The 114,420-nt window shown below is 74.8% G+C and carries 100 protein-coding genes and 7 pseudogenes (2 of these 107 cut by a window edge); 37 read left to right on the forward strand and 70 right to left on the reverse strand.

Annotated features, from left to right (window positions below):
• The 3 genes in view from dapF to GA0070558_RS08070 are tightly spaced (at most 7 nt apart) and all read right to left on the reverse strand, a layout consistent with a single transcriptional unit that may run on beyond the window.
• Positions 1-707 carry the 5' portion of a diaminopimelate epimerase gene (gene dapF, locus GA0070558_RS08060; protein ID WP_091277324.1) on the reverse strand. It extends 139 nt beyond the left edge of the window, so the window shows 707 of its 846 coding nt (coding positions 1-707); it begins with the start codon at positions 705-707; its stop codon lies beyond the left edge, outside the window.
• A gap of 7 nt (positions 708-714) precedes the next feature.
• Positions 715-1,653: a tRNA (adenosine(37)-N6)-dimethylallyltransferase MiaA gene (gene miaA / locus GA0070558_RS08065; RefSeq protein WP_091277326.1), complete on the reverse strand. Its 939-nt coding sequence runs from the start codon at positions 1,651-1,653 to the stop codon at positions 715-717.
• The gene (locus GA0070558_RS08070; RefSeq protein ID WP_176734140.1) at positions 1,650-2,474 is read right to left on the reverse strand and encodes a class III extradiol ring-cleavage dioxygenase family protein; all 825 of its coding nucleotides are present in this window, start codon (positions 2,472-2,474) and stop codon (positions 1,650-1,652) included. Before GA0070558_RS08070 ends, miaA begins: the two co-directional genes overlap by 4 nt.
• A gap of 152 nt (positions 2,475-2,626) precedes the next feature.
• On the opposite strand from GA0070558_RS08070, the gene GA0070558_RS08075 reads away from it, so the two are divergent.
• From GA0070558_RS08075 to GA0070558_RS08085, 3 genes are all read left to right on the forward strand, one after another.
• The gene (locus tag GA0070558_RS08075) at positions 2,627-3,835 is read left to right on the forward strand and encodes a DUF349 domain-containing protein (protein WP_091277328.1); all 1,209 of its coding nucleotides are present in this window, start codon (positions 2,627-2,629) and stop codon (positions 3,833-3,835) included.
• Between the two features lie 387 nt (positions 3,836-4,222).
• Positions 4,223-5,896, forward strand: a complete 1,674-nt coding sequence (locus GA0070558_RS08080) for a cellulase family glycosylhydrolase (protein WP_091277330.1) — start codon at positions 4,223-4,225, stop codon at positions 5,894-5,896.
• A 143-nt stretch (positions 5,897-6,039) separates the two neighbouring features.
• The gene (locus GA0070558_RS08085; protein WP_256091814.1) at positions 6,040-6,648 is read left to right on the forward strand and encodes a pectate lyase family protein; all 609 of its coding nucleotides are present in this window, start codon (positions 6,040-6,042) and stop codon (positions 6,646-6,648) included.
• A 49-nt stretch (positions 6,649-6,697) separates the two neighbouring features.
• On the opposite strand, the gene miaB is transcribed toward GA0070558_RS08085, so the two are convergent.
• Positions 6,698-8,197, reverse strand: a complete 1,500-nt coding sequence (gene miaB / locus GA0070558_RS08090; RefSeq protein ID WP_091277519.1) for a tRNA (N6-isopentenyl adenosine(37)-C2)-methylthiotransferase MiaB — start codon at positions 8,195-8,197, stop codon at positions 6,698-6,700.
• 52 nt (positions 8,198-8,249) lie between these two features.
• Between miaB and GA0070558_RS08095 the strand changes: the two genes are divergently transcribed.
• A complete protein-coding gene (locus GA0070558_RS08095) occupies positions 8,250-8,486 on the forward strand; it encodes a DUF2277 family protein (protein ID WP_043962479.1) in 237 nt (78 codons plus the stop codon).
• 114 nt (positions 8,487-8,600) lie between these two features.
• Here GA0070558_RS08095 and GA0070558_RS08100 read toward each other — a convergent pair whose 3' ends face one another.
• Entirely contained in the window at positions 8,601-9,080 is a 480-nt protein-coding gene (locus tag GA0070558_RS08100) for a hypothetical protein (RefSeq protein WP_091277332.1), read from the reverse strand.
• Positions 9,081-9,270: 190 nt separating this feature from the next.
• Positions 9,271-10,260 (reverse strand): selenide, water dikinase SelD, encoded by a 990-nt coding sequence (gene selD / locus GA0070558_RS08105; RefSeq protein WP_091277334.1) that lies wholly within the window; start codon positions 10,258-10,260, stop codon positions 9,271-9,273.
• Positions 10,261-10,454: 194 nt separating this feature from the next.
• Between selD and GA0070558_RS08110 the strand changes: the two genes are divergently transcribed.
• The 4 genes from GA0070558_RS08110 (at position 10,455) to GA0070558_RS08125 (ending at position 13,807) form a co-directional block, all read left to right on the forward strand.
• Positions 10,455-11,210: an amino acid ABC transporter ATP-binding protein gene (locus GA0070558_RS08110; RefSeq protein ID WP_043962476.1), complete on the forward strand. Its 756-nt coding sequence runs from the start codon at positions 10,455-10,457 to the stop codon at positions 11,208-11,210.
• 58 nt (positions 11,211-11,268) lie between these two features.
• Positions 11,269-12,204, forward strand: a complete 936-nt coding sequence (locus GA0070558_RS08115) for a glutamate ABC transporter substrate-binding protein (protein ID WP_091277337.1) — start codon at positions 11,269-11,271, stop codon at positions 12,202-12,204.
• Between the two features lie 77 nt (positions 12,205-12,281).
• Positions 12,282-12,938, forward strand: coding sequence for an amino acid ABC transporter permease (locus GA0070558_RS08120; protein ID WP_043962474.1), 657 nt, complete (start codon positions 12,282-12,284; stop codon positions 12,936-12,938).
• Positions 12,935-13,807, forward strand: a complete 873-nt coding sequence (locus GA0070558_RS08125) for an amino acid ABC transporter permease (protein ID WP_091277520.1) — start codon at positions 12,935-12,937, stop codon at positions 13,805-13,807. The genes GA0070558_RS08120 and GA0070558_RS08125 overlap by 4 nt, the downstream gene beginning before the upstream one ends.
• 101 nt (positions 13,808-13,908) lie before the next feature.
• Here GA0070558_RS08125 and rny read toward each other — a convergent pair whose 3' ends face one another.
• The 10 genes and pseudogenes from rny to GA0070558_RS08160 form a co-directional block, all read right to left on the reverse strand.
• A complete protein-coding gene (rny, locus tag GA0070558_RS08130; protein ID WP_091277339.1) occupies positions 13,909-15,675 on the reverse strand; it encodes a ribonuclease Y in 1,767 nt (588 codons plus the stop codon).
• Positions 15,676-16,334: 659 nt separating this feature from the next.
• Entirely contained in the window at positions 16,335-17,054 is a 720-nt protein-coding gene (locus GA0070558_RS08135; protein ID WP_091277341.1) for a regulatory protein RecX, read from the reverse strand.
• A gap of 14 nt (positions 17,055-17,068) precedes the next feature.
• A complete protein-coding gene (locus GA0070558_RS34830) occupies positions 17,069-17,569 on the reverse strand; it encodes a hypothetical protein (RefSeq protein WP_223884623.1) in 501 nt (166 codons plus the stop codon).
• A gap of 177 nt (positions 17,570-17,746) precedes the next feature.
• Positions 17,747-18,295, reverse strand: a pseudogene (locus GA0070558_RS35165) (LAGLIDADG endonuclease); the annotation flags it as partial.
• Between the two features lie 60 nt (positions 18,296-18,355).
• A pseudogene (gene recA, locus GA0070558_RS34840) lies at positions 18,356-19,207 on the reverse strand (recombinase RecA); the annotation flags it as partial.
• 184 nt (positions 19,208-19,391) lie between these two features.
• A complete protein-coding gene (locus GA0070558_RS08145) occupies positions 19,392-19,592 on the reverse strand; it encodes a DUF3046 domain-containing protein (protein WP_091277347.1) in 201 nt (66 codons plus the stop codon).
• A pseudogene (locus GA0070558_RS35170) lies at positions 19,583-20,017 on the reverse strand (MFS transporter); the annotation flags it as partial. The gene GA0070558_RS08145 and the pseudogene GA0070558_RS35170, both read right to left, overlap by 10 nt.
• A gap of 111 nt (positions 20,018-20,128) precedes the next feature.
• Positions 20,129-20,974 (reverse strand): annotated as a pseudogene (locus tag GA0070558_RS35175) (MFS transporter); the annotation flags it as partial.
• Between the two features lie 132 nt (positions 20,975-21,106).
• Positions 21,107-21,811, reverse strand: a complete 705-nt coding sequence (locus GA0070558_RS08155; protein ID WP_091277356.1) for a UdgX family uracil-DNA binding protein — start codon at positions 21,809-21,811, stop codon at positions 21,107-21,109.
• A gap of 75 nt (positions 21,812-21,886) precedes the next feature.
• A complete protein-coding gene (locus GA0070558_RS08160; protein ID WP_091277358.1) occupies positions 21,887-23,224 on the reverse strand; it encodes an aminotransferase class I/II-fold pyridoxal phosphate-dependent enzyme in 1,338 nt (445 codons plus the stop codon).
• Positions 23,225-23,262: 38 nt separating this feature from the next.
• On the opposite strand from GA0070558_RS08160, the gene GA0070558_RS08165 reads away from it, so the two are divergent.
• Both GA0070558_RS08165 and leuE read left to right on the forward strand, forming a co-directional pair.
• Entirely contained in the window at positions 23,263-24,507 is a 1,245-nt protein-coding gene (locus GA0070558_RS08165) for a bifunctional pyridoxamine 5'-phosphate oxidase family protein/GNAT family N-acetyltransferase (protein ID WP_091277360.1), read from the forward strand.
• Positions 24,504-25,172 carry a leucine efflux protein LeuE gene (gene leuE, locus GA0070558_RS08170; protein WP_091277362.1) on the forward strand — a complete coding sequence of 223 codons (669 nt, stop codon included), beginning with the start codon at positions 24,504-24,506 and terminating at the stop codon, positions 25,170-25,172. Before GA0070558_RS08165 ends, leuE begins: the two co-directional genes overlap by 4 nt.
• A 91-nt stretch (positions 25,173-25,263) precedes the next feature.
• Here leuE and GA0070558_RS08175 read toward each other — a convergent pair whose 3' ends face one another.
• The 9 genes from GA0070558_RS08175 to GA0070558_RS08215 form a co-directional block, all read right to left on the reverse strand.
• Positions 25,264-26,193, reverse strand: a complete 930-nt coding sequence (locus GA0070558_RS08175; protein WP_091277364.1) for a sporulation protein — start codon at positions 26,191-26,193, stop codon at positions 25,264-25,266.
• 139 nt (positions 26,194-26,332) lie between these two features.
• Positions 26,333-27,400 (reverse strand): hemolysin family protein, encoded by a 1,068-nt coding sequence (locus tag GA0070558_RS08180; RefSeq protein WP_091277366.1) that lies wholly within the window; start codon positions 27,398-27,400, stop codon positions 26,333-26,335.
• On the reverse strand, positions 27,397-28,785 hold the full coding sequence (locus GA0070558_RS08185; RefSeq protein ID WP_091277368.1) for a hemolysin family protein: 1,389 nt from the start codon (positions 28,783-28,785) through the stop codon (positions 27,397-27,399). The genes GA0070558_RS08180 and GA0070558_RS08185 overlap by 4 nt, the downstream gene beginning before the upstream one ends.
• A 275-nt stretch (positions 28,786-29,060) precedes the next feature.
• Positions 29,061-29,393, reverse strand: coding sequence for a monovalent cation/H(+) antiporter subunit G (gene mnhG / locus GA0070558_RS08190; protein ID WP_091277522.1), 333 nt, complete (start codon positions 29,391-29,393; stop codon positions 29,061-29,063).
• A 35-nt stretch (positions 29,394-29,428) separates the two neighbouring features.
• The gene (locus GA0070558_RS08195; RefSeq protein ID WP_043962461.1) at positions 29,429-29,692 is read right to left on the reverse strand and encodes an MrpF/PhaF family protein; all 264 of its coding nucleotides are present in this window, start codon (positions 29,690-29,692) and stop codon (positions 29,429-29,431) included.
• Positions 29,689-30,333, reverse strand: a complete 645-nt coding sequence (locus tag GA0070558_RS08200; protein WP_256091815.1) for a Na+/H+ antiporter subunit E — start codon at positions 30,331-30,333, stop codon at positions 29,689-29,691. The genes GA0070558_RS08195 and GA0070558_RS08200 overlap by 4 nt, the downstream gene beginning before the upstream one ends.
• Before the next feature lie 156 nt (positions 30,334-30,489).
• A complete protein-coding gene (locus GA0070558_RS08205) occupies positions 30,490-32,004 on the reverse strand; it encodes a Na+/H+ antiporter subunit D (RefSeq protein ID WP_091277372.1) in 1,515 nt (504 codons plus the stop codon).
• Entirely contained in the window at positions 32,001-32,474 is a 474-nt protein-coding gene (locus GA0070558_RS08210) for a Na(+)/H(+) antiporter subunit C (RefSeq protein WP_077936750.1), read from the reverse strand. The genes GA0070558_RS08205 and GA0070558_RS08210 overlap by 4 nt, the downstream gene beginning before the upstream one ends.
• Entirely contained in the window at positions 32,471-35,314 is a 2,844-nt protein-coding gene (locus tag GA0070558_RS08215) for a Na+/H+ antiporter subunit A (protein WP_091277374.1), read from the reverse strand. Before GA0070558_RS08215 ends, GA0070558_RS08210 begins: the two co-directional genes overlap by 4 nt.
• 183 nt (positions 35,315-35,497) lie before the next feature.
• On the opposite strand from GA0070558_RS08215, the gene GA0070558_RS08220 reads away from it, so the two are divergent.
• Positions 35,498-37,087 (forward strand): DUF4139 domain-containing protein, encoded by a 1,590-nt coding sequence (locus GA0070558_RS08220; RefSeq protein ID WP_439709578.1) that lies wholly within the window; start codon positions 35,498-35,500, stop codon positions 37,085-37,087.
• A 5-nt stretch (positions 37,088-37,092) separates the two neighbouring features.
• On the opposite strand, the gene GA0070558_RS08225 is transcribed toward GA0070558_RS08220, so the two are convergent.
• Entirely contained in the window at positions 37,093-37,440 is a 348-nt protein-coding gene (locus GA0070558_RS08225; protein WP_091277378.1) for a hypothetical protein, read from the reverse strand.
• Between the two features lie 182 nt (positions 37,441-37,622).
• On the opposite strand from GA0070558_RS08225, the gene GA0070558_RS08230 reads away from it, so the two are divergent.
• Together GA0070558_RS08230 and GA0070558_RS33305 are read left to right on the forward strand one after the other, a co-directional pair.
• On the forward strand, positions 37,623-42,305 hold the full coding sequence (locus GA0070558_RS08230; protein WP_439709575.1) for an ATP-dependent helicase: 4,683 nt from the start codon (positions 37,623-37,625) through the stop codon (positions 42,303-42,305).
• 20 nt (positions 42,306-42,325) lie between these two features.
• Positions 42,326-42,565, forward strand: a pseudogene (locus GA0070558_RS33305) (RICIN domain-containing protein); the annotation flags it as partial.
• A 144-nt stretch (positions 42,566-42,709) separates the two neighbouring features.
• Here GA0070558_RS33305 and GA0070558_RS33310 read toward each other — a convergent pair.
• Positions 42,710-43,864: pseudogene (locus GA0070558_RS33310) on the reverse strand (RICIN domain-containing protein); the annotation flags it as partial.
• 201 nt (positions 43,865-44,065) lie between these two features.
• Here GA0070558_RS33310 and rox point away from each other — a divergent pair.
• Positions 44,066-45,493: a rifampin monooxygenase gene (gene rox / locus GA0070558_RS08240; protein WP_091277382.1), complete on the forward strand. Its 1,428-nt coding sequence runs from the start codon at positions 44,066-44,068 to the stop codon at positions 45,491-45,493.
• A 42-nt stretch (positions 45,494-45,535) separates the two neighbouring features.
• Here the strand turns inward: rox and GA0070558_RS08245 are convergent, their stop codons facing one another.
• Entirely contained in the window at positions 45,536-46,438 is a 903-nt protein-coding gene (locus GA0070558_RS08245; RefSeq protein ID WP_218106969.1) for an aminoglycoside phosphotransferase family protein, read from the reverse strand.
• Between the two features lie 84 nt (positions 46,439-46,522).
• A complete protein-coding gene (locus GA0070558_RS08250; RefSeq protein ID WP_141722175.1) occupies positions 46,523-47,842 on the reverse strand; it encodes an MFS transporter in 1,320 nt (439 codons plus the stop codon).
• Positions 47,843-48,064: 222 nt separating this feature from the next.
• On the opposite strand from GA0070558_RS08250, the gene GA0070558_RS08255 reads away from it, so the two are divergent.
• On the forward strand, positions 48,065-48,415 hold the full coding sequence (locus GA0070558_RS08255; RefSeq protein WP_141722176.1) for a hypothetical protein: 351 nt from the start codon (positions 48,065-48,067) through the stop codon (positions 48,413-48,415).
• The gene (locus GA0070558_RS08260; RefSeq protein ID WP_091277392.1) at positions 48,412-48,768 is read left to right on the forward strand and encodes a hypothetical protein; all 357 of its coding nucleotides are present in this window, start codon (positions 48,412-48,414) and stop codon (positions 48,766-48,768) included. The genes GA0070558_RS08255 and GA0070558_RS08260 overlap by 4 nt, the downstream gene beginning before the upstream one ends.
• Before the next feature lie 30 nt (positions 48,769-48,798).
• Here the strand turns inward: GA0070558_RS08260 and GA0070558_RS08265 are convergent, their stop codons facing one another.
• Both GA0070558_RS08265 and GA0070558_RS34165 read right to left on the reverse strand, forming a co-directional pair.
• Complete coding sequence (locus GA0070558_RS08265; protein WP_439709576.1) at positions 48,799-49,962, reverse strand: helix-turn-helix domain-containing protein; 1,164 nt, start codon at positions 49,960-49,962, stop codon at positions 48,799-48,801.
• 49 nt (positions 49,963-50,011) lie between these two features.
• The gene (locus GA0070558_RS34165) at positions 50,012-50,182 is read right to left on the reverse strand and encodes a hypothetical protein (protein ID WP_256091818.1); all 171 of its coding nucleotides are present in this window, start codon (positions 50,180-50,182) and stop codon (positions 50,012-50,014) included.
• A gap of 354 nt (positions 50,183-50,536) precedes the next feature.
• Here GA0070558_RS34165 and GA0070558_RS08270 point away from each other — a divergent pair, with 354 nt between their 5' ends.
• Positions 50,537-51,859, forward strand: a complete 1,323-nt coding sequence (locus GA0070558_RS08270; RefSeq protein ID WP_091277396.1) for an NsdA family TPR-like regulatory protein — start codon at positions 50,537-50,539, stop codon at positions 51,857-51,859.
• Positions 51,860-51,892: 33 nt separating this feature from the next.
• Here the strand turns inward: GA0070558_RS08270 and GA0070558_RS08275 are convergent.
• Positions 51,893-52,891, reverse strand: a pseudogene (locus tag GA0070558_RS08275) (XRE family transcriptional regulator); the annotation flags it as partial.
• A 698-nt stretch (positions 52,892-53,589) separates the two neighbouring features.
• Between GA0070558_RS08275 and GA0070558_RS08280 the strand changes: the two are divergent.
• Positions 53,590-53,910, forward strand: a complete 321-nt coding sequence (locus GA0070558_RS08280) for a hypothetical protein (RefSeq protein ID WP_091277398.1) — start codon at positions 53,590-53,592, stop codon at positions 53,908-53,910.
• Positions 53,911-54,045: 135 nt separating this feature from the next.
• Here GA0070558_RS08280 and GA0070558_RS08285 read toward each other — a convergent pair whose 3' ends face one another.
• Positions 54,046-54,579, reverse strand: a complete 534-nt coding sequence (locus GA0070558_RS08285) for an RBBP9/YdeN family alpha/beta hydrolase (RefSeq protein WP_091277399.1) — start codon at positions 54,577-54,579, stop codon at positions 54,046-54,048.
• A gap of 153 nt (positions 54,580-54,732) precedes the next feature.
• Between GA0070558_RS08285 and GA0070558_RS08290 the strand changes: the two genes are divergently transcribed.
• From GA0070558_RS08290 to GA0070558_RS08305, 4 genes are all read left to right on the forward strand, one after another.
• Positions 54,733-55,527 carry an SAM hydrolase/SAM-dependent halogenase family protein gene (locus GA0070558_RS08290; protein ID WP_091277401.1) on the forward strand — a complete coding sequence of 265 codons (795 nt, stop codon included), beginning with the start codon at positions 54,733-54,735 and terminating at the stop codon, positions 55,525-55,527.
• A 54-nt stretch (positions 55,528-55,581) separates the two neighbouring features.
• On the forward strand, positions 55,582-55,824 hold the full coding sequence (locus GA0070558_RS08295) for a CPCC family cysteine-rich protein (RefSeq protein WP_091277528.1): 243 nt from the start codon (positions 55,582-55,584) through the stop codon (positions 55,822-55,824).
• A 63-nt stretch (positions 55,825-55,887) separates the two neighbouring features.
• The gene (locus tag GA0070558_RS08300; RefSeq protein ID WP_091277403.1) at positions 55,888-56,745 is read left to right on the forward strand and encodes a zinc finger domain-containing protein; all 858 of its coding nucleotides are present in this window, start codon (positions 55,888-55,890) and stop codon (positions 56,743-56,745) included.
• A gap of 179 nt (positions 56,746-56,924) precedes the next feature.
• Positions 56,925-60,620 carry a multicopper oxidase domain-containing protein gene (locus GA0070558_RS08305; RefSeq protein WP_091277530.1) on the forward strand — a complete coding sequence of 1,232 codons (3,696 nt, stop codon included), beginning with the start codon at positions 56,925-56,927 and terminating at the stop codon, positions 60,618-60,620.
• Positions 60,621-60,627: 7 nt separating this feature from the next.
• On the opposite strand, the gene pspM is transcribed toward GA0070558_RS08305, so the two are convergent.
• The 7 genes from pspM to GA0070558_RS08340 form a co-directional block, all read right to left on the reverse strand.
• On the reverse strand, positions 60,628-61,461 hold the full coding sequence (gene pspM, locus GA0070558_RS08310) for a phage shock envelope stress response protein PspM (protein WP_043962446.1): 834 nt from the start codon (positions 61,459-61,461) through the stop codon (positions 60,628-60,630).
• A gap of 70 nt (positions 61,462-61,531) precedes the next feature.
• Entirely contained in the window at positions 61,532-62,413 is an 882-nt protein-coding gene (locus tag GA0070558_RS08315) for a PspA/IM30 family protein (RefSeq protein ID WP_077936725.1), read from the reverse strand.
• A 208-nt stretch (positions 62,414-62,621) separates the two neighbouring features.
• Complete coding sequence (locus GA0070558_RS08320; protein WP_043962444.1) at positions 62,622-63,080, reverse strand: helix-turn-helix domain-containing protein; 459 nt, start codon at positions 63,078-63,080, stop codon at positions 62,622-62,624.
• A gap of 156 nt (positions 63,081-63,236) precedes the next feature.
• Positions 63,237-63,812, reverse strand: coding sequence for a CinA family protein (locus tag GA0070558_RS08325; protein ID WP_043962443.1), 576 nt, complete (start codon positions 63,810-63,812; stop codon positions 63,237-63,239).
• A gap of 50 nt (positions 63,813-63,862) precedes the next feature.
• Positions 63,863-64,465 carry a CDP-diacylglycerol--glycerol-3-phosphate 3-phosphatidyltransferase gene (gene pgsA, locus GA0070558_RS08330; RefSeq protein WP_043962442.1) on the reverse strand — a complete coding sequence of 201 codons (603 nt, stop codon included), beginning with the start codon at positions 64,463-64,465 and terminating at the stop codon, positions 63,863-63,865.
• Between the two features lie 77 nt (positions 64,466-64,542).
• Positions 64,543-66,042 carry a 30S ribosomal protein S12 methylthiotransferase RimO gene (gene rimO, locus GA0070558_RS08335; RefSeq protein ID WP_091277406.1) on the reverse strand — a complete coding sequence of 500 codons (1,500 nt, stop codon included), beginning with the start codon at positions 66,040-66,042 and terminating at the stop codon, positions 64,543-64,545.
• Positions 66,043-66,127: 85 nt separating this feature from the next.
• On the reverse strand, positions 66,128-67,051 hold the full coding sequence (locus GA0070558_RS08340; protein WP_091277408.1) for an ornithine cyclodeaminase family protein: 924 nt from the start codon (positions 67,049-67,051) through the stop codon (positions 66,128-66,130).
• 167 nt (positions 67,052-67,218) lie between these two features.
• Between GA0070558_RS08340 and GA0070558_RS08345 the strand changes: the two genes are divergently transcribed.
• Together GA0070558_RS08345 and GA0070558_RS08350 are read left to right on the forward strand one after the other, a co-directional pair.
• Positions 67,219-67,533, forward strand: a complete 315-nt coding sequence (locus GA0070558_RS08345) for a DMT family transporter (protein WP_091277410.1) — start codon at positions 67,219-67,221, stop codon at positions 67,531-67,533.
• A gap of 90 nt (positions 67,534-67,623) precedes the next feature.
• Positions 67,624-67,869: a hypothetical protein gene (locus tag GA0070558_RS08350; RefSeq protein ID WP_077936722.1), complete on the forward strand. Its 246-nt coding sequence runs from the start codon at positions 67,624-67,626 to the stop codon at positions 67,867-67,869.
• Between the two features lie 612 nt (positions 67,870-68,481).
• Here GA0070558_RS08350 and GA0070558_RS08355 read toward each other — a convergent pair.
• A complete protein-coding gene (locus GA0070558_RS08355; RefSeq protein ID WP_091277412.1) occupies positions 68,482-70,950 on the reverse strand; it encodes an FtsK/SpoIIIE family DNA translocase in 2,469 nt (822 codons plus the stop codon).
• A 113-nt stretch (positions 70,951-71,063) separates the two neighbouring features.
• Between GA0070558_RS08355 and GA0070558_RS08360 the strand changes: the two genes are divergently transcribed.
• Positions 71,064-71,543 carry a type III secretion system chaperone family protein gene (locus GA0070558_RS08360; protein WP_043962436.1) on the forward strand — a complete coding sequence of 160 codons (480 nt, stop codon included), beginning with the start codon at positions 71,064-71,066 and terminating at the stop codon, positions 71,541-71,543.
• Positions 71,540-73,351: a type III secretion system chaperone family protein gene (locus GA0070558_RS08365; protein WP_256091819.1), complete on the forward strand. Its 1,812-nt coding sequence runs from the start codon at positions 71,540-71,542 to the stop codon at positions 73,349-73,351. Before GA0070558_RS08360 ends, GA0070558_RS08365 begins: the two co-directional genes overlap by 4 nt.
• 66 nt (positions 73,352-73,417) lie before the next feature.
• Here the strand turns inward: GA0070558_RS08365 and GA0070558_RS08370 are convergent, their stop codons facing one another.
• From GA0070558_RS08370 to GA0070558_RS08395, 6 genes are all read right to left on the reverse strand, one after another.
• A complete protein-coding gene (locus tag GA0070558_RS08370) occupies positions 73,418-74,629 on the reverse strand; it encodes a S1 family peptidase (protein ID WP_091277414.1) in 1,212 nt (403 codons plus the stop codon).
• A gap of 221 nt (positions 74,630-74,850) precedes the next feature.
• The gene (locus GA0070558_RS08375; RefSeq protein ID WP_077936717.1) at positions 74,851-76,539 is read right to left on the reverse strand and encodes a ribonuclease J; all 1,689 of its coding nucleotides are present in this window, start codon (positions 76,537-76,539) and stop codon (positions 74,851-74,853) included.
• Positions 76,540-76,596: 57 nt separating this feature from the next.
• Positions 76,597-77,520: a 4-hydroxy-tetrahydrodipicolinate synthase gene (gene dapA / locus GA0070558_RS08380; protein ID WP_043962432.1), complete on the reverse strand. Its 924-nt coding sequence runs from the start codon at positions 77,518-77,520 to the stop codon at positions 76,597-76,599.
• 46 nt (positions 77,521-77,566) lie between these two features.
• The gene (gene thyX, locus GA0070558_RS08385) at positions 77,567-78,310 is read right to left on the reverse strand and encodes an FAD-dependent thymidylate synthase (protein WP_043964186.1); all 744 of its coding nucleotides are present in this window, start codon (positions 78,308-78,310) and stop codon (positions 77,567-77,569) included.
• 403 nt (positions 78,311-78,713) lie between these two features.
• Positions 78,714-79,286: a DUF2752 domain-containing protein gene (locus GA0070558_RS08390; RefSeq protein WP_091277416.1), complete on the reverse strand. Its 573-nt coding sequence runs from the start codon at positions 79,284-79,286 to the stop codon at positions 78,714-78,716.
• The gene (locus GA0070558_RS08395; protein ID WP_091277418.1) at positions 79,283-80,512 is read right to left on the reverse strand and encodes a winged helix-turn-helix domain-containing protein; all 1,230 of its coding nucleotides are present in this window, start codon (positions 80,510-80,512) and stop codon (positions 79,283-79,285) included. Before GA0070558_RS08395 ends, GA0070558_RS08390 begins: the two co-directional genes overlap by 4 nt.
• Before the next feature lie 79 nt (positions 80,513-80,591).
• On the opposite strand from GA0070558_RS08395, the gene GA0070558_RS08400 reads away from it, so the two are divergent.
• Positions 80,592-81,143 carry a GNAT family N-acetyltransferase gene (locus GA0070558_RS08400; RefSeq protein WP_091277420.1) on the forward strand — a complete coding sequence of 184 codons (552 nt, stop codon included), beginning with the start codon at positions 80,592-80,594 and terminating at the stop codon, positions 81,141-81,143.
• Here the strand turns inward: GA0070558_RS08400 and GA0070558_RS08405 are convergent.
• Entirely contained in the window at positions 81,065-82,309 is a 1,245-nt protein-coding gene (locus GA0070558_RS08405; protein WP_091277421.1) for a glycosyltransferase family 87 protein, read from the reverse strand. The two genes, GA0070558_RS08400 and GA0070558_RS08405, sit on opposite strands and share 79 nt — an antisense overlap.
• 35 nt (positions 82,310-82,344) lie before the next feature.
• On the opposite strand from GA0070558_RS08405, the gene GA0070558_RS08410 reads away from it, so the two are divergent.
• Both GA0070558_RS08410 and GA0070558_RS08415 read left to right on the forward strand, forming a co-directional pair.
• Positions 82,345-82,941, forward strand: coding sequence for a GNAT family N-acetyltransferase (locus GA0070558_RS08410; RefSeq protein ID WP_077936712.1), 597 nt, complete (start codon positions 82,345-82,347; stop codon positions 82,939-82,941).
• Between the two features lie 68 nt (positions 82,942-83,009).
• Positions 83,010-84,071, forward strand: a complete 1,062-nt coding sequence (locus GA0070558_RS08415) for a sigma-70 family RNA polymerase sigma factor (RefSeq protein WP_256091820.1) — start codon at positions 83,010-83,012, stop codon at positions 84,069-84,071.
• Between the two features lie 18 nt (positions 84,072-84,089).
• Here the strand turns inward: GA0070558_RS08415 and GA0070558_RS32760 are convergent, their stop codons facing one another.
• The 19 genes from GA0070558_RS32760 to rimP form a co-directional block, all read right to left on the reverse strand.
• Positions 84,090-84,233, reverse strand: a complete 144-nt coding sequence (locus GA0070558_RS32760; RefSeq protein WP_176734141.1) for a hypothetical protein — start codon at positions 84,231-84,233, stop codon at positions 84,090-84,092.
• 433 nt (positions 84,234-84,666) lie between these two features.
• Positions 84,667-84,891, reverse strand: coding sequence for a GNAT family N-acetyltransferase (locus GA0070558_RS34170; protein WP_256091822.1), 225 nt, complete (start codon positions 84,889-84,891; stop codon positions 84,667-84,669).
• A 331-nt stretch (positions 84,892-85,222) separates the two neighbouring features.
• Positions 85,223-85,990: a 4-hydroxy-tetrahydrodipicolinate reductase gene (gene dapB, locus GA0070558_RS08430; protein ID WP_077936719.1), complete on the reverse strand. Its 768-nt coding sequence runs from the start codon at positions 85,988-85,990 to the stop codon at positions 85,223-85,225.
• 97 nt (positions 85,991-86,087) lie between these two features.
• Positions 86,088-87,458 carry a M16 family metallopeptidase gene (locus GA0070558_RS08435; protein WP_091277422.1) on the reverse strand — a complete coding sequence of 457 codons (1,371 nt, stop codon included), beginning with the start codon at positions 87,456-87,458 and terminating at the stop codon, positions 86,088-86,090.
• A gap of 129 nt (positions 87,459-87,587) precedes the next feature.
• Positions 87,588-89,969 carry a polyribonucleotide nucleotidyltransferase gene (locus tag GA0070558_RS08440; protein WP_091277423.1) on the reverse strand — a complete coding sequence of 794 codons (2,382 nt, stop codon included), beginning with the start codon at positions 89,967-89,969 and terminating at the stop codon, positions 87,588-87,590.
• A gap of 413 nt (positions 89,970-90,382) precedes the next feature.
• Positions 90,383-90,652 carry a 30S ribosomal protein S15 gene (gene rpsO / locus GA0070558_RS08445; protein ID WP_043962418.1) on the reverse strand — a complete coding sequence of 90 codons (270 nt, stop codon included), beginning with the start codon at positions 90,650-90,652 and terminating at the stop codon, positions 90,383-90,385.
• Between the two features lie 589 nt (positions 90,653-91,241).
• The gene (locus GA0070558_RS08450) at positions 91,242-92,177 is read right to left on the reverse strand and encodes a bifunctional riboflavin kinase/FAD synthetase (RefSeq protein WP_043962417.1); all 936 of its coding nucleotides are present in this window, start codon (positions 92,175-92,177) and stop codon (positions 91,242-91,244) included.
• 84 nt (positions 92,178-92,261) lie between these two features.
• Positions 92,262-93,146: a tRNA pseudouridine(55) synthase TruB gene (truB, locus tag GA0070558_RS08455; protein WP_091277534.1), complete on the reverse strand. Its 885-nt coding sequence runs from the start codon at positions 93,144-93,146 to the stop codon at positions 92,262-92,264.
• Between the two features lie 116 nt (positions 93,147-93,262).
• The gene (locus GA0070558_RS08460; protein WP_091277424.1) at positions 93,263-94,591 is read right to left on the reverse strand and encodes an MATE family efflux transporter; all 1,329 of its coding nucleotides are present in this window, start codon (positions 94,589-94,591) and stop codon (positions 93,263-93,265) included.
• Between the two features lie 55 nt (positions 94,592-94,646).
• Positions 94,647-95,285: a P-loop NTPase family protein gene (locus tag GA0070558_RS08465; RefSeq protein ID WP_218106970.1), complete on the reverse strand. Its 639-nt coding sequence runs from the start codon at positions 95,283-95,285 to the stop codon at positions 94,647-94,649.
• 535 nt (positions 95,286-95,820) lie between these two features.
• Positions 95,821-96,030, reverse strand: coding sequence for a DUF6186 family protein (locus tag GA0070558_RS08470; RefSeq protein WP_176734147.1), 210 nt, complete (start codon positions 96,028-96,030; stop codon positions 95,821-95,823).
• Positions 96,030-96,437: a hypothetical protein gene (locus tag GA0070558_RS08475; RefSeq protein WP_043962414.1), complete on the reverse strand. Its 408-nt coding sequence runs from the start codon at positions 96,435-96,437 to the stop codon at positions 96,030-96,032. Before GA0070558_RS08475 ends, GA0070558_RS08470 begins: the two co-directional genes overlap by 1 nt.
• Before the next feature lie 64 nt (positions 96,438-96,501).
• Entirely contained in the window at positions 96,502-97,542 is a 1,041-nt protein-coding gene (locus GA0070558_RS08480) for a DHH family phosphoesterase (RefSeq protein WP_091277425.1), read from the reverse strand.
• A complete protein-coding gene (gene rbfA / locus GA0070558_RS08485; protein ID WP_091277536.1) occupies positions 97,539-98,042 on the reverse strand; it encodes a 30S ribosome-binding factor RbfA in 504 nt (167 codons plus the stop codon). The genes GA0070558_RS08480 and rbfA overlap by 4 nt, the downstream gene beginning before the upstream one ends.
• Before the next feature lie 136 nt (positions 98,043-98,178).
• Positions 98,179-98,472 carry a DUF503 domain-containing protein gene (locus tag GA0070558_RS08490; protein ID WP_043962412.1) on the reverse strand — a complete coding sequence of 98 codons (294 nt, stop codon included), beginning with the start codon at positions 98,470-98,472 and terminating at the stop codon, positions 98,179-98,181.
• 90 nt (positions 98,473-98,562) lie between these two features.
• Positions 98,563-101,586, reverse strand: coding sequence for a translation initiation factor IF-2 (infB, locus tag GA0070558_RS08495; protein WP_091277426.1), 3,024 nt, complete (start codon positions 101,584-101,586; stop codon positions 98,563-98,565).
• Between the two features lie 93 nt (positions 101,587-101,679).
• The gene (locus GA0070558_RS08500) at positions 101,680-102,012 is read right to left on the reverse strand and encodes a YlxR family protein (protein ID WP_077936697.1); all 333 of its coding nucleotides are present in this window, start codon (positions 102,010-102,012) and stop codon (positions 101,680-101,682) included.
• A 16-nt stretch (positions 102,013-102,028) separates the two neighbouring features.
• Complete coding sequence (gene nusA, locus GA0070558_RS08505) at positions 102,029-103,072, reverse strand: transcription termination factor NusA (RefSeq protein ID WP_043962410.1); 1,044 nt, start codon at positions 103,070-103,072, stop codon at positions 102,029-102,031.
• Positions 103,069-103,785, reverse strand: a complete 717-nt coding sequence (rimP, locus tag GA0070558_RS08510) for a ribosome maturation factor RimP (protein WP_077936696.1) — start codon at positions 103,783-103,785, stop codon at positions 103,069-103,071. The genes nusA and rimP overlap by 4 nt, the downstream gene beginning before the upstream one ends.
• A gap of 173 nt (positions 103,786-103,958) precedes the next feature.
• Between rimP and GA0070558_RS08515 the strand changes: the two genes are divergently transcribed.
• The 7 genes from GA0070558_RS08515 to GA0070558_RS08545 all read left to right on the forward strand — a co-directional run bounded on the left by GA0070558_RS08515 (position 103,959) and on the right by GA0070558_RS08545 (position 110,461).
• Entirely contained in the window at positions 103,959-104,465 is a 507-nt protein-coding gene (locus GA0070558_RS08515; RefSeq protein WP_176734142.1) for a hypothetical protein, read from the forward strand.
• Complete coding sequence (locus tag GA0070558_RS08520; RefSeq protein ID WP_043962408.1) at positions 104,462-104,911, forward strand: ferritin-like domain-containing protein; 450 nt, start codon at positions 104,462-104,464, stop codon at positions 104,909-104,911. Before GA0070558_RS08515 ends, GA0070558_RS08520 begins: the two co-directional genes overlap by 4 nt.
• Before the next feature lie 91 nt (positions 104,912-105,002).
• Positions 105,003-105,596 (forward strand): PadR family transcriptional regulator, encoded by a 594-nt coding sequence (locus tag GA0070558_RS08525; RefSeq protein WP_043962407.1) that lies wholly within the window; start codon positions 105,003-105,005, stop codon positions 105,594-105,596.
• Positions 105,593-106,465, forward strand: coding sequence for an ABC transporter ATP-binding protein (locus tag GA0070558_RS08530; RefSeq protein WP_091277428.1), 873 nt, complete (start codon positions 105,593-105,595; stop codon positions 106,463-106,465). The genes GA0070558_RS08525 and GA0070558_RS08530 overlap by 4 nt, the downstream gene beginning before the upstream one ends.
• Entirely contained in the window at positions 106,462-109,194 is a 2,733-nt protein-coding gene (locus GA0070558_RS08535; protein WP_176734143.1) for an FtsX-like permease family protein, read from the forward strand. Before GA0070558_RS08530 ends, GA0070558_RS08535 begins: the two co-directional genes overlap by 4 nt.
• 27 nt (positions 109,195-109,221) lie before the next feature.
• Positions 109,222-109,686, forward strand: a complete 465-nt coding sequence (locus tag GA0070558_RS08540) for a nitroreductase/quinone reductase family protein (protein ID WP_077936692.1) — start codon at positions 109,222-109,224, stop codon at positions 109,684-109,686.
• A 64-nt stretch (positions 109,687-109,750) separates the two neighbouring features.
• Positions 109,751-110,461 carry a hypothetical protein gene (locus GA0070558_RS08545; protein WP_091277430.1) on the forward strand — a complete coding sequence of 237 codons (711 nt, stop codon included), beginning with the start codon at positions 109,751-109,753 and terminating at the stop codon, positions 110,459-110,461.
• Between the two features lie 13 nt (positions 110,462-110,474).
• Here GA0070558_RS08545 and GA0070558_RS08550 read toward each other — a convergent pair whose 3' ends face one another.
• On the reverse strand, positions 110,475-111,188 hold the full coding sequence (locus GA0070558_RS08550) for a VIT1/CCC1 transporter family protein (RefSeq protein ID WP_091277431.1): 714 nt from the start codon (positions 111,186-111,188) through the stop codon (positions 110,475-110,477).
• Positions 111,185-112,042, reverse strand: a complete 858-nt coding sequence (gene map, locus GA0070558_RS08555) for a type I methionyl aminopeptidase (protein ID WP_091277432.1) — start codon at positions 112,040-112,042, stop codon at positions 111,185-111,187. The genes GA0070558_RS08550 and map overlap by 4 nt, the downstream gene beginning before the upstream one ends.
• A 128-nt stretch (positions 112,043-112,170) precedes the next feature.
• Here map and GA0070558_RS08560 point away from each other — a divergent pair, with 128 nt between their 5' ends.
• Complete coding sequence (locus GA0070558_RS08560; RefSeq protein ID WP_091277543.1) at positions 112,171-112,485, forward strand: STAS domain-containing protein; 315 nt, start codon at positions 112,171-112,173, stop codon at positions 112,483-112,485.
• Positions 112,486-112,592: 107 nt separating this feature from the next.
• Here GA0070558_RS08560 and GA0070558_RS08565 read toward each other — a convergent pair whose 3' ends face one another.
• Positions 112,593-114,420: the 3' portion of a SpoIIE family protein phosphatase gene (locus GA0070558_RS08565; protein WP_091277434.1), read on the reverse strand. The gene runs 1,901 nt beyond the window's last position; 1,828 of the gene's 3,729 nt are visible here — the last part of the coding sequence; its start codon lies off the right edge, out of view — the gene reads right to left on this strand; it ends in the stop codon at positions 112,593-112,595.

Below are 114,420 nucleotides of genomic sequence, written 5' to 3' on the forward strand. Positions count from 1 at the left end.
CCGGCGTCGCGTAGGGCGACCGCGGCGACCGCGCAGGCGCCCGTGCCGCAGGACAGCGTCTCGGCGGAGCCCCGCTCGTGGACCCGCATCAGCACGTGCCCGTCGGTGCCGTCGACCGGGTCGCCGGGGACGGTGAACTCGACGTTCACCCCGGCCGGGAAGAGCGCCGGGTCGAAGGCGGGGGCCCGGGTGAGGTCGAGCGCGCCCAGCTCCAGCCCGGCCGGCAGGGCGCAGACCAGGTGCGGGTTGCCGACGTCCACGGCGGTGCCGGTGAGGGTCAGCCCGCCCAGGGCGGCGGTCGACGTGTCGTACAGCCGGGGGCGGCGCATCTCCACGGCGATGTCGTCGCCCTCGACGCGGGCCCGCACCAGGCCGGCCCGGGTGAGCACCGGCACGGTGCCGTCGACGGGCGCGGCCAGCCCCTGCTCCAGCAGGTAGCGGACGAAGACCCGCGCGCCGTTGCCGCACATCTCGGCGAACGAGCCGTCGGCGTTCCAGTAGTCCATGAACCACTCGGCCTCGTCGGCCCGGCCCGTCCCCTCGGGGTGCTTGGCGGCCCGCACCACCCGCAGGACGCCGTCCGCGCCGAGGCCCCGCCGCCGGTCGCACAGCGCCGCTACCAGGCCCGGGGTCAGGTCGAGCGCGCCGTCCGGGTCGGGGAGGATGACGAAGTCGTTGCCGGTGCCGTGTCCCTTGGTGAACTCCACGCCCCCATCATCGCGCAACCGCGCCGACGAGACTCAGGGCCGCCTCGGCCAGCCCCGGGTCGGCGGAGTCCAGCCAGTGGATCCGCGGGTCGCGCCGGAACCAGGAGCGCTGCCGGCGGACGAACCGCCGGGTGGCCCGGATCGTCTCGTCGTGCGCCTCGGCCTCGGTCAGCTCGCCGGCGAGGAAGCGCAGCACCTGCTGGTAGCCGAGTGCCCGGCTGGCCGTGCGGCCCTCGGGCAGCCCCTGGTCGAGCAGGCCCCGGACCTCGGCGACCAGGCCGTCGGCCCACATCCGGTCCACCCGCAGCGCGATCCGCTCGTCGAGGGCTGCGGTGTCCAGGTCGACGCCGAGCTGCACCGACGGGTAGTACGGGGTGGGTTCGGGCAGCGCCGCCGTGAACGGGGCACCGGTCAGCTCGATGACCTCCAGGGCCCGGACGATCCGCCGGCCGTTGCCGGGCAGGATGCCCTCGGCCGCCGCCGGGTCCGCCGCGCGCAGCCGGGCGTGCAGGGGGGCGGGGCCGGCGGCCGCCAGTTCCGCCTCCAGCCGGGCGCGCAGCGCCGGGTCGGTGCCGGGGAACTCGAACCGTTCCAGCACCGCCCGCACGTACAGCCCGGAGCCGCCGACCAGCAGCGGCACCCGGCCCCGGGCCAGGATGTCGTCGACCGCCGCGCGGGCCAGCCGCTGGTATTCCGCGACGCTGGCCGGCTCGGTCACCGGCCAGATGTCGAGCAGGTGGTGCGGCACCCCGTCCCGCTCGGCCGGGGTGAGCTTCGCCGTGCCGATGTCCATGCCCCGGTAGAGCTGCATCGAGTCGGCGTTGACCACCTCGCCGCCGAGGGCGTGGGCGAGGGCGATGCTCAGCGCCGACTTCCCGGCGGCGGTCGGCCCGACGACGGCGACGACGGTGCCGCGCCCGGCACGCCCGTCGCTGCCCGCGGTCACGCCGGCTCCCAGGTGGCCACGAAGTAGGCGACGCCGTAGGGCGCGTCGTGGTAGGTCAGGTCGCCCCGCCAGTCGCCGCCCGCCGCCCGGGCCGCGTCGGCCAGCACCTGCCAGGGCGCGTGCCCGGCGACCTTCAGCCGCGCCGACACCGCCGGGTCGAGGCCGAGCAGCGCCTCGGCGTCCGCGCCGGCCAGGGCCTGGGCCACCCCCTCGTCGTACGTTCCCGCGAGCGGGTCGGCGTAGCCGGGGGCCTTCGTGCCGTGGCACGCCGAGCCGTCCCCGAGCACCAGCAGCGCCACCCGGGTGCGGTGCCGGTGCACCTGCCCGGCCAGCGCGGCCAGCTCGGCGGGGGTGGCCTCGGCGGCCACCTGGGCGGCGTCGACCGGCACCCCGACCCGGTGCCGGGCGAGCAGCCACGCGCCCACGGCGAGGCTCAGCGGGAGTGTGGGGGCGTCCGCCGTCGCCGGGGCGTCACCGGCGACCGGGACGGCGCGCGCCGGCAGCGGGCTATCGTAGTGGAGCTCCGCCGGGAGGGGGACGGACAGGTCCGCTCCCCAGGGGCGGAAGGAGCCGACGGCCGGCGGCGCGATCCACCCGGTGGCCGGCCCCGTGCCCAGCAGCACCAGCCCGTCGGGGGCGCAGGCGAGCAGCCGGGCCACGGCGGCGTCGGCGGCGCGGCGGAGTTCGTCCAGCTCAGCGGCGGCGGCGCCGGCCAGCTCGGGCACGATCAGGGGCGGGTGGGGGCAGACGGCGGCGGCGACCAGAGGCACCCGTTCACCGTAGCGGGACCCGCCGGTGCGTCCCCGCGCCGATCCGGTCATCGGGGGGCTAGGACACCGTATGGTCACGGTCGACGACAGGCGCTCGACGCGGACGGGGGCGGACCTGTGACAATGCCGGGAGTAACTTTGCTGCGCCGTGGCGGCGCTCGCGGGCCCTCGCCCGTCGACGCCGGGAGAACGAGGATGGGCACATGAGCGACTGGACGGCCTTCGGACGGGTGGACGCGGACGGCACCGTGTACGTCAAGACCGCCGAGGGCGAGCGAGTGGTCGGATCCTGGCAGGCGGGCGCTCCGGAGGAGGGACTGGCCCACTTCGCCCGCCGCTTCGCGGACCTGGTCACCGAAGTGGACCTGACCGAGGCACGGCTCAACTCGGGCGCGGCGGACGCCGGACACTCGTTGACCACGATCCGCCGGATCCGCGCCTCCCTGGCCGAGGCGCACGTCGTCGGCGACATCGACGCCCTGGCCGCGCGGCTGGACAAGCTCGCCGCGGTCGCCGAGGAGAAGGCGGGCGAGGCGCGCGCCGCGCGGGAGGCCGCGCGGGGCGAGGCCCTGGCGCGCAAGACCGCCCTCGTGGAGGAGGCGGAGAAGCTGGCCGCCGAGTCGACCGGCTGGAAGACCGCCGGGGACCGGCTCAAGGAGATCCTCGACGAGTGGAAGACCATCCGGGGTGTCGACAAGAAGGTCGACGGCGAGCTGTGGAAGCGGTTCGCCGCCGCCCGGGACGGTTTCACCCGCCGCCGGGGCGCGCACTTCGCCTCCCTGGACTCGCAGCGCAAGCAGGCGCAGCAGGTCAAGGAGGACCTGGTCGCCGAGGCGGAGAAGCTGCGGGAATCGACCGACTGGGCGGCCACCGCCAACCAGCTCAAGGACCTGATGAACCAGTGGAAGGCCGCCCCGCGCGCCGCCAAGGAGGCCGAGCAGAAGCTCTGGGAACGGTTCCGGGCGGCCCAGGACGCGTTCTTCACCCGGCGCAGCGAGGTGTTCTCGGCGCGGGACAACGAGCAGCGGGCCAACCTGGAGCGCAAGCAGGCGCTGCTCGCCGAGGCGGAGGCGCTCGACGTCGACGCCGACCCGAAGGGCGCCCAGGCCAAGCTGCGCGAGATCCAGGCGCAGTGGCACGAGGCCGGCCGGGTGCCGCGGGAGGCCGCGGCCGGGCTGGAGCGGCGGCTGCGGGTGATCGACGACAAGGTCCGCGAGGTGATGGACTCGGCGTGGCGTCGGACCACCAAGGAGGACAACCCGCTGCTGGCCCAGATGCGTTCGCAGGTCGCCGAGGCCGAGGAGCGGCTGGCCCGGGCCCAGGCCGCCGGGGACAACCGGCGGATCAAGGAGGCCGAGCAGGCGCTCGCGTCGAAGCGGCAGTTCCTCCAGCTCGCGGAGCAGGCCGGCTGAGCTGACCGTCCCGGAAGCCCCCGGTCCCCATGCGGGGCCGGGGGCTTCCGGCTGTCCGGGGCGAGTCCCCCGCGGTTGACGCATCCAGGTGAGCTGATGACAATGGTCCGCGGAGCTAGGTAGCAGCACCGGCGCGAGGGGCACCGACGGCGGGTTCGCCGTCGCGCGTCGCCGGTTCACCGCGAGCAGTTGCGTCCACGTCGCCGTCATATCCCCGCATCGCGCGTCCCGGGTCGGCACCCCGTGCCTGCCCGTCGACACGCCGGTCGGCAGCACCCCGTGCCTGCCGGTCGGCACGCCGCCCTGCGGGCACCGGGCGACGGCCCTCCCCCTGGTTCCCCGCCCGCGCCGCCCCGTGCGGCCGCCGGCATCCGAAGTGGAGTCCGCATGCACAGATCCACCGCCCTCGGCGGCGCGCTCACCGCGCTCGCCACCGCCGCGGCCAGCGTCCTCGTCGCCGCCGCCGTCGGCACCGCGCCGGCAGCCGCCGCCGCCGGCGGCACCGGCACCGGCTACCTGCACACCAACGGCAGCAAGATCGTCGACAGCACCGGCGCGACGGTCCGCCTGACCGGCATCAACTGGTTCGGCATGGAAACCGACAACAAGACCTTCCACGGTCTGTGGTCGAACAACCCGTGGCGCGGTCAGCTCGACACGATGGCCCGCCTCGGCTACAACACGCTGCGCATCCCGTACTCGAACGACGCGCTGAAGCCGGGGGCGACGGCCAGCGGCATCAACGACTTCGTGAACCCCGACCTGGTGGGGCTGTCGCCGCTGCAGATCCTCGACAAGGTCATCGCCTACGCGGGCAGCAAGGGGATGCGGGTCATCCTGGACCGGCACCGGCCGACGGCGGCCGGGCAGTCGCCGCTCTGGTACACCTCCACCGTCTCGGAGGCGACCTGGATCAACGACTGGAAGATGCTGGCCCAGCGGTACGCGAACAACTCGACCGTCATCGGGGCTGACCTGCACAACGAGCCGCACGCCGAGGGCACCAACCCGGCGGCCACCGGCGCCTGCTGGGGCTGCGGCGACACCGCCCGGGACTGGCGGCTGGCCGCCGAGCGGGCCGGCAACGCGATCCTCGGGGTGCAGCCGAACTGGCTGATCTTCGTCGAGGGGGTGAGCTGCCCCAGCGGCGGCCTGTCGAACGTCTGGGACAACGACCCCAGCAACGACGAGGACTGCGGCTGGTGGGGCGGCAACCTGTCCAAGGCCGGGCAGTTCCCCGTTCGGCTGAACGTGGCGAACCGGCTGGTCTACTCCCCGCACGAGTACGCCACCAGTGTCTACGAGCAGAACTGGTTCTCCGCGCCGGACTACCCGGCGAACCTGCCGGCGATCTGGGACAAGTACTGGGGATACCTCTACAAGCAGAACATCGCCCCGATCATGATGGGCGAGTTCGGCAGCACCCTGGCCGACCCGCGCGACAAGGTGTGGCTGGAGAACCTGATGGCGTACACGGGCACCGGGGTCAACGGGATGTCGTTCACCTACTGGTCGTGGAACCCGAACTCGGGTGACACCGGCGGCATCGCGCTGGACGACTGGACCAACGTCAACACGGCGAAGCAGGCGATCCTCCAGCCGTACCTGATCGCGCCGGTGGGTGGCGGGACCGATCCGACACCGACCGGAAGCCCGACGGGGACGCCGACGGGGACGCCGACCGGCACCCCCACGCCCACGCCGACCCCCACGCCGACCTCCACCCCGCCGCCGACGACCACGCCGCCGCCGGCCGGTGGCTGCACCGCCACCTACAAGCAGGTCAACTCGTGGGCGGGCGGCTTCCAGGGCGAGCTGACCGTGAAGAACGGCGGCTCGTCGGCGGTCAACCCGTGGTCGGTGACCTGGAACTGGCCGGCCGGGGTCACGCTGGTCAGCGGATGGAACGCCACCGTGACGCAGTCCGGCACGGCGGTGACGGCCGCCGCGCCGGCCTGGTCCGCGTCGCTCGCGGCGGGCGCCTCGGTGACCGTCGGCTTCACCGCCAACGGGTCCGCCTCGGCGCCCGGCACGGTCAAGCTGAACGGCGTCGCCTGCTGAGCCCGCGCGTCACCGCATGACGGCGGCCGGCACCCGACACGGGGCCGGCCGCTGATCTTTGCGCAGGTCGGGATGGTCGCGCCGCGACCACCACGGTCACCAGCGCCTCCGGCTGCGGCTTCAACATCAGCGGCGACCGCAACGTGATCATCCGCAACATCACGTTCAGGAGCTGGAACGACGACGCGAGCAACGTGCAGGAGTCGGCGACCAACGTCTGGGTCGACCACAACACCCTCACCAGTGGCTACGACGGCGCGGTCGACATCAAGCGCGGCTCGGACTTCATCACCGTGTCGTGGAACCGGGTCTACAACCACGACAAGTCGATGCTGCTCGGGCACAGCGACGACAACGCCAGTCAGGACACCGGCCACCTGCGGGTGACCTACCACCACAACTGGTTCGACGCGAGCACCCAGCGCCGCCCCCGGGTCCGCTTCGGCAACCCGGTGCACGTCTACAACAACTACTACTACCGCAACAGCGGCTACGGCGTGGCCTCCACCATGAGCGCCGGCGTGCTCGTCGAGGGCAACTACTTCGAGAGCGTCAGCGACCCGTTCCACCTCGGCGAGGGCAGCTCCGGGCCCGGCACCCTGGTCGCCCGCAACAACTACTTCGTCAGCTCCGGCAGCGGCCAGACCGGCGGCAGCGTGCAGAGCATCCCGTACTCGTACACCCTCGACAGCGCGAGCAGCGTCAAGTCGATCGTGACGGGCGGCGCGGGCGCGGGCCGGATCTCGGTCTGACCCGGCGCAACCTGGTCGGGGCCCGCCGGTGCGGCGGGCCCCGATCGCGTCAGTGCGCCGCGCAGCCGGTCGTCTGCGCGGGCGCCGCGGCCGGCGCGCCGACCGTGGGCAGCCCGAGCAACACCCCGGGGGTACGCGGGGCGCGGCCGGCCTCGGCGGCGTCGCCGGCCCGGGTGCGCCGGTGCGCCAGCGGCTCCCCGTCGGCGTTGAGGTGGTGCGGGGCGGCGTAGGTGACCGTGGTGTGCACGATGTCGCCGGGGCGGATCTGGCCGGCGAGCGACCCCACGTCGAAGTGGACGAGGCGGCCGTCGCGGGCCCGGCCCGACATCCGGCCCGTGCGCTCGTCCTTGCGGCCCTCGCCGACGGCGACCAGCACCTCGACCTGCTGCCCCACCAGCTTGCGGTTCTCCGCCCAGGTGATCTCCTCCACCGTCGCGATCAGCCGCTCGTAGCGCTCCTGCACCACCTGCTTGGGCAACTGGTCGGGCATGGTGGCGGCCGGCGTGCCGGGGCGCTTCGAATACTGGAACGTGAACGCCGAGGAGAAGCGGGCCTCGCGGACCACGTCCAGGGTGCGCCGGAAGTCGGCCTCGGTCTCGCCGGGGAAGCCGACGATGATGTCGGTGGTGATCGCCGCGTCGGGCATCGCCGCCCGGACCCGCTCGATGATCCCCAGGTATTTCTCCGAGCGGTAGGACCGGCGCATCGCCTTCAACACGTCGTCGGAGCCGGACTGCAGCGGCATGTGCAGCGAGTGGCAGACGTTCGGGGTCTCGGCCATCGCGGCGATCACGTCGTCGGTGAAGTCCTTCGGGTGCGGGCTGGTGAACCGCACCCGCTCCAGCCCGTCGATCTCGCCGCAGGCCCGCAGCAGCTTGCCGAAGGCGAGCCGGTCGCCGAACTCGACGCCGTAGGAGTTGACGTTCTGCCCGAGCAGGGTCACCTCCAGCACGCCCGAGTCGACCAGGGCGCGGACCTCGGCGAGGACGTCGCCGGGGCGGCGGTCCTTCTCCTTGCCGCGCAGGGACGGCACGATGCAGAACGTGCAGGTGTTGTTGCAGCCCACCGAGATCGACACCCAGCCCGCGTACGTCGACTCGCGCCGCGTCGGCAGCGTCGAGGGGAAGACGTCGAGCGACTCCAGGATCTCCACCTCGGCGGCGGCGTTGTGCCGGGCCCGCTCCAGCAGCGCCGGCAGCGAGCCGATGTTGTGCGTGCCGAACACCACGTCCACCCAGGGGGCCTTGCGGACGATGTCGCCGCGGTCCTTCTGGGCGAGGCAGCCGCCGACGGCGATCTGCATCCCGGGGTGCTTGTCCTTCACGGGGCGCAGGTGACCCAGGTTGCCGTAGAGCCGGTTGTCGGCGTTCTCCCGGACGGCGCAGGTGTTGAACACCACCACGTCGGGGTTACCGTCGGCATCGGCGGCGCGCACGTAGCCGGCCTGTTCCAGCAGGCCGGAGATGCGCTCGGAGTCGTGCACGTTCATCTGGCAGCCGTACGTGCGCACCTGGTAGGTGCGGGGGCTGCCCGCGGCTGCGGTAGTCATGACCCGCACAGCGTATCCGCACGAGCCGACAGAACCCGAACGAGGAGGAGCCGTGTGCCGCAGCATCAAGACCCTGCGTGAGCCGTACGTGCCGGAGGTGAGCCGGGCCGACATCGAGGCGGCGGCGTTGCAGTACGTCCGGAAGATCTCCGGGTTCCGCGCGCCGGCCGCGCACAACGCGGCGGCGTTCGACGCGGCGGTGGCCGCCGTCGCCGAGGCCACCGCGACGCTGCTCGACCAGCTCGTGGTGCGCGGCGGCGCCCCGCAGCGCCCGGCCACCGAGGGCTGAGCCGGGGACGCCGCGGCCCCGGGCCAGCGAACGCTGAACCGGGGCCGCCGGGGGCCGGGCTGGACCGGGGCCGCCGGGCAGCGCCCGGGGCTCCGGGTCGGTCGACCCCGGCGGTCAGGCCGCGGCGAGGGCCGGGAAGACCGAGTCCGGGGCCCACCTCGACCGGTGGCAGCGCGACCAGCCCCGGCAGCCGGGGTGGGCCACGGTGCACAGCCGCTGGTTGCTCAGCACCTCGCCGTCGTCGGTCTCCCGCACGTCGAAGTGCACCGGGCGGATGGTGCCGTCGGGCGCGACCAGCAGGTGCCGGCCGGCGTCGAGGGTGTCGTCGCGCAGCACGCAGTTGCGGCCGAGCAGCCGGGCCAGCGCGGCGACGCAGGGCAGCTCCGTCAGGCTCTCGGGCACCCCGTAGCAGTCCACCATGGCGCCGAACACCCCCGGTGCCTCCCAGACGTCGCAGATCACCGCGTACGTCGGCAGCCGCGCCGGATCGGCCACCGCGAGCGGCATCACCACCCGCCCCAGGGCCTCGGCCAGCGCCGGGTACACCTCCACCGGGGGTGCCCCGTCGATTCTCCAGTTCCACAGCTCGGTCACGCCGCCTCCTCGCTGCGTTCGTCCCACCGGCCTCCGGATCGGGCCTTACTGACGATGGTGGGGGGCATTTGACCGCAGCCGGGGGCAAGTTACCGGTCTGTGACCATTCCGGGCAAAATTTCCTGCACCGCCGTCGCGGACAGTGGCGGAAAGACGACAGTTTATCGGCTATGGTGCCGGCCCCTCGCCGTCAGCGCACGACCAGCAGGTGCTCGCCGCGCGGCAGCAGCTCGCCGATCACCGTGGCCCCCGGCAGCTCCCCGGCGACCAGCAGCCCGCCCGAGGTCTGCGCGTCGGCCAGCAGCAGCCGCTCCCCCTCGTCGGCGCCGCCGAAGTCGGTCCAGGGCGTCACCCAGTCCAGGTTGCGCCGGGTGCCGCCGCTGACGTACCCGTCGCGCAGCGCCTCCCGCGCGCCCGGCAGGTAGGGCACCCGGGCCGCGTCGATCGCCACCGTGAGCCGGCTGGCCCGGGCCAGCTTCGAGGCGTGCCCCAGCAGCCCGAACCCGGTCACGTCGGTGCCGCACCGGATGCCGGCGGCGACCGCCGCCCGGGCCGCGTCCCGGTTCAGCGCCGCCATCGAGGCGACCGCCTCGGCGAACCGCTCGCCGGTGGCCTTGTGCCGGCTGTTGAGCACCCCGACGCCGAGCGGCTTGGTCAGCGACAGCGGCAGCCCGGCCCGCCCGGCGTCGAGGGTGATCAGCTCCTCGGGCCGGACCACGCCGGTGACCGCGAGCCCGTACTTCGGGCCGTCGTCGTCGACGCTGTGCCCGCCGGCCAGGTGGCAGCCGGCCTCCCGGGCCACGTCCTGGCCGCCGCGCAGCACCTCCCGGGCCAGCTCCAGCGGCAGCCGCTCGCGCGGCCAGCAGAGCAGGTTGAGCGCGACGAGCGGCGTGCCGCCCATGGCGTACACGTCGGAGAGCGCGTTGGCGGCGGCGATGCGCCCCCAGTCGTAGGCGTCGTCGACGACCGGGGTGAAGAAGTCGGCGGTGGTCACCAGGCCGGTGCGCTCGTCGAGGCGGACCACCGCGGCGTCGTCGCCGTTCTCCAGCCCGACCAGCAGGTCGGCCGTGCCGCTGGCCGGGCCGAGGCCGGCGACCATCGCCTCCAGCTCCCCGGGCGGGATCTTGCACGCGCAGCCGCCGCCGCGGGCGTAGTCGGTCAGGCGAACCGGCTCGGTCATCCCCCCATGATCGCCTCGATCCGGCCCCGCCGCCAGCCGAACGGGCCGGTCGGGGACGGATACCGGACTCCCGGCGCGGATCGTTACCGGTGTTACCGCACCGTGACCAGATGAGTGGCGATCCGCCATGTCGGCCCGCCTACAGTGGCCGGACCGGGGGTCATCCGACCCAGACGTACGTGACGACAGGGACGGTGGACGACGTGACGACGGCCGAACCGCTCATCGTGCTGGACGGGGTCAACAAGCACTTCGGGCCGCTGCACGTGCTGCAGGACGTCTCGCTCTCGGTCGGCCGGGGCGAGGTCGTCGTCGTGATCGGACCGTCGGGCTCGGGCAAGTCGACGCTGTGCCGGGCGATCAACCGGTTGGAGCCGATCAGCTCCGGCACCATCACCTTCGACGGCACCCCGCTGCCCGCCGAGGGCAAGGCGCTGGCCCGGCTGCGCAGTGAGGTCGGCATGGTGTTCCAGTCGTTCAACCTCTTCGCGCACAAGACGATCCTGGAGAACGTCACGCTCGGCCCCGTCAAGGTCCGCAAGGAGAAGCCGGCCGCCGCACGCGAGCGCGGGCTGGCCCTGCTGGACCGGGTCGGCATCGCCAACCAGGCCGACAAGTATCCTGCCCAGCTCTCCGGCGGCCAGCAGCAGCGGGCGGCGATCGCCCGCGCGCTGGCCATGCAGCCCAAGGCGATGCTGTTCGACGAGCCCACCAGCGCGCTCGACCCGGAGATGGTCGGCGAGGTGCTGGAGGTGATGACCTCCCTGGCCCGCGACGGCATGACCATGGTCGTGGTCACCCACGAGATGGGCTTCGCCCGGCACGCGGCCAACCGGGTCATCTTCATGGCCGACGGCCAGCTCGTCGAGGACGCTCCCCCGGCCGAGTTCTTCGCCAACCCGCGCAGCGAGCGCGCCAAGGACTTCCTGTCGAAGATCCTGACGCACTAGGCGTCCGTCCGTGGAGCGCGTCGTCCCCCGGCGGGCTCCGTCGAAGAAGGAGAGAAGTATGCGTATGAAGCGCGTGGCGGCCGTCGCCATGATGGCCTCGCTCGCCCTGTCGGCTGCGGCCTGCGGCAAGGAGGGCACCCCGGCACCGAGCGGCGGCGGCAACGCCTCCGGCGGCGCCCAGGGCGACACCTGCACGACCTCGGGCGCGACGTTCACCCCGAAGGCGGACGCCACCGTCGCGGGCAGCCCCACCTTCGACAAGATCAAGTCCGCCGGCACGGTCACCGTGGGCGTCAAGTTCGACCAGCCGAACCTCGGCTACAAGGACGCCCAGGGCAAGCGGTGCGGCTTCGACATCGAGATCGCCCAGTACATCGCCAGCACCCTCGGCGTGGATCCGGCGAAGATCGAGTACAAGGAGATCGCGTCGGCCAACCGGGAGACCGCGATCAAGGGCGGCGAGATCGACTACTACGTCGGCACCTACTCGATCACCGACAAGCGCAAGAACGACATCTCCTTCGCCGGTCCGTACTTCGTCGCCGGCCAGGACCTGCTGGTGCGCAAGGACGAGACGGCGATCACCGGCAAGGACACCCTCAAGGGCAAGAAGGTCTGCTCGGCCACCGGCTCCACCCCGATCCAGAAGGTCCGCGACGAGGGCCTGACCGAGCCGGAGAACATCGTCGAGTTCAAGACCTACTCCGAGTGTGTCTCGCAGCTGCTCGACAAGAAGGTCGACGCCGTCACCACCGACGACGCCATCCTCAAGGGCTACGCCGCGCAGAACCCCGACGAGCTCAAGGTCGTCGGCCAGCCGTTCAGCACGGAGAAGTACGGCATCGGCCTGCCGAAGGACGACAAGGCCCTGCGCGACTACGTCAACGACCAGATCGAGGCTGCGGCCAAGGACGGCACCTGGCAGAAGATCTACGACGGCACGCTGGGCAGGTCGGGTTCGGCGGGCAGCCCGCCGGCGCTCGAGCGCTACTGACCGTCGGTTCACCACGTGACGCGGTGCCGGGCGGGGTCCCTCCCGCTCGGCACCCGCCCGAGGACTGAGAGCGAGGCATGGGCGAGTTCCTCCGTGTCCTGACGGACAACTGGACCCTGTACCGGGAAGGGTTCACCAACACCGTTCAGCTGTTCCTGATCGCCGCGGTCGGCAGCCTCGTCCTCGGCACCCTCCTCGGCGCGATGCGGGTCTCCCCCGTGCCGGCGCTGCGGGCGTTCGGCGCGACGTACGTCAACATCGTCCGCAACACCCCGCTGACCCTGGTCTTCGCGTTCCTGGTCTTCGCCGTGCCGAAGCTGGACGTGAACATCGACTACTTTCCCAGCGCCTGCATCGCGCTGACCGTCTACACCGCCGCGTTCGTCTGCGAGGTCATCCGCTCCGGCGTCAACACGGTCGGCACCGGGCAGGCCGAGGCGGCCCGCGCGCTGGGCATGAGCTTCGCCCAGGTGCTGACCCTGATCGTGCTGCCGCAGGCGCTGCGGGCGATGGTGCCGCCGATGATGAGCGTGTTCATCGCGATGCTGAAGAACACCACGATCGCCGCCGGATTCTCGGTGCTGGAGGCCGGCGCGATCCCCGCCTACATGGCAGAGCGCGGCGAGCCGCAGTTCGCCGTGCTGCTCTGGATCACCATCGGCTTCCTCATCCTGATCCTGCCGCTGGTGGCGCTCCAGCGGTTCCTCGAGCGCAAGTGGAGGGTCGCCCGGTGAGTCAGGCCTCGGTTCTCTACGACCTGCCCGGGCCGAAGGCCCGACGGCGCAACGCGATCCTCGGCGTCGCCTCGATCGCCGGCATCGTCGCGCTGCTCGCGTACATCGGCTGGAAGTTCTACGAGACGGGCCAGTTCGAGGCCCGCAAGTGGGAGCAGTTCGAATACGCCGCCGTGCAGCGCGAACTCCTCGCCGGGCTGTGGGCCACCCTCAAGGCCGCCGGCATCGCCGCCGTGCTGGCCCTGCTGTTCGGCGCCGTCTTCGCCAGCGCCCGGCTCAGCGACAAGTGGGTGCTGCGGGCGCCGGCCAGCTTCGTGGTCGAGCTGTTCCGGGCCATCCCGCTGCTGATCCTGATCTTCTTCGGCTACTACGTGCCGTTGCAGTACGGCTGGTCGATCGACAAGCTGTGGGCCCTGGTCATCGGCCTCGTGCTCTACAACGGCTCGGTGCTGGCGGAGATCTTCCGGGCCGGCATCAACGCCGTGCCCTACGGCCAGACCGAGGGCGCGTACGCGATCGGCCTGCGCAAGAACCAGGTGCTGCGGCTGATCCTGCTGCCGCAGGCGTTCCGCTCGATGCTGCCGGCGATCGTCAGCCAGCTCGTCGTGCTGCTCAAGGACACCGCGCTCGGGTTCATCATCACCTACCCGGAGCTGCTCTTCGTCGGCAAGCAGATCGGCGGCCGGCTGGCCTTCGGGCTGCCCTACGTGCCGACGTACCTGATCGTCGCGGCGATCTACATCGCCATCTGCGGGCTGCTGTCGATCTTCGCGTGGTGGCTGCAGAAGCAGTTGGGGCGGATGCCGCGCACGGCCGCGAAGGTGCTGCCGGCCCAGGACGCCGGCGAGGACGCCGCCCGGATGGTCTGACCCTGCCCCCGCTCCACTCCGTTTCGCCGAGGTGGCGGTATCCCGGACCTGGGATACCGCCACCTCGGCGCCATGGTGCGGCGGGACCGGCGGACGGAGGCTCAGCGGGCGATCTCGGTGACCCGGGACTCGCGGACCACGGTCACCCGGATCTGCCCCGGGTAGGTCAGCTCCTCCTCGATCTGCTTGGCCACGTCCCGGGCCAGCACCGCCGCGCCGATGTCGTCGACGTCGTCGGGCTTGACCATCACCCGGATCTCCCGGCCCGCCTGCATGGCGAAGACCTTCTCCACGCCGAGCTTCCCGGCCGCGATCTCCTCGATCCGCTCCAGCCGCTTGACGTACGCCTCAAGGCTCTCCCGCCGCGCCCCCGGCCGCCCGCCGGAGCAGGCGTCGGACGCCTGGGTGAGCACGGCCTCGATGGTCTGCGGCGGCACCTCGTTGTGGTGCGCCTCGATCGCGTGGACGACGTCCTCGCTCTCGCCGTACTTGCGGGCCAGGTCGGCGCCGATGATGGCGTGGCTGCCCTCCACCTCGTGGGTGAGCGCCTTGCCGATGTCGTGCAGGAACGCCGACCGCTTGATGGTCGGCACGTCCAGCCGCAGTTCGGCGGCCATGATCCCGGCGATGTGCGCGGTCTCCACGAGGTGCTTGAGCACGTTCTGCCCGTACGAGGTGCGGTAGCGCAGCCGCCCGAGCAGGCTCACCAGCTCGGGGTGGATCTCGGTGATGCCGACCTCGACGAGGGCGTCCTCGGCGGCCCGGTGGCAGAGCTGCTCCACCTCCTGCCGGGCCAGGTCGTAGACCTCCTCGATCCGGTGCGGGTGGATCCGGCCGTCGAGCACCAGCTTCTCCAGCGTCAACCGGCCGACCTCGCGGCGCACCGGGTCGAAGCAGGACAGCAGCACGGCCTCCGGGGTGTCGTCGATGATCAGGTTGACCCCGGTGACCGACTCGAAGGCGCGGATGTTGCGCCCCTCCCGGCCGATGATCCGCCCCTTCATCTCGTCGCCGGGCAGGTGCAGGACGCTGACGACGCTCTCCGCGGTCTGCTCGCTGGCCACCCGCTGGATGGCGTCCACCACGATGTGCCGGGCGCGCTGTTCGGCGGTGTTGCGGGCGTCGGACTCGATGTCCCGCACCAGCAGGGCGGCCTCCCGCTTCGCCTGGGTCTCGATCACCTCGATCAGCTCGGCGCGGGCCGCGTCGGCGGTGAGCCCCGCGATGCGCTCCAGCTCGCGGCGGCGCTGCTCCTCCGCCTCGGCGACGGCCTGCTCGCGCTCGGCCAGCGCGGACTCGCGGGCGGCGAGGGCGGCGCTGGCGGCGGTGAGCTGCCGCTCCCGGTCGGCCAGCCGCTCCACCTCCTCGGTGTGCAGGCGCTCCCGCTCGTCCATCCGGGCGGCCCGCCGTTCCACCTCGGCGGCCTGCTCCCGGGTGGTCGCGGCGAGCACCGCGACCTCGCGTTCCCCGCTGCGGCGGGCCGCCGTGCGCAACTGCTCGGCGTCGGCCTCGGCCTGCTTGTGGGCCCGCTCCAGGACGGTGTCGGCCTCCGCCCGGGCGTCGTCGAGCACGCGGCGGGCCTCGGCCCGGGCCGCCTTCGCCTCGGCCTTCGCGGCGGCGGCCTCGGCGCGCGCCGCCGACGCGGCGGACTTGGCCACGTCGATGGTGCTGTTCACCTCGTCGGCGGCGGTGCGCAGGGCGGCCAGCGACTGCTCCTGGCGGTCCTTCTCGGCGATGTAGGCCGGGTCCTCCGGGCGGGGTGCCGCGCTGAGCCGGCGCATCGTCCGCACGCCCACCAGCACCGCGCCGACCACGACCAGGACGAGGAGCAGCACCACCCCGAGGAGGACGGCGTCGAAGGCGTTCACGGCCGCGTCCCCGCGCCGGACCGGGACTGCGCCGCCCGTGCACCGTTGTTGGCCATCGCCCGTGCGCCACGGCGTGCGCCGTCGCCGACCGCCGTCCCGCCGGGACCACCCGTGGACCTCTGCCGCCCCGCCATGGCCGCCTCCCCTGAACGTCGGCGCCGCAGTGAGCGTGCCGGGTGGGCACGTGCGCTGCGGCTCTGAGACGCCCGACCTGAGCGACTGGCCGTGGGTAGCTTTCCGCCGACGGTGCCCACGGGGCATCGCCGACGGCCGGGTGCAGTTGTCGTGCCGGCCCCGGACCGGCCTGTCCGGAGCTGACACCGCAGGCCGGCGAGCCGGCCAAAGTGATGCTGTTCTGTTACGCGATCTATGTTGTGCGCTTTGCTTGCGCTTGGTCGGGCAATGTGAGCCTGTATGGCGAGGCTAGGTCTCCGGGTGCCGTCTGGTCAAGGACTCATGATCAAACCCCCCGAACGGAGAGAAGTTGACGAGTCACCCAACGCTGATGGCACGCCGGACACGACCGGACAAAGAAGACCGGATCCGGCGGGCGCCGTCGTAATCGTCGGCACCCCTCGGCCGGGCCGCACCGGCGTGCTCACCCGGCCGGGCGGGTGGGCGGCGGCTCGCCCACCGACCGGGCGCCTCGGCCCGGCCGCTCAGTCGAGCGGGCGCGTGTCCGGGGTGAGGTCGCCCTCCGCGTCGGCGAGCGCGTCGGCGTCGATGCCGTCGGCGAACTCGGCCGCCTCGGCGCTCTGCGCGGCGAGCGCGTCCTTCACCGCCCGGATCGCCACCCCCGGCGGGTAGCCCTTGCGGGCGAGCATGCCGACGAGGCGACGGAAGACGGCGTCCGGCTCCCCCCGGGCCGTACGCAGCTTCCGGTCGACCAGCGCCCGGGCCGTCTCGGCCTCGGTCTCCTCATCCAGCTCGTCGAGGGCCTCGCTGGCCACCTCGCCGTCCACGCCCCGCCGCCGCAGCTCGTTGGCGAGAGCCCGGCGGGCCAGCCCCCGGCCGGCGTGCCGGCTGGAAACCCAGGCGCGGGCGAACGCGGCGTCGTCGATGATGCCGACCTCGTCGTACCGGTCGAGAACTCCGGCGGACACCTCCTCGGAGATCCCCCGCTTGGCCAGCGCGGCGGCCAACTCGGCCCGGGTGCGCGGACGCACGGCGAGCTGACGCAGGCAGATCTCCCGGGCCAGCTCCGCCTCGTCACGTGGAGCCTCGCTGCCCCGCGCGACCTCGGCCCCGGCCTCCGGGGTAATCGCCCCGCCGGAGGAGCCGCGCCGGCCGCGCCGGGGACGGGGCGAACCGTCGGCGTCACCCGCGCGGGGCGGGCTGGCATCCCAGCCCCGCCCCGTGCGGGCGCGTCGTCCTGTCACTGGTCAGCGGCCGGTCAGAAGTCGACCGGAGGCAGCTCCGGGCCACCGGCGGCGTCACCCGCGCCGACCCCGACGCCGAGCTTCTCCAGGATCTTCTTCTCGATCTCGGCCGCCACGTCCGGGTTCTCGCGGAGGAACTCGCGGGCCTTCTCCTTGCCCTGGCCCAGCTGGTCGCCGTCGTACGTGTACCAGGCGCCGGACTTGCGGATGATCGCCTGTTCCACGCCCACGTCGATGAGCGAGCCCTCGCGGGAGATGCCCTTGCCGTACATGATGTCGAACTCGGCCTGCTTGAACGGCGCGGCGACCTTGTTCTTCACCACCTTGACCCGGGTGCGGTTGCCGACCACGTCGGTGCCGTCCTTCAGGCTCTCGATGCGGCGCACGTCGAGCCGGACCGAGGCGTAGAACTTCAGCGCCCGGCCACCGGTGGTGGTCTCGGGGCTGTTGTGCACCATCACGCCGTCGACGAAGTAGTTGTGGTTGCCTTCGACCTCGATGTCGAACCGGTTCATCGACCGGCCCTTGGGCTTGACGTGCACGTCGATGATCCGGGCCGGCACCGGCGTCAGCTCCGGCGCGACGAACTGCGGCTCGACCGCGCACTGGCCACGGAACCGAGGCAGCAGCTTGGACTCCATCGCCGCCGGCACATAGGGCGCGACCAGCTCCTGGAAACGGGCGGACGCCTCAGTCGTAAAGATCACCGAGGCGGTGCCCCGGGCGCCACGGGAGGCAAGCTTCACGTCGAGCCCGTACGCGTCGCGCAGGTGCTCGGCCAACCGCGCCCGGCTGCCCTCGGCCATCGCCTCGACGCAGATCTCGATCCGCCCCGAGCCACCCTCGGTGCGCTGCTGCAACCCCTTGGATCGCAGGGTGAAGCAGCCGTCGTCCATATACCACACCGCGAGGGCGAGGGGGGTCAACGCCTTGAGGTAATCCCAGCTGAGGTGCTTCTTGCCGTCGCCCAGGTAGACCGCCCGGCGCAGCTCGTCGAGCTCCGGCAGAGGGGTGAAGTCGGCAAACGCGGCGCCCCGCGCGTCGGTACGCCGGGAGTGCGTGATGTTGCCGAGCAGGGAGACCTTCCAGTCCAGGTAGTCGACCTGTGCGGCACCGTGGCCGAGGCGGAACCGGACTCCGTTGCGATCACGGCGGTTCGGCGAGAGGTTGCCGTCACCCATCAGCGAACCCAGGACGACCTGCCACTGCTGCTCGCTGAGGCGACGTGACTCGGCCAGCATCACGCGGTCGCCAGCGATCAGCTCGCCGGCTTCCCGCCAGCCGCCCGGCGTGCGGATCAGGTGGTTGGCCGTGGCCGCGAACTGCGCCCGCCCGTTGCCGCCCGACTTCGCCACGGTGAACTGGAGGAACTCCTCCGCCGGGCCGTTGTTGAACCAGTTGGTGATCCGCTTCGGCTCCACCCGGTCGGTCTCCGGGTCGTAGGAGAGAACCTCGACGTCCATCCGCTGATTGACGATCTTGCCGATCTTCTCCTGCGTGCCGTCGGCCAGGGTGACCCTGGTCGAGTACGACATGCATCCGAACATGACACCGATCTTCTCGCGGAGCTGGTTGATGAAGATCGCCGTGGTGCCGGTGTTGTTGAGCACACCGGTGATCTTCCGCAGCGCCTGGCTCATCAGCCGGGCCTGGAGGCCCACGTGGCTGTCGCCCATCTCACCCTCGATCTCGGCGCGCGGCACCAGGGCCGCCACCGAGTCGATCACGATGATGTCGATCGCGCCGGAGCGGACCAGCATGTCCGCGATCTCCAGCGCCTGCTCGCCCGTGTCGGGCTGCGAGACCAGCAGGGCGTCGGTGTCGACGCCGAGGGCCTTCGCGTATTCCGGGTCGAGCGCGTGCTCGGCGTCGACGAACGCGGCGATGCCGCCGGCCCGCTGGGCGTTGGCCACCGCGTGCAGGGCCACCGTCGTCTTACCGCTGGATTCCGGGCCGTAGATCTCGACCACCCGGCCCCGGGGCAGGCCCCCCACGCCGAGGGCCACGTCGAGGGCGATGGACCCGGTCGGGATGACCGAGGTCTGCACGACAGGGCGCTCCCCCAGGCGCATCACCGAACCCTTGCCGAACTGCTTGTCGATCTGAGCGAGAGCAAGGTCGAGCGCCTTCTCCCGGTCAGGACCTGCCGCCATCGTTGCCACCCCTGCCTTCGCCGGCGTCTTTCCTGAGCTTCGCGTCACGCGGACACGCTAGGCGCTGGGTCCGACAGAAAACCAGCCGACGGGCCGCGAGCTGTGGACGAGCACCCCGCTGTGGACAATAGCCGAACAGGTGTACGACTCGGCAAGCGACACGCGGGAGGAGAGAAAAGGCTGCTCAGCGTAGTCGCGCGGGCACCCGGTCGGGGTATGCGGCGACCACCGCCCGCCACACGACGTGGGTCTGCTCACCCGACCGGAGGGCCTGCTCGATGGTCCGCCCGCCGAGCTGGGACAGCACCTGGTCCGAGGCGATGCTGGCCGCGTACCCCGGGCCGAACGCCTCCTCCAGCCGGGCCCAGAAGTCGGTCAGCCGCACGGTCGGTCCTCCTCGTCCGGCGCCCGCCCGGGCACCGCACGCAACGCTAGCGCCAGCAGCGGCACCGTCGCGATCGCGGCCAGCAGGGTCAGCGTCGGATACCCGGCGACCTGCATGACGAACCCGCTCAGCGCCCCGGCGGCGGCCCCCGCCAGGCCCATCGTCAGGTCGGAGAGCCCCTGCACGCTGGGCCGCACGTCGGCCGGCACCGACTCCGACAGCAGGGTGGAGCCGGCCACCATGGTCCCCGACCAGCCCAGCCCGAGCAGGACCAGACCGACCGAGAGGCCGGGCGTGTGGTGCCCGGAGGCGCCCGCCACCGCGCAGGCGACCAGCAGCACGGCCAGGCCGCCGAGGATCACCGGCCGCCGGCCGAGCCGGTCGGTGAGCCAGCCGACCACCGGGGAGAACGCGTACATGCCGGCGATGTGCAGGCTGAGCACCACCCCGACCACCCCGAGCACGGCGGAGTCGTCGTGGTATTCGCCGAGGCGTACCGGGGTCATCGACATCACCGCGACCATCACGAGGTGGCCGACCGCGACGGCGGCGATGCCGAGCCGGGCCGCCGGCCGCTCGCGGACCACCCGCCAGGCGGTCCGCATCCCCGCGCCGCGCCGCCGGTCCGCCGCCGGCCCGGCGGCCCTGCCGGCGGCGGCAGCAGCGGGAGCGGCGTCGGCAGCGACCTCGGCAGCAGGAGCGGCCTCGGGATCGGGAGCGGCAGCGGCCTCGGCGTCCGCCAGCCGGCGCGCGGTCAACAGCGGGTCGGGCCGCAACAGCACCAGCAGTACGCCGGCGGTGAGGGCGAACGCCACCGCGCTGAACGCGAACGGGCCGGCCAGCGACGGCAGTCCCCACCCCCGGGTGGTGCGGTCGGCCAGCGCGGCGAAGTTCGGCGCGGCCACCGCCCCGATCGTGGTGGCCCAGACGACCAGGGAGAGCTGGCGGCCCCGGCGGGCCGGCTCGGCGAGGTCCACGGCCGTGTAGCGGGCCTGGAGGTTGGCCGCCGAGCCCCCGCCGAACAGCAGCATGCCGAGGAAGAGCAGCGGCACCTGGCGGGTCGCCGCGGCGACCACCACCAGCACGCCCCCGGCCGCCCCGACCAGGTACGCGGTGACCAGCCCCGGCCGGCGTCCGTGCCCCGTCATGATCCGGGTGACCGGGACGGCGAGCAACGCGCCGCCGACCACGGCGGCACTCTGCGCCAGGCCGGCGACCGCCGTGCCGGCGACCCGGGCGGCGAGCAGCGCGCCGACCGAGATGCCGATGGTGACCCCGATGCCGCCGATGATCTGGGTCACGACGAGCAGCCGCAGCGTGCGGCGCTGGATCGGGGCGACGTCGACGCGGCCGGGGGCCGGCGCGGTGAGGTCGGTGGCCATCGGTGGCTCCTCGGTGACGGCCGGGGCTCCGGCGGGGGTGCGGCTCGCCCCATCCTCACGCAACCCCCCGGACCTTGGACAGTTGCGGTCCCGGCGCAACGACAACTGTCCAAGATCGGAAGCCCTGGTGGGTCACGCTGCCAGGGCGGCAGCGGCGACCTTCAGGTCGGCGACCAGGCCGGCGTACGCGGTGTCCTGGTCGTCGGCGCGCAGCACCGCCGACGGGTGGATCGTGGCCAGGAGCCGGGCCGCCGGTGCGTCGGCGACCCCGCCGGCCGAGTCGACCGGCACCCGGGCGAAGTCCTCCGGCCGCTCGGCCGACGCCGGCCAGGGCATCAGGGCGCCACGCTGCCGGGTGACCCGGAACGACGGGCCGAGCAGCGCCTTTGCCGCGGTCGCACCGAGCACCACGACGACCTCCGGGCGCAGCCGGGCGAACTCGGCCACCAGCCAGGGGCGGCACGCGGTGACGTGCACCCGGTCCGGGGTCTGGTGGATGCGCCGCTTGCCGCGCAGCTCGAAGCGGAAGTGCTTCACGGCGTTGGTGAGGTAGAGCCCCGTCGGGTCGAGCCCGGCGTCGTCGACCGCCCGGCGCAGCAGCCGACCGGCCGGGCCGACGAACGGCAGCCCCTTCTGGTCCTCCATGTCGCCGGGCTGCTCGCCGACCAGCACCACCCGGGCGTCGGCGCCGCCCCGGCCGAAGACCGTCTGGGTGGCGTCCCGGTGCAGCTCGCAGCCCCGGCAGCCGCCCGCGGCGGCGCGCAGCGCGTCGAGGGTGTCGGCCTGCGGCGGGATGAACTGCTGCGCACCGGGGGCGGTGTCGGTCTTGTCGGTCATGGCGACCTTTCTACCCGCCGTGGCCGCGCCCACGCGGGCACCCCCACCCGGCGCGCCCAGACCGGGGACAGCCCCTCAGGCGGTGAAGGCCGCCGGAGGGCCGGGGTGGACGGCCCTGGCCATCGCGTCGGCCAGGGCCGGGAGGTCGGCGGGGTCCAGCTGGCTGACCGTGACGCGCACGCCGGGGGCGGCGGCGATGCGGAACAGCGCGCCCGGGGCCACCGCCCAGCCGGCGTCGCGCAGGGCGGTGACGGCGCTGGTCTCGTCGGGCACCGGGAGCCAGACGTTGATGCCGGTGCGGCCGTGCCCGGCCAGCCCTCGCGCGGCCAGCGCGGCGAGCAGGTCGCCCCGGCGGCGCTCGTAGTCGGCGCCGGCCCGGTCGAAGAGGGCGGCCGTGGCCGGATCACACCAGAGGGCGAGCACGAGGCGTTGCAGCACGGTGGAGACCCAGCCGGCGCCGACGCGGGCCCGGCCGGCGACCCGGGCGACGGTGGCCTCGTCGCCGGCCAGCACGGCCAGCCGCAGGTCGGGCCCGTAGGGCTTGCTCACCGACCGGACGAAGGCCCACGCCCCGGTCACCCCGGCGAGCGGGTGCAGCGGTACGCGGGCCAGCTCGGCGGCGTGGTCGTCCTCGATCAGCAGCAGGTCCTCGCGGCCGGCGAGGAGGGCGCGCAGCGCGGCGGCCCGGTCGGCGGAGACGGCCGCCCCGGTCGGGTTCTGCGCCCGGCTGGTCACGACCAGGGCGCGGGCCCCGGCAGCCAGCGCGGCGCGTACGCCGGCCTCGATCGGGCCCTCGTCGTCCACCGGCACCCCGATCGGGCGCAGCCCCAGGGCGGCGACCAGGTCGAGGAGGTTGGCCCAGCCCGGGTCCTCGACGGCGACCGCGTCGCCGGGGCGCAGGTGGGCGGCGAGCAGCCGCTCGATGCCGTCGAGCGCCCCGCCGGTGACCGTGACGTCGGCGGCGGGCACCCCGTCGGCGGCGAGCCGCTCCCGGGCCGCGTCGGCCAGCTCGGGCAGGACGCCGGCCGACGCGTACCCGATGGGGGTGTCGAAGTCGGCGGCGAGGGCGGCCAGGTGCGGGCCGAGCGGCGGGAGCAGCCGGGTGTCGGGCTCGCCGAGGGACAGGTCGCGGACGCCGGGCGCGGTGCTCGGGCGCAGCGCGCGGCGGGTGGCGACCGGCGGGCGGGGGCGGACCCGGGTGCCGTGCCGGCCGGCGGTGGCGAGCAGGCCGCGCTGGCGCAGGTCCTGGTAGGAGCGGGCCACCGTGGCCGGGCTGACGCCCAGCTCGGCGGCGAGGGCCCGCACCGGGGGCAGGGCGGCCCCGGCGGGCAGGTCGCCGATGCGGACGCCCGACTCGATGCTGGCGGAGATCTCGGCGGCCGTCCGGCCGGTGACCTGATAGCGTGCTGACACAATTCGAGGATTGTACTAGCACGAAAGCGGGTCCTCGCATGTATCCACCCACCCCCCGGACCACCGCCACCCGCAGCCGCGACCGGATGAGCTACGACCGGGCCGCCGCGCACGCCGTGCTCGACGAGGCGTACCACTGCGCGCTCGCGTTCACGGTCGACGGCGAGCCCCGGGTGCTGCCCACCCTGCACGTCCGCGTCGGCGACACGCTCTACCTGCACGGCTCCACCGGCAGCCGGCCGCTGCTCGCCGCCCGGGGCGACGGCCTGCCCGTCTGCGTGGCGGTCACCCTGCTCGACGGGCTGATCTTCGGCCGCTCCCAGTTCCACCACAGCGCCAACTACCGGTCGGTGGTCGCGCACGGCACCGCGCACCTGGTCACCGACGCCGGGGAGAAGTCGGCCGTGCTGACCGCCCTGGTGGAGAAGGCCGCCGCCGGGCGCAGCGCCGACAGCCGCCCGCCCAGCCGCCGCGAACTCGCCGAGACCGCCGTGCTGGCGCTGCCGCTGCGCGAGGTCTCCGTCCGCACCCGCACCGGCGGCGTACGCGACGAACCCGGCGACCACGACCTGCCGCACTGGGCCGGGGTGCTGCCGCTGCGGCTGACCGCCGGGCGGCCCGAGCCCGACGTGGGCGTGGCCGCGCCGCTGCCGGCGTACCTGCGGCCGGACCGCTCGCCCTGGCTGGAGCCGGCCGTGCTGCGGGGCGCGCACGTCGTCCTCGAACCGCTGGACCTCGCGCACGCCGACGAGCTGCACGCCGCCACCGCCGATCCGCAGGTGTGGCAGCACCTGGGCAGCCACCGACCCGCCGAGCCGGCCGGCACGGCCGAGACGATCCGGGCCGCCCTCGACGCCCACCACCGCGGGGAGCGGGTGCCGTGGGTGCAGCGCTGCGCCGTCACCGGGGCGGTCGTCGGCAGCACGTCGTACTACGAGGTCGACCCCGACCGCCGGGCGGTCGCCATCGGCTACACCTACCTGGGCCGGCCCTGGTGGCGCACCGGCGTCAACACCGAGGCGAAGCTGCTGCTGCTCACCCGCGCCTTCGAGGAGTTGGGCGCGGTGCGGGTGGTCTGGCACACCGACATCCGCAACGAACGCTCCCAGCGGGCCATCGAGCGGCTCGGCGCCACCCGCGAGGGGGTGCTGCGCCGGCACCGGCTGCGCCCCGACGGCACCTGGCGGGACACCGTGCAGTATTCGCTGACCGACGAGGAGTGGCCGAACGCACAGGCCAGGCTGCGGGAACGGCTTCGCCCCGGCCCGGTGCCGGCGCGATGATGTCGGGCGTGCTGGGCATCACCGACATCTGGACGTACGTGCTGGGGACCGTGGCGATCGTGCTGCTCCCCGGCCCCAACTCGCTCTTCGTGCTCTCCACCGCCGCCAAGCGCGGGGTACGCGCCGGCTACCGGGCCGCCGGTGGGGTCTTCCTCGGCGACGCGGCGCTGATGACGCTCTCCGCGGCCGGGGTGGCGTCGCTGCTCAAGGCGTACCCGCCGCTGTTCCTTGTGGTGAAGTACGCGGGCGCGGCGTACCTCGGGTGGGTCGGGCTGACCATGCTGCGCGGCGCGTGGCGGCGCTGGCGGGACCGCAACGACCCCGCCACGCCGCGCCTGATCGACGCCGCCGAGCCGGCGGAGCTGCGCAGCCCGTTCCGGCGGGCGCTGGTGATCAGCCTGCTCAACCCGAAGGCGATCCTGTTCTTCGTGTCGTTCTTCATCCAGTTCGTCGACCCCGGGTACACCTGGCCGGCGCTGTCGTTCCTGCTGCTCGGGCTGATCGCCCAGGTCACCAGCGCGCTGTACCTGACCGCGCTGATCTTCGCGGGCACGTTCCTGGCGGCGCAGTTCCGGCAGCGGCGGCGGCTGGCCGCCGGGGCGACCACCGGCGTGGCGGCGGTCTTCCTCGGCTTCAGCATCAAGCTCGCCACCGCCTCGGTGTAAGGAAGGGCCCCTTGTTAACGCATACGGTATAGAAGGGTCCCCTTCTTGCCGCGCCCCCGGCGCACGCGGCGCACGGCAGGCACGGCAGGCGTCACGTGCCGTCGCCGCCTCCGCCGCCCCCGCCGATGCCCGCGCCACCGGCGGTGCCACCGAGGCCGTAGCCGGGGCGGACCGGCTGGTCCGGGGGCCGACTGACGTGCGCCGACTCGGTGATCCGGGCCGACCAGTCGGCGTGCGACGCTGCGGCGGCGTGCCGGTTGATCGCGTGGCGCAGCCAGCCGTCGACCACCGCGACCCAGTCCACCCGCTCCGCGCCCGCGTGCCAGACCCGGAACCGGCTGATGCTCTGGTGGGTGACGCCGGCCAGGGAGAGCCGGCGGTCGGCCCACAGGAGCACCTCCAGGCCCGCCGCGTTCGCCACGAAGATCACCTCCAGCTCGGTGATCGGGCCGGCGTACAGCGGGGCCACCCACCAGCCGAGCCGCTGGTGCAGCGGGAGCGCCTGCTCCACCCCGGGCAGCCGGCCGTCGACCAGGCCGGCCTGGCGCATGCTGAAGCCGAGCGCGTCCAGCGCGGCGAGGACGTGCTGCTGGGTCGGCAGGGGATGCACGAAGATCGGCACCAGCGCGCCCTGCTCCAGGTCCACGTCGAGGGACGCCTCCGTGCGCAGCCCCATCCGCAGGCTCATCAGCGGCACCCCGCCGAAGATCGTCACCGGGGTCTCCCAGGGCAGCGGCACGGCGAAGTCGACCGCCCGCCGCCGCCCGGCCGGCACCACGAACGCGCCCGCGATCGTCACCTGGTGAAACTGGACGAGCCGCCGCGGCGCGCCCGGGTCGTCCGGCTCGACCTGAGTGACCAGGCCGAGCCGCAGCCGCCGGACCGGCACGTCGTCCGGCCCGGCGCGCAGGGTGACCCGGCCGGGCAGCCGCAGCCCGGGACGGGTGCTCGGGTTGGGCAGCGTGGTCCGCACCGACAGCCCGGTCCAGCCGGACTCCGGCGACACCCCGGTCAGCCGCACGGCGCTTCCTCCGTACCCCCTCGGTGGTGGCACGGCTTTCCCCGCCGGCGGCCGGACAGTCCTGCCCGCCCCGCGCGGACGCCGGGGCCGACCCGGTGGTGCCGGGCCGGCCGCAGGCGTCGACGGGCGGCAGAGGGCGTCAGCGCATCCGGCGGCCCCGGGGCACCGGGTCGGTCTCGTCGTCGAACTCGCCGATGACCTCCTCCAGCAGGTCCTCCAGCGCCACGAAACCGATCGGGCGGGTCGGGCCGCCGCCGTTGCGGACCAGGGCGAGCTGGGCCCGCCGGCCCTTCATCGCGGTCACGGCCTCCGTCACCGACGCGGACGCCGGCAGCGTGAACGCGTCGGTCATCAGCTCCCCGGCGGTCGCCGCCCGGCCCCTCGTGGTGACCCGCACGGCCTCCCGCACGTGCACCAGGCCGCACACCTCGCCGCCGGCGTCCAGCACGGCCAGCCGGGACCGGCCGCTGTCGCGGGAGACCTGCTCGACCCGCTCGGCCGGGTCCTCCCGGCCCACCGTGACGATCCGGTCGAAGGGCTCCATCACCTGGGCGACCGTGGTGCCCTGCAGCTCCAGCATGCTGGTGAGCATCCGGTGCTGCTCCGCGCCGAGCAGCCCGTGCTCGCGGGACTGCTCCAGCAGGATCCGCAGCTCGTCGGGGCCGTGCACCTGGGCGAGCTGGTCCTGCGGGCGCACCCGCACCAGCCGCAGCATCGCGTTGGCCAGCGCGTTCAGCGCCGACAGCACCGGCCGCGCCACCCGGGCGAAGGCCCGGAACGGCAGCGCCAGCAGGGTCGCCGACCGCTCCGCGTCGGTGATCGCCCACGACTTCGGGGCCATCTCGCCGACCACCAGGTGCAGGAAGGTGACCAGGCCGAGGGCGAAGACCAGCGCCACGACGTGGCTCGCCGCGGCCGGCAGCCCCACGGCGTGCAGCAGCGGGCTGAGCAGGTGCTCGATCGCCGGCTCGGCCAGCGCGCCGAGGCCCAGGGTGCACAGCGTGATGCCGAGCTGCGCGCCGGCCAGCATCAGGGACAGCTCGCGTACGCCGTCCAGCGCCGCGCGGGCCCCCCGGCCGCCGCCGGTCGCGACGGCCTGCTCCAGCCGGTACCGCTTGCTGGCCACCAGCGCGAACTCGGCGGCCACGAAGAACCCGTTCAGCGCCAGCAGCACGACGGAGACGACGAGGGCGACACCGGGGCTCATGCCGCCGCCTCCCCGTCCCGACGGCTGCCCATCGCCCGGCCCGTGGCGGCGGCGGTGCCGCCCGCGAGCCGGAGCCGGACCGAGTCGGCGACGTGCCGGTCCACGGCCAGCACCTCGACCAGGGCGCGCGCCTCGGTCTCGGCGTCGCCGTCGACGGGGAGCACGATCTCCAGCCGGTCGCCCACCTCGGGCACCCGGCCCAGCTCCCGCATGACCAGCCCGGACACGGTGTCGTACTCCGGCGCCTCGGGCAGCTCGATGCCGGTGCTGTCGGCGACCTCGTCGATCCGCCAGCGCGCCGGCACCACCCACGACCCGTCGTCCTGCCGGGCCGGCGCCCGATCCGGCGGGTCGTCCTCGTCGCGGATCGGGCCCACCAACTCCTCGGCCAGGTCCTCCAGCGTGATCACGCCGGCAAAGCCGCCGTACTCGTCGACCACGCAGGCCAACTGCCGGTGCCCGGACCGCAGCCGGTCCAGCACCGTCGGCAGCGGCAACGTCTCGGGCACCAGCAACGGGGGTACGGCCACCGCGCTGACCGGGGTCGTCGCGCGCTCGGCCGGGGGCACCGCCAGCACGTCGGCGATGCCGACGACGCCGGCCAGGTCGTCGACGCCGTCGGCGCCGCGTACGGGGAACCGGGAGTGCCCGGTGTCGAGCAGCTCCACCACCCGGCTCAGCGGCTCGTGCGCCCGGACGGTGTGCACGTCGACCCGGGGCACCATGGCCTCCCCGGCGGTCAGCTCCCGGAAGTCGAGCCCCCGGTCGAGCAGGTCGGACATCTCCGCGTCGAGGTGCCCCTCCTCGCGGGACTCGGCGATGATCTGCTCCAGGTCCTCCGGGGTGGCCCCGCTGGGCAGCTCCTCGATCGGCTCGATGCCGAGCCGGCGCAGCAGCCGCACGGCGGCCTTGTCGAACAGGGTGATCACCGGCCCGGCGATCTTCAGATAGATCAGGGTGGACCGGCTCAGCGCCCGGGCCAGCGACTCGGCGCGGGCGATGGCCAGGTTCTTCGGGGCCAGCTCCCCGAGGACCATCTGCACCACGGTCGCGATGACCAGCGCCAGCGCGACCGACAGCGGCAGGGCGACGGCCGTGGATACCCCGGCCACGCCGAGCAGCTCGGCCAGCCCCGCGCCCAGGTACGGCTCGGCGACGTAGCCGACCAGCAGCGCGGTCACGGTGATGCCGAGCTGCGCTCCGGAGAGCATGAACGACAGCCGACCGGTGACCTCCAGGGCCCGGGCGGCGGCCTGGTCGCCGTCGTCGGCGAGCTGCCGGAGGCGGCCCCGGTCGACGGCGACGTAGCCGAACTCCTGGGCCACGAAGTAGCCGGTGGCGGCGGTGAGAACGGTGATGAGGGCAAGCCCGACGACGATCAACACGGGTCGCTCAGGGCTCCCGGGGTCGTCGGGACGGGAAGATGCCGGGCACGACCCGGCTGGCTACTGCTGCCCTCCTGGGCAGAAGAGTCGATCATGCCGCCCATTTTATCGGCGTCGGCTGAGCGCCCGCTGAAGGTGCAAGGAAGGGCCCCTTGTTAACGCATACGGTAGAGAAGGGCACCCTTCTCACCCCGCTGGGTGGAACGTGGCCTGGGGCCCGACCTCGTTAACAAGGGGCCCTTCCTATACCGAATGCGTTAACAAGGGGCCCTTCCTTACCCCCCGTCGGCGAGTTCGTCGGCGTCGAGGAGGGAGCGGTCGACCCGGCCCGAGCGGTACGCCGCGCGGCCGACCATCTGGGCCGCCACCGGAGCGGTGGCCAGTTGGAACACCGCCACCAGCATGATCATGCCGACGTCGTCGGGGGTACGCAGCCGCAGCGCCACCCCGGCGAGCAGCAGCAGCACGCCGAGCACCTGGGGCTTGGTGGCCGCGTGCATCCGGTCGAGCACGTCCGGGAAGCGCAGCACGCCGATCCCGGCGGCGAGGCTGAGCAGCCCTCCGGCGACCAGGCAGCCGGCGCCCAGCCAGTCGGCCACGACACCCACGCTCGGCCAGCCGGGGGCGGCGACGACACCCACGTTCACGACTCCTCCCGGACGGCGAAGCGGACCAGGGCCACCGCGCCGACGAAGCCGAGCAGGGAGAGCACCACGAGCACGGGCAGGGTCGTGGCGTGCCGGTTGACCGCCGCCTCCGCCCCGACCGCGCCGGCCATCGTGTTGAGCAGGACGTCGGCGGCGATCACGCGGTCCAGCAGGGACGGGCCGCGGTACATCCGGGCCAGCGCCAGCAGCGCGGTGACCGACAGGAGCACGGTGAGCACGGTGGCGAGGACGACCTTCACCGGTCGGCCCCCCTCTCGGTGGGAGGAACGGGAGCGGCGGGGGCGGCGAGGAGGCGGAGTTCGGCGGCCGAGCCGATCGCGCGGACGATCCGCGCCTCGGTGGCGAGGATCCGGTCGCGGCTGCCGGTCAGGTCCTCCGGTCCGCGTACGTCGAGCACGTGCACGTAGAGCACGCCCCGTTCCCGGTCCACCTCGACGATCAGGGTGCCGGGCACCAGCGAGATCGCCTCCGCCGTGAGCGCCAGGTTCAGGTCGGTGCGCACGCGCAGCCGCACCGCGATGATCGCGCCGCGGGGCCGGTAGCCGGGCTGCACCGCGATCCGCGCCACGTGGATGCTCGCGCTGACCAGCTCGGTGACGAACCGGCCGGCCAGTTCCAGCAGCGCCCACAGGCGCAGCCGGCCGCCGAAGGTGACCGGCGGCAGGGGGAAGAAGAGCAGCACCGCCCCGCCGACGAGCAGCCCGCCGAGCAGGTTGCCCCAGGAGAACCGCCCCCAGAGCAGGCACCAGATCAGCGCCATCCAGGCCAGGGTCAGCAGCCGGTCCCGCCAGCGGCCGAGCCGGGCGCGCACCCGGGTCACCGGGGCGTCGGGGTCGGCGACCGGCCCCCGACGCCGGCCCCCGGCCGCCCGGCCGCTCACCGCACACCCCCGACGACCGCCGGCGCATCGCCAGGACGAAACGCCCAGCCGCTCACCGCACACCCCCGACGACCGCCGGCGCATCGCCAGGACGAAACGCCCAGCCGCTCACCGCGCTCCCCCGACCGGGACCACCGGGACGGCCGGCCCGCCCGGTCACGGCGCGCCGCCGGGGAGGACGGCGCGCACGTACGGGGTGCGGGCGCGCAGGTCGGTCGCCGCGTCCGTGGTCACCCCGAACAGCGGGCCGGCGGCCACGGTGAGCACCAGGCCCAGGGCGACCAGCGCCGTGGTGGCGCCGACCATCAGGGTGGGCAGTCGGGTCGGCGGGTCGGTGGCGACCAGCTGCGGTGCCCGCCAGAACGCGATGTTCCACACCCGGGACGCCACGTAGAGGGTGAGCAGGCTGGTGGCGGTGCCGGCGGCGACCAGCACCCAGGGGAGCACGCCGCCTTCGCCGACGCCCGCCTGGAGCAGGCCCAGCTTGCCGAGGAACCCGGACAGCGGCGGGATCCCGGCGAGGTTCATCGCCGGCACGAAGAACAGGATCCCGAGCAGCGGGGCCACCCGGGCCAGGCCGCCGAGCCGGCGCAGGTCGGTGCTGCCGGCGCGCGCCTCGACCAGCCCGGCGACCAGGAACAGGGTGGTCTGGATGGTGATGTGGTGCACCACGTAGAAGATCGCCCCGGACAGGCCGGCGACGCTGCTCAGCGCCACCCCGAAGATCATGTAGCCGATGTGGCTGACCAGCGTGAACGAGAAGAGCCGCTTCATGTCCGACTGGGCGACCGCGCCGAGGATGCCGACCACCATGGTCAGCGCGGCCACCACCATCAGCAGCCCGGCGACGTCGCCGCCGGGGAACAGCAGGGTCTCGGTGCGGATGACCGCGTACACGCCGACCTTGGTGAGCAGGCCCGCGAAGACCGCGGTGACGGGCGCGGGCGCGGTCGGGTAGCTGTCCGGCAGCCAGGCCGACAGCGGGAACACGGCCGCCTTGATCCCGAACGCGAGCAGCAGGGTGAGCTGCAGGGCGAGCCGTACGTCGTCGGGCAGCGCGTCGAGCCGCCCGGCGAGCTGGGCCATGTTGAGGGTGCCGGTGGCGGCGTAGACGAGCCCCACCCCGGCCAGGAAGATCATCGAGGACAGGATGCTGACCACCACGTACGTCGAACCGCTCCGGATCCGGCCCTCGGTGCCGCCGAGCGTGATCAGCACGAAGCTCGCCGCCAGCAGGATCTCGAAGCCGACGAAGAGGTTGAACAGGTCGCCGGCGAGGAAGGCGTTGGTGACGCCTGCGGTGAGCACCAGGTAGGTGGGGTGGTAGATGGTGACGGGGGCGGACTCGCCGATGTCCCCCCGGCCCTGCCCGATCGAGTAGAGCAGCACGCACAGCGTCACGGCGGAGGAGACCACCAGCATCAGCGCGGCGAGCTGGTCGGCGACCAGCACGATCCCCACCGGCGGGGGCCAGCCGCCGATGCTCACCACGACCGGCCCGTGCCGGTACGCCTCGACGAGCAGCACCACGGCGACCACCAGGGTGACGGCGAGCACCGCCACGCTGACGGCGCGCTGGAGCCGGGGCCGGTTGGCCAGCAGCAGGGTGAGGGCGGCGCCCAGCAGCGGCACCACCACCGGCAGCGGCACGAGCGGCCCGTACCCCGTCACGGCGTCTCCCCCCGGTGCTGCCGGCGCAGGTGCGGCTCCGGGTCGACCTGTTCCGGGTCGCCGTCGGGGCCCTCGCCGCCGAGGTCGCGCGCGGGCAGCTCGTTGCGGGCGGCCAGCTCGGCGACCTGGCGGTCCTCCAGGTCGTCCTGCACCTCGTCGTTGCCGGTGAGATACCAGCTGCGGTACGCGACGGCCAGCAGGAACGCGGTGAGCCCGAAGGTGATCACGATGGCGGTGAGGACCATCGCCTGCGGCAGCGCGTCGCTCATCCGGTCGACCGGCGCGGTGCCGACGACAGGCGCGTCCCCGGACCGGCCGCCGAGCAGGATCAGCAGGTTGACCCCGTTGCCGAGCAGGACGACGCCGAGCAGGATCCTCGTCAGGCTGCGCTCCAGCAGCAGCGTGACGCCGGTGCCGGCGAGCACCCCGACGAGGACGACCAGCACCAGGGTCGCTCCGCTGCCGTTCACGGCCGCCGCCCCTGCGGGTCGACGATCAGCCCGCGTTCGGTCTTGCCGGCCGCCTCGATGTGCCGGTCGACCTCGGCGCCGAGGCTGCGCAGGATGTCCAGCACCAGGCCGACCACGATCAGGTACACCCCGATGTCGAAGAACAGCGACGTGACGACGTAGAAGTCGCCGACGCCGGGCAGCCACAGGTCGAGCTTCGCGCTCTGGAGCACGGACCCGCTGGCGAGGAGGGCGAACGCGCCGGTGCCGACGGACACCGCCAGGCCGGCCCCGAGGACCGTGCCGGCGCCGACGGGGGCCGCCTCGGCCAGCTCGTACCGGCCGCCGGCGAGGTAGCGCACGGCCAGGGCGAGGCTGGCGACCAGGCCGCCCGCGAAGCCGCCGCCGGGGGCGTTGTGGCCGGAGAAGAGCAGGAACAGGGAGAACAGCACGATGGTGTGGAAGAGCAGCCGGGTGACCACCTCGAAGACGATGGACCGGCGGCGCTCGGCGAGGGTGGGGCCGCCGCGCAGCCACACCGGCCGCTGCGGCCCCCGCTGGGCGGGGCGCTCGGGGCGGCGGGGGCGGCGCGGGCGGGGGCCGGTGCGGGAGCGCTGGAAGATCAGGCTGGCCACCCCGGTCGCGGTCACCACGAGCACGGAGATCTCCCCCATGGTGTCCCAGGCCCGGATGTCGACCAGGGTCACGTTGACCACGTTGCGGCCGTGCCCCTCGCTGACGGCGAGGTCGGGGAACGCCCGCGAGACCGACGGCGCGGTGCGGGCGCCGACCGCGACCAGGCAGAGCCCGGCGAGGACGACCCCGACGGCGGCCCCGACGGCGCGGCGCGCCCACCGGCTGCGGCGCAGCGGGCGGGCGGAGAACCGTTCGGGCAGCCGGCGCAGCACCAGCACGAAGACCGCGATGGTCGCCGTCTCCACCAGGAACTGGGTGAGGGCCAGGTCGGGCGCGCCGTGCAGAACGAACATCATCGCGGTGCCGTAGCCGGTGACACCGACCAGAAGCATGGCGGTGAGCCGGCGACGCGCGCCGACGGCGAGCAGCGCGGCCACCGCCGAAACCACGCCGACGACCGGTTGCAGCGGGGTGTCCCACAGCGGGACCCCCTGCCGCCACGGGCCGGCGGCGAGCATCGCCCCGCCGGGCACGACGACGAGGACCAGCAGGATCGTGCCGAGGTACAGCGGCAGGGAGCCGCGCTGGGTGGCGCTGGTGACCTCGATGGCGAGCCGGTCGAAGCGGTGGGTCAGCCACTCGTACCCCTGGGCGCCGCCCACCGGCGCGCGCACCCGGGCCAGCACGGGGGCGAGCGGGCCGCGCAGCGCGAACAGGGCCACGCCGCAGGCGAGGGCCAGGACGGACAGGCCGAGCGCCAGGGTCGGCCCGTGCCAGAGCGCGAGGTGCTCGGGCACCGGGCCGAAGAGTTCGGCGTACGGGCGCAGCAGCGCGCCCGCCGGGCCGGCGAGCACCCCGGCGGCCAGCCCGGCGACGGCCAGCAGGGCGGGCGGCCCGAGCATGGCGGCGGGTACGGGCTGCGGCTCGGTCCGTTCGGCGTGCGGGCGCGTGCCGAACGCCCCCCAGACGAAGCGGGCCGTGTAGGCGACGGTGAGCACCGTGCCGGCGACGAGCCCGGCGAGGACCACCGGCTGGTCGGTGAACGCGGCGAGGACGGCCTCCTTGGCGACGAAGCCGACCAGCGGGGGCAGCCCGGCCATCGAGGCGGCGGCCAGCGTCCCGACGGCGGCCAGCAGCGGGGCCCGCCGCCCGAGCCCGGACAGTTCCCGCAGGTCGCGGGTGCCGGCGCTGTGGTCGATCGCGCCGACGACGAGGAACAGGGCCGCCTTGAACAGGGCGTGCGCGAACAGCATCGCCGTGCCCGCGAGGGCGGCTTTCGGAGTGCCCGCGCCCAGCACCACGGTGAGCAGGCCGAGCTGGCTGACGGTGCCGTACGCCAGCAGCAGCTTCAGATCGCACTGGCGCAGCGCGGCCCACCCGCCGGCCAGCATGGTGAGCAGGCCGGCGGTGACCGTCACGGGCCGCCACGGGCCGGCGGTGGCCAGCACGGGGGCGAGCAGGCCGAGCAGGTAGACGCCGGCCTTCACCATCGCCGCCGCGTGCAGGTACGCGCTGACCGGCGTCGGCGCGCACATCGCCTGCGGCAGCCAGCCGCTGAACGGCAGGACCGCCGACTTGGCCAGCGCCCCGGCCAGCACCAGCAGCACGGCGGTGACCAGGTAGCCGCCGGCCGGCAGCCCACCCCCGGCGAGTTCCGACCAGTGGTACCCGCCGGTGTGCCGGCCGAGCATCAGGAACCCGACGAGCATCGCCAGCCCGCCGAACGTGGTCACGGTGAGCGCCTGCGCCGCCGCCCACCGGCTGGCCCGCCGCGTGGTGCTGTGCCCGATCAGCAGGTAGGAGAAGATCGTGGTCAGCTCCCAGAAGACGTAGAGCAGCAGCAGGTCGTCGGCGAGGACCAGGCCGAGCATCGCGCCGGCGAAGGCGACCAGCACGGCCGCGAACCGGGCCAGCCCGGCCGACCCGGCGGCGAAGTAGCGCGCGCAGTAGACCAGCACGAGCGCGCCGACGCCGCCGACGAGCAGGGTCATCAGCCAGGACAGGGTGGTCAGCCGCAGGGCCAGCTCCAGCCGCAGTTGCGGCACCCAGGGGTACGCCTCGACGACGGCCCCGCCGTCGCGCACGGCCGGCGTACGGGCCACGGCCCAGCCGAACGCGGCGGCCGGCGCGAGCGCGAGGGGGTAGCAGGCGCGCGGGCCCCACCACCGCACCAGCAGCGGCGCGACGAGCGCCGCCACCAGGTGGAGGATCAGCAGTACGAGCACCCGCGCTCCCGGTCGTGGTGGCAGCAGCGCGCCCGAGGGAGACGCCTATCAGCGATCAGACGCCAGTTTCCGGCCTGATGGGCGGTTTTGCCGGATTTTCCCGTGGCGGGCTTGGGCGGAGACCCCGTGCCGGCCCACCGGGGCCACGAGCATCGCCCGGCTATCCTCGCCGCCGTGAACGCAGTGGAGATCGAAGCACCCGTCGTCGGCGTCACCGTCTATCCGGACCGGGCCCGGGTCACCCGCCGGGGCAGCGCCCGGCTGACCGCCGGCGAGCACCGGGTACGGATCGCCCCGTTGCCGCTGGGGCTGCACCGGGACTCGCTGCGGGTCGGCGGCCGGGGCGCGGCGACCGTGCTCGGCGTGGACGTGACCACGTGGCGGCAGGCGCGCAGCGCCGACGGGCAGGTCCGCGAGCTGGAGGAGCGCAGCCGGGAGCTGACCGACGAGCTGGCCGGGGTCGACGACGCGTACGCGGTCGAGGAGCAGCGAGGGCAGTTCCTCTCCGGGCTGGCCGAGCGGGCCGGCGGCACGTACGCCCGCGCGCTCGCCGCCGGCGACGCCGAGCCGGCCGACGTGGCGGCCTTCGCCGACTCGGTGGCCGGGCAGCTCGCCGACTCCCACGGGCGGCGGCGGGAGCTGGCCCGGCGGCGGACGGAGCTGACCGAGGACCTGGCGGCGGTGCGGCGGCAACTGGAGGCGGCGCACGGCAAGCGGGAGCCGGACCGGCTGGCCGCCGAGGTGACCGTGGCGGTGGACGTCGACGACGCCGAGCTGGACCTGGAGCTGACCTACCTGGTCGACGGGGCCCGCTGGCAGCCCTCCTACGACCTGCGGCTGGTCGACGACACGGTGACCGTCACCTGGTTCGGCCTGGTCAGTCAGGACACCGGCGAGGACTGGCCGGAGTGTGTGCTCCAGCTCTCGACGGCCCGGCCGGCGGCGGCGACCGGCGTGCCCGAGCTGTCGCCGTGGTATCTCGACCGGGTCCGGCCGCTGCCGAAGGCGGCCATGCCGGCGGCGAGCTTCGGCGCGGTGCCGGCGCCCGCCCCGCCCGGCGGGCCAGCGTTCGAGGTCGCCGCGGTGGGCGGGGCGGCCCGCGGGGGCGCGCCGCGGCCCAAGGTGCACGAGAGCGTGGCGACGGTCGAGCAGGGGGTCAGCGCGGCCACCTACCGGCCGGCGCGGCCGGTGGCGGTGCCGGCGGACGGCAGCGCGTACCGGGCGACGATCGCCGTGCTGGAGCTGCCGGCGCGGCTGGACCACGTGGCCGTGCCGGTGCGCGCGGCCGAGGCGCACCTGCGGGCGACGGTGCGCAACACCTCGGCGCACACGCTGCTGCCGGGCCCGGCGGCGGTCTTCCACGGCGCGGACTTCGTCGCGGCGACCCGGCTGTCGACGTGGGCGCCCGGCGAGGAGACGGAGCTGGCGCTCGGCGTGGACGACCGGGTGCGGGTAGAGCGGAAGCTGGGCCGGCGGGCCGACACCCGGGCCACGCTCGGCTCGACCCGACGCCGGGACGTGGAGTATCGGATCACCGTTGCCAACCACACGCCCCGGCCGGCGACCGTGGAGGTGCGCGACCAGTTGCCGGTGTCCCGCGACGAGGCGGTGGTCGTGCGGGAGGCCACGATCGCACCGGCGCCGGCCGAGCGCACCGAGCTGGGCGAGCTGACCTGGCGGCTGCGGCTCGAACCGGGCGACAGCGGCGAGATCACCATGGGCTTCCGGGTCGAGCTGGCCAAGGGGGTGGAGCTGGCCGGCTGGCGGGAGTGACGGTCTCAGACCAGCAGGTCGCGGCGGGTCTCGACGAGCAGGTCGGGGCGGTCGAGCTGGACGACGACCTTGTTGACCACGCGCTGGGCGGCGGCGAGCGAACGCACGGAGAGCAGCCGCCCCCGGCTCTCCCGGCGCAGGACGAAGAAGTGGACGGCGGCGCGGACCTGCCCCCGGTCGGCCGCGCTGGACTGGGCGGTCTGCCGGACCAGCTCGCGCAGGCAGGCCGCGAGCCGCTCGGCGAGCTCCAACTCGGGGCCGTGCAGGCCGGCGCGGAGTGCGGCAAGATGGCTGTCGACCTTCCGGATGAGCACGTCGGTGCCCGCACCGGCTATCCGCTCCTCGACGACCATGCGCACTCCTCCACGTCTCACTTCCGCGAAGTTACTTTAGGTGGCGACGCAGAAGCAAGCAGTTAAGTAAGACTTAACGGAATAATGCCCCATTCCATCCACAAACCGGCCTTGCGGCACTTCGCGCGCGTCGACCGCCGGCACCGGTCCGGCCCAGGCGGATGTCCCACCCCCGGGGCAGGATGGAGGGCGTGGCGGAGGTGACGGCCGGTTTCGGCGCGGCGGAGGCGGCCCGGGTGCTGGCGGGATTCGGCCCGGCGACCCGGGAGTGGTTCTCGGCGGCCTTCGCCACGCCCACCCCCGCCCAGATCGGGGCCTGGCGGTCGGTGGCGGCCCGCCGCAACGCCCTGGTGGTCGCGCCCACCGGCTCCGGCAAGACCCTCGCGGCGTTCCTCTGGTCGCTGGACCGGCTGGCCGCCTCGCCGCCGCCGGCCGAGCCCCGTCAGCGCTGCCGGGTGCTCTACGTCAGCCCGCTCAAGGCGCTCGCCGTCGACGTGGAGCGCAACCTGCGGGCGCCCCTGGCCGGCATCCGGCAGGCCGCCACCCGGCTCGGCGTCGCCCCGCCGGAGATCACCGTCGGGATGCGCACCGGCGACACCCCCGCCGACGAGCGACGGGCCTTCGCCCGCACCCCGCCGGACGTCCTCATCACCACCCCCGAGTCGCTGTTCCTGCTGCTCACCTCCGCGGCGCGGGATTCGCTGCGCAGGGTCGAGACGGTCATCGTCGACGAGGTGCACGCGGTCGCCGGGACGAAGCGCGGCGCGCACCTGGCGCTCTCCCTGGAACGCCTCGACGAGTTGCTGCCCGCCCCCGCCCAGCGCATCGGCCTGTCCGCCACGGTCCGGCCGATCGACGCGTGCGCCCGGTTCCTCGGCGGGGCCCGCCCGGTCGACGTGGTGCAGCCGCCCAGCGCCAAGACCATCGAGGTCAGCGTCGAGGTGCCGGTGGAGGACATGACCCGCCTCGACGAGCAGGAGCCGCCGCCCGACGACCTGGGCGGCCCCGGCCCGCGCCGGGCGTCGATCTGGCCCGCCGTCGAGGAACGGGTCTACGCGCTGGTCCGGGCGCACCGGTCGACCATCGTCTTCACCAACTCGCGGCGCAGCGCCGAGCGGCTCTGCGCCCGGCTCAACGAGCTGGCCGCCGAGGAGCTGGCCGGTGCGGAGCTGGCCGACGCCGGGTCGGCCGGCCCGGGGCAGGCCGGCCCGGGGCCGACCGCCGCAGGGCCGGGTCCCGGGTCCCCGGGCGGCCCGCCCGCCCGGCCGCCGGCCGAGGTGATGGCCCAGGCGGGCGCGGCGGCCGGGGCCGCCCCGGTGGTCGCCCGCGCCCACCACGGCAGCGTCTCGCGGGAGGAACGCAAGCACATCGAGGAGGCCCTCAAGTCCGGCCAGCTCCCCGCCGTGGTGGCCACGTCCAGCCTGGAGCTGGGCATCGACATGGGCACCGTCGACCTGGTGGTGCAGATCGCCGCCCCGCCCAGCGTCGCCGCCGGCCTGCAACGCGTCGGCCGGGCCGGGCACCAGGTCGGCGCGGTCTCCCGGGGCGTGGTCTTCCCCAAGCACCGGGGCGACCTGCTCTCCTGCACCGTCGTCGCCGAGCGGATGGCCGCCGGGGCGATCGAGGAGCTGCACCACCCGCGCAACCCCCTTGACGTGCTGGCCCAGCAGATCGTCGCGATGGTGGCCCTCGAACCGTGGCGGGTCGGCGACCTGGCCGTCGTCGTCCGCCGGGCCGCGCCGTTCGCCGAGCTGCCCGACTCCGCGCTGCACGCCGTGCTGGACATGCTCTCCGGGCGTTACCCGTCGACCGCGTTCGCGGAGCTGCGGCCCCGGCTGGTCTGGGACCGCGCCGCCGACGTGCTCACCGGCCGGCCCGGCGCGCAGCGGCTCGCCGTCACCAGCGGCGGCACCATCCCCGACCGGGGCCTGTTCGGCGTCTTCCTCGCCGGGGCGGAGCGGGCCGCCCGGGTCGGCGAGCTGGACGAGGAGATGGTCTACGAGTCGCGGGTCGGCGACGTGTTCCTGCTCGGCTCGTCGTCCTGGCGGATCGAGGAGATCACCCCCGACCGGGTGCTGGTCTCCCCCGCCCCGGGCCAGGCCGCCCGGATGCCGTTCTGGAAGGGCGACCAGCTCGGCCGCCCGGTGGAGCTGGGCCGGGCCATCGGCGCCCGGGTGCGGACCCTGCTGCGACACGGCGACGAGGCGGCGGTGGCCGCGCTGCGCGCCGGCGGGCTCGACGACTGGGCCGCCGGCAACCTGCTGGCCTACCTGCGGGAGCAGCAGGCCGCGACCCGGTCCCTGCCCGACGACCGCACGGTGCTGGTCGAGCGGTTCCGCGACGAGCTGGGCGACTGGCGGCTCGCCGTGCACAGCGTGCTCGGCGCCCGCGTCAACGGCCCGTGGGCGCTGGCCATCGGCCGCCGGCTCGCCGAGCGGTACGGCGTGGACGCCCAGGTCATGCCGTCCGACGACGGGATCGTGGTGCGGCTGCCCGACACCGCCGACTCCCCGCCCGGCGCCGACGTGGTGCTCTTCGAGCCCGACGAGATCGCCCAGCTCGTCGAGGAGTCGGTGGGCACGTCGGCGCTGTTCGCGTCCCGGTTCCGGGAGTGCGCGGCCCGGTCGCTGCTGCTGCCCCGCCGCGACCCGCGCCGCCGCCAGCCGCTGTGGCAGCAGCGCCAGCGGGCCGCCCAGCTGCTCGACGTCGCCCGCGAGTACGCCGACTTCCCGGTCACCCTGGAGGCCGCCCGGGAGTGCCTCCAGGACGTCTTCGACCAGCCGGCCCTCGCCGGGCTGATGCGCGACCTGGCCGCCCGCAAGGTGCGCCTGGTCGAGGTCGAGACCGAGCGGCCGTCGCCGTTCGCCCGCTCGCTGCTGTTCGGCTACGTCGGGGCGTTCCTCTACGAGGGCGACGCGCCGCTGGCCGAGCGGCGGGCCGCCGCCCTGGCGCTGGACTCGGCGCTGCTCGGCGAGCTGCTCGGCCGGGTCGACCTGCGGGAGCTGCTCGACCCGGCGGTGCTCGCCGAGACCGACCGGCAGCTGCGCTGGCTGACCGAACAGCGCCGGCCCCGCGACGCGGAGGACGCCGTCGAGCTGCTGCGCACCGTCGGCGACCTGTCGGAGGCGGAGCTGGCCGAGCGGGGCGTGCCCGTCGACTGGCTCACCGCCCTGGCGGCGGCCCGCCGGGTGCTGCGCGTGCGCGTCGCCGGCGAGGAGCGCTGGGTCGTCGTCGAGGACGCCGCCCGGCTGCGCGACGCCCTCGGCGTGGCCCTGCCGGTCGGGGTGGCCGAGGCGCACCTCGCCCCGGTGGCCGACCCGCTCGGCGACTTGGTCGCCCGGTACGCCCGCACCCACGGCCCGTTCGCCGCCGCCACCTGCGCCGCCCGTTTCGGGCTCGGGGTGGCCGTCGTCGAGCAGGAGCTGCGCCGCCTCGCCGCCGCCGGGCGGGTCGTCTCCGGCGAGTTCGCCCCCGACACCGTGGGCACCCAGTGGTGCGACGCCGAGGTGCTGCGGCTGCTGCGCCGCCGCTCCCTCGCGGCGCTGCGCCGGGAGATCGAGCCGGTGCCGCCGAGGGCACTGGCCGCGTTCCTGCCCCGCTGGCAGCAGGTCGGCTCGTCGGCGCGGGGGGTGGACGCCGTCGCCGCCGCCGTCGAGCAGTTGCAGGGCGCGGCCGTGCCGGCGTCCGCCCTGGAACGCCTCGTGCTGCCCGGCCGGGTCGCCGACTACTCCCCCGCCCAGCTCGACGAGCTGTGCGCCGGTGGCGAGGTGCTGTGGGCCGGGTCCGGGGCGATCTCCGGCGGCGACGGCTGGGTCACCCTCGCGTACGCCGACGCCGCGCCGCTGCTGCTGCCGCCGCCGGATGACGCGCTGGCGCGTACCCCGTTGCACGACGCCGTGCTCGACGCGCTCGGCGACGGGCAGGCGCTGTTCTTCCGGTCGCTGTCCGACCGGGTGGGCTGCACCGACGACGCGGCGCTGACCGCCGCGATCTGGGACCTGGTGTGGGCGGGGCACCTCACCAACGACACCCTCGCCCCGCTGCGGGCGGCGCTCGGCGCCGGCGGGGCGCACCGGTCCCGGCCGGCCGCGCCGCGCACCCGGTTGCGCCGTCCCGGCCGGGTGGCGCTGCCCAGCCGCAGCGGCCCGCCCACGGTGGCGGGCCGCTGGTCCCGGCTGCCGGAGCGCGACCTCGACCCGACCCGGCGGGCCGCCGCGCTCGCCGACGTGCTGTTGGAGCGGCACGGCGTCGTCACCCGGGGGGCGGTCGTCGCCGAGCAGGTGACGGGTGGCTTCGCGGCTGTCTACCCGGTGCTGTCGGCGCTGGAGGAGCGCGGGGCGGCCCGGCGGGGCTACTTCGTGGAGGGGCTGGGCGCGGCCCAGTTCGCGGTGCCCGGGGCCGTCGACCGGATCCGCGCCCTCGCCGACCCGACCGCGAGCCGTGGCGGCGGGGGTCAGGAGGCCGGGGGCCGGGGCGGGGCGCTCGTCCTCGCCGCCACCGACCCGGCCAACCCGTACGGTGCGGCGCTGCCCTGGCCCGAGCGGGCCGTCGACTCCGGCGACGGGGCCGCCCCGGCGAGCGGGCACCGGGCGGGGCGCAAGGCGGGCGCGCTGGTCGTGCTGGTCGGCGGCGACCTGGTGCTCTACGTCGAGCGGGGCGGCCGGACGATCCTCTCCTTCGCCGACGCCCCCGACGCCCTCGCGGCGGCCGGCAGGGCGCTCGCCGACGCGGTGCGCACGGGCGCGCTCGGCGCGATCTCGGTGGAGCGGGCCGACGGGGAGGCCGTGTCGGCGTCCCCGCTGCGCGACGCGCTGACCGCCGCCGGTTTCCGGGCCACCCCGCGCGGCCTGCGACTGCGCGGCTGAGACCGCTGACCGGTCGGCCGGTGTACGGCACCAAGTGCCTCGACGCCAGCGGCGCCGGCACCAGCAACGGCACCCCGGTGATCATCTGGGACTGCCACGGCGGCACCAACCAGCAGTGGAACGTCAACGCCAACGGCACCCTCACCAACGCCCAGTCCGGACTCTGCCTGGACGCCAACGCCGCGGGCACCGCCAACGGCACCAGGCTCATCCTCTGGTCGTGCAACGGGCAGCAGAACCAGCAGTGGAGCCTGCGCTGATCCGCGACCGAACCTGACCGGTGGCCCTCGGGCGACCAGTCGATGCCGGCCCGGCCTCTCGATCCGCCGGGCCGGCATCGCCGCCGGCTCGTGCGCGACCGGGCCGCCACCGGGCAGCTCACCGTCGACGCCTTGTGGCCGACCCTGGAGTTGCCTGCCCGCGGTGTAGGTCCAGCTCTGGGCGGCGGCGCCGGTGCAGTCCCACAGCTGGGTCTGGGTCCCGTTGGTGGTGCTGCCGTTCGGCACGTCGACGCAGCGACCGGACTGGCCGCCGACGACCTGCCTGCCCTGCGCGGGGCTGCTGGTCGGGGTCGGGGTCGGCGAGGACGTCGGCGGGGTGGTGCCGTCGAACTGGGTGAAGAAGCTCCACACCACCGGCCGGGTCCAGGACTTCTCGCCCGGCGCGTACGGGTCGGCGGAGCCGTCGACGGCGTTGGGGGCGTGCGGGTCGTCGAACGGGGCCCACGCCACCGGGTAGCCGGCCCGGCATCCCGAGTAGTAGGTGAGGGTGTGCGTGAGGCTGCCCTGCGCCGGCTCGGGCGGGTTCTGCGGGGTGCAGCCGTTGTTCCTGACGAACCTGTCGCGCAGCGAGCGGCCGGTGGAGATGGGGATGGTGCCGTCCCGCAGCCCGTGGATGCCGATGTACGCGATGGGCTGGGTGCCGCCGCTGCATCCGCTGAGCTCCGCGCCGGAGTAGACGGCGACCGCCCGGAAGACCGTGGCCCGCGCGCAGGCGATGGCGTAGCTCATGCCGCCGCCGTAGCTGAAGCCCATGGCGAAGCGCTGCGTGGTGTCGACGCACAGACCCGCCTCGATCTGCCGCTGCATGTCGTCGACGAAGGTCAGGTCCCGGCCACCGCTGTTGGCCCAGCCGTTGCCGATGCCCTGGGGCGCGACGAAGATCGCCGAGTTGTTCGACAGCGCGCGGAGGCCGTAGTAGGACCACGGGTATCCGCTGGTGCCGCCCGAGTCGACCTCGTTGGCGGTGCCGCCGTTCCAGTGGAACGCGAAGATCAACCGGTAGGGATGGTTGCGGTCGTAGTTGTCGGGGATCCGCAGGATGAACGAGCGGTTCTGGCCGCCGCTGGAGATCGTGCGGGTGCCGCTGGTCAGCGCCGGCGCCTGGCCGCATCCGGCGGTTGTCGCGAGGGTGCCGACGTCATTGGCGTAGGCGACCGGGCCGGCTCCGGCGGCGATCGCCGCGCCGCCCGCCGCGAGGACGAGCGCCGCCGCGCCCGCGACGGCACCGACGACGAGCCGATGTCTCCCGGCCGCACCACGTGGGACAGGAGCCGGCAACGGGGCCGAGAAGACGAAACGGGGCCGGAAAAGACGAAAGGCAAGGAGTCGACGACTCCCTGCCACTCTCAACATATACCGCACCCGGGGCCTTGCGGCAAGACCCGGGTGATGCCGCAGAATCGTCCGCCGGGCCCCGTAGCTGCGTATATCGGTGATCCGCGCAGTATGGACGGGCTCGTCTACATATGGGGGACATTCATGTTCGACGTGATCGTGGTCGGGGGCGGACCGACCGGCCTGATGCTGGCCAGCGAGCTGCGGCTGCACGGCGTACACACGCTGCTGCTGGAGAAGGAGGCGGAGCCGACCCCGGTCGTGCGCGCGCTCGGGCTGCACGCGCGCAGCATCGAGATCATGGAACAGCGCGGCCTGCTGGAGCGGTTCCTCGCGCTCGGCCAGCAGTACCCGGTCGGCGGCTTCTTCGCCGCCATCCCCAAGCCGCCGCCCACCGGCCTGGACACCGCGCACGCGTACGTGCTCGGCATCCCGCAGACCACCACCGACCGCCTGCTGGCCGAGCACGCCGTCGAACTCGGCGTCGAGATCCGGCGCGGCGGCGAACTGGCCGGGCTGAGCCAGGACGACCACGGCGTCACCGCCGAGCTGGCCGACGGCACCCGGCTGCGCTGCCGCTACCTCGTCGGCTGCGACGGCGGCCGCAGCACGGTGCGCAAGCTGCTCGGCGTCGGCTTCCCCGGCGAACCCAGCAAGGTCGAGACGCTGCTGGGCGAGATGCGGCTGACCGCGTCACCCGAGACCCTCGCCGCCGTGAGCGCCGAGGTCCGCAAGACCCAACTGCGCTTCGGCGCGATGCCCCTGGGCGACGGCGTGTACCGCGTCGTCGTGCCCGCCGAGGGGGTGGCCGAGGACCGCCGGATCCCGCCGACCCTCGACGAGGTCAAGCGGCAACTGCGGGCGTACGGCGGCACCGACTTCGGCGCGCACTCGCCGCGCTGGCTGTCCCGCTTCGGCGACTCCACCCGGCTGGCCGAGCGCTACCGGGTCGGCCGGGTGCTGCTGGCCGGCGACGCGGCGCACGTCCACCCGCCGACCGGCGGGCAGGGGCTCAACCTCGGCATCCAGGACGCGTTCAACCTCGGCTGGAAGCTCGCCGCCCAGGTCGACGGCTGGGCGCCGCCGGGGCTGCTGGACAGCTACGAGACCGAGCGGCGTCCCGTCGCCGCCGACGTGCTGGACAACACCCGCGCGCAGATGGAGCTGATGTCCACCGAGCCGGGGGCCCAAGCCGTGCGCCGGCTGGTGGCGGAGCTGATGGACTTCGAGGACGTGAGCCGGCACCTGACCGAGAAGATCATCGCCATCAGCATCCGGTACGACTTCGGCGCGGGCCACGACCTGCTCGGCCGGCGGCTGCGCGACGTCCGGCTGGGGCGCGGACGCCTCTACGAGCTGACGCGCGGCGGCCGGGGGCTGCTGCTCGACCGGACCGGCAAGCTCTCGGTGGCGGGCTGGGCCGACCGCGTCGACCACGTCGCCGACGGCAGCGAGGAACTGGACGTGCCCGCCGTGCTGCTGCGGCCCGACGGCCACGTGGCGTGGGTCGGCGACGACCAGCAGGACCTGCGCGACCACCTACCCACCTGGTTCGGCCCCGCCACCGCCTGACCCGCCCGCTCCGGGTGGGGTGGCCACCCCGGTGAGGTTCGGTCAGGCCAGCTCGGCGATGACCGCGCGGACCATCAGGCGGCCGTGTTCGGCCATGCGGGGGAAGGTGCGCCGGTAGTAGTCGATGCCGGTCAGCGAGGGCGCGAGCGCCCAGCCGCAGGCGCGCCGCCAGGTGGCGTCGTCGTACCCGATCGCCTCCCGGTAGGTTTCGCGGGCCGCGCCGGTGAACGTCCACAGCGCCGGGGCCACGTCCGGGGCCGGATCGCCGACGCCGAGCGCGCCGAAGTCGATGGCCGCGACCAGCCGTCCGCCGTCGGTGACCAGGTTGCCCGGTTGCAGGTCACCGTGGATCCACACCGGCTCGCGGTTCCACTCGGGAGCGGCCAGGCAGACCTCCCACGCCGCCTCGGCCGCGCGCACGTCGAAGCCGTCGTCGTGCGCGGCGAGCCGGGGCAGCACCCGCCGCACGGCGTCGTCGACGTGGCGCAGGGCGGCCCCCCGGGCACCGGGCGCCTTGGCCGGGCCCCCGGCCGGGTCCACCCGGTGCAGGGCCCGCACGAAGTCCGCCAGGTCGCGGGCCAGGCGCACGTCCTCGCAGCCGAGCCGGGGCGGCGTGCGTCCCGCGAACCACGGCACCACGGTCCACGGCCACGGGAACCCGGCGCCCGGCTCGCCGACGTGCAGCGGGACGGGTACCCGCGCGGGCAGGTGGGGGGCGAGCGTGGGCAGCCACCGCGCGTCGGACTCGGCCTGGCCGACCGCCCCGGCGATCTTGGGCATCCGGGCGACGAGTTCGTCGCCGATCCGGAAGAGGACGTGGTCGGTACCCTCCACCTCGTCGGGCAGGGGCGTCACGGGAAGGTCGGCCCAGCGGGGACACTGGTCCGCCACCAGGCGGCGCACCTGCTCGGCGGTGGCGCGGATCTCATCGGCGTGGATGGGCACGACCGGCACGGTAGAAGACACAACCGCCGGCATCCACCGGTTATCCGCGTGGGCCGGGGCGGGGATGCGCCGTGAGCTGCCGCGTCAGCCGACCGGGGTCCTGTCGGCGGCGTCGCCGCCCGCCCCGGCCGGCGCCGGGTCGGCCGGCCGGCCGTCGGCGGCAGGTGGCTCCCCGGCGGGCCGCGCCTCCTCGGCGGCGCGGCCGGGTGGCAACGCCCGCAGCCGGCGCACGTCCCGACTGGCCAGCATGCCCCCGACGGCGAGCACCACCAGCCCGGCGAGGGCCAGCAGCGTGTCGCGGGCCCCGATCGTCGCGGCGAGCGGCCCGACCGTCACCTGGCCGAGCGGCATGGCGATCCAGGACCCCAACATGTCGTACGAGTAGACGCGCGCCAGCCGGTCGGCCGGGATGTGCTGGGCGATCGACGTGTCCCAGGCCACCGTGAACTGTTCGACGGCGATGCCGACGGCCAACGCGGCGGCCACCAGCACGAGGATCGTGGGTGCCAGGGCGAGGCCGAGCAGCAGGAGCGACTCGGCGAACATGCAGGCCACGCCGAGCAGCAGCAGCCGGCGCACCCGGATCCGCAGGGCGATCAGCCCGCCCAGCACCATCCCGACGGTCTGCGCGGCCAGCACCACGCCCCAGCCGCTGCGGCCGACCGTCGAGTCGGCGACGGCCGGGCCGAGCACGTTGACGCCGCCGGCCAGGCACGCGTTGAGGACCATGAAGCCGAGCACCACCGCCCACACCCAGGTGCGCGCGGTGAACTCCGTCCAGCCCACCCGCAGGTCGGCGACGACACCCGTACGGCTGCTCCTGGCCTTCGGGGCGGCGACCCGGACCCCGGCGAAGGCCAGGGCAGCGACGGCGAAGGTGGCCGCGTCGACGGCGAGCCCCCAGCCGGGCCCGACGGCGGCCACGAGGAGGCCGCCCGCCGCCGCGCCGCCGATCGAGCCCGCGTTGATGCCGAGCCGGATGAGCGCGTTGGCCTGCTGGAGCAGCTCGGGCGGAACGGTCTGCGGCGTCGCGGCGGCCGACGCCGGCTGGGCCAGGGCGCTCACGACGCCGTTGGCCGCGCCGAGCGCCAGCAGCAGCGGGATCGTCGCCGTGCCGGTGAGCACGACGGCGGCCACCGCCGCCTGCGTCGCCGCGCCCAGCACGTTGGAGCCGACCAGCACCAGCCGGCGCGGAATCCGGTCGGCCACCACGCCGCCGAAGAGCACGAACAGCACGGTCATCAGGGATCTGACGCCGACCACCAGGCCCAGGTCACGCACCGAGCCGGTCAGGTCGAGCACGGCGAAGGCCAGGGCGATGGGCGCGACGCCGTTGCCCAGCATGTTGACCATGCGGCCGGCGGCCAGCCAGCGGAACGCGCGATGGCGCAGCGGAGCGAGCACCGGTCCCCCACGTGAAGTCGGTCGCGCCCCGCCGGCCGCGAGACACCCGCAATGGTCGCCGATCCGCCCGGCCCGATCGACCCATTTTGGACCGGTGTCGACCTGCGGAAGATGCCCGGCCGGGTGCCCCGGCGACTGCGGGCGCACCGCCGCCGGGAAGCCGCCGGGAATGAGTACGCGAGCGGATGGGCCGGGTGCCGGGGGCATGGCAGGTTCATGGGCATGGATGATGTGGACCCACCGCGTCGGGCCCCGTTCGGGTCGAGCCTCCTCGTCGCGTTCGGCTGGTACGTCACCGTGGCCGCCGCGGTCTTCGTCGGACTCGTAGGCGTGCCGGCGAACCCGAACCGGGACTGCTCGGTCATTTTCGCCTGCCTGACACCGCAGGAGGGGTTCGCCCTGGCGGCGATCGTCGGCGCGCCGGTTCTCGCGGCCATGCTGCTCACCACGCTGGCGATCACTCCGCTGCTCGCGCGCAGGGTCCCCTCCCCGGTCCTCGCCGGCACCCTGTCGGTGTCGGTCACCGTCGGGCTCGCCGTGCTGGCCGGCGGATTCTGGCAGGCCGCCCGATGAGGCGCGTCGGGCTCGGCGTGCTCTTCTTCGCCTGGCTCTACGGCGTGCCGTTCCTGTTCGTCGTCGGGCTGGTCCGCCGGGTGTCCTCGCCCTACGTGCCGACCCACGCGGCGGCGCGGGCGTTCGGCTCGACCACGGAGACCCTCCTGACCACGGCGGTGGTGCTCAACCTGGCGCTACCGATCGTGGGGGCACTGCTCGCGCGGCTCGCCCGAGACAACTACTGGATTCGCCACTTCGCCTGGTCACCGGCGGGCGTGGTGCTGATCTACCTGGTTGTCGCGCTGGCGGGGAGCCTGGCCACGGGGCCGTTGTTCAGTTGGACGCCGCCCGTCGGGCTCGGCGCCGGCTAGGTCGACTCCACATGCGAGGGGACTCACCGGTCAGGTGACACCGAGGCTGAGCGCGAGCTGGACGAGGGTCGCCGGGGCGTGCGGAGTGCGGGTCGCCTGGGCGATCACCTGCCGGGCGGCGGGGCGGTGGCGTAGTTCGGCCGGGGCGGCGCGTTCGGCGTCGAGCAGCACCCGGCCGGCCCCGCGCGGGTCGCCGGCGCGCAGGTACGCCCGCGCCGCGTCGAGCAGGTACGCCCGCGCCGCGTCGAGCAGGTGCGCGGCGCGGTGCTCGGGCGGCAGCCACCGCCAGGCGTTCCGCCTGACCGCCTTCTCGTGCCAGGCGACCGCGTCGCGGGCTGCGCCCAACTCGACGGCTGCCGCGGCGCGGGCCACGTCGACGGCCGTGGGGCCGAACGCCGTCGCATGATGGTCGTGGCCGTCGCCCACCCGCGCCGCCAGGTCGCCGGCCTCGTCGAGCAGGTCGGCCACCGACCGGTGGTCTCCGTCGCGGGCCGCCGCTAGGGCGGCCTGCACGAGCAGCGTCCCGCACAACGACAGCTCCGCCGGGATGCCGTCGTCGGGGTCGGGCGGGGCGATCCGGTACGCGGCGGCCAGGGTCACCGACCTCGCCGCCCGGGCCCGCCCCGACGCCCGCAACGCCTGGCCGAGCTGCACGCAGGCGGCGGCCACCAGCACCGGATCGCCGGCTGCGGCGGACACCGCCCGGTCGGCGGCCAGCCAGCCCAACTCGCCCTCGCCGAGCTTCACCAGCAGCGAAGCGGTCACCCGGTACGCCTCCACCAGCGCCGCCCGCCCCGGCTCCGGGGCGTCGGCGTGCACGCGTTGCGCCGCCGCCAGCAGGCCCGGCACCAGCACGACCGCCTGCGGGTAGCGGGCGTGCTGGAACGTGATCCACGCGTGCGAGACGTTCCGGGCCAACCGGTCCGCCGGCAACACGACGCTCCGGGCCGCCCCCGCGCCGAGAGCAATGTCGTACGTCGACAGGGCCGCCCGGATCCGCTCGACGCCCGCCGCGCGCTCGGTCACCTCGGACGGCTGCACGTCACGGCCCAGCAGCACCGAAGTGTCGACGCGCAGAACGACGGCGATGTCCCGGAAGGTGGAAACCTTGTCCAGGGCACGGACGCCCCGTTCGACCTTGTCCACCCAGCTCTTCGACCTGCCCAACCGGTCGGCCAGCATCTGCTGCGTCATCCCGCGCCGAACCCGCCACTGCGCCACCCGACGGCCTGGCGGCAACTCGTCACCGCCCACGACGCCACCGCCGGTCCGGCACCGCCCGGGTCGTCTCCTCCACCGGTATCCGCTCCGCCTCGGCCTGCGCGAGAATGCGCTGCCGGGCCGCCTCCCGCTCCGCCTCCTCGATCCGCTCACCCCGGCTGGACGTCCACTCATCGCCGCGATCAGATGCCATTGCGCTCACTTCACCTTCGGTCGGGGTGCGACGGTGTGTTCTCGGGAAGGACCGATGCCGGCGGGCCCGGCCAGTGATCGTGGCCGGCTGGAATGCGGTGCCGGACGCGGCAGGGCAGGGCGGCCGGTATCACCAGATGCCCGCGAATCAATGCCACGACAGAGATGCGGCGCGGAACCGATCGCCCGAAAGCTGGGCTATCGTCGACAACGTCGCTCAACGTAGGCACACCGATACTTCAGTCGATTGCGAAGCGTCGCGGTAACCCCACCATTGGGTCCCCTCACGGGGCTCGGTGGCGGACGTGAACGCGATACCGTGACCGCCCAACAGCCTCCCGGCGGAGGGAGCCACGTGGACACACGACCAGGCCGCGTGCTTCCCCGGCACCTGCTCGAACTCCCGCAGATCATCCGTGCGCTCGCCAAGCGCGATTTCACCCCTGTCTTTGCTGCGGCGAAGGCGGCCGGGCTGAGCTACAACGCGATCGCCGCAGCGTGCGAGATGAAGACAGAGCGGGTCAGCCTCATCGCACGCGGCAGCGCCACCGTCACGAGCATCGACACCGTCGAACGGATCGCGGACGGGTTGCGCATTCCGGGTGGGATGGTCGGTCTCGCCGCGCGATGCTGGGAGAAGCAGGCTGCATCTCATCCGCCAAGCAACTCAGGGGACGATCTCATGAAGCGCCGTCAACTCCTGCGGGGCGCGCTCGCCGCCGGCTTGACCAGCACCTCGCTGATGCACATCGCTGAGGCTCGGCAGCACGGCGACAGGGCGCTGACCACTACGGACACGGTCGACATCGCTCACATCGAGTCGGCCGCCGAGCAACACAGCTATGGCTACCGGGGGCGTTCGCCCGTCGACCTACTCGCCAACCTCGTCGCCGATTTCGGCGAGATCACCCCCTTGCTACGCCGGCCGCAACGCGCGTCGAGTCGGGTCGGCCTCGCCCATCTCGCCGGAATGGTCGCCGGAATGGCTGCCGTCGTGCTGCACGACCTCGGCAACCGACGCGAAGCGCACGCCTGGTTCCGCACCGCCGCACGCGCCGCCGAGGAATCCGGCGACCGGACGCTGCACGCCTGGGTGCTGGCCCGGGAAGCCATGGTGCCCCTCAACTTCGGCGCGCCGCGAACAGCCGCAGACCTCGCCGAGCAGGCCCGGCAGATCGCCGGCAGAGGCACCACTGCGGCGGCCACCCTCGCCACCGCCGTGGCCGCCCGCGCCTACGCCAGCAGCGGCCAGCGTGACAAAGCTCTGGCCGCGCTAACCGAAGCCGACCGTCTCGCCGACCACCTTCCTGGAGGCGAACGCGCCGACTCCTGGTTCGGTCACTGCGACCAGAAGCACCAGGTGCACCTCTCCCACGCCCTCACCTCGCTCGGCGAAACCGCCCGGGCCCGGCAGCACCAGGCGCAGGCATTGACACTGTCAGCACCCACGAGCTCTCTCACCCGCGCCCTCATCCGCCTGGACGCCGCCATGTGCGATCACCGCGACGGCAACACCATCGACGGCTGCCAGGCCGCCACCCTGGCTCTGGCGGAGCTACCGGCCCGCTTCCGGACCGACCTGACCCGCAAGCGCGCCTTGGACCTGTACCGAGATGTCCCCACCCGCTTTCGGGCGTTGCCCGAAGTCGAACAGTTCCGAGCAGTGCTCACACCCTGATGCGTGGCCGCCCCGTCGAGTTGCACACCCCTGTCAGGAGACGAGGCCGACCTTCAGCGCGAGATCACGTACGCCATTTCGCGCCGACCTGGGCCCGTCCAGCAGGTCGAGGGTGATCTGACGGGCGTAGCCGTTGAAGCGGATCGTCTCCGGTGCCGCGTCGTACGCCTGGCGGAGAGCCTCCACGGTGGATCCGGTGTCGTTCTTGGCGCGGTGTGCGCGAGCCACCTCGATCAGGTGCCGGGCGCGGCGCGGCCTCGACGGGACGGCAGCCGGATCGAGACGGTTGGCCTGTCGCAGCGCTTCACCGGGCTTCTGCAACTCGACGGCGAGGGTCACCGCGTGCGCGACCATGATGATCCGGGAGAACGACGTCTGCTGCTGGTAGAAGCCTTGCGGCAGCCGCCGGGACACTTCGTCGGCGAGATCCCAGTACCGCCAGGCACGGCCCTCCTCCCCCGCCCGCGCGGCGATGTAGGCGGCCTCGAAGTGCAGAGCGCCCCAGAGGGCGAGCGGGTTCGGGCTCGCGTCGACCGCTCGTGCCTCCAGCGCCGAGATCAGCTCCAGCGCCACCGCCGTGGCGGTGTCCCAGTCGCCCGAGTCCCGGTGGAGTTGGCACAGGAACCAGCCCGCCCGGGCCACCGCCTCCGGATCGCCGGACTCCTGCGCCGCCATCATCGACCGGTCGGCGACGCGCCAGACCAGCTCGGCGGCAGGTTGGAAGGCGAGGTACATCTGGGCCAGCCCTAGGGTTTCGGCCAGCAGCGCGTGCGCCCGGCGGCGATCGGCCCCCTCGTACGTCAGCGCGGCGCGTTGCGCGTCCCGGACCAGGTCCGGCAGCACGGGTGCCAGCACCGTCCGGTGGTCCGAGGACTCGTGGCGGGCCCGCCAGGCTGCGGCAAGACGCTGGCTGAGCTGCGCCAACGGCGGAGCGGTCGCGGCACCTGGCAAGGCGACGCGGTTGACGGCGTCGCGCACCGAAGCGAGCGCGGGATGCTCCGGCCCGTTGACGGCGGACCGGTCGCTCAGCTCCGGCATGGCGTCCATCCCGGCCTCCCAGCGTGACGCGCCAACCACCCAGGGCGCCTCCCCACGGTACTCATGAGCGTGGCAACTCGTCACCCTTGCGGCACCCAGCAGCATTGGAACCACCGCTCGGGCATTTGCCCGATATGCCTCGACTTCTAGCGTGAATCGAACCCTGGAGTCGGATGGCCGACAACCGCCAGGCGGAGGCGGATGTTGCGGCCACGCTCCTACGGCTCGACGATGGGCCCTTCTCACGTTCGGCGATCAGTCAGACACGATCAGCAAGATCGCGACTTGGTGAGCGCACGCCCGAAGGACGCAGCCCGGAAGGACTCCATCCATGCACATACCCACCCAGGCAGGCGAACTCCCTGGTCGAACGCCTATTCGACGAAGCCGCACCGAGGGTGACTTGGCCGGATGGTGGATCCATCGGCGCACCGACCATGCCACCATTGCAGCACGGAGGGCGTTCACCCAGTGACACGACCCCGTCACGCTAAGGGTGGCGCATACGAGGACTTGCTAAGAGAGGCGGAACGAGCCGGTTGGACCGTCACGGGCGGGGGAAACAAGCACTACAAGCTGAAGTGCCCAAATTCGTGCAGGTGCATCAAGACCATGTCGACCACGCCATCCAACCCGAACTACCTGCGCAACATGCGGGCGCAGCTGCACCGGGTGACTTGCTGGGAGGACAGATGAAGACCGAGATCCGTCTCGCTGCCGAGATGACCTTCTTCGCCGACCCGGACGGCACCGACGAGCAGTTCGAGGCGTTCCTGGACGAGGTGATGGAGCAACTGAACGCCATCGGCCGGGAGGACGTCGACCTCGCCGCGAGGCTGCCCGACCGGTACGCGGAGTTCGAGACCACCGTCGAGGCCGCCGACTTCAACATCGCAGGGGCGGGCTTCATGATGGACCTGCGTACGGCCCTGCACGCAGCCGGGTGCAACACCGCAGACTGGCCCCGGTTTGCGCCCAGCCATCAACACGTTCGCGAGCTACAGACGGCCTGACCGAGCGTTGACCCGAAGCCCCCCTCAGCCCGAGGCGGGGCTTCGTCGTCCGCGGGCCGAAGCGAGCGAGCATCGGAGATCTTGAAAGATCCCGGCCCCTGGAGGGGCCACCAGCTTCCAAGATCTACCGGTCCCCTACCGACGGGGGACCAGGCGGGCGATCAGGGTCTCCGCCAGGGGCCACGGGCCGTAGCCGTCGGCCGTCGTCAGGTGTCCGGCGTCGCCGAATTCGACCAGCTCGGCTCCCCACCGCCCGGCCCAGTGTGCCGCCCGGCCGTACGTCATCACCGGGTCGGTACGGCTGGCCGCCAGGATCGACGGGAACGGCAGCGGAACGTCGGGCAGGGCCGGCAGCACCGACGTCCCGTCCGTCCACGGCTCGTCGAGGTCGGGCGGGGTGACCAACAGCGCGCCCCGCACCGGGCCGGGCCCGCAGGAGGCCGCCCACAACGCCACGGTGAGCCAGCCGGCGCTGTGCGCCACCAGCACCGTCGGCTCGGTGACCCCGTCGAGGGCGGCGGCGAGGGCGGCGACCCGCTCGTCGGCCACGTACCGCCCTCCGGTGGCGTGCCGGACCCAGCGGCGCGCGGGATCGCGGCGGGCCAGCCACTCCTGCCAGTGCTCAGGCAGGGGGTCGTTGCGGCCGGGCACCAGCAGCACGCGCGTCATGCCTCGGGAGGCTAGCGTCGAGCCGGCAGCCGCGCCGCCCCGCGCCGGTCAGGCAGGCAGGCAACCGGCCAGCAAGCGACCGGGCCCGCAGGCAACCGGCCAGGCAGGCGCGAGGCCGAGCACGAGCACGAGCGAGCACGGAGGAGGACGCCGATGGCGTGGATCTCGTTGACCACCGACTACGGCCTGGCCGACGGTTTCGTGGCCGCCTGTCACGGGGTGATCGCCCGGATCGCCCCGGCCGTCCGGGTGATCGACGTGACCCATCTCGTCCCGCCGGCCGACGTGCGGCGGGGCGCGGCCGTGCTCGCCCAGACGGTGCCGCACCTCCCGGTGGGGGTGCACGTCGCGGTGGTCGACCCGGGGGTGGGCACCGCCCGGCGCGGGGTGGCCCTGGCCACGCCGGGCGGGATGCTGGTCGGGCCGGACAACGGGCTGCTGCCGGACGCCGCCGCCGCGCTCGGCGGGGTGACGTCCGCCGTGGAGTTGACCAACCCGGAGTGGCTGGCGCCCGAGGTGTCGCGCACCTTCCACGGCCGGGACGTCTTCGCCCCGGTGGCGGCCCGGTTGGCGTCGGGCGCGCCGCTGGCCGACGCGGGGCCCGCGGTCGACCCGGCGGGCCTGGTCCGGCTGCCCGGGCCGGTGGTGCGGGACGAGCCGGGCGGGTTCGCCGCCGAGGTGCTGACCGTGGACCACTTCGGCAACGTGCAGCTCGCCGCGCCGGGCGACCGGCTCGCCCCGCTGCCGGCCCGGCTGCGGGTGGCCGGGCGGGCGGCGGCGCACGGGCGCACGTTCGGCGACGCCCCGCCCGGCGCGCTGGTCGCGTACGTCGACTCGGCCGGCCTGGTCGCCGCCGCCGTCAACGGCGGACGGGCCGCCGACGTGCTGGGCGTGGCACCGGGTGACCTGGTGACCGTCACCGCCGAGGAGGATGTGGCCGGAACGTGAAATCGGCCCACCGTCGGAGTGATGCTGGATCGTCGGTTGTGGAATGCTCTCCCGGTGGGTGTTCAGTGGGTTCCTTCGGCATGTCCCTGTTGCGCCTCGCTGACCGGGGGCGGCACGTGCCCGGTCTGCTTCTGGACCGACGACGGTCAGAGTGACGCCGACGCGGACGTGGTCCGGGGCGGCCCCAACGGCGACCTGAGCCTGACCCTCGCCCGGCTCAACTTCGCCGTCTACGGCGCCAGCCACCCCCGCTACCAGGACATGGTGCGCCCGGCCCGCCCGGAGGAGCGCCCCTGACCCTCGGGGCGCCCACCCCGCCCCGGCCAGGGTGAACGCCGCCCGGGCGGGGACAATGGCGGCATGCCCGAAGGCGACACCGCCTGGAACACCGCCCGCGTGCTGGGGCGGGCGCTCGGCGGTGCCCGGCTGACGGCCTCCGACTTCCGGGTGCCCCGGCTGGCCGGCACCGACCTGGCCGGCTGGACGGTGCGCGAGTCGGCGAGCCGGGGCAAGCACCTGCTGCTGCGGCTCGCCGCGCCCGGCCGGCAACCACAGGCCGGCCCGCTTCCGGGCGGGCGCAGCCGGGCGTCGGGCGGCCCGGGCGGGGTCACCGACTGGACGCTGCACTCGCACCTGCGGATGGACGGGGCGTGGCGGGCGTACGCGCCCGGGGAACGCTGGACGGGCCGGCCCGCGCACCTGATCCGGGTGGTGCTGCGCGCCCCCGAAGCGGTCGCCGTGGGCTATCACCTGCACGAGCTGGCGCTGGTGCCGACCGCCGAGGAGGACGCCCTCGTCGGTCATCTCGGGCCGGACCTGCTCGGCGCGGACTGGGACCCCACCGAGGCGGTCCGCCGGCTCGCCGCCGCACCGGAGGCGACGATCGGCGAGGCGCTGCTCGACCAGCGCAACCTGGCCGGGGTGGGCAACCTCTACAAGTGCGAGGTGCTGTTCCTGCGCGGGCTGTCGCCGTGGACGCCGGTCGGCGCGGTGCCCGACCTGGCCGGCACGGTGGCGCTCGCCCAGCGGCTGCTGGCGGCCAACCGGGGACGGTGGACGCAGAGCACCACCGGGTCGCTGCGCCGGGGCGAGACGAGCTACGTGTACGGCCGGCGCGCCCAGCCGTGCCGCCGCTGCGGCACGGCGATCCGCAAGGAGGAGCTGGGCGAGCGGGTCACCTACTGGTGCCCGGCCTGCCAGCCCGCGCCGACACCCTGACCTGCGGCGACACGCCGTCCCAGCGTCCGGGACGTCCGCAGATAGGGACGATTGGGTAGTTCCGCACCGGCCCTCCGACGTCGCATGCTGCGGTTGAGTGCTCACCGACCGTCAACGGGCGGGTGCGGCCGCCCCGAGGGGGTGGCGGTCGCCACGCCACGATCGATCCGGGGAGAGCCATCGTGCTGTTCCGCAGACTGCGCTCCAACTTCGTCGACCGGCCCGCGTGTACCGGCGCGGAGCCGGGGCCGACCGTGCCGGCGGCCCGGACCGCCGAGGCGACCGGGCCCGACGTGGCCGAAGCCGAGGAGGTGGCGCCGGCCAGCCTCGACCCGGCGGCCGTCCCGCGCTGCTTCGGCCCGGTGCCCAACTTCGCCACCAGCCCGCTGCCGGTGCCGGTCCCCGCGCCCGACGAACGCGGCGGGGTCGCCCCCGGCACGGGCCTGCGCAAGTTCGTCGACGCGCTGCCCCGGCCCGGCGAGGGGGGCCGCACCGAGCTGGGCGGGTGGCTGCCGGTCGCCGTGCCGGACACCATCACGTGGCCGGGCTGCGACTACTACGAGATCGGCCTCCAGGAGTACGCCCAGCGCCTGCACCGCGACCTGCCCGCCACCCGGCTGCGCGGCTACCGGCAGCTCAACCTCGGCACCGACGGCACCGGGCACAACACGGTGGCCCCGCCCGACCGGCCGTACCTGTGCGGGCCGGTGATCGTGGCCCGGCGCGGCCGGCCGGTGCGGATCAAGTTCATCAACCAGCTGCCCACCGGCCGGGCCGGGGAGCTGTTCCTGCCCGTCGACGCGACGCTGGACGGGGCCGGGCCGGGCCCGCTGGACGGTCCGGCGCCCTACCCGCAGAACCGGGCGGTGCCGCACCTGTACGGCGGGCAGACCGGCTGGATCAGCGCCGGCAACCCGTGGCAGTGGGTGACGCCGGCCGGGGAGATCACGCCGTACCCGACGGGGGTGGGGTTGACCCACGTGCCGGACATGCCGCCGCCCGGCCCGGGGGCGACCACGCTCTACTACCCCAACGAGCAGAGCGGCCGGCTCATGTGGCTGCACGACAACACCCTCGGCCTGTCCCGGCTCACCGTCTGCTCCGGGCAGCTCGCCGTCTATCTGCTCACCGACGAGGCCGAGGAGGGCCTCGTCGCCGACGGGGTGCTGCCCGCCGAGCAGCTCCCGCTGGTGGTCACCGACCGCACGTTCGTGCCCGACGACACGCAGCTCGCCGGCCAGGACCCGACGTGGGACCGGGACCGCTGGGGGGCCCGGGGCAGCCTCTGGCACCCGCACGTCTACCAGCCCCGGCAGCACCCGTCCCACCCGTCGGGGACGAACCCGACCGGCCGCTGGGACTACGGCCCGTGGACCCGCCCCGCGCAGCCGGCCGACGTGCCGCCGGGCCGGCCCGGCCCCGACGACGCGCAGCCGGCGACCGCGCCGGGGGCCACGGGCGGGCCCGTGCCGAACCCGCACCACGATCCCGTCGCCGACCCCGACGAGCCGCCGCTGGCCCCGGGCGTGCCGCACCCGTCGGCGGTGCCCGAGGCGTACGGGGACACCCCGCTGGTCAACGGCGTCGCGTACCCGTACCTGACGGTCGCGCCGAAGGCGTACCGGTTGCGGATCCTCAACGCCTGCGCGGACCGCTCCCTCAACCTCCAGCTCTACCGGGCCCGCTCCGACGGCCCGATGTGGGACGCGGACGGCGGGCTGCTCGACGCCGACGCGGGCGAGGTGCCGATGGTGGAGGCCGCCCGCGCGCCCGGCCGCCCGCCGCACTGGCCCGTGGACGGCCGCGACGGCGGGGTGCCCGACCCGGCCGCCGCCGGGCCGGCGCTGATCCAGGTCGGCAACGAGTGCGGCCTGCTGCCGGCCCCGGCGGTGCTGCCGAACCGGCCGGTCGGCTACCGGTACGACCGGCAGGACCCGACGGTGCTCAACGTCGACGGGCACACCCTGCTGCTCGCCCCCGGGGAGCGGGCCGACGTCGTCGTCGACTTCTCGGCCGTCCCGCCCGGGTCCACCCTGATCCTCTACAACGACTGCCCGGCCCCGCTGCCCCGCTTCGACCCCCGCAACGACCACCACACGGGCGCCCCGGACCGCACCGCCGTGGGCGGCGTCTCCGGCACCCTGCCCGGGTACGGGCCGAACACCCGCACCCTGCTCCAGTTCCGGGTGGCCGGCGAGCCGGCCGAGCCGTACGACCTCGACCGGCTGGCCGAGCGGCTGCCCGGCGCGTACGCGGCCAGCCAGCGCCCGCCGATCGTGCCGCAACCGGCGTACGACCGCGCGTTCGGCACCCGCACGGCCCGGGAGACGGTCGGCACGGCGCACGCCATCGCGGTCAGCTTCACCCCGGTCGGCGCCGCCGCGCCGGTGACGCTGCCGCTGACGGTGAAGGTGGTGCAGCACGTCTTCGACCCGGCGTACGGGCGGGTCGCCGGCCGGCTCGGGGTGGCCCACCCGCACGCCGGGCCGCTGGGTCCGGCCACCCTGCCGCTCGGGCCGGTCGACCCGGCCACCGAGACGCTGGTGATCGCCGACCCGACGGTGCAGGTCGGCGCGCCCGCCGACGGCACCCAGCTCTGGCGGATCGTCGGCAACACCCCGCAGACTCACCCCGTGCACGTCGGCGGCTGCGACGTGCAGGTGGTCAACCGGGTCGGCTGGGACGGGGCGATCCGCCCGCCCGAGCCCAACGAGCTGGGCTGGAAGGAGACGGTGCGGGTCAACCCCCGCGAGGACGTGATCGTGGCGCTGCGGCCGGTCGCCCCCGCCCTGCCGTTCAAGATCGGCGACAGCGTACGGCTGCTCGACCCGACCCGCCCGGCCGGCGCCCGGATCGGCTCCACGGCCGTCAGCCCCGTCGACGGGCGGCCGGCGGCGGTGGTCAACCAGCTGGTCAACATGGGGTGGGAGTACCGCTGGCACAGCCAGCTCGCCGGCCACCGCGACCAGGGCATGAGCCGCCCGCTGGTGCTGCGGGTCGCCCCGCTCGCCCCGACCGGGCTGACCGCCACGCCGGTGCCCGGATCGGCGACCGTGCTGCCGGCGATCGCGCTGACCTGGACCGGCAACGGCGGCCGGCCCCCGGCCAGCAGCCACCTGCTCCAGCGGGCCACCGACGTCGCGTTCACCGAGGGGGTCACCGCGATCACCGTGGCCGCCGCCGCGACCCGGTACACCGACTCCACGGTCACCCCCGGCGTCACCTACCACTACCGGATCCGGGCGGAGAACGAGGTGAGCTGCTCGGCCTGGTCCAACGGCGTGCCGGCGTCGGTACGCCTCGCCGCGCCCACCGGGCTGGCCGCGGTGATCCCGCCGGCCGCCCCGCTGCGGGTGGCGCTGCGCTGGGCGAACCGCTCCTTCGCCACCGGCGTCGACGTGCAACGGGCCACCAACCCGACGTTCACCAGCGGCCCCGCCACCACGGCCGTCGGGGTGCAGGAGCAGCACGTGGACGCCGTCGTCGCCCCGGAGACCACCTACTACTACCGGGTGCGCACCACGTACCTGGGGGTCGCGTCGCCGTGGTCGACGGTCGCCGCCGTCACCAGCCCGCCCCGGCCGGCCGCGCCGACCGGGCTGACCGCCGTCGCGAGCGCCCCCGCGCCGGACACCGCGACGGTGACGCTGACCTGGGCGGCGGACCCGCCGGGCGGCCCGGGGGCCGGGTTCCTGGTGCAGCGGGCGGTCGACCCGGCGTTCGAGCGGGAGGTCGCCGCGTTCACGGTGCACGGGCGGGGGTTCGTCAACACCGGCCTGGCCCGGGGCGTGACCTACCACTACCGGGTGCGGGCCGGCAACGTCGTCGGCAACTCCCCGTTCACCCCGGCGGTCGCCGTGACCACGCCCGGGTGACGCCGGGTCAGTGGGTGGGGGTGCGCAGCGGGTCGCCGACGGTGCGCAGGGGCTCGCCGACGGTGCGCAGCTCGGCCAGCGCCGACGCCACCCCGTGCAGCAGGTCCGTCGCCTCGGCGAGCCGGGACGCGGCGGCCTGCTCGCTGGCGGCCCGGCCGCCGAGGTGACCGGCGTCGGAGCGGGCGTCCTCGGCGAGGTAGCCGGCGGCGGCCACCACCAGCCGCTCGTACGCCGCCACCCCGCTCTCCAGCTGCGCGGACAGCTCACGGTGGGCCTCGGCAAGGGGGGCGCGGGCGTCGGCGGGGGCGAGCCGCAGGGCCCGCTCGACGCTGGCGACCCGCCCCGCCAGCTCGCGCAGCGACCGGTCGGCGGCGGCGGCCTCGGACACCGCCGGCTCGGCCAGGCCGGTCAGCCGGCCGGTCATCCCGCCGAGAGTGAGCGCGGCCCGGTCCAGCCGGGCCCACGGCTCGGCCACGCTGGTGCCGCGCAGGGCCAGCCGGGACCGGGCGCGGCGCACCTCCGCCACCACCCCCTGCCCGGCGGGGAGCCGCTCCACGGCGGCAACGAGCCGGGCCCGGGACCGGGCCGCGGCCTCGGCCGGGTCGAGGGCCGGGGGCGCGGGGCGCGCCGCGAGGGCCCGCAGGTCGATCCACCGCCAGGCGGCCAGGGCCACCGCGCTGCCGGCCGCGCCGGCCCACGCCGCGTCGGGCAGACCCAGCCCGGCGTACGGGGTGAGCACCGCCGCCGCCCCGGTCAGCCCGCCGCCCAGCACGCTCCACCGGCGGGCGGACCGCCGCAGCCTGCGCAGCTGGCGGAAGTATCGTGCTCGCTCGTCTGCCACCCGTGCCTCCTCGTTCCGGCCGCCGGGTCGGCGGTGCCGGGGCCGCCCGGCCGGCGGCCGTCGGTGCCGCTCAGCCGGCGGTGCTGGTGTCCCCGGTGCCGCGGTCCTGGCCCATGCTGGCCCGGAGCTGGTCGAGCCGGGCCGCGGCGGCCGGGTCGACGGCCGGGGCGGCGGGCGCGGCCTGCCCCTGCTGCCCCACGGCCGGGCGGTCCTGCCGGCCGGCGAGCTGCTCGCCGGCCATGCTCGCGCGGATCTGCTCCAGCCGGGACGAGCCGGCCGAGTCCAGGGACGCCTTCTGGATCTCCAGCATCCGGCCCTCGACGGAGTTGCCGGCCAGCTCGGCGCGGCCCATCGCGGTGGCGTAGCGCTGCTCGATGCGGTCCCGCACCGCGTCCAGGGACGGGGTGCTGCCGGAGGCGGTGAGCGACGACATCGACTCCAGCGACTGGGCCACGCTCTCCTGCATCTTGGCCTGTTCGAGCTGGCTGAGCAGCTTGGTGCGCTCGGCCAGCTTCTGCTGGAGGATCATCGAGTTGTTCTCCACCGCCCGGCGGGCCTGCGCGGCGGCGCCGAGCGCCTGGTCGTGCAGGGTCTTCAGGTCCTCGGTGGCCTGCTCGGCGGAGACGAGCTGGGTGGCGAGGACCTGGGCGGTCTGCTCGTACTTGCCGGCCTCCGCCTCGTCGCCCCGGGCGCGGGCCTGGTCGGCGAGGACCAGGGCCTGCCGGGCGTTGCCCTGGAGCCGCTCGACCTCGGTCATCTGGCGGGACAGCTTCATCTCCAGCTGCCGCTGGTTGCCGATCACCGCCGCCGCCTGCTGCACCAGCGCCTGGTGCTGGCGCTGCGCCTCCTCGATCGCCTGCTGGATCTGCACCTTGGGGTCGGCGTGTTCGTCGATCCGGGCACCGAAGAGCGCCATCAGGTATTTCCAGCCCTTGACGAACGGGTTCGCCATCTCCGCGGTATCCCCTCAGTAGAGTCGCGCCGCCCCGGCCGGGCCGGGCGGTCCGGCCGGTGGTCGTGCGGCGGTGACCCCCATCGTCCCAGCCGGGCGCCAGCCCGGCATCCGTACGTCACCGGCGGCACGCCACCGTCTGATCAACAGTACGCGGCGCGGGAAAGCCCGACCACGTCCTCGGGCGACCTGTGGGCAGGCGGTGGGATCAGGCGGCGCAGACGACGTCGCGGTCGCGCTCGGCGGGGCGCACGCGGGTGCGCAGGGTCGCCTTCAGCGGCGAGTCCTGGTGCACCGCCACGGCCACCGGGCCGCCGGAGGTGACCTGCCGGACGCCCCGGCCGGTCGACTTGCGCACCGAGGCGCGGGCCACGGGGGACTCGACCGGCTCGGCCGGCTCGTCCTGCACCGGCACCAGCACGCCGGGAAGCTGCTCGGCGAGCGCCACCGTGTCGCTGACCTCGCGCAGCAGCTCGGAGAGGCGGGCGCCGAGGGCGTCGCAGATGGCGGCCAGCAGCTCGCTGGAGGGCTCCTTCTGGCCGCGCTCGATCTCGGACAGGTAGCCCAGGCTGACGTTGGCCGCGGAGGAGACCTCGCGCAGGGTGCGGTGCTGCCCCTGCCGGCGCGCCCGCAGTGCGTCACCGATCACCCGGCGTAGCAGGACCATCGCACCTCCCCTGACGGGTCTCACCCTCTTCACCGACGCCGTGCCGGCGCGGCGTGCCGCCCCGGCGTCGACGCCACGCGTCGGAGCCTTCCCGCAACCGTACCCGCTGCGGGCCCCGGTGACATCCCACCCCGCCCGTCCTTCTGCCCGACAGGCTCAGCGGCGGGCCGCCCCGGCGGGCGCGGCGTCGCCGTCGCCGGCCTCCGGCGCGCCCGCCCCGGGGACCGGCCCCGCCGCGTCGATCCGCTCGGCGAGCAGCCGCAACGCCTCGATCACCGCGGCGGTCCGGATGTGGTCGCGGCCCCCGTCGAGGTCGAGCCGGCGGACCTCGGCGCCGGCCGGCCCGGCCACCGCGACGTAGACCAGCCCGACGGGCTTGCCGTCCTGCGGCTGCGGCCCGGCCACGCCGGTGGTGGCGAGCCCCCAGTCCGCGCCGCAGCGCCGCCGGCCGCCCTCGGCCAGGGCGCGGGCCACGTCCGGGTCGACCGGGCCGCGCTCGGCCAGCAGGTCCTCCGGTACGCCCGCCAGCACCGACTTCAGCTCGGTGGCGTAGACGACCAGGCCGCCCCGGTAGACGCCGCTGACCCCGGCGATCTCCACCACCGAGGCGGAGAGCAGCCCACCGGTGAGCGACTCGACGGTGGCGAGCGTCTCGTGTCGCTCGGCGAGGCGGTGCACCACGCCGGCCGCCGGGCTGCCCACCGGCCGGTGCCCGTTCGCGTCAGTTCCCATGGAAACGTCCCTTTCCCCGCGCCGGCCGGTCTACGCGTCCCCGCGCCGGTCTACGCATCCTCGCGGGCGGGCCGGCGCAGGCGCAGCGCCTGGGCCACGTAGTCGAAGCCGGTGACCACCGTGACGCCGACGGCGGCTGCCATCAGCCAGGGGCCGACGGCGGCGAGCCCGGCCGGCATCGGCCACAGGTACCAGGTGATGGCCAGGATCTGCAGCGCCGTCTTGATCTTGCCACCCCGGCTGGCCGCGATGACGCCGTGCCGGATCACCCAGAACCGCAGCGCCGTGATGCCCAGCTCCCGCACCAGGATGACGCCGGTCACCCACCAGGGCAGCAGGTCGTACCAGGACAGCAGCAGCAGGGCCGCGCCGGTGAGCGCCTTGTCGGCGATCGGGTCGGCCACCTTGCCGACCGAGGTGACCAGGCCGAAGCGGCGGGCGATCCAGCCGTCCACCAGGTCGGTGACCGAGGCGACGGCGAAGATCAGGCAGGCCGCGATCCGCCACCCGGCGTGGGTCGCGCCGGAGGCGACCACCGAGGCCGCGAAGACCGGCACCAGCACCAGCCGCAGCAGGGTCAGCCCGTTGGCCGCGTTGAGCACCGGGACCCGGGCGACCACCGGCGGCTGCGCCGGCTCCGCCGCCGGCGTCACCGACGCACCCCGCTCGGGCTGCCGCGGCGAACCTGACACCGCACCACGTGGCTCCCCCGCCTTCTCAGGGCCCGCCGTCACCGTGCCGCGCCGGGCGCAGCCGAGATCATCTCATCCGGGACGGCGACGAGGTCCACCCCTTCGGTGGCGGTCACCGTGGCGCGCACGAGGTCGCCGGGGCGCAGCGCCGCCAGGTCCACCCCGCCGTCGGCCGGGGCGACCAGGGTGGTGGAGCCGTCCACCTCGGGGGCCTGGTGCGCCGCCCGGCCCTCGACCACACCGTCGTCGACCGAGTCGACCAGCACCTCGACCGTGGAGCCGAGCCGCTCCTCGGCCCGCTGCGAGCACAGCTCGTCGGCGAGGGCGCTGAGCCGGTCGTACCGGCGCTTGATCGTCGCGGCGGAGACCTTGCCGGGCAGGCCGGCGGCCTCCGTGCCGTCCTCGTCGCTGTAGTCGAACATGCCGATCGCGTCGAGCCGGGCCGCGCTGAGGAACCGGACCAGCTCGTCGACGTCGCCCCGGGTCTCGCCGGGGAAGCCGACGATGAAGTTGCTCCGCGCGCCGGCCTCCGGGGCCAGGGCGCGGGCGGCGGCCAGCAGCTCCAGGAACCGGTCGGTGGAGCCGAAGCGGCGCATCCGGCGCAGCACCGGCTCGCTGGAGTGCTGGAACGACAGGTCGAAGTACGGCGCGACGCCGGGTGTCGTGGCGATCGCCTCGACCAGGCCGGGGCGGGTCTCGGCGGGCTGGAGGTAGCTCGCCCGGACCCGGACGATCCCGTCGATCGCGGCGAGCTGCGGCAGCAGCTTCTCCAGCGCCCGGGGGTCGCCGAGGTCCTTGCCGTACGACGTCGAGTTCTCGCTGACCAGCACCAGCTCCCGCACGCCCGTCTTGGCCAGCCACTCCGCCTCGGCGAGCAGCTCGTCGGGCGTACGCGAGACGAACGCGCCGCGGAAGGCGGGGATGGCGCAGAACGCGCAGCGGCGGTCGCAACCACTGGCCAGCTTGAGCGACGCGACCGGGCCGGTGTCGAGCCGACGCCGCAGCACCTGCCGCAGGTGGGCCGGGGTGTGCTCGTCGGTGGTCACGGCGGCCCGGGGCGTGCCGTGGCCGGGCAGCGAGACGACGCTGTCGCGCCGGGCGACCGGGGTCAGCGGCAGCAGCTCCCGCCGGTCGCGCGGGGTGTGCGCGTCGAGCGCCTCGCCGGCGACGACCGCGTCGAGCCGGGCGGCGATGTCGGGGTAGTCGTCGAAGCTCAGCACCGCCTGCGCCTCGGGCAGGCTGTCGGCCAGCTCCCGGCCGTACCGCTCGGCCATGCAGCCGGCCGCGACCACCTTCGCGCCGGTGTCGGCGGCGGCGAGCAGCGTCTGGATCGAGTCCTGCTTGGCCTTCTCGACGAAGCCGCAGGTGTTGACGACCACCACGTCGGCCCCCTCGCCGTCGGTGGTGACCTGCCAACCGTCGGCGTGCAGCCGGGCGGCCAACTCCTCCGAGTCGACCTCGTTGCGGGCGCAGCCCAGGGTCAGCAGGGCGACGCGGCGGCCGGCGGATTGCGGGGAGGGGGCGGTGGCAGACACCATCCGAGGGTACCGGGCGGGCGGACGGCGGCCCGCAACGGCGGCCACCCGGATCGCCCCCGCACGTCGCCCGCCGTCCGGGGCCGGCTCAGGCCATCGCCGCGCCGACCCGGACCAGCCGGTCGAGCAGGAAGACCTCCGTGCCGGCCAGGCCGGTCGAGCAGAAGACCGACACCTGGTCCGCGCCGGTCCGGCCGGCGGCGTCGCCGGCCAGCACCGCGCCCAGGTCACCCAACCGCCCGGCGTACGCGGGCAGCGTCGCCAGCATCGGCGGGTCGTACGCCGCCGCCTGCGCCGGCGAGTCGGTGACCAGCACATCGGCGGCGTCCAGCAGGTCGGTGCCGAACTCGTGCCGGTCGACCTGCTTGAAGCCGACCGTGTTGACGTGGGTGCCGGGGGCCAGGTCGGCGGCGTCGAGCACGGGGGTGACGGCGGTGGTGGCGAGCACCACGACGTCGCGTTCCCGCACGGCGGCCCGCGCCGAGTCGACCGCCCGCGCCGGCACGTCCAGCTCGGCGCGGACGCGGGCGGCGAACGCCTCCCGCCGGGCGGCCGAGCGGCTGTGCACGGTGACCTCGCGCAGCGGGCGCACCGCGGCGGCGGCCCAGACCTGGGTCCACGCCTGCGTGCCCGAGCCGACCACGCCCAGCGTGACGGCGTCCGGCCGGGCCAGGGCGTCCACGGCGACCCCGCCGAGCCCCCCGGTACGCCGGGAGCCCAGCTCGTCCCCGACCGCGACCGCCCGCACCGCCCCGGTGCGCCCGTCGTGCAGCACGACCACCTGCTCGCCCTCCGGGTGCCCGAACGTGTCGTACGAGCGGAAGCCGTACCACTCGCCGGTGAGGTGCCCCGCGGTGAGCACCATCCGTCCCCCGCCCAGCGCCGCGGCGGCCCGGGGCGGGGCCACCAGGCGGCCGGCGTGCGTGGCGAGCAGGGCGTCGCGCATCGCGGCCACCGTGGTGGGGGCGTCCAGCGCGGCGGCGACGTCGGGGTCGGCGAAGAGCAGCGGCATGACCGAATACTGCAACTTGAAGTGAGGTTCATGTCAATCGGTGGTGGTCCGGCTCACCCTCGGCGCCGCCCGGCCGGTGCTAACGTCGGTCGCGGCGGCCCCAGGGTCGCCCCGGACGAGTGGTGGGCGCCCCGCAGGTCCGGGCGCCGAAGCAGAGGTGTCGCGCCATGGCCTGGATCGTGCTGGTGATCTCCGGACTCCTCGAGACCGCGTGGGCGGTCGCCCTCGACCGCAGCGCCGGCTTCACCCGGCTCGTGCCGTCGGTCGTGTTCGCGGTCACGCTGGTGCTCAGCATGGCCGGCCTGGCGTACGCGCTGCGCGAGATCCCCGTCGGCACCGGCTACGCGGTCTGGGTGGGCATCGGCGCGGTCGGCACCGCGCTAGTCGGCATGCTGGCGCTGCACGAGTCGGCGAGCCTGCCCCGCATCGTCTGCCTGCTGCTGGTCGTCGCCGGGGTGGTCGGCCTCAAGGTCTTCCACTGACCGGTCTTCCACTGACCGGGATGCGTAGTTTCCGGCGCCGGTGGGTAGTGATCGATCGACGGTAGAACGAGGCTCACCACGGAGGACGTCATGGCCGACACCCACGCCACCACCCGCCCGCGCACCAACGCCGCCCGGATCTGCACGATCGTCGCGTTCGTCTTCGCCGCCCTCGCGGTCTTCGTGTCGCCGCTGATCTTCGGCCTGCTCGGCGTGATCCTCGGCGTGGTCGGCGCGGTCCTCGGCGACAAGCCGCTCGGCTGGTACGCCGCCGCCGCCAGCGTGGCCGGCGCTGTGCTCGGCATGATCCTCAGCGCGGTGATCCTGAACGCCTGAGCAGCCAGCCCACCCCACAGCGCCACAGCGCACCCGACCGCGACCGAAGGGGCCCGCCGGATTCCCGGCGGGCCCCTCGCCGTCGACCCGCCCGCGCCCGTCCACCCCGCCCTCGCCGCATCGCGGGCGGCCGGCGGCGGCGGGTGGCCGTGCTCCACCCGCCCCGGATCGTGACACGCAGCAACCGCCCCGCTCGACGCCACCACCTCCTTCGCTCCCTTTGCTCTGCACCCGGATACGCAACAGTTCACGCAGCGCGATCGGCCGCTCCTTCCCGCCGCCCGCCGGTTTCACAGACCTGCTGGTCAAGGGGGTGATGCGTCCCTGGGTGCAGAGCAAAGGGCGCGCGGCGAGTCCGGCACGCCGGACTGAACATGACCCTGAGTCAGATCGCCAGATCCATCACCCACGGTGAGCAAGCTCGGTTGGCCCGCGTCGGGGCCGGCCACCGGGGAAGCGGGGCTCAGGGCGTTGCCCGGCCACGCCGGTGGAGGACGAGAGCAGGGGCAGCGCCGAAGTGCCGGGCCGGAAGAAAGGCCGCGAAGAAACCGGGGAGGGGCCGGGAGGGCCGGGGAGGGCCGGGGAGGGCCGGGGAGGGGTCCGGCGGGCGGGTCAGTCGTCCGCGCCGCCGAGGCCAGCGAGGACCTCCTCCAGCTCGTCCGGCTTGACCAGCACGTCGCGGGCCTTGGAACCCTCCGACGGGCCGACCACGCCCCGGGTCTCCATCAGGTCCATCAACCGGCCGGCCTTGGCGAAGCCGACCCGCAGCTTGCGCTGGAGCATCGACGTCGAGCCGAACTGCGAGGTGACCACCAGCTCGACCGCCTGCACCAGCAGGTCCAGGTCGTCGCCGATCTCCTCGTCGATCTTCTTCTTGTTGTCCTGTGCCGGGGCCAGCACGTCCGGGCGGAACTCCGGCTCCCGCTGGTCCTTGCAGAACTTCACCACGTCGGCGATCTCGCGCTCGGTGACCCAGGCGCCCTGGATGCGGATCGGCTTCGACGCGCCCATCGGCAGGAAGAGCCCGTCGCCGCGCCCCAGCAGCTTCTCCGCGCCCGGCTGGTCGAGGATGACCCGCGAGTCGGCCAGCGACGAGGTGGCGAACGCCAGCCGGGACGGCACGTTGGCCTTGATCAGGCCGGTGACCACGTCCACGCTGGGCCGCTGGGTGGCCAGCACCAGGTGGATGCCGGCGGCCCGGGCGAGCTGCGTGATCCGCACGACCGAGTCCTCCACGTCGCGCGGCGCGACCATCATCAGGTCCGCCAGCTCGTCCACGATCACCAGCAGGTACGGGTACGGCCGCATCTCCCGCTCGCTGCCCGGCGGGGCCTTGATCTCCCCCGTGCGCACCTTGCGGTTGAAGTCGTCGATGTGCCGGACGCCGTTCGCGGCGAGGTCGTCGTAGCGCATGTCCATCTCGCGGACGACCCAGTCCAGCGAGTCGGCCGCCTTCTTCGCATTGGTCACGATCGGCGTGACCAGGTGCGGGATGCCCTCGTAGCCGGTCATCTCGACGCGCTTCGGGTCGATCAGCAGCAGCCGCACCTCGTCCGGGGTGGCCCGGGTGAGGATGGACACCAGCAGGGAGTTGAGGCAGCTCGACTTGCCGGCGCCGGTGGCCCCGGCGATCAGGATGTGCGGCATCTTCGCGAGGTTGGCCACCACGAAGCCGCCCTCGATGTCCTTGCCGAGCGCCACCACCATCGGGTGGTGGTCGCTGGTGGCGGCGCGGGAGCGCAGCACGTCGCCGAGCGCCACGTTCTCCGGGTCGGTGTTCGGGATCTCCACGCCGACCGCGCTCTTGCCCGGGATCGGGCTGAGGATGCGGACGTCCGGGGACTTGACCGCGTACGCGATGTTGCGGGAGAGCTGGGTGATCCGCTCGACCTTCACGCCCGGGCCCAGCTCCACCTCGTACCGGGTGACCGTCGGGCCCCGGGTGAAGCCGGTGACCTCGGCGTCGACGCCGAACTGGTCGAACACGCCGGTGAGGGCGGCGATGACCTCGTCGTTGGCCTTGCTGCGGGTCTTCGGGGCGGCCCCGCCGCTGAGCAGGTTGGCCGGGGGCAGCGTGTAGTCGCCGGCCAGGCCGGTGAGCGCGAGCTGCTCCGCCCGGGTGGGCGGCGGCGAGTGCTCCGGCGGCTCGACCGGCTTGCGGGTGGCGGGCACCTTCGCCGGGGGCTTGCGGGGCAGCACCACGGTCTCCTGGAGGTCGGCGCCCTCGTACGCCTCCTCGTCGAAGTCGTCCGGGTCCGGCAGCGGCGGCGCGGCGCGCTTGGCCGGGCGGCGGCGGGCCGGCTTCTTCTCGACGGGCTCCGCCTCGGCCTCCTCGGCGGCCGGCGGCGGGCCGACCACCGCGCCGGCGAGCAGCCCGAGCCGCTCCGGGATCTTGTTGATCGGCGTCGCGGTGACCACCAGCAGGCCGAAGACCAGCAGCAGGAGCAGCAGCGGCACGGCCACCCAGGCGGTCACCGCGGTCTCCAGCACGTTGCCGACGCCCGCACCGATCAGGCCGCCCGCGTAGTCACGCTGGACCGGGTCCACCGGGTTCTGTCCGATGTGCAGCATCGCGGCGGTGGCGACCAGCATGGACCCCCAGCCGACCAGGCCCCGCCCCCGGTGCTCCGGGTCGGACGGCGTGCGCATCAGCCGCCACGCCCCGATCGACAACAGCACCGGGACGACGATCGAGATCGCGCCGAGGAAGAGCCGCACGGTGTCGGCGAGCCGGGCACCCACCGGGCCGGCACCGGAGAACCAGAGGGCCACCGCGCTGAGCAGGGAGAGCCCGAGCAGCAGCAGGCCCGCGCCGTCGCGGCGGTGCTCCGGGTCGAGGTCGCGGGCCGAGGCGGCCTGCCGGCCGGCGGCCCGCACCGCCCAGCCGACGCCGTGCGCGAGCCCCATCCACACCGCACCGATCGCCCGGCCCACGTGGACGGCCGGCCCCGGGCGGGGGGCGGTGCGCCGCCGGGGCGCCGCCTTGGTGGTCTTCTTCGCCGGCTGACGGGCACGACTGTTCGTGGTGCCGCGCGGCGACGCGCCGCGTCGCCGGCTCGCCTGAGAGGTACGGCCCGCCATAGAGTCACCGTAACGGCGGGACCCGGCGGATCGCCGCTTTTCCGGGTCGTGTCCGCGCGTCGCAGCACGGGCGACGCCGCCTGTTGTGTTATTCGCCTCAGAAGGGATGCCCGATGGCGTCGCCCGAGATCGAGGACGGCCCGGACGGCCCCCTGGCCGGGCACCCCGGGGCGTTGCGGCCGCTGACCGACGAGCTGATCGCGGCCGTGCTGCGCCGTCGGGGGTACGCGGTGGCGGCGGATCCGGCGGGCCGGCTGCTCGGCCGGTGGGATGACGCGCTCGTCTGGTTCCTGCGGATGGGGGCGGGCGGCGAGATCCTCCAGGTGCGCACGATAGCCGCGCCGACCTTCCCGATCGAGTACGTGCCGACCCTGCACGCCTTCTGCAACTCGTGGAACCACGACCGGTACTGGCCCAAGGCGTTCGTGCACGTCGACGACGACGGGCGGGCCCTGGTCTGCGGCGAGGTGATCGCCGACTTGGAGCGCGGGGTGACCCCGCACCAGCTCGACCAGTTGCTCGACTGTGGCATCTCGACCGGCTGTCAGCTCGCCGCCGCCGTCGGGCAGCTCGCGGGCGGGGCGCGGCCGTGACCGGGCAGCCGCGCCGGTGGGCCGACCGGCTGGCCGCCGCCGGGGACCTGCCCGACGGGGAGGAACGCGCCGTCGAGCTGGACCGGATCGCGTCGGCCGCCGACGCGGCCGGCGACCTGGCCACCGGGCTGGACGCGCGGTTCGCGCTGATGGACCTGTATCTGCGGCGGGGCGAGCGGTGGCGGCTGTTCGAGCCGGTCCGCCGCTGCCGGGAGCTGCTCGACGCCGCCTCCGCGGACGCCACCGCCGAGGTCCCCACGACCGGGCCGGTCGCCGAGCGGGCCGCCGAGCTGCGCCGCTACCAGCGCTTCGCGGTCGAGGCCGCGTTCGGCACGCCCCGGGTCGGCCTGGGCCAGACCCGCGCGGCGCTGGACGGCCTGGCCCGGCCCACGCCGGGGCTGAAGGGCCTGGCCCGGCCCGCCCCGGGTGGGGCCGGCGACCCGGCGGTGAGCGATCTGGTGGCCGAGCTGCGCTGCCGCCTCGCCGACCACCTCGGCGACGAGCCGGAGGCCCGCCGCTGGTACGACCGCTGGCGCACCGCCCCCGCCGACCCGGCCGCCGGCTGTCCGGCCTGCGCCCCGTCGCGCCGCGCCGACCTGCTGGCCGGCTGGGGTGACTGGGCGGCGGCGCTGGCCGAGCTGCGCCCGATCGTCGACGGCCCGACGGCGGCGACCCCGGCCGAGACTGGCGGGGCCGAGACAGCCGGAGCTGACGGGGCCGGGACAGCCGGGGGCGGCGGGGCGTACTGCACCGACCAGCCGGAGCGGGCGCTGGCCGGGGCGCTGCTGCCGCTGCTGCGCGCCGGCGAGCCGGAGCGGGCGGGCCGGGCGCACGTCACGGCGTACCGGCGGCACCGGCGGGAGCGGACGGCGTTCGGGCAGCTCGCCGCGCACCTGCGGTTCTGCGCGCTGGGCGGGCACCTGGACCGGGGGCTGGACATCCTCGCCGAGCAGCTGCCCCGGCTGGACCGCCCGTCCGACGACCTGGCCGCGATGGAGTTCGCCGCCGCCGGGGCGCTGCTGTGCGCCCTCGCCGCCGAGGCGGGGCGGGGCGACCGGCGGATGCCCGGACCCGCCGCCCCCACCGGGCGGGGGGCCGGTCGGGCCGGCGACGACATCGACGTGGCCCGGCTCGGCGGGCTGCTCGCCGAACTGGCGACGGGGCTCGCCGGCAGCTTCGACGCCCGCAACGGCACCGGGCACCAGTCCGGCCGGATCGCGGCCCTGCTGGCCGAGCGGCCGGTCGCCGGTCCGGTGGTGCCGCTGCCCGCCGACGAGGCGGCCGACGACGGCGGAAGCGACGACGACGGCGGGAACGACGAGTTCGACGAAGACCGCGACGGCAGCGGCAAGGGCGGCAGCGGGCCAGCTGGGCGGGAGGCCGGGCGGGAACTGGCCGGGGACGAGGTGGGGGCGCTGACCGTCGCCCTGGTCACCCAGGCCCTGGACCGGCGCGGCGACGCCTGGACGATGCGCGGCCCGGCGGTGGTCGGGCGGTGGGGTCCGGCGCTGATCGAGTTCCGGCAGGCCGGCGAGCGGGGCGAGATCCTGCACGCCCGGGTGCTGGCCGTCCGACGGCTGGCGGCGGGGCGGCGCGCGGAGGCGTACGCCTTCTGCAACGCCTGGAACCACGACCGGCTGCTCCCGAAGGCGTACGCGCACGACGACGGCAGCGGGGAGCTGGTGCTGGCCGGCGACGTGACCACGGACCTGGCCCACGGGGTGGCCCCCACCCAGCTCGACGTGCTGGTCACCGCGGCTGTGGCCACCGGCGTCGCGTACGCGGAGGCGGTCGCGGCGCTGCCCTGACCGGCCCGGCTCGCCCTGACCGGCCCGCGCGGTGGTGCTGGGCCGGTCAGGGCACACGGGGCGGAATCAGCGCCGCACGCGGCGACCGCTCTGGAGGTTGTTGCCACCGTCGGCGGTGACCAGGGTCAGCCCGTTGACCTGGAGGATCTCGTTGACGGGCTGGAAGAAGGTGACCCCGCCGACGGTGCAGTCGCCCGCCCCGCCCGAGGTGACCCCCTGCGCCTGGTCACCGGAGATCCACGACCCGCCGGAGTCGCCCGGCTCGGCGCAGACGTTGGTCTGGGTCAGCCCGGTGACCGTGCCCTCCGGGTAGTTGACCGTCGCGTTCTTCGCCTGGATCACCCCGCAGAACGCCCCGGTGGTGGAGCCGGAGCGGCAGATCGACGCGCCGACGGGGGCCTCCTGCGAGCCGTTGACGGGCACCGCGCCGCCGTTGAAGTCGTTCACCACGGGCTGCGGCTGGAAGTCGCCGGTGACCCGCACGACGCCCCAGTCGTCGCGGGGGAAGGACGACGCGGCGAAGACGCCCTGCGGCGAGCCGTCGACCCCGGTGGTGCGGTCGCCGGCCTGGCCGCAGTGCCCGGCGGTGACGAAGCCGCCGACCACGGCGAAGCCGACCGAGCAGCGGGAGTTGCCGTTGATGAGGTAGGCGTCGCCGCCCTGCAGGTCGGCGAGCAGCCGGGGGGCCCGCGTCGAGCTGACCACCCGCACCGCCGACGCCGGGAGCCCGCTGGCCGCCGCGAACCGGCGACCGGCCGCCTCCTGGCCCGCCCGGGCCACCACCACGACGGAGTTGGTGGGCGCGTCGACGTACCAGCCGGTGACGGCCCGGCCGACCGCGCCGCCGGACCGGTCGAGCCGGGTCTTCATGGTGTCCAGCTCCCCCACGCCCCGGGCGACCTGCTTCGGCACCGCGCCGGCCGCGCGTACGGCGTCGGCCCGGCCGGGGTCGGCGACCGCGACGGTCAGGGTACGGCCGTCGGCGCTGAGCCAGGCGCCGCCGTAGTCCTCGCCCAGCTCGGTCCGGAGCTTGTCGACGGTGCCGGCGGCCCAGCGCTCGGTCTTCAGCCGCTGCGCCGCCTGCTCGCGGGTGAGCCGCAGGTCGCGGCTCATCGCGTCCACGACCTTCTGGTCCACCCCGGCCGGTGCGGTGGCCCGCCCGGAGTCCCCGGCCGGCGGCGCGGCACCCTCCCCGGCGAACGACGGCAGGGCCACGACCGCCGCCGCTCCCGCCGCCACCACCAGTACGCCGATGGCTGTCATCCGTCTGCGGTCCATCCGCCACGCTCCTCCCGGCCGACGCGGGTACGCCTGCCGGCACGGAGTACGGGACAAACCACCGGATGGTTGAACGATCGACCCGGAACAATTTTTCCCGTCGGCGTTGAACCCTGCGGCGGCGGTGTCCGTACCCCAGGCCGGCGGGAGAAGCGCCGACGCCGGCCCACCGCTCGGGGGTGGGCCGGCGTCGGTACGCGCGGAACGCGGCGGTGCGGGCGTCAGACCTCGACGACCGTCGGCACGATCATGGGCCGGCGGCGGTACTTGTCGTTGACCCACCGGCCGACGGTGCGCCGGACGATCTGCTGGAGCTGGTGCGGGTCGGTGATGCCGTCGGCGGCGGCCCGGTTCAGCGCCTCGGTCACCAGCGGCACGACCGGGTTGAACGCCTCCGGGTCCTCCGAGAAGCCCTTCGCCGAGACGGTGGGGCCGCCCACGACCTTGCCGGTGACCGAGTCGACCACGACGGTGGTGGCGATGAACCCGCCGTCGCCGAGGATCCGCCGCTCGGTGAGCAGGGACTCGCTGACGTCGCCCACGGCGAGGCCGTCGACGTAGACGTACCGGCTCTTGACGTGGCCGACGAGGCTGGCGCGGCCCTCGACCAGGTCGACGACGTCGCCGTCCTCGCAGAGCACCACCCGGTCCGGGGCGACCCCGGACTCGATGCCGAGGCGGGCGTGGGCCCGCAGGTGCCGCCACTCGCCGTGCACCGGCATCAGGTTGCTCGGGCGGGTCACGTTGAGCAGGTAGAGCAGCTCACCGGCGGGGGCGTGGCCGGAGACGTGGACCTTCGCCACGTCCTTGTGCACGACCACCGCGCCGGCCCGGGCCAGCCGGTTGATCACCCGGTAGACCGAGGTCTCGTTGCCGGGCACCAGCGAGGACGCCAGCACCACCGTGTCACCGGGGGCGATGGTGATGTGCCGGTGGTCGCCGCTGGCCATCCGGCCGAGCGCGCTCATCGGCTCGCCCTGCGACCCGGTGGACATCAGCACGATCTGCTCCGGCGGGAGCGCCGTCGCCTCCTCGATGCTGATCACCAGGCCGGCGGGGATGTTGAGCAGGCCGAGGTCCCGGGCGATGCCCATGTTGCGGACCATCGAGCGGCCGATCAGCGCCACCTTGCGGCCGTGCTCGACGGCCGAGTCGAAGACCTGCTGCACCCGGTGCACGTGCGAGGCGAAGGACGCGACGATGATCCGCCCCTTCGCCTTCGCGAAGATCGAGTCGAGGACCGGCCCGATCTCCCGTTCCGGGGTGACGAAGCCGGGGATCTCCGCGTTCGTGGAGTCCGACAGCAGCAGGTCGACGCCCTCCGCGCCGAGCCGGGCGAAGCCGGCCAGGTCGGTGATCCGGCCGTCCAGGGGGAGCTGGTCCATCTTGAAGTCGCCGGTGTGCAGCACCAGGCCGGCGGGGGTGCGGATGGCCACCGCGAGGGCGTCGGGGATCGAGTGGTTGACGGCGAAGAACTCGCACTCGAACGGGCCGAGCCGCTCCCGGCCGCCCTCCCGCACGGTCAGCGTGTACGGCTGGATGCGCCGCTCGGCCAGCTTCGCCTCGACCAGGGCGAGGGTGAACTGCGAGCCGACCAGCGGAATGTCCGGCTTGTGGGCGAGCAGGTACGGCACCGCGCCGATGTGGTCCTCGTGGCCGTGGGTGAGCACGATCGCCTGCACGTCGGCGAGCCGGTCCAGGATCGGCCCGAAGTCGGGCAGGATCAGGTCCACGCCCGGTTGCTCGACGTCGGGGAAGAGCACCCCGCAGTCGACGATGAGCAGCTTGCCGTCGTACTCGAAGACGGTCATGTTCCGACCGATGGCGCCGAGCCCGCCGAGCGGGATGATCCGCAGGCCGCCCTCCGGCAGCGGCGGGGGCAGTTCGCCCTCGTTGTGCGCCTCGGTCACGCGTCCACCTCATTCTGCGACGCCGTCGCCCGGCGTCCGTCGTGTCGTTCGGTCATCTCAGGGGAGCTCCAGACCCGCCGCCGCGCAGTCCGCGCGCAGCTGGGCGATCTCGTCGGGGGTGGCGTCCACCAGCGGGGGCCGCACCGGGCCGGCCGGCAGGCCCAGGGCCGCCAGGCCCGCCTTGACCAGGATCGTGCCCTGGGTGCGGAAGACGCCGGTGAACAGGGGCAGCAGCCGCCGGTGCAGGGCGAGCGCGGTGCCGGGGTCGCCCGCGTCGTACGCCTCGATCATCCGCTGGGTGAGCGCACCGGTGAAGTGGGTCGAGGTGCCGACGACCCCGACGCAGCCGACCGCCAGCGCGGGCAGGACGAGGGAGTCCTCCCCGCTGTAGAAGGCCAGGTCGGTGCGGCTGGTCACCCACGAGGTCGCGGTGAGGTCACCCTTGGCGTCCTTGACCGCGACGATGCGGTCGTGCTCGGCGAGCCGGACCAGGGTCTCGGTCTCGATCGGCACCCCGGAGCGGTGCGGGATGTCGTAGAGCATGATCGGCAGCCCGGTGGCGTCCGCGACGGCGGTGAAGTGCCGGACCAGCCCGCTCTGCGGCGGCTTGTTGTAGTACGGGGTCACCACCAGCAGGCCGTGCGCGCCGGCCTTCTCGGCCGACGCGGCCAGCTCGATGGTGTGCCGGGTGTCGTTGGTGCCGACCCCGGCGACCACCCTCGCCCGGTCGCCGATCGCCTCCACCACGGCCCGGATCAGGCGTTCCTTCTCCGCGTCCGTGGTGGTGGGCGACTCGCCGGTGGTGCCGTTGAGCACGAGCGCGTCGTTGCCCTGCTCGTCGACGAGGTGGTTCGCGAGGCGTACGGCGCCGTCGAGGTCCAGGGAACCGTCGGAGGTGAACGGGGTCACCATGGCCGTGAGCACTCGGCCGAACGGGCGGGACACCGCCCGGTCGGCGGCAACAGGGTGGTCGTGCGTCATGCTCACAACCTAGCGGACGACCACCGGCGGGCCGGTGGGGAAGGGTTCAGGACAGCTCGGCGAGCGGGCTGGCCGCCACCTCCGTGCCGTCGGGCAGCGTGGAGATGACGAAGTCGGCGAACACGTTCGGGGCGACCCGCTGGAGCTGACGCAGGCACTCCACGGCCAGCTCGCGGATCTCCACGTCGGCGTGCTCGGTGGCCCGCATCGCGACGAAGTGTCGCCAGGCCCGGTAGTTGCCGGTGACCACGATCCGCGTCTCGGTGGCGTTGGGCAGCACCGCGCGGGCCGCCTGCCGGGCCTGCTTGCGGCGCAGCGTCGGGTTGGGCTCGTCGGAGAAGCGCTGCTCCAGGCCCTCCAGCAGCTCCGTGTACGCCCGCACGCTCGCCTCGGCGGCCTCGACGAACCGCTTGTGCAGCTCCGGGTCGTCGGCGATCACCGCCGGCTCGACCATCGCGGCGTCGCGCTCGGGGACGTACCGCTGGGAGAGCTGGGAGTAGGAGAAGTGCCGGTGCCGGATCAGCTCGTGGGTGAACGAGCGGGACACCCCGGTGAAGTAGAAGCTCACCGAGCCGTGCTCCAGCACCGACAGGTGCCCCACCTCGAGGATGTGCGCCAGGTAGCCGGCGTTGGTGGCGGTGGCCGGGTTCGGCTTGGACCAGCTCTGGTAGCAGGCCCGGCCGGCGAACTCGGCGAGCGCCTGGCCGCCCTCGGCGTCGGTCGACCACGGCACGTCGTCCGGGGCCTGGAACTGGGTCCACGCGACGAGCTTGACCTGGGGCTGCACCATCTCCGGCATGCCAGGGACTGTAGTGGCCCGCCGGCCGGCCGCCCAAGTCGGGCGCGCCCGGTGCAACGGCGGTCACCCGCCGGCCCGGCGCGTCGCCCGCCGGAAGGGACCGTCCCGGTTTCCCGCCTAGGGAGCTGAGTCATTTACGACATCAGGGTGGGGTCGGGTCGGGGACGAGGCCGGGTCGGGTCCGGGCCGCAGCGGGTCGCGGCCAGGGCCGGGTCACGGCCAGGGCCGCGGCAGCCCGTGGGCGGCGGTGATGTCGTAAACGACTCAGCTCGCTATGGCCCGCAGGCTCCGCATCCGATCGCGCAGGCGTGCGCCAAGCTGCCCGCCCGGGCCAGACACAGGCCGGGCCAGACACAGGCCAGGTCAGACGCGGCCCGGCCAGGCAGGGCCCAGGTCAGACGTAGAGGGAGGTGAAGGGGGCCCAGGGCAGGTTGCGGGCCACCGAGAAGACCAGCCACAGGGCCAGGAAGCCGCCGATCACCTTCGAGCTGACCTGGGGCTGCGGCAGCCGCCAGCCGAACGCCTGCCGGCCCGCCCAGGCGACGAACAGGTAGGTCAGGAAGGGCAGCGCGAAGACGAAGAGGAAGTGGTGCCGGGCGGCGGCCGGCAGGTCGCCGTGCAGCACGTACCACAGCGCGCGGGTGCCGCCGCAGCCCGGACAGTCCAGCCCGGTGGTGAGCTTCAGCAGGCAGCTGGGGGCGGCGTCGGGCGCGGCCCGGGTCGGGTCGCTGAGCAGCGCGTACGCCATGCCGAGGCCGACGCAGCCGAGCGCGGCCAGGGGGGCCGCCCAGCGCGGCGACCGGGCGTGCACCCGCATCACGAGGCGGGTCAGCCGGTCGGGCTCCGCCACCGGGTACGCCCCCGGCGGCCACTCCCCCGACGCGGGCGCGGGCGCCTGCGCGTCAGGGTGCGGGTGCGGGTGCGGGTGCGGGGCCGCCGGGCCGTCGACGCTCGTCACGTCGCTCACGGTACACCGGCCACGCTCCTCAGCGCGGCGGCCAGCGGAACGGCGAGGTCACCGGCGGCGGGCGGGGCTACCGCGCTGAGGCCCAGCCAGCCGGCCAGGCGGTGCAGCTCGGCGGCCAGGGCCACCGCCGTCTCCCCCGCATCGACGCCCGGCTCGGCCCAGGCGGCCGGCACCAGCAGCACGCCGGCCTTGCGGTCGGCCTTGAGGTCGACCCGGGCGGTGAACCGCTCCCCCTGCAGGAACGGCAGCACGTAGTAGCCGTGGACCCGCTGCGGGGCCGGGACGTAGATCTCGATGCGGTAGGCGAAGCCGAACAGCCGCTCGGTGCGGCCCCGCTCCCACACCAGCGGGTCGAACGGGCTGACCAGGGTGTTGCCCCGCACCCAGCGGGGCAGCCGGGCGGTGGCGTGCAGGTAGGCCGGGTGCCGCCAGCCCTCGACCGTGACCGGGGTCAGCTCGCCCGCCTCGACCAGCTCGGCGAGGGCCTGCCGGGCCCCGGCGACGGGCAGCCGGAAGTAGTCGCGCAGCTCCGGCTCGGCGGCCACGCCGAGCGATCGGGCGGCGATCGCGACGAGGGCGCGGTGCGCCTCGGCGTCGGTCGGGGTGGGCGCGTCCAGCGCGGCGGCCGGCAGCACCCGCTCGGGCAGGTCGTAGCGGCGGGCGAACGAGGGGGTGCGGTCGGCGGCGGTGACCTCGCCGGCCCAGAAGAGGAACTCCAGCGCCCGCTTCACGGTCGACCAGTTCCAGCCCCAGTTGCCGGTCTCCCGGGGCGCGTCGTGCTCGATCTCGGCGGCGGTGAGCGGGCCCCGGGCGGCGACCTCGTCGCGCACCCACGCCACCAGCTCGGGCTGCTCCTGCGCGATGCGGCGCATGCCGCCCCACGCCTCGTCGCGGGCCTTGGCCATCCGCCAGCGCAGCGCCGCGTGCAGCCCGACGGGGACCAGCGACGCCTCGTGCCCCCAGTATTCGAACAGCTCGCGGGGGCGGCGGTAGGCGGCGGCGTCGAGAAGGGTCGTCGGGTAGGGCCCGAGCCGGCTGTAGAGCGGCAGGTAGTGCGCGCGTTGCAGCACGTTGACCGAGTCCATCTGGATCAGGCCGACCCGGTCGAGCACCCGGCGCAGGTGCCGGCGGGTGGGCACGCCGACCGGCGGCGGGTCGGCGAAGCCCTGGGCGGCCAGGGCCACCCTGCGGGCCTGGGCGAGCGAGAGCGATTCCGGTGCGGTCATCGTCGGGCACCCTAATCCAGGGGTACGACACCGGTGCGGCTGGCTGGACGTCACGGCCACCGGGGCATACAACGGACGCATGCTGATCATCCGCACCGAGGAGCCGGACGACGCCGAGGCGGTAGCCCGGGTGCACGTGCACGGTTGGCAGGACGGCTACGCCGAGATCATGCCGGCGGAGGTGCTGGCCCGGCTCAACGTGGCGGCCTGGGCGCAGCGCCGCCGGGACCTGGGCACGGCCGACCCGGAGCACCCGTTCACCACGCTGCTCGCCGAGCGCGACGGCGCGGTCATCGGGTTCACCACGTTCGGCCCGTACCGCAACCGGCAGGACCGGGCCGACCTCGACCACACGCTCGGCGAGGTCGTCGCCATGTACGTCGAGAAGGCGCACTGGGGCGACGGGACGGCCGGGCGGCTGCTGGCGGCGGCGAAGCAGCGGCTGGCCGGGCGGGGCTGGACGGCGTACCGGCTGTGGGTGTTGCGGGACAACCGGCGCGCCCGGCGCTTCTACGAGCGGTCCGGGCTGTCGCCGGACGGCGAGCGGACCACCTACCCGGTGCCGCTGGCCGGCGGGGCGCCCCCGCTCGGGCTGGTCGAGCTGAGGTACGCGGGGCTGCTCGACGGCTGATCCGCCGGGCGGCGCACGGGCAGGAACAGCAGCAGGGCGAGGCTGATCCAGACGTAGGTGTTGCTGCCGAGGAAGCCGTCGATGCCGGTGAAGTCCTTCTCCCAGGCCCAGACGATGCGGCTGCACAGCAGGGCGTACCCGATGATCGCGGCGGCCAGCAGGACGCGGCGCCGGCGGCTGCGCGCGGGCGCCGCGGTGCCGTTGTCGACCAGCAGGATCAGCCCCGGCAGCAGCCAGACCAGGTGGTGCACCCAGGTCACGGGGCTGACCAGGCACATCAGCGCGCCGGTCAGGGCCAGGCCGGTGGCCTCGTCGCCGGCCCGGACGGCGGCCCGCGAGCGCCACGCCCAGACGGCGAGGGTGGCGAGGACCAGCGCCAGCCAGGCCACGGTGCTGGGGTGTTCGGGGTTGAGCCGGGCGACCACGCCCTGCAGCGACTGGTTCGACACGAACGCCAGCTCGCCGACGCGGCCGGTGTTCCACAGCGCGGAGGTCCAGAACTCGCGGGACGCGTCGGGGAAGAGCGCGGCGGCGACGAGGGTCGCCCCGGCGGCCGTGCCGGCGGCGGTCAGGGCGGCCCGCCAGCGGCCGGTGACCAGCAGGTAGACGAGGAAGATCCCCGGGGTCAGCTTGATCGCGGTGGCCAGCCCGATGCCCACTCCCGCCCAGCGGTTGCCCGCCGGCAGCAGCCGCAGCAGGTCCACCGCGACGAGGAACAGCAGCAGCATGTTGACCTGGCCGAAGTTGACCGTCTCGCGCATCGGCTCGAACGCGGCGGCCAGGCAGAGCGCCACGGCGAGGGCGAACCAGCCGGTCCAGCCGCAGCGGCGGGCGACCGGGGCGAGCAGCCACCAGATCAGCACGGCGCTGGTAACCACGGACGCGGTCACGCTCACCGCGATCGCGGCGGGCCACGGCAGGAGGGCCATCGGCAGCATGACCAGAGCGGCGAACGGCGGGTAGGTGAAGCCGTACTGGGTGCCGGGCTTGAGGAAGTCGTAGATCTCCCCGCCGTCGTGCACCCAGAAGTGGAGCGCGCCGTAGTAGACCTTCAGGTCGAAGAAGCCGTGCCGCACGGCCGCCATGGACAGGAACGCGGTCACCGCGACGGCGAGCCCGACCACCGCGGCGACCTGCCCGATCGTCCGTTTGGCACCCTGCGCCACCGTGGCCTCCCTCGCCCTGCGTAGGCTTCCGTCCCATGGCTCTCGGGTACGTCCGCCCGGCGCGTCCGGAAGACGCCGGCGAGATCGCACGCATCCAGCTCGCGACCTGGCGGGTCGCGTATCGCCGGATCCTGCCCCGGCACGTGCTCGACAACCTGGACGAGGAGTATCTCGCCAGGCGGTGGAGCGCGGCGGTGCAGGAGCCGCCCTCGGGCGCGCACCGGGTGCTCGTCGCCGTCGAACAGGCCGAACAATCGTATCTGGTGGGATTTGCCGCGTCCGGGCCGGCCGACGCCGAGTCCCTCGCCCCGAACGAGCCGGCCGAGGCGCTCGGGTCCGGCGTGGTGGCGGTAACGGACCTGCTGGTCGAGCCGCGCTGGGGGCGGCGCGGGCACGGCAGCCGGCTGCTGGCCGCGAGCGTGGACCTGTGGCGCTCCGACGGCTTCGACCGGGCGGTGGCGTGGGCGTTCGACGCCGACGCGGCGACCCGGAAGTTCCTCACCGGCGCGGGCTGGGAGCCCGACGGCGCGGCCCGCGCCCTCGACGTGGACGACATGCTGGTCAACCAGCTCCGGCTGCACGTGGCGGTGCCCGCCGAGGGCGCGGCGGAGGGCGACGCCGCCGCCGGCTGACCACGCGGTCTGCCTGCCGGCGCGTCGGGGTTGCCGGGAATGTCGGTGGTGCCGCCTACGGTGGCGGGATGAGCGTGTCGACGAGTCGTGCCCGCGCGACGCCGGCCCCAGCCCCTGCGCCGGCCGGGCCGCAGGAGCACCCGCCGTCGGAGCAGCACCCGCCGTCGGAGCAGCACCCGCCGTCGGAGCAGCACCTGGAGAGGCACCGGGTGGAGCTCACCGGCTACTGCTACCGGATGCTCGGCTCGGCCTTCGACGCGGAGGACGCCGTCCAGGAGACGCTGCTGCGCGCCTGGCGGGGGCTGGCCGCCTTCGACGGCCGGTCCAGCGTCCGCACCTGGGTCTACCGGATCGCCACCAACGTGTGCCTCGACCTGCTGCGCGGCCGGTCCCGCCGGGCGGTCCCGACCGACCTTGCCGGGCCGTCGGCGCCGGTGCTGTCGGCGCTGGGCGAGCCCCGGCCCGCCGGGGAGTGGGTCGGGCCGGCCCCCGACGCCCGGGTGCTGCCCGTTGGCGAGGATCCGGCGGAGGTGGCGGTGGCCCGGGAGTCGGTGCGGCTGGCCTTCGTCGCCACGTTGCAGCACCTGCCGCCCCGGCAGCGGGCGGTGCTGATCCTGCGCGACGTGCTGCGCTGGCGGGCCGACGAGGTCGCCGGCCTGCTCGACACCAGCGTGGCGGCGGTCAACAGCGCGTTGCAGCGGGCCCGCGCGACGCTGGCCGCCCGGGGCGTCGACGCCGACCCGCCGGCCGCCGCCCTCGACGCCGCGCACCGCGAGCTGCTCGACCGCTACGTGCGCGCCTTCGAGCGGTACGACATCGACGCGCTGGTCGCGCTGCTGCGGGCGGACGCCGTGCAGACCATGCCGCCCTACCGGCTCTGGCTGCGCGGCGCGGGTGACATCGGGCGTTGGATGACCGGCCCGGGGGCCGGCTGCGCGGGCTCCCGGCTGGTCCCGGTGGCGGTCAACGGCGGCCCGGGGTTCGCGCAATACCGGCGGGACCCGGCGGGCGGTCACCGGCCGTTCTCGATCCAGCTGGTCGGCTGCTCCGGCCGCCGGGTCGCCCGGCTCAACTACTTCCTCGACCCGGCCCTGTTCCCGCTGTTCGGGCTGCCGGACCGGCTGCCCTGAGCCGGCCCGGCAGCCCGGTCAGCCCTTGTCCGCGCCGTCGTTGGCGTCCCGCACGAAATACCGCTGGAAGACCACGAACAGCACCGCGACCGGAATAGTGGCCAGCAGCGCCGAGCTTGAGCGGATACTGGGTGCCCTTGGTTCGATCTGGACCCACGACACGGCGATCGTGCTCGCCGGGCTGGCCCGGGGCGGCTACCGCACGGCGGCGCTCGGCCTGGCCGACGGGCTGCTCGCCGCCGCCGAGGCGTTCGACCACCGGCTGCCCGAGCTGTACGGCGGCGACGACCGGGAGCTGCTCGGGCGGCCCGTGCCGTATCCGGCGGCGTGCCGGCCGCAGGCGTGGTCCGCCGCGTCGGCGGTGCTGCTGCTCCAGGCCGGCGTCGGGCTCTACCCCGACGTGCCGGCCGGCCGGGTGCGCCTGGCCCCGCTCGCCGGCCCGGGGCTCGGCGCCCTCGCCGCGCGCAACCTGCGCGTCGCGGGCGCCCGCGTCGACGTCACGGTCACCGCCGCCGGCGAGGCCACCGTCGACCGCCTCCCGTCGGCCCTGACCGCCACCCCGGTCCCCGCCCCCGCTCCGCCACCGAGGCGGGCGTCAGGGGGTCGGCGGGGTGACCAGCTCGGCGACCACCTCGTCGTCCTCCCACTCGCCGGTCGGCGCGAAGCCCAGGCGGGGATAGAGGGTGGCCGCGGCCGGGTTGTCGGGGTGGTACGACAGGCGCACGGCGGCGCAGCCGGGCTGGGCGCGCAGCCACGTCGCCAGGGTCGCCACCGTGGCCGCCCCGGCCCCCCGGCCCTGCTCGGCGGCGTCGACGACCATCCCGCCGATCCAGCGGGCGCCGTCGTCGTCGACGCCCACATGACGTGCCCGACGACGGTGTCGTCGGCGTAGACGGCCAGGGAGGTCCACACGTCGCCGCGCAGGCTGGTCAGCAGGTAACGGGCCGCCATCGGGTAGACCCAGGCGCGCTGGTCGTCGCGGGGCGCGACGTCGGCGACGGCCCGCCAGTTGTCGTCGTCGACCGGACGCAGGGTGACGTGCCGGCCGGCGCGGTCGCGGAGCTTCGAGTCGATCACCCGGGCAGCCTAGGTGCGGCGCGGCCGGCCGGCGACCGCTTTCCCCGCCGCGCCGGCCCGGTGGTCGCGGCCCGTCAGTCGAGCAGCGGGTCCAGGCCGATGGTCAGGCCCGGGCGGGTACGCACCGCGCGCACCGCCAGCAGCACGCCCGGCATGAACGACACCCGGTCGTACGAGTCGTGCCGGATGGTCAGCGTCTCGCCGGCCGTGCCGAACAGCACTTCCTGGTGGGCGACCAGGCCGGTGGCGCGGACGGCGTGCACGCGTACCCCGTCGATGTCGGCCCCCCGCGCGCCCGGCACCTCGTCCTTCGTGGCGTCCGGGGCGGGGCCCAGACCGGCCTCGGCGCGGGCCTGCGCGATCCGGCGGGCGGTGTGGGTGGCGGTGCCGCTGGGGGCGTCCAGCTTGCGCGGGTGGTGCTGCTCGATGATCTCGACGGACTCGAAGTGGCGGGCCGCCCGCTCCGCGAACTGCATCATCAGCACCGCGCCGATGCCGAAGTTGGGGGCGATCACCGCGCCCACCTCCGGCCGGGCGGCCAGCCAGTCGCGCACCTGGTCGAGCCGCCGCCCGGTGAAGCCGGTGGTGCCGACCACGGCGTGGATGCCCGCCTCGACGCACCAGCGCAGGTTGTCCATCACGACGTCGGGGGTGGTGAAGTCGACTGCCACCTCGGCACCGGCGGCGGCGGACCGGTCGTCGCCCTGGTCGAGCGCCGCCACCAGCTCCATGTCGGCGGCCGCCTCGACGGCCCGGCACACCTCGACGCCCATCCGGCCCCGGGCACCCAGCACGGCGACCCGGATCGGCCCCTGCGGGCCCTTCCCCTGCTCGTCAGTCACGGCCACAACCTATCCCAGCCGCACCGGCCACACCGGGCCGGTCGCCGGCCGTCCCACGGGCGGACGGCGACGCCGCCGCGACGGGCCGGGCTGCCGGTCAGGCGGAGAAGTCGCGCTCGCCGAACGGGCCGACGACGGCCAGGGACATCGGCTGGGCCAGCAACTCGGCGGCGAGGGTGTTCACATCGGCCGCGGTCACCGCGTCGACGCGCGCCAGCAGCTCGTCCACCGGCATCAGGTCGCCGTAGAGCAGTTCGCCCTTGGCCAGCCGGCTCATCCGGGAGCCGGTGTCCTCCAGGCCCAGCACGAACGAGCCCTTGCTCATCCCCTTGCCCCGGGCAACCTCGACCTCCGTCAGCCCGTCCGCGGCCACCCGGCGCAGCTCCGCCCGGGTCAGCTCCAGCACCTCGTCGACCTTGCCGGGGGCGCAGCCGGCATACACGGCGAACACGCCGCTGTCGGCGTACTGGCTGGCGTAGGAGTAGACCGAGTACGCCAGGCCGCGCCGCTCCCGGATCTCCTGGAACAGGCGGCTGGACATGCCGCCACCGAGGACGTTGTTGAGCACCCCGAGGGCGAAGCGCCGCCCGTCGACGCGGTCGATGCCGGGGCAGCCGAGGATGACGTGCGCCTGCTCGGTCTCCTTCGGCTCGACCAGGGTGGCCGCGGGCTGCACGCGTACCGCCGGGGTGGCCGACCGGTGCGGGGCCGGCGCCGCCGGGCCGGTGTCCAGCGGGGTGCCGGCGAGCGCCTCGCGGACCAGCCGGACCACGACGGCGTGGTCGAGGTTGCCGGCGGCGGCGACCACGATCTGCGGCGCGGTGTAGTGGCGGCGGTAGAAGTCCTGGATCTGCCGGCGGGTCATCGGGGTGACCGTCTCCTCCGTGCCGGAGATCAGCCGGCCGAGGGGGTGGTCGCCGTAGACGGCGCGGGTGAACAGGTCGTGCACCTCGTCGCCCGGCTCGTCGTCGTGCATGGCGATCTCTTCGAGGATGACGCCGCGCTCGGTCTCCACGTCGGCCGGCTCCAGCAGCGAGTCGGCGACCGCGTCGCACATGACGTCGATGGCCAGCGGCAGGTCCTCGTCCAGCACGCGGGCGTAGTAGCAGGTGTATTCCTTCGTGGTGAAGGCGTTCGTCTCGCCGCCCACCGCCTCGATCTCGGCGGAGATCTCCAGGGCGGTGCGCTTGTGGGTGCCCTTGAAGAGCAGGTGCTCCAGGAAGTGCGCGGCACCGGCCTGCGGGCCGGTCTCGTCGCGGGAGCCGACGGACACCCAGATGCCGAACGACACGCTGCGCATCGCGGGGATCGCCTCGGTGAGCACGCGCAGCCCGCTGGGCAGCACGGTACGGCGTACCGTCCCGCCCAACGGGTCGTCGCTCAGCGTGCGGGTGACCGCGCGGGCCGACCCGCCGGCCCGCCCGGGCTGCCCCCCGGCGGCGTGCCGGACGGCCCCGGACGGGGCCACCCCCCGTCGACCCGCAGGGAAAGACGCGCGCTGGGCCCGGCTCACGGAAACCTGCTCTCAGTTCGACGAGGGGTGGGTGGTGCGGTGCCGCCCGCCGCCCGGGACGGGCGGCCGGCGGTGGTGGGAACGTCAGCTGTGCCGGGTCCGGCGGCGCGGACGCTCGCCGCCCTCGCCACCCTCGCCGCCGCCCTGGCCGCGCTCGCCGCCGCCCGGGCCACGACCGCCCCGGTCGCCGCGCTCGCGGTCCCCACGGTCACGCGGGCCCCGGTCGCCGCCCCGGCCGGCCGGACGCTCGTCGCCGGCGACCTCGCCGGTGGCGGCCGGCGCCTCGGCGCCCTCCGGGCGGACCTTGTCCAGGTAGATCTTGCCGCGGGCGTCGATGTCCGCGATCTCCACCTCGACCTTGTCGCCGACGTTGAGGAAGTCCTCGACCTTGTCGACCCGCTTGCCGTCGCCCACCTTGGAGATGTGCAGCAGGCCGTCGCGGCCCGGCAGCAGCGAGATGAACGCGCCGAACGCGGCGGTCTTGACCACCGTGCCCAGGAACCGCTCCCCCGCCTTCGGCAGGGTCGGGTTGGCGATCCCGTTGATCCGGTCGACGGCGGCCTGGGCCGACGGGCCGTTGGTCGCGCCGACGTAGATGGTGCCGTCGTCCTCGATGGAGATCTCGGCGCCGGTCTCGTCCTGGATGGCGTTGATCGTCTGGCCCTTCGGGCCGATCACCATGCCGATCTTGTCGACCGGGATCTTGACGGTGGTGACCCGCGGCGCGTACTCCGACATCTCGGCCGGCGCCTCGATGGCCCGCTGCATCACCTCGAGGATGGTCTGCCGGGCCTCGTACGCCTGCTGCAGCGCGGCGGCCAGCACGTCCGACGGGATGCCGTCGAGCTTGGTGTCGAGCTGGAGGGCGGTGACGAACTCCGGCGTGCCGGCGACCTTGAAGTCCATGTCGCCGAACGCGTCCTCGGCACCGAGGATGTCGGTCAGCGTCACGTACCGCGTCTTGCCCTCGACCTCGTCGGAGATGAGGCCCATGGCGATGCCGGCCACCGGCGCCTTCAGCGGCACACCGGCCGAGAGCAGGCCCAGCGTCGAGGCGCAGACCGAGCCCATCGAGGTGGAGCCGTTGGAGCCGAGCGCCTCCGAGACCTGCCGGATGGCGTACGGGAACTCCTCGCGCGAGGGCAGCACCGGGATCAGCGCCCGCTCGGCGAGCGCGCCGTGGCCGATCTCGCGCCGCTTCGGCGAGCCGACCCGGCCGGTCTCACCGGTCGAGTACGGCGGGAAGTTGTAGTTGTGCATGTAACGCTTGCGGTTCTCCGGCGAGAGGGTGTCCACCATCTGCTCCATGCGCAGCATGTTGAGGGTGGTCACGCCCAGGATCTGGGTCTCGCCGCGCTCGAACAGCGCCGAGCCGTGCACGCGGGGCAGGACGCCGACCTCGGCGGTCAGCGGGCGGATGTCGCGCGGGCCCCGGCCGTCGATCCGGACCTGCTCGCGCAGCACCCGGTTGCGGACCTCGGACTTGGTCAGCGACCGGAACGCGGCGGACAGCTCCTTCTCCCGGCCCTCGAAACGGCCGCCCAGCTCCTCGGCGACCTTGGCCTTGATCCGGTCCAGGGCCTCCTCGCGGTCGGCCTTGCCGGCGGTCTTGAGGGCCTCGGCCACCTCGGCGCGGGCCACGTCGGCCACCGCGTCGTAGACGTCGGGCTGGTAGTCGAGGAAGACCGGGAACTCGGCGACCGGCTTGGCGGCCACCTCGGCCAGCTCGCTCTGCGCGCGGCACAGCTCGCGGATGGCCGGCTTCGCGGCCTCCAGGCCGCTGGCGACGACCTCCTCGGTCGGCGCGGTGGCGCCGCCCGCGATCAGGGTCACGGCGTGCGGGGTCGCCTCGGCCTCGACCATCATGATCGCGACCTCGCCGTCGGCGAGGGTGCGGCCGGCCACGACCATGTCGAAGGTGGCCCGGGCCAGCTCCTCCAGGGTCGGGAAGGCCACCCACTGGCCGTCGACGTGCGCGACCCGGGTCGCGCCGATCGGGCCGGAGAACGGCAGGCCGGAGAGCTTGGTCGACATCGACGCGGCGTTGATCGCGACCACGTCGTACGGGTGCTGCGGGTCGAGCGCGAGGACGGTCTCGACGACCTGGACCTCGTTGCGCAGGCCCTTGACGAACGACGGGCGCAGCGGCCGGTCGATCAGCCGGCAGGTGAGGATCGCGTCCTCGCTGGGCCGGCCCTCACGGCGGAAGAACGAGCCGGGGATCCGGCCCGCCGCGTACATCCGCTCCTCGACGTCGACGGTCAGCGGGAAGAAGTCGAACTGCTCCTTCGGCTGCTTGCCGGCGGTGGTGGCGGACAGGACGACCGTCTCGCCGAGCTGGGCGACGACGGAACCGGCGGCCTGGCGGGCCAGCCGGCCGGTGGAGAAGGTGATCTCGCGGGTGCCGAAGGACCCGTTGTCGATCACGGCGGTGCGGGACTCGGTGCCGAGGTTGTGCTCGGTCATAGTGCGGTGGTGCTCCTTCGCATCGGGGGGTCCGCGACGCGGGGAGCTGCTCAGACGGCCGGTCTTCGATCGAAGCGCCCGGGGTGCCGGCGACTGCCGGGGCTCCCGGGGGCCACTACCGGAGACCGGTACGCTGACCGGCTCCCTGTCGGGTGGTCGCGCGGCCCCTGTTGTTCCTTCGTGCCCTCAAACCCTGAGGGCCGTTCTTCGTGCCCGGTTGTTCTTCGTGCCCGGTTGTTCTTCGGTGCCCTCACACCGTGAGGGCCGTTCCTTCGGTCACCGGGAGGTGGTTCCTTCCGGACCTTCCCTCCGGCCCGATGGCCTGTTCCGCCCGATCCCGGACGCCTGAACGGGCGCTCAGGTGGCGGACGCCGAACGGGGGAGCGACCCGCGCGGGCCGCTCCCCCGTGACGTCATCGGCGCAGGCCGAGCCGCTCGATGAGCGACCGGTAGCGGTTGATGTCCTTCTTCTGGACGTAGTTGAGCAGCCGACGGCGACGGCCGACCAGCAGCAGCAGCCCACGGCGGCTGTGGTGGTCGTGCTTGTGCACCTTCAGGTGCTCGGTGAGCTCGGCGATCCGCTTGGTGAGGACCGCGACCTGCACCTCCGGCGAGCCGGTGTCGCCCTCGGCGGTCGCGTACTCCGCGCGGATCTTGGCCTTGGCTTCCTGGTCGAGCGCCATGTTCTCCCTGTTTCGTGGGTTGTTCGGTGATGTCCGTCGGATCGGTCAGGGGACCGGAAACGGACCGGCTCCTCGCTCCCGCGGCGTCGTGCAGGCACGCGAGGCCCCACGTCGGTCAGCCGACGTCCCCGCCAGCCTACCAGCCCCGCGCGGAACCGCCCGCCAAGGCCGACCGGGCGGGCCCGGCGGCCGGCCTTGGTGGGCCTTGGTGGGCCTTGGTGGGCGGGCCTTGGCGGGCCCGGCGGGCGCTTCCGCCGGCCGGCGAGCCGCTCGCGCGCCACGTCGGCGAGTTGCCGGCGCGCCACGCCTGGCTGGCTTGCCCGCGAGCTGCCCCGCACGCCATGTCGGCGACATGGGGGTATCCCGGCGGCGGGAAGCCGCCATGTCGCCGACATGGCGACGGCTGCCCGCGTGCCATGGCGGCTGCCCGCGCGCCGCGGCGGCTGCCCGCGCGCCATGGCAGCGCCACACCCGCAGGCATGGCGGCGCCACACCCGCCGACATGGCGGCGCCACACCCGCCGACATGGCGGCGACCCGACCGATGGGGCACGCCGCCAACCGGCCGCTGGGCCGACCCGGCCTGACGGTCAGGCGATGCCCAGCATCCGGCGGATCCGCGCCACGTCCTGGTTCATCTGGGCGATCAGCGGCTCCACCCCGTCGAACCGCACCTGGCCGCGCACGTGCTCGGTGAAGTCCAGGGCCACCCGCTCGCCGTACAGGTCGCCGGAGAAGTCCAGCACGTGCGCCTCGACCCGCCGGTCCCGGCCGGAGAACGTCGGATTGGTCCCCACCGAGATCGCGGCGGGCATCCGCTCCCGGCCGTCCTTGCGCAGGAACCAGCCGGCGTAGACGCCGTCGGCGGGCACGGCCGCGTGCGGGTGGCAGAGCAGGTTGGCCGTCGGGAAGCCCAGTTCCCGGCCGCGCTGGTCGCCCAGGACCACGACCCCCTCCAGCCGGTGCGGACGGCCGAGCGCGGCCGCCGCCGCGGCGACGTCGCCGGCGTCGATGCGGGCCCGGATGTACGTGGACGAGAAGACGGTGTCGTCCTGGGCGACCAGCGGCGCGTCCTCGACGGCGAAGCCGAACGTCCGGCCGAGCTCCTCCAGCAGCGCCACGTCGCCGGCCGCCCGGTGCCCGAACCGGAAGTTCTGCCCCACCACCACGAGGGTGGCGTGCAGGTGCTCGACCAGGATGTCGTGCACGAACGCGTCGGCGGGCAGCCGGGAGAACTCCGGCGTGAACGGCACCACGCAGAGCACGTCCACACCCAACGCCTCGATCAGCTCGGCCTTGCGGGTCAGCTCGGTGAGCACCGCCGGGTGCGAGCCGGGGCGGACCACCTCGGCCGGATGGGGGTCGAACGTCACCACCACCGACCGCACCCCCAGCTCACGGGCGCGGGCCACGGTGTGCCCGATCGTCGCCTGGTGGCCCCTGTGCACGCCGTCGAAGACGCCGATGGTGACGACCGAACTGCCCCAGCCGTCGGGCGTGGCGTCGTACCCCCGCCACCGCTGCATGACGCTCCTCCCCTGTCGTTGCCCCTGCCGGCCTCGGCCGGTCGTACCCCGCCGGCCGGGGCCGGCGGTCACCTGTCCCCGCCGTCACGCCGGGGCGAGCACGATCTCCGCGCGCGCCCGACCGTCCCGCTCGCTGACGATAGCGATCAAAGCGCCCTCGGGGCCGAAGACGGCGTACGGCCCGGCGATCCCGACCGGGTCGAGCGGGCCGCCGTGGGAGAGCACCTTCGCCTCGTCGGCGGTGGCCTCCCGGCGCGGGAAGAACCGGTCGGCCGCCGCGTCGAGGGGCAGGTTCACCACCTCGGGGGCGCGCCGCTCCAGCTCGTCGAGGGTCGCGGCCTCGCCGAGGGCGAAACCGCCGACGGCCGTACGGCGCAGCGCGGTGAGGTGGCCGCCGACCCCGAGCGCCAGGCCCGCGTCCCGGGCCAGCGCCCGGATGTACGTGCCGGACGAGCAGGTCACGTCGATGTCCACGTCCACCACGCCGGGCGTGTCCCGGCGGACGGCCAGCACGTCGAGGCGGCTGACGGTGACCCGGCGGGCGGGCAGGTCGACGCTCTCGCCGTCGCGCACCCGCTTGTACGCCCGCTCACCGTTGATCTTGATGGCGCTCACCGCGCTCGGCACCTGGTCGATGTCGCCGGTGAGCGCGGCGAACGCCGCCCGGACCGCCTCGTCGGCGACGGCGTCGGCGGGCGTGACGGTGATCACGTCCCCCTCGGCGTCGTCGGTCACGGTGGCCTGCCCGAGCCGTACGGTGGCGGCGTAGCTCTTCCCGGCGCCGATGACGTACGTCAGCAGCCGGGTGGCCCGACCGACCCCGATCACCAGCACGCCGGTGGCCATCGGGTCGAGGGTGCCGCCGTGCCCGACCCGCCGGGTGCGCGCCAGGCGACGGATCCGCGCCACCACGTCGTGCGACGTCATGCCGCCGGGCTTGTCGACCACGATCAGACCGTCTGCGCTCACGACCGCCAAGCCTGCCAGACGGCGTCACGCCCCCCGCCACCGCACGGCACGATGCGGCGCACCCCTGGTGAGAAGGGTGCCCTTCTCTACCAAATGCGTTAACAGGGGGCCCTTCCTTACATCCCCCGCACGGCGCCGACGACCGCCCAGCCGCCGGAGCGCAGTCGCAGCAGCAGGGCCGCCAGCCGGAGCAGCACGAACAGCGTCAGGCCGGCCCAGATGCCGCCGAGACCCAGGTCGACCGCGTACGCCAGCCAGATCGCCGGCAGGAACCCGCCGAGCGCGGCGACGATCGTCAGGTTGCGCAGGTAGCGGACGTCACCCGCGCCGATCAGCACCCCGTCGAGGGCGAACACCACGCCGCCGATCGGCTGCAACGCCACCAGCCACGGCCAGGCGACCGCGGCCTGCCCGCGTACCTGGTCGTCGGAGCTGAACAGGCCGGGCACGACGCCGGCCCCGGCGGCGATGAGCACCGCGAACGCCACGCCGCAGACCGCGCCGAGCAGCGCCATCCGGCGGGCCAGGGCCCGGGCGACGGCGGCGTCGCCGGCACCGAGGGCCGCCCCGACCAGCGCCTGCGCGGCGATCGCGAGGGCGTCGAGCACCAGGGCGGTGAAGAACCACAGTTGTACGGCGATCTGGTGCCCGCCGACGGCCGCCGCCCCGAACCGGGCGGCCACGGCGGTGGCGGACAGGAAACTCGCCTGGAAGGCGACGCCCCGCACCAGCAGGTCCCGGCTGAGCACCAACTGCTGGCGGATCACCCGCAGGCGGGGCCACAGGGCCACCCGCTCGCGGGCCAGGGCGGCGGCAAACAGGCCGCCGGAGAGGGTCTGCGCCAGCGCGTTCGCCACCGCCGAGCCGGTCAACCCCCAGCCGACCGGATAGACCAGCACCACGCAGAGCACCGCGGAGAGCAGGTTGGGGCCGAGCACGAACCACAGTGGCCGGCGGGTGTCCTGCACGCCGCGCAGCCAGCCGTTGCCGGCGGCGGCGAGCAGCAGGCCGGGCGCGCCGAGCGCGGCGACCCGCAGCCACCGCGCCGCCGCGTCGGCGACCTCGCCGGGACCGGCCAGCGCCTCGGCCAGCGGGCCCGCACCGAACTGCATGCCGGCCGCGACCAGCACCCCCACCGCGAGCGCGAGCCAGGACGCCTGCACCCCCTCCGCGACGGCGGCGGAGCGGTCACCGGCGCCGAAGCGGCGGGCGGCCCGTCCGGTGATCCCGTACGCCAGGACGGTGCCCAACCAGGCAATCAGGGTCAGCACGGTGCCGGAGACGGCGAGCGCGGCCAGCGGCACCCGGCCCAGGTGGCCGATGACCGCCGTGTCGACCAGCACGTAGAGCGGCTCGGCGGCGAGCACCACGAGCGCGGGCAGGGCCAGCACGGCGATCCGGCGCGGCGAGGCGACGGCGGACGGGGCGGGGGCGGGTTGAGTCATCGACGCCGATCCTGACACGGTCCGGGTAAGGGCCGCAAGACCAACGATCCCTTACTCATGGCCCACGCCCGCCTTCCGGCGGATGCTCGCCGAGGTGGGCGCGGCGCAGGCACGGCCGTTCGGCGACGGGGTCCGGTTCCGGGGCCGACGCAGCGCGGGGTCGACCGCGGGCCGGGGTGCTCAGCGGGACGGCAGGAGAGCCAGCCAGCGGCGCACCTGGGCGGGGCTGCGCAGCCGGACCACCGGCAGCCCCGGGGCGTGGGCGGCCACTGCGGCGAGCACCCGCGGGCGGGACCGGCGCGGATAGCGCACGACGTAGCCGAGGAAGTCGAGGTCGAGGCGCTCGGGGCAGCCGGGGGGGCAGATCGGGGCGGCCGGACGAGCGGCGGGCCCAGCGGCGGCGGACGACCCGGGCGAGGCAGAGCGGCCAGGGCAGGTCCACCAGGACGAGCAGGTCGGCGCGGGGCAGCCGCAGGTCGAGGCTGCTGCCGTAGTTGCCGTCCATCACCCAGGCGGGCTCGGCGGCGAGCGCGGCGACGGTGGTGCGCCAGACGGCGTGGTCGGGGGCGATCCACCCGGGCCGCCAGTAGTGCCGGTCGAGGTGGACCAGCGGCAGGTCGAGCCGCCCGGCGACCGCGCGGGCCAGGGTGCTCTTGCCGGCACCGGAGCTGCCGACGACCAGGATCCGCCGCATGACCGACGAGGGTAGCCGGGGCGAGGGGGCTCAGGGGGCGTACCGGTCGGGTGGGACCGGTCGGGCGGTGATGCCGACGGCGCGGGGCGTCGGCGGCATCACCGCCGGTCGACGTGGGTCACTGACGGGTGTCCATCGACGTCTGGAGCGCGCGGCGGGCCTGCTCGCGCGCCTCGTCGGTGTTCTCGGGCTTGGGCTTGCTGGGCATGGTGATTCCCTCCAGGGATGCGGGTCACGGGGACACGGTGGCCCGACGGCCGGTCGTGCTGGACGCCCGTCGGCGGCCCGGGATCACCGGAGCGGCCGGTCTGGACGCGTGCGCCCGGGTCGGTCCGACCCTGGGGGGAGGCGGCGTCGGGTGCGACGCCACCGCCTGCGGACCAGCGCCGCAGCCACGGCACCGATCGATTCCCAAGTTATCGTTCAGGTCCACATGCTGCCCACTGTTCCCGCCATCTGGACGCGACGAGGGCTGCCCGCGAGGTGCCGGCCGGGCACCCGCACCGGCCACCGGGGGAGCACGGTCGGCATCCGGTCAGCGGGCGAGGAAGTGCCAGCCGAGCCACCACCAGAAGCCGAACAGGCCGATCCGGCCGACGGGGACGGGGCCCACCTCGTATCGCATGACGTAGGCGCAGACGTCGGCCAGCGACGGGATGCGCGAGCCCGGGCGGCGGGCCGCCCACTCGACGGCGGCGAAGAGCGCCAGGGCGGTGAGGAAGCCGCCGATGGCGAGGGCCCGCATCATCGCCGCACCAGTCCCCAGAACGCGGCCAGCCAGGCGAACCAGGCCGCGGAGCGGACCAGCTCGTCCTCCAGCAGGGGGTCGGCCAGCCGGGAGAAGGTGGGGAACTCGTCGCCGACGGCCAGCACGAAGGTGACCCCCTCGAAGACGCCGAACACTGCCACCGGAAGCACCCACCAGACCGCCCCCGCGCCGAGCCGGCGCGGCGCCGGCCGGCGCGGCACCCGGTTGCCCAGGCCCAGCCAGATCAACGCTCCCCCGGTGCCGAGGGTGTAGAGGTTCGCCGAGGCGGAGAACGAGGGCAGTTGCCCGCCGACCAGGGAGAGACAGACCAGCACCGGCACGGTGACCACGGGGCGCTCCCACGCCCGGGTCTCCGCGACGGAGAGCTCGCTCGGGTGCTCCATCCCCCGATTCTCCCCGCCATCACGCAGCGCAGGAAGGCCGACACCCCCCGGAGTCGTCCCTGATCTACGCCCCGATCAGCGCCTTGTCCAGCTCGGCGCGGATGCTGGCCACCACCTCGTCGGCGCTGCCCCGGCCGGTGAAGCCGGCCGCGAACGTGTGGCCGCCGCCGCCGAGGGCGACCGCGACCCGGCTGACGTCCACCGCGCCCTTGCTGCGCATCGAGACGGCCCACTCGTCGGGGCGGACCTGCTTGACCACGCAGCTCACGTCCGCCTCGGCGGTGCACCGCACCGAGTCGATCAGGGCCTCCAGCACGTACGGTCGCTGGTCGTGCCGGGCCAGGTCGTCGAGCGTGGCGTACGTCCAGACCAGGCCGTTGCCCCCGGCCGCCGTGGGCTCCAGGCGGGCCCGGCACATCACCTCGCCGAAGAGCCGCACCGCCCCGAAGGGCCGGGTGTCGAAGACCCGGCGGGAGATGTCGCCGGGGCGGATGCCGGTGGCCAGCAGCCGCGCCGCCAGCTCGTGCACCGCCGGGGTGGTCGCCTCGAACCGAAACGACCCGGTGTCGGTGGTCAGGGCGACGTAGAGGCCCTCGGCGATCCCCGCGTCCAGCCGCACCCCGAGGCGGGCCAGCAGCTCCTCGGCCACCACGGAGGTGGCCGCGGCCCGGGGGTCGACGAGGTTGATCCCGCCGAACCGGGTGTTCGACGCGTGGTGGTCGAGCACCAGCGCCGTGCCGGCCGTGGCGAGCCGGTCGACCAGGCCGCCGAGCCGCGACTCGCTCGCCGCGTCGAAGCAGACGACCAGGTCCGGCGCGGGGTACGCGTCCTCCTCGGGGACCAGCAGGTCGAGGCCCGGCAGCGCGCGGAACGGCTCCGGCACCTCCGGCGGGCCGGGGAAGGTCGCCCGGAGCTGACGTACGCCGAGCTGGCGCAGCCCCAGCCCGAAGCCGAGCATGCTGCCCAGCGCGTCGCCGTCGGGGTTGACGTGGCAGATCAGCTGGACCTGCGCGTCGGCCGGCAGGTCGCGTACGGCCGCCACGGCCGCCGCCCAGTCGGCCTCCCCGGGCCCGGTGCCGGCCGCCCCGGCCGCCGGGTCGGTCACGGCCGGTCCGCGCCGCGCGGTGCGTCGGAGTCGGCGGCGGAGCCCGCGACCTCGTCGGCCTCGTCGTCGGCCTCGTCGGAGTCCTCGTCGAGCCGGTACGGCTGGGCGTCGCCGGCGTACTTGGCCTGGGCGGCGAGGCGCTGCACCTCGGCGTCGGCGTGGCGGGCCGCCGCGAGCAGGTCGTCGATCTGCTTGACCTGGTCCTGCACGTCGTCGAGGACGAACGTCAGGCTCGGCGAGTGGCGCAGCCCGAGGGCCTTGCCGACCGTGCTGCGCAGCATCCCCTTGGCGCTCTCCAGCGCCGCCGCCGTGCTGGACTGGGCCGCCGCGTCACCGAGGACGGTGTAGAACACCGTGGCGTCGCGCAGATCGGCGGTGATCCGGGCGTCGGTGATGGTGATCATGCCGAGCCGCGGGTCCTTGATCTGGCTCCGCACCACCGACGCGACCAGTTCGCGAATGCGCTCCGCGTGCCGGCGTACCTTGGCCGGATCCGTCATCTCGCCCACCTCCACGGCGTCGGACTTCCGGTCGGAGCCGGCGGCGCGGGGCGCCGCCGGATCCGACCGGCCAACAGTTCGAACATTACCTTCGCGATCGGGCCGGCCGCCGGTGCAGGGCGGCACCGCCGCACGGTCAGTCGTCGTCGCCGTACAGGCGTCGGCGGACCGACAGCAGCTCGACCTCCGGGCGGCCCGCCACGAGGCGCTCGCAGGAGTCGAGCACCTCGCGCACGTGCGCGCCCTCCGCGGCCACCACGGCCACGGCTATCTCCGCCCGACCGTGCAGGTCGAGCGCCCCCACCTCGGCGGCCGACACCTCGAAGCGGCGCAGCGCCGCCACGATCGGCCGTACGTAGGATCTCTTGGTTTTGAGCGACCGGGAGTCGCCCGGCAGCAGCAGGTCGAAGACCACGGTTCCGGTGAACATCGCCCCGGACGATACCCGCGGTGACCCCCGCATGATCAAGGGGTTTACGCCGTTGCGGGCGTAAACCCCTCGATCAGCGCGTCGGACGCGTCAGGCGCGCGGCTTCTCCCGCATCTCGAAGGTCTCGATGATGTCGCCGACCTGGACGTTGTTGTAACCGCCCAGCGTCAGACCACACTCGAAGCCCTCGCGGACCTCCGTCGCGTCGTCCTTGAACCGCTTGAGGGAGCTGATCGTGAGGTTGTCCGCCACGACCGACCCGTCCCGCAGCAGCCGCGCCTTGGCGTTGCGGCGGATGATGCCCGACCGGACGATACAGCCGGAGATGTTGCCGACCTTGGACGAGCGGAACACGTCGCGGATCTCCGCGCTGCCCAGCTCGACCTCCTCGTACTCCGGCTTGAGCAGCCCCTTGAGCGCGGCGTCGATCTCCTCGATGGCCTGGTAGATCACGGTGTAGTACCGGATCTCCACGCCCTCGCGGTCGGCGATCTCGCGGACCTTGTTGGCGGCCCGCACGTTGAAGCCGATGATCGTGACCGCCTCGGACGAGGCGCTCGCGAGCATGACGTCGCTCTCGGTGATCGCGCCCACGCCCCGGTGGATGATCCGGAGCTGGACCTCCTCGGGGATGTCGAGGTTGAACAGCGCGTCCTCGAGCGCCTCCACGGAACCGGAGACGTCGCCCTTGAGCACCAGGTTGAGCGAGGTCTTCTCGCCCTCCTTGAGCTGCTCCATGAGCGTCTCGAGGGTGGCCCGGCCACGGGAGTTGGCGAAGGACGCCGCCCGCCGCCGTGCCTGCCGCTGCTCGGCGATCTGCCGCACCGTGCGGTCGTCGGCCGCCGCGAGGAAGGTGTCGCCCGCCCCGGGGACCGCGGTGAGACCGAGCACCAGCACCGGACGGGCGGGGCCCGCCTCGGCGACCTGGTTGCCGTTCTCGTCGAGCATCGCCCGGACCCGGCCGTGCGCCCCACCGGCGACGATCGAGTCGCCCGCCCGCAGGGTGCCCTTCTGCACCAGCACCGTCGCGACCGCGCCCCGGCCCTTGTCCAGGTGGGCCTCGATGGCCACACCCTGCGCCGGCCCGTCGATCGGAGCGGTCAGCTCCAGCGACGCGTCGGCGGTCAGCAGGACGGCCTCGAGCAGCTCGTCGATGCCGATGCCCGGCTTCGCGGCCACGTTGACGAACATGGTGTCGCCGCCGTACTCCTCGGCGACCAGCCCGTACTCGGTCAGCTGCTGGCGGACCTTGTCGGGGTTGGCCTCCGGCTTGTCGACCTTGTTGACCGCCACCACGATCGGCACGTCCGCCGCCTTGGCGTGGTTGAGCGCCTCGATGGTCTGCGGCATCACGCCGTCGTCGGCCGCCACCACCAGGACCACGATGTCCGTGACCTGGGCACCACGGGCACGCATGGCGGTGAACGCCTCGTGACCCGGGGTGTCGATGAAGGTGACCGCCCGGTCCTCGCCCTCGTGCGGGACGTGGACCTGGTAGGCGCCGATGTGCTGGGTGATGCCACCGGCCTCGCCCGCGACCACGTTCGCCTTGCGGATCGCGTCGAGCAGCTTGGTCTTACCGTGGTCGACGTGACCCATGACGGTCACGACCGGCGCACGGCTGACCAGGCGGTCCTCCGCGACCTCGGCGTCGAGGTCGATGTTGAACTGCGCGAGCAGCTCGCGGTCCTCGTCCTCCGGGCTGACGATCTGCACGTCGAAGCCGAGGTGCTCACCCAGCAGCAGCAGGGTCTCGTCGGAGCAGGACTGGGTCGCGGTGACCATCTCGCCCAGGTTGAACATCTCCTGGACCAGCGAACCCGGGTTGGCGTTGATCTTGTCGGCGAAGTCCGACAGCGACGCGCCACGGGAGAGCCGGACGACCTGACCCTGACCCCGGGGGGCACCCGAGCTCATGGTCGGGGCCGACAGGTTGTCGAACTCCTGTCTGCGCTGCTTCTTGGACTTGCGACCCCGCGTCGGCTTGCCGCCCGGACGCCCGAAGGCACCCGCGGCGCCGCCGCCACGGCCGCGACCGCCACCACCCGGACGGCCACCGCCGCCGGCCGGGCCACCCGGCCGGAAACCGCCACCGGCGCCGGGGGCGCCGCCGCCGCCACCGGGACCGCCACGGTAGCCACCGCCACCGCCGCCGCCACCGGGACCGCCGCGGAAGCCACCGCCACCGCCGCCGCCACCGGGACCGCCGCGGAAGCCGCCGCCGCCACCGGGACGACCGGCTCCGCCGCCACCGCCGGGACGACCCGCGCCGGGGCCACCGGGGCCACCGGGCCGGCCGGGACGCTGGCTCGGCATGGACGCCGGGCTGGGCCGGGGCGGCATGGAGGCCGGGCTCGGCCGCGGCGGCATGCCCGCCGGGCTGGGCCGGGGGCCACCGGCACCGGCGGCCGGGGGCCGCTGCTGCTGCTGACCGCCCTGGATGCCGAACGGGTTGTTACCGGCGCCGCGCGCCGGCGGACGACCGCCCGGCCGGGCGCCGGGGCCCTGGCCCTGACCCGGGCCACCGGGGCGACCGGCGGCCGGGGAACCCGGGCGGGGCGGCATCGCGCCCGGACCGGGACGCGGGCCGGGACGGGGACCGCCCTCCGCCGGAGGCTCCCGGCGGACGTTCTCACGCTGCTGCTGGCGGGCGGCCTGGGCGGCCTTGACCGCGGCCTCCTGCTCGGCCTTCAGCGCGGCGGCGCGCGCCTCGGCGGCGGCCACCTCGATGTCGTGGGCACTCGCCGGCTTGGCGACCGGGGTCGCCGGCTGCGGCGGGCCGGGGACCGGGCCCTTGGGCTTCGGTCCCGGGGTCGGCGGGCCGGGCCGCCGGGGCGGCATCGGCTTCGCCGTGACCCGGGGGGCACCCGGGGCCGGGGACGGCGTCGGAGTCGGGGTCGACGTCGGGCTCTGGTTGGCCGCCGAAGGGGCGGACGGCGCCGGCGAGCCGGCGGAGGCGACGAAGGCGTTGCGCAGCCGACGGGCGACGGGCGCCTCGACGGTGCTGGACGCGGACTTCACGAACTCGCCCATTTCCTTCAGCTTGGCGAGAACTGTCTTACTTTCGACCCCGAGCTCCTTGGCAAGCTCGTGTACGCGGGCCTTACCTGCCACTGCACTCCTCACTCCGAGGTCGTGCGGGCAGCACCCGCAGCGACCTCACTCCTGCACTTGAAGCCTGGTCATTTCAGGGACTTCATCGTGTGCTCATGTCGGTCGTCCTACCTTGCTAGCGACCCTCGCCCGGTCGGGATGACCGGACGTAGTGGTTGGCGCATCGACGTGCTCGGCCAGCACACCGTGGTCGACGACCCCGGTGACGCGCAACGCGCGCCCGAAGGCACGGCGGCGCACTGCCAGCGCGAAGCAGGCCGGATCCGGGTGCATGTTCGCTCCCCGACCCGGCAGCCTGCGAGCCGGATCGGGCCGGAGGCTGTGACCAGCCTCGTCGCCGACCGCGACGATCCGCAGCAATTCGCTGGCCGGCGCACGTCGCCGGCAGCCCACACAGGTGCGCTCCGGCAGCGCGCGTCGTACCACTGGAAGAAGTCTACCCCTAGCTGCCCGAGATCGCGCCGCCCGGCTCCCGGACGTGATCAGCCCCGCCCCGCGCGGCCGTCGTCGCCTGCTCCGCGTCCGAGCGGATGTCGATCCGCCAACCGGTCAATCGGGCGGCAAGCCGGGCATTCTGCCCCTCCCGGCCGATCGCGAGGGAGAGCTGGAAGTCCGGCACGGTCACCCGGGCCGTCCGGGTGGCCAGGTCGACCACCTCGACCCGCAGCGCCTTGGCCGGCGAGAGCGCGTTGCCGACGAAGGTCGCCGGATCGTCCGACCAGTCGATGATGTCGATCTTCTCGCCGTGCAGCTCGCTCATCACGGCGCGGACCCGCTGCCCCATCGGGCCGATGCAGGCGCCCTTGGCGTTGACGCCCGGCGTGGTGGAACGCACCGCGATCTTCGTGCGGTGGCCGGCCTCCCGGGCGATGGCCCCGATCTCCACGGTGCCGTCGGCGATCTCCGGCACCTCCAGGGCGAACAGCTTCTTCACCAGCGCCGGGTGGGACCGGGACAGGGTGATCTGGGGGCCGCGCATGCCCTTGGCGACGTGCACCACGACGCAGCGGATCCGCTCGCCGTGGGCGTACCGCTCGCCGGGGACCTGCTCCGACTGCGGCAGCACGCCCTCCAGCTTGCCCAGGTCGACGCTGACGATGCCCTTCTCGCTGCGCGCCTCGTGCGCCTGCACCACGCCGGTGACCAGGTCGCCGTCGCGGCCGACGTACTCGCCGAAGTGCACCTCGTCGGTGGCCTCCCGCAGCCGCTGGAGGATCACCTGCTTGGCGGTCATGGCCGCGATCCGGCCGAAGTCGTGCGGGGTGTCGTCCCACTCCCGCACCACCGTGCCGTCGTCGTCCAGCTCCTGGGCGTAGACCAGGGCCGCGCCGGTCTTGCGGTCGATCTCGACCCGGGCGTGCGGCTCGGCCCCGTCGGTGTGCCGGTAGGCGGTCAGCAGCGCGGTCTCGATCGCCGCGAGGATCGTGTCGAACGGGATCTCCCGCTCGCGCTCGAGTGCGCGCAGCGCCGCGAGGTCGATGTTCACCTCTCCTCGTCCTCCACATCATCTTCGTCGTCGATGTCGTCAATGTCTGAGCTGTCGCCGGACTCGTCGTCGGCGACCTCGTCGAGCTCGTCGTCGGCCACCTCGTCGAGGCGGTGGAACTCCACCTGCACCCGGCCGGGGCCGAGCTCGGCGTGGGCGAACTCCGCGCGGCCGGAGTCGGTCTCCAGCACCACGCGCTCGTCGTCGGCCTCGACCACCCGGCCGGTGACCTGCCGGTCGCCGGCGGGCTGCTCGGCGCGCTGCCCGGGCAGCGGGGCCCGGACCGTCACCTTCACCAGCCGGCCGACGTTGCGCCGCCAGTGCCGGGGCAGGGTGAGCGGGCGGTCCACCCCGGGGGAGCTGACCTCCAGCTGGTATTCGCCCGCCAGGATGTCGCCGCCGGACTCCTCGGCCGCGTCGAGCGCGGCGGAGACGGCCCGGGAGACGTCGGCGACGGCGTCCAGGCTGATCCCGCCGTCGGCGTCGACGATGACCCGCACCACGTGCCGGCGGCCGGCCCGGGAGACGGAGACGTCCTCCAGGTCGTACCCGGCCCCGTTGACCACCGGCTCGATCACCGCGCGCAACCGCGACCGCCGCGCGGCGAGGTCCACCCGGGGGCCGCCGACGCGGTCACCACCACGAGGGCCGTCGGCGCGTCGGGGTCTCCCCGTCGGCCCCGTCGACCTGGTGGTACGGCCCCGTTGCGTCATCTGGCGCACCCCTTCGTGAACGACGACGCCCGGTCGGGACGCCATGCCGGCACGCCACCGGGGCAGACGCGCCGGTGGCTGCGCAGAGCGTAACGCGCCTGCGGCGCGGCGGGCCGGGCGGCGCACCGACGCCCCTGACCCACGTGTCCGCTCCGATGGTGTTGACTTGTCCGGTGGCAAGGCGCAGAACGACACCGCACGTCCGAGCGCTCGGGCATTCCCGGCGAAACCTCCTGCGCGCAGGCGCGCTCCTGGCGCTCGGCGGGGCCGTCGCGCCGCTGACCGGCTGTGACCTTCTCGACCGGGGCGACCGGCAGGACCAGGCCCCCGACCCGCTCGAACCCCTCGCCACGCAGGCCCGCGAGCTGGCCGCCCGGCACCGCGCCGCCCTGGCCGCCGACCCGGGCCTGGCCCCGCTGCTCACCCCGATCGCCGACGCCCACGAGGCGCACGCCGCCGAACTGGCGAAGCTGACGGGCCGCCCGGCCGCCTCGCCGGGGCCGTCGCCTGCGGCCACCACCGGCGGCGACCGGGCGGCGGTGCTGGCCGCGTTGCGCGAGGCCGAGCAGGGTGGGCGCGAGGCGGCCGCGAAGCTCTGTGCCGAGGCCCCGGTCGACCGGGCCGCCCTGGTGGGTTCGATCGCCGCCGCGCGGGCGACCCACGTGGAGGCGCTGAAGTGAGACACCGCCAGGCACCGTCCGGCCCGGCCGAGGCCCTGGGCGGCGCGCTCACCGCCGAGTACGCCGCGGTCTGGGCGTACGGGGTGATCGGGGTGCGCCTCGCCGACGCCGCCCGCACGGCCGCCCGCCGCGCCGAGGCGGCGCACCGGTCCCGGCGGGACGCGCTGGTGCTCCAGCTCAGCGCGGCCGGCGGCACCGTCCCCGCCGACAAGGCCGGATACACGCTGCCGTTCCCCGTCACCGACACCGCGAGCGCGCTGCGGCTGGCGGTGGAGGTGGAGGAACGCACCGCCGCCTTCTGGCGCGCGGCGCTGCCGCACACCACGGGCGAGGACCGCAACCGGGCCCTCGCGGCGCTGACCGACTGCGCGGTGCGGGCCACCCGGTGGCGGCGCACCGCCGGGGTGACTCCCGTCACCGTGGCCTTCCCCGGCCGCCCCACCTGACCGCGCTGACCGGGACCGCAGCGTTTGCGCTGGTCGCCCCGGTGGGACCCGCGATTGCGGGCGGCATACCAGGTATGCATACTTCGGAGCCATGTCCATCCGTCACGGCCTGCTCGCGCTCCTCGAACGCGGCCAGATGTACGGCTACCAGCTGCGGGCCGCGTTCGAGGAGTCGACGGGCTCGACCTGGCCGCTGAACATCGGGCAGGTCTACACCACCCTCTCCCGGCTGGAGCGGGACGGGCTGGTCCGGCCGCTGCCGGAGAGCGAGGCGGGACAGCGGCCGTACGAGATCACCGACGCCGGGCGGGCGGACCTGGCGCTGTGGTTCGCGACCCCGATCAGCCGCACCGACCGCCCCCGCGACGAGCTGGCGATCAAGCTCGCCTTGGCCCTGACCACCCCGGGGGTCGACGTGCGGGCGGTGGTGCAGACCCAGCGCACCGCGACCATGCGGGCGTTGCAGGAGTTCACCCGGTTGAAGTACGCCAGCGACCGCCCCGAGGACCTGCCCTGGCGGCTGGTGCTGGACGCGATGGTGTTCCAGGCCGAGGCGGAGATCCGCTGGCTGGACCACTGCGAGACGAGCCTCGTCCGGCACCGGCCCGCCCCCGGGCCCGGCGGGCGGGCCGGTCCGGGGCGGCCGGCGGAGGCGGACCGGGACGGCGAGGAGGCGCGGCGATGAGCGGGACGGGCGGCGCGCCGACGACCCGCCCCGACCCGCCCGACCCGCACCACGGCCCCGGCGGCCCGGCGGACCGGGGCAGGCCCGTCGACCGGGCCGGCCCCGACGCGGCCGCCCGCCCCGGCGACGACCCGCACGGGCCGGCGACCACGGCCGTGCTCGACGTCCGCGACGTGCACCGCACCCACGGCAGCGGCGACGCCGCCGTGCACGCCCTGCGCGGGGTGAGCCTCACCGTCGCCCCCGGCGAGCTGGTCGCGGTGATGGGCCCCTCCGGCTCCGGCAAGTCCACCCTGCTCGCCCTCGCCGGCGGCCTGGACGGCCCGACCGCGGGCGAGATCCGCGTCGAGGGGCAGGCGCTCGGCGCGCTGGACCCCCGCGCGCTGGCCCGGCTGCGCCGCCGGCGGATCGGCTACATCTTCCAGAACCTGAACCTGCTGGGCAGCCTCACCGCCGCCGAGAACGTCGCGCTGCCCCTCGAACTCGACGGCGTCGGCGTGCGCCAGGGGCGGCGGGCGGCCCGGACGGCGCTCGCCGAGGTGGGCCTCGCCGAGCTGGGCGACCGCTTCCCCGACCAGCTCTCCGGCGGGCAGCAGCAGCGGGTGGCCATCGCCCGGGCCCTGGTCGGCGAGCGGCGGCTCGTGCTGGCCGACGAGCCGACCGGCGCGCTGGACTCGCAGACCGGCGAGGCGGTGCTGCGCCTGCTGCGCCGCCGGGTCGACGCGGGGGCCGCCGCCGTCCTGGTCACCCACGAGGCCCGGCACGCGGGCTGGGCCGACCGGGTGGTGTTCCTGCGCGACGGGGTCATGGTGGACTCGACGGCCCCGCTGGGCAGTGTCGAGCAGCTGCTGGCCGGCAGCGGTCGGTGAACAGCGCGCGCCACCCCGCCCGCGTACGGCGGTTGCTGGCGGCGCTGCGCTCGTGGCGGGCCGCGCTGCGCATCGCCCGGCGGGAGGCGCGCCGGGCCCGTGGCCGGACCGCGCTGGTGCTCGCGATGATCACCCTGCCGGTGCTGGGGCTGGCCCTCTCCGCCGTCAGCTACGACATGGCGGAGCTGAGCCGGGCCGAGCGGATCGACCGGCGGCTCGGGGCCGCCGACGCGGAGCTGCGCTGGGTCGCCGAGGGCCCGGTGGCGCAGGACGCCTGGGGCGACACCACCTACCAGCGCGACGGCGTGCCGGGGCGGAGCCGCCCGGTCACCGCCGACGAGCTGACCGCCCTGCTGCCGGCCGGGAGCCGCGTCGCCGAGGTCCGCTGGTGGGTGCCGTTCGAGGCCCGCGCCGGGGGCCGGCGCGAGACGGTCGACGGGCGGCTGCTGGACCTGACCGACCCGCTGCTGCGGGGGCAGGGCCGGGTGCTCGCCGGCCGCCCCCCGACCGGGGCCGACGAGGTCGGGCTCAACCGCGCGGCGCTGCGTCGGCTGCGCGCGGGGCTCGGCGACCGGATCGCCCCGGCCGACGGGTCGGCCGAGCGGACGGTGGTCGGGGTGGTGGAGTTCCCCGACAACCTGCGGCCCACGGTTGCGCTGCCCCCCACGAATCAACCGGGCGACCCGCGCGGCGAGTCGAGCTGGCTCGTCGACCTGCCGGCCGACGCCGGCCCCGGGCTGACCGAGCGGCTCAACGCGCGCGGGATCGTGGTGGTCGCCCGCACCCCGGCGCCGCACCCCACGGCGGAGCCCGGCCCCACGAGCATCGCGCTCACCGCCGAGGACACCGGCACCGCGCTGCTGGTGGCCGGCCTCGGCCTGCTCGAGGTGGTGCTGCTCGTGGGGCCGGCGTTCGCCGTCGGCGTGCGGCGTCGCCGCCGCGACCTCGCCCTGGTCGCGGTGGCCGGCGGCGACGCCGCGCACCTGCGCCGCATCGTGCTGGCCGACGGGGTGGTGCTGGGCTGCGCGGGGGCCGCCGCCGGGCTGGCGCTGGGCGTCGCCGGCGCGTTCGCGGCCCGGCCGCTCATCGAGGAGTACGTCTTCGGCGCGCGCTTCGGGGCGTACCGCGTCTTCCCGGCCGCGCTGGCGGCGATCGCCGTCGTCGCGGTGCTGGCCGGGGTGCTCGCGGCCCTGGCGCCGGCCTGGACCGCCGCGCGGCAGGACGTGGTGGCCGGGCTGGCCGGGCGGCGCAGCGCGCCGGAGCACCGGCGGCGCTGGCCGCTGATCGGGGCGCTGCTGGCCGTCGTCGGCGTGGCGGTGGCCGCCCTCGGGGCCACCCGGGGTGTCACGGTCGTGCTCTTCGCCGGGGTGGTCCTGGGCGAGCTCGGGCTGGTCTTCGTCACCCCGACGCTGGTCGGGGTGCTCGCCCGGGCCGGCCGGTGGTTGCCGCTCGCGCCCCGGATCGCGCTGCGCGACGCCAGCCGCAACCGTTCCTCGGCCGCGCCCGCGATCTCGGCGGTGATGGCCGCGGTCGCCGGCAGCGTCGCCCTCGGCGTCTACGTGGCCAGCGACAGCGCCCGCACCGACGCCAGCTACCTGCTGGCCATGCCGTACGGGCACGCCATGGTCATCGGCCCCGGCGACGGGACGCCGCTGCCGCCGGTGCCCCGGGTCGCCGAGGTGGTCGCCGCGACGCTGCCGGGCAGCACGGTGGCCCGGGTCGACGCCCCGGCCTGCCCCGCCCCGTTCGGCGACGGCGAGTGGTGCGACGTCCGGGTGGACCTGCCGGCCGGGCGGGCCTGCCCGTACCAGGTGGAGCAGTTGCGCGACGCGGCCGTGCGGGCCCGCGCCCGCAGCGACCCGCGCTGCAGCGGGTGGGTGGAGGGCGGATACCCGACGGGCTACTCCGTGCCCGTCTCGGTCGACGACGGCGACGCGCTGGCGGCGCTGACCGGGGTCGGTCCCGAGGAGGTGGCCGCCGCCCGGCGGGTGCTGGCGGCCGGCGGCGCGGTCGTCACCGACGAGCGGTACCTGCTCGCCGGCCGGCTCACCCTCACGGCGACCCGGGTGGGGGACGCCCCGGAGCCGGCGGTGATCGGGACCGCCACCGTCCCCGGGTACGCGCTGCGCGGCGGCGTCGGGGTGGACCAGCTCACGGTGTCCCGCGCCGCCGCCGCCCGGCTCGGGCTCGACACCCGCCAGATCGGGTACGCGGTGGCCACCGCCGCCGCACCGACCACCGCCCAGCAGGACCGCCTTGACGTCGAGCTGCGCCGGCTCGGCCGGCTCGACGTGATCGTCGAGCGGGGGACGTGGGGCAGCGACGAGCGGTCGCTGCTGCTGGTGCTGGCCGTCGGCTCCGGCCTGATCACGGTGGGCGCGGCGGCGGTCGCCACCGGCCTCGCCGCCGCCGAGGGGCGCGCGGACCTGTCCACCCTCGGTGCCGTGGGCGCCAGCCCCCGGATGCGGCGGGTGCTCTCGCTGTGCCAGGCCGGGGTGATCGCCGTGCTCGGCTCGGCGCTGGGCATCGTGGTCGGGCTGGGCACGGCGGTGATCATCCTGGTCGCCCTGAACCGCCGGATCGCCGCGGCCTGGCCGGTGCAGGAGCCGTACCCGATCCTGGTCCCGTGGCTCACGCTGGGCGTGCTGGTGGTGGTGCCGCTGGTGGCGATGGCCGGCGCGGCGCTGTTCACCCGGTCCCGGCTGGCCGTGGAGCGCCGCCTCGACTGACCGCCGCCCAGGCGGCACACTGGCCGCGTGTCCGCTATCGGTACCCTGACCCGCCGCCTCGGCCATCACCGCTGGTTCGGCGCCACGATCCGGCTGCTCGTCCCCGTCGACCGGGCGGTCGGCCGGCTCACCAAAGGACGGGTGGTCGCGCTGGGCCTGGTCCCCTCGCTGGTCATCACCACCACCGGCCGTCGCTCGGGCCTGCCGCGCAGCAACCCCCTGCTGTACGTGCCGGACGGCGACGCCTTCGTGGTGGTCGGCTCCAACTGGGGGCAGCAGCACCAGCCCGCCTGGGCGCTGAACCTGCTCGCCGACCCGACAGCCGAGGTCGACGTGCGGGGGCGACGACTGGCGGTGCGGGCCGAGGTGGCCACCGGCGCGGAACGTGACCGGCTCTGGAGGCTGCTGACCACCGAGTGGCCGGCGTACGAGACGTACGTCGAGCGGGCCGGCGGGCGGGAGATCCGGGTCTTCCGCCTGGCGCCCCGCTGACCGGGCCGGCACCGGGCGCGGCGGACCGGGCGGTCCCGCCGCCGGTTGACTAGGGTGGGGCCGCGTGGAGCCTTACCAGGACGACCCCCGGTGGTCGGTGGCGGAGCGGGTCGCCGCGGCGGCCCGGCGGCGCTTCCCGGCCGACGTCCTGGCCGTGGCGGTGCACGGCCCGCTGGCCCACGGCGACGACGACGGTGGCGGGGACGTCGAGGTCGGGCTGCTGATCGCCACCTACCGGCCCGGCACGGGGCCGCGACCGGCGACCCGTCGGGTGGACGGCGTGCTGGTCGACCTGACCGTCACGGCCGCCGACGACCACCTGGAGCGGGCCCGGTCGATCACGGCGTTGTGGCCGCTGGTCGCCGACCGGTACGTCACCACCCGGGCGCTGCACGACCCGACCGGATGGTTGCCGGCCCTGCGCGACGAGCACCTGGCCACGCTCGCCCGGGCCCGGCCGGCGGAGTTCACCGGCGCCGCCCGGCAGGCGTGGTACAGGGGCTGCGCCGCGCACGCCCGGGCCGCCCGGCTCGCGCAGTGGTACGAGACGGACCAGGCGCTGCTGATGCTCGGCGAGGCCCGGCTCGCGGCGGCCACGGTCAACGGGCTGCTCGGCCGCACCTACTTCCGGGACCCGGGCGACGCGGTGCGCCGCACCGGCCTGGCCGGGGCGGACATGACCGAGGTCGGCGCGGTGCTGGCCCGGCAGGCCGAGGAGCTGGCCGCCCGGGGCCGCCCCGTGGACGGCACCGTCGACGACCTCCTCGCCGGCTGACCCGCGCGCCTGCCTACAGGCCGCCCTGGATGCCGATGAGGGTGCCGACCAGGTACGTCGCGGCGGCCGCCGCCGCGCCGAGGAGGAGCTGCCGCACGCCGCTGCTCCACCAGGCGCGGTTGGTGAACCGGGCCACGATCGCCCCGGCCGCGAACAGCCCGACCCCGCCGACGGCCAGCGCGAGCCACAGGCTGGTGGCGCCGAGCAGGTAGGTCAGCAGCGGGATCAGCGCGCCGACCGAGAAGAACAGGAACGACGAGATCGCCGCCGCCCACGGGCTGGGCTGGTCGTCCGGGTCGACGCCCAGCTCCTCCCGGACGTGCACCCGCAGCGCCTCCTCCGGGTTGGCCCGCACCGCCTCGGCGACCTGCGTGGCGAGGTCGCGGGACAGCCCCCGGGCCACCCACGCGTCGGCCAGCTCGCGGGCCTCCGCCTCCGGGTGCCGTTCCAGCTCGCGGCATTCCTTGGCGACCTCGGCGGCGACCTGCTCGTTGGCCGACCGGACGCTCGTGTACTCGCCGAGGCCCATCGAGATCGCGCCGGCGACGAGGCCGGCGACGCCGGTGAGCACGATGCTGTGCGGCGACACCCCGCCGCCGCCGACGCCCGCGATCAGGGCGATGTTGGTGACCAGGCCGTCCATCGCGCCGAACACGGCCGGCCGCAGCCAGCCGCCGGACACGTCCGCGTGGTGCGCCTCGCGCAGCGCCGCCGGGGTGTCGCTCACGGCAGGGTCAGGATCTCGTGGCCGTCCTCGGTGACGAGGATCGTGTGCTCGAACTGGGCGGTCCACTTCCGGTCCTTCGTGACGACCGTCCAGCCGTCGTCCCACATGTCGTACTGGTGGGTGCCGAGGGTGATCATCGGCTCGATGGTGAACGTCATGCCCGGTTCCATCACGTCGGTCGGTCGGGGGCTGTCGTAGTGCGGCACGTAGAGGCCGCTGTGGAAGGCCTCCCCGATGCCGTGGCCGGTGAAGTCGCGGACCACCCCGTAGCCGAACCGCTTGGCGTACGACTCGATGACCCGGCCGATCACGTTGATCTGCCGGCCCGGGGCGACCGCCTTGATCCCCCGCAGCATCGCCTCGTGGGTCCGCTCGACCAGCAGCCGGGCCTCCTCGTCGACCTCGCCGACGCAGAAGGTGGCGTCGGTGTCGCCGTGGACCCCGCCGATGTACGCGGTCACGTCGACGTTGACGATGTCGCCGTCGCACAGCACGGTGGAGTCGGGGATGCCGTGGCAGATCACCTCGTTGAGGCTGGTGCAGCAGGACTTCGGGAAGCCCTTGTAGCCCAGCGTCGACGGGTAGGCCCCGTGGTCGCAGAGGAACTCGTGCACCACCCGGTCGATCTCGTCGGTGGTCACCCCCGGCTTGCAGTGCTCGCCGGCGAGCTGCGTGGCCTGGGCGGCGAGCCGGCCGGCGACCCGCATCCGCTCGATGGTCTCCGGAGTCTGCACGTGCGAGCCGGTCCACTGCCGGGGCTGCTTCTTGCCCACGTACTCCGGTCGGACGATGTCGGGCGGCACCGGTCGCGTCGGGGTGAGCGTGCCGGGGGTCAGCGGCGCACGGACGGTCATGGCGCAAGCCTATCGCCGGCCGGGCGGCGGGCAGCGCGGCCGGGTGCCCCGCGGTGGCGGCGGCCCGGCCCGTGGCCTCGGCCGACCGGTTGTTGCCGAGCCACTTCCGCTGTGCCATCGTGTTCTGCGTGGATCAAGGGGGTGCCGCTCCCGTCTTCTCCGCCCGCACGGAGACCGACGGCGACCACGTCCGCGTGGTGGTCGTCGGCGAGGTGGACATGGCCACGGCCGACACGATGCTCCAGGCCGCGCTGCGCGAGCCGGCCGGTCGGGTGACCCTCGACCTGCGGGAGGTCACGTTCTTCGACTCGGCGGCGATCCATGCCGTGGTCCGGCTCGCCCAGCGCTTCCCGGGCGCGCTCACCGTGCTGCCGTCGCGGCAGGTCCGCCGGGTGCTGGAGATCTCCGGCCTGGCCGGTCAGGACTGGGTCGCCCCCGCCTGAGCCCCGGCCGGCGAGCCCCGGCCGGCGAGCCGCGCCCCCGCGAGCCGAGCCCCGGCCGGCGAGCCGCCTCCGGCCCGGCCAGCACGGCCGAGGCCCGCCGGGCGCGCTCAGTCCCGCAGCCGCCGGCGCAGCGTCACCTGCGTCCCCTCGGTGGTACGGCTGACCGTCAGGTCGCCGAGCGCCCTGATCAGCGCCAGTCCGCGCCCGCGGAAGCCCGCGCCGGTCGACTCCCGCCACTGCCCGCTGTCCCGGACCGTCGCCACCACCGTGCCGTCGGCGATGGTCACCTCCACGCCGATGGTCGGCTCGGCCGGGCAGACCGGGTGCTCGATGGCGTTCGCGGCGGCCTCGGAGACCGCGACGGTGAGGTCGAACAGGTCGTTCTCGCCGACCCGGTGGGCGGTGAGGAAGTCCTCCAGCCGGCGGCGCAGCACGCTCAGCCGGGTCGGGTCGGCGGGCAGCCGCAGCGCGAACCGGTTCGGTTCGGTCGCCTCCAGCGCGAGCACCGCCACGTCGTCGCGCAGCGGCCGCGCGGCGACCCGCTCCACGACCGCGTCGACCAGGTCGGCGACGTGCTCGCCGCCGGCCGCGTCGGCGCGCAGCTGCGCGAGGGCCGCGTCGAGGCCGAGCTGCCGGTCCTCGATCAGCCCGTCGGTGTAGAGCAGCAGCCGGGCCCCGGGGGCCAGCGCGTCGTCCACGGTCCGGTACGACGCGCCGGGGATCGCGCCGACCGGCGGCCCGAGCGCGCGGTCGTGCAGGAACGCCACGTCGTCTCCTCGGATCAGCAAAGGGGACGGGTGCCCGGCGCTGGCGTAGCGGAGCCGGCCGCTGCGGGGCGAGAACCAGAGGCAGACCACGGTCGCGAACGACGGCTGCTCCGCCGAGCCGACCAGCCGGTTGAGCCGGGTCAGCGACTCGCCCGGGTCGTAGCCCTCCAGCACGTACGCGCGCAGCGCGTTGCGGAGCTGGCCCATCGAGGCGGCGGCCCGCACGCCCTTGCCGACGACGTCGCCGATGACCAGGACCAGCTCGTCGTCGTCGAGCCGGATCACGTCGTACCAGTCGCCGCCGACCTCGACGTCGGCGCTGCCGGGCAGGTAGCGGCTGGCCACCACCGCACCGGGCAGCCGGGGCAGCGACCGGGGCAGCAGGCTGTGCTGGAGGGTGGTGGCGACGCGGTGCTCGGCCTCGTAGAGCTGGGCGTTCTCCAGCCGCACGCCGACCAGCCGGGCGAGCTGGGTCAGCGCGGCGTGGCCGGGGTCGGCGGCGTCCTCGGCGTGGCCCCAGACCCGCAGCTCGCCCAGCGTCTCCCCGGCGCTGCCGGTCAGCGGCAGCACGACGGACGGTTCGACGGCGGCCGTCCCGCCGCCGTCGGCCTCGTAGCGGGCCCCGGTGGAGGTGACCACCACCCGGGCGGCCTCGGCGAGGCCGAGCGCGTGCCGGGCGGCCACCTGGAGCACCTCGGCGGTGGTGCGGGCGGTGTTCACGGCGACGGCGGCGTCGGCCAGGGCCCGCAGCCGCCGGATGATCTGCCCCCGGAGCTGGCCCAGCTCGACGTTGGCCCGGACCCGGGCGATCAGCTCCTCGCCGGAGAACGGCTTGGTCAGGTAGTCGTCCGCGCCGACGGCGAGGCCGGCGACGGCCTCCGCCGAACCGGCCCGGGCCGACAGCAGCACGATGGGCACGTGCCGGGTACGCGGGTCGGCGCGCAGCGCGGTCACCAGGCCGAAGCCGTCGAGCCGGGGCATCATCACGTCGGTGAGCACCAGGTCGAAGGGTGCCTCCACGGCCCGGCGCAGCGCCTCGACGCCGTCCGGCACGGCCACCACCTCCCACGACGGGCGCAGCAGCCGGACGACGTGTTCGCGCAGGTCGGCGTTGTCGTCGGCGAGCAGGATGCGGCCCGCCGCGGCCCGGTCTCCGCCGGTCGCCCCG

The sequence above is a fragment of the Micromonospora haikouensis genome (genome assembly GCF_900091595.1).
GTDB lineage: Bacteria > Actinomycetota > Actinomycetes > Mycobacteriales > Micromonosporaceae > Micromonospora > Micromonospora haikouensis.

Excerpts from the sequence above, each read along its gene's own strand:
- GA0070558_RS08070 (WP_176734140.1), bottom strand. The coding sequence starts at position 2,474 with ATGACCGGATCGGCGCGGGGACGCACCGGCGGGTCCCGCTACGGTGAA.
- GA0070558_RS08075 (WP_091277328.1), top strand. The coding sequence starts at position 2,627 with ATGAGCGACTGGACGGCCTTCGGACGGGTGGACGCGGACGGCACCGTG.
- GA0070558_RS08080 (WP_091277330.1), top strand. The coding sequence starts at position 4,223 with ATGCACAGATCCACCGCCCTCGGCGGCGCGCTCACCGCGCTCGCCACC.
- miaB (WP_091277519.1), bottom strand. The coding sequence starts at position 8,197 with ATGACTACCGCAGCCGCGGGCAGCCCCCGCACCTACCAGGTGCGCACG.
- selD (WP_091277334.1), bottom strand. The coding sequence starts at position 10,260 with ATGACCGAGCCGGTTCGCCTGACCGACTACGCCCGCGGCGGCGGCTGC.
- GA0070558_RS08115 (WP_091277337.1), top strand. The coding sequence starts at position 11,269 with ATGCGTATGAAGCGCGTGGCGGCCGTCGCCATGATGGCCTCGCTCGCC.
- GA0070558_RS08120 (WP_043962474.1), top strand. The coding sequence starts at position 12,282 with ATGGGCGAGTTCCTCCGTGTCCTGACGGACAACTGGACCCTGTACCGG.
- GA0070558_RS34830 (WP_223884623.1), bottom strand. The coding sequence starts at position 17,569 with ATGAACCGGTTCGACATCGAGGTCGAAGGCAACCACAACTACTTCGTC.
- GA0070558_RS08155 (WP_091277356.1), bottom strand. The coding sequence starts at position 21,811 with ATGACCGACAAGACCGACACCGCCCCCGGTGCGCAGCAGTTCATCCCG.
- GA0070558_RS08165 (WP_091277360.1), top strand. The coding sequence starts at position 23,263 with ATGTATCCACCCACCCCCCGGACCACCGCCACCCGCAGCCGCGACCGG.
- leuE (WP_091277362.1), top strand. The coding sequence starts at position 24,504 with ATGATGTCGGGCGTGCTGGGCATCACCGACATCTGGACGTACGTGCTG.
- GA0070558_RS08180 (WP_091277366.1), bottom strand. The coding sequence starts at position 27,400 with ATGAGCCCCGGTGTCGCCCTCGTCGTCTCCGTCGTGCTGCTGGCGCTG.
- GA0070558_RS08225 (WP_091277378.1), bottom strand. The coding sequence starts at position 37,440 with ATGGTCGTCGAGGAGCGGATAGCCGGTGCGGGCACCGACGTGCTCATC.
- GA0070558_RS08230 (WP_439709575.1), top strand. The coding sequence starts at position 37,623 with ATGGAGGGCGTGGCGGAGGTGACGGCCGGTTTCGGCGCGGCGGAGGCG.
- rox (WP_091277382.1), top strand. The coding sequence starts at position 44,066 with ATGTTCGACGTGATCGTGGTCGGGGGCGGACCGACCGGCCTGATGCTG.
- GA0070558_RS08255 (WP_141722176.1), top strand. The coding sequence starts at position 48,065 with ATGGATGATGTGGACCCACCGCGTCGGGCCCCGTTCGGGTCGAGCCTC.
- GA0070558_RS08260 (WP_091277392.1), top strand. The coding sequence starts at position 48,412 with ATGAGGCGCGTCGGGCTCGGCGTGCTCTTCTTCGCCTGGCTCTACGGC.
- GA0070558_RS08265 (WP_439709576.1), bottom strand. The coding sequence starts at position 49,962 with ATGACGCAGCAGATGCTGGCCGACCGGTTGGGCAGGTCGAAGAGCTGG.
- GA0070558_RS34165 (WP_256091818.1), bottom strand. The coding sequence starts at position 50,182 with ATGGCATCTGATCGCGGCGATGAGTGGACGTCCAGCCGGGGTGAGCGG.
- GA0070558_RS08280 (WP_091277398.1), top strand. The coding sequence starts at position 53,590 with ATGAAGACCGAGATCCGTCTCGCTGCCGAGATGACCTTCTTCGCCGAC.
- GA0070558_RS08285 (WP_091277399.1), bottom strand. The coding sequence starts at position 54,579 with ATGACGCGCGTGCTGCTGGTGCCCGGCCGCAACGACCCCCTGCCTGAG.
- GA0070558_RS08290 (WP_091277401.1), top strand. The coding sequence starts at position 54,733 with ATGGCGTGGATCTCGTTGACCACCGACTACGGCCTGGCCGACGGTTTC.
- GA0070558_RS08300 (WP_091277403.1), top strand. The coding sequence starts at position 55,888 with ATGCCCGAAGGCGACACCGCCTGGAACACCGCCCGCGTGCTGGGGCGG.
- GA0070558_RS08315 (WP_077936725.1), bottom strand. The coding sequence starts at position 62,413 with ATGGCGAACCCGTTCGTCAAGGGCTGGAAATACCTGATGGCGCTCTTC.
- GA0070558_RS08320 (WP_043962444.1), bottom strand. The coding sequence starts at position 63,080 with ATGGTCCTGCTACGCCGGGTGATCGGTGACGCACTGCGGGCGCGCCGG.
- GA0070558_RS08325 (WP_043962443.1), bottom strand. The coding sequence starts at position 63,812 with ATGGGAACTGACGCGAACGGGCACCGGCCGGTGGGCAGCCCGGCGGCC.
- rimO (WP_091277406.1), bottom strand. The coding sequence starts at position 66,042 with ATGGTGTCTGCCACCGCCCCCTCCCCGCAATCCGCCGGCCGCCGCGTC.
- GA0070558_RS08340 (WP_091277408.1), bottom strand. The coding sequence starts at position 67,051 with ATGCCGCTGCTCTTCGCCGACCCCGACGTCGCCGCCGCGCTGGACGCC.
- GA0070558_RS08345 (WP_091277410.1), top strand. The coding sequence starts at position 67,219 with ATGGCCTGGATCGTGCTGGTGATCTCCGGACTCCTCGAGACCGCGTGG.
- GA0070558_RS08350 (WP_077936722.1), top strand. The coding sequence starts at position 67,624 with ATGGCCGACACCCACGCCACCACCCGCCCGCGCACCAACGCCGCCCGG.
- GA0070558_RS08355 (WP_091277412.1), bottom strand. The coding sequence starts at position 70,950 with ATGGCGGGCCGTACCTCTCAGGCGAGCCGGCGACGCGGCGCGTCGCCG.
- GA0070558_RS08360 (WP_043962436.1), top strand. The coding sequence starts at position 71,064 with ATGGCGTCGCCCGAGATCGAGGACGGCCCGGACGGCCCCCTGGCCGGG.
- GA0070558_RS08370 (WP_091277414.1), bottom strand. The coding sequence starts at position 74,629 with ATGGACCGCAGACGGATGACAGCCATCGGCGTACTGGTGGTGGCGGCG.
- dapA (WP_043962432.1), bottom strand. The coding sequence starts at position 77,520 with ATGACGCACGACCACCCTGTTGCCGCCGACCGGGCGGTGTCCCGCCCG.
- thyX (WP_043964186.1), bottom strand. The coding sequence starts at position 78,310 with ATGGTGCAGCCCCAGGTCAAGCTCGTCGCGTGGACCCAGTTCCAGGCC.
- GA0070558_RS08395 (WP_091277418.1), bottom strand. The coding sequence starts at position 80,512 with ATGACCGCACCGGAATCGCTCTCGCTCGCCCAGGCCCGCAGGGTGGCC.
- GA0070558_RS08400 (WP_091277420.1), top strand. The coding sequence starts at position 80,592 with ATGCTGATCATCCGCACCGAGGAGCCGGACGACGCCGAGGCGGTAGCC.
- GA0070558_RS08410 (WP_077936712.1), top strand. The coding sequence starts at position 82,345 with ATGGCTCTCGGGTACGTCCGCCCGGCGCGTCCGGAAGACGCCGGCGAG.
- GA0070558_RS08415 (WP_256091820.1), top strand. The coding sequence starts at position 83,010 with ATGAGCGTGTCGACGAGTCGTGCCCGCGCGACGCCGGCCCCAGCCCCT.
- GA0070558_RS34170 (WP_256091822.1), bottom strand. The coding sequence starts at position 84,891 with ATGGTCGTCGACGCCGCCGAGCAGGGCCGGGGGGCCGGGGCGGCCACG.
- GA0070558_RS08440 (WP_091277423.1), bottom strand. The coding sequence starts at position 89,969 with ATGACCGAGCACAACCTCGGCACCGAGTCCCGCACCGCCGTGATCGAC.
- rpsO (WP_043962418.1), bottom strand. The coding sequence starts at position 90,652 with ATGGCGCTCGACCAGGAAGCCAAGGCCAAGATCCGCGCGGAGTACGCG.
- GA0070558_RS08450 (WP_043962417.1), bottom strand. The coding sequence starts at position 92,177 with ATGCAGCGGTGGCGGGGGTACGACGCCACGCCCGACGGCTGGGGCAGT.
- GA0070558_RS08460 (WP_091277424.1), bottom strand. The coding sequence starts at position 94,591 with ATGACTCAACCCGCCCCCGCCCCGTCCGCCGTCGCCTCGCCGCGCCGG.
- GA0070558_RS08465 (WP_218106970.1), bottom strand. The coding sequence starts at position 95,285 with ATGCGGCGGATCCTGGTCGTCGGCAGCTCCGGTGCCGGCAAGAGCACC.
- GA0070558_RS08470 (WP_176734147.1), bottom strand. The coding sequence starts at position 96,030 with ATGCGGGCCCTCGCCATCGGCGGCTTCCTCACCGCCCTGGCGCTCTTC.
- GA0070558_RS08475 (WP_043962414.1), bottom strand. The coding sequence starts at position 96,437 with ATGGAGCACCCGAGCGAGCTCTCCGTCGCGGAGACCCGGGCGTGGGAG.
- rbfA (WP_091277536.1), bottom strand. The coding sequence starts at position 98,042 with ATGACGGATCCGGCCAAGGTACGCCGGCACGCGGAGCGCATTCGCGAA.
- GA0070558_RS08490 (WP_043962412.1), bottom strand. The coding sequence starts at position 98,472 with ATGTTCACCGGAACCGTGGTCTTCGACCTGCTGCTGCCGGGCGACTCC.
- rimP (WP_077936696.1), bottom strand. The coding sequence starts at position 103,785 with ATGACGCAACGGGGCCGTACCACCAGGTCGACGGGGCCGACGGGGAGA.
- GA0070558_RS08525 (WP_043962407.1), top strand. The coding sequence starts at position 105,003 with ATGTCCATCCGTCACGGCCTGCTCGCGCTCCTCGAACGCGGCCAGATG.
- GA0070558_RS08530 (WP_091277428.1), top strand. The coding sequence starts at position 105,593 with ATGAGCGGGACGGGCGGCGCGCCGACGACCCGCCCCGACCCGCCCGAC.
- map (WP_091277432.1), bottom strand. The coding sequence starts at position 112,042 with ATGACCGTCCGTGCGCCGCTGACCCCCGGCACGCTCACCCCGACGCGA.